Below are 115,343 nucleotides of genomic sequence, written 5' to 3'. Positions count from 1 at the left end.
TGGCGCTCTATGCAGCGGTGTCGCCAGCTTTCAGAAAAACTTCCCCCTGTCCCTCTTCCTGAAAAAGTGTTATTGGCTAAACACCCAATCCCCCATACAGGGTTAAAAAAACTTAATGAACGAGAAGTCTATAACTGGATAAATACACGCAAGGATATTTGGCTTCAACCAAAAATCGATGGTGTAGCAGTCAGCTTGGTTTATGAAAATGGGCAACTTATTTCAATGATAAGTAGAGGTAATAACCTTGAAGGCATAGAGTGGCGAGCAAAAGCGGATTTTATCCCTACAGTACCTAAAAAAATTAAACATCAGGGGACATTAATCCTCCAGGGTGAGCTTTTTTGGCAAATGCATGAACATATTCAAGCAGAATATGGGGGAGTGAATGCGAGAAATAAAGTCGCTGGGTGGTTAATGCGAAAAAATTTACCAACATCCAATGAAAATAATATTGGCATTTTCATTTGGGCGTGGCCATCGGGAAATACTGACCCCAAAACACAGCTGTCATTACTTTCTAAAATCGGCTTCCCACTTGCAGAGCAATATAGCCATAAGATTGAAAGTAAAGCTGACGTTAAGCAATTACGTGAATATTACTATCAAAGTAAATTACCTTTCGTAACCGACGGCATAGTATTAAAAAGTTTCCCTGCCCCAAGCGCACAAGCTTGGCAGGCTAAGCAAAATAGTTGGGCGATAGCGTGGAAATACCCGTTTCGTAGCACGTTGTCAGGTATCGTCGAATTACAGTTCAAAGTAGGTCGAACAGGGCGGGTCAGTGTTGTCGCAGTCATTAGCCCAGTGACGATTGATTCAAAAAAAATTTCTAGGGTAAGTCTAGGGTCGCTGTCTTCATGGAAAAAACGTGATTTGTTAGTCGGAGATAAAGTCCTTGTCTCCCTTTCAGGGTTGGGGACACCGAAAATTGAAGAAGTTGTTTGGCGGCGAGAAGAACGACTTTATCCTGATACCACCAATTTTATACAATTCCACTCATTAACTTGTTTTACTTATACGAGGTCTTGCCTGCAACAGTTTGTTGCGAGGCTCGTTTGGTTAGGTAAGCAATTAAATATGAAAGGGATCAGTGAAGCCACATGGCAGCAGTGGGTAACTCATAATAACCTCACTCAGCTAACAACATGGCTATCAGAGTCATGGCAAAATAGTTTACCTAAAAATAAAAGAAATCAGTTATTAATTGAGCAATTAAGATTGGCCAGTGTCCAACCACTTTCTGCATGGTTAAGGGGGCTAGCGATCCCTTTACCAAAAGAATATATAGGGCGAATTACTGATTTGAAAATGTTGGATAACCAATCTGTGATTAACAAAATGAAATTAACCGCCAATCAAAAGAAAAAACTTAGCAAATGGTTAGCAGAGCCTGAAGTCAAATTGATTCTACAAGTGTTGGCGGGTAGACAAGTAAACTCCCCTTAATTTAGTGTTGTTAATGGGGAGTAAGTAATCGCTTAAAAGTTGTTATTCAACATATGGCAGAGCCCCGTCGTTCAGTTCACTTTGGGGCGAGAAGTTTGGTTATAGAGGTATTTAATCTTGGCTTTCATAATTAAAAATGGGCAGCCCAAGGCGATAGCGAATTGCTATTAACCTAGCACTTAAGCCAACAACAAGGGTAATGATAACGACAATATCTTTGGGGAGTGGGGTATGCACCAAACCGATGTAAATCCAAGCAGCGGCAAAAGAGACACCCGCATAGACTTCTTTTTGGAACACTAAAGGTATGGTATTACACAACATGTCTCTTAAAACGCCACCAAAAACACCAGTAATCACTGCGGCGATTGCTGCAATGATTGGGCTGTAATTCATATCTAACGCAATTTGAGCGCCAAGTATAGAAAAAACAATAAGCCCGATAGCATCCAAAATTAAAAATAACCGTCTTAAGTGTTTCATCATCGGAGCTATCCAAATTGTTACAATAGCGGCTCCAGCAACAGTCAGAATATACTCTGGGTGTTCGACCCAACCAAGAGGGTAGTGACCAAGTAAAATATCACGGACGGAGCCACCGCCAATCGCAGTGGCAGATGCAATAATGATGACGCCAAAGACGTCCATTTTTCTCCGACCAGCAGCAAGCGCCCCAGTCATGGCTTCGGCGGTGATACCAATGATATAAAGTACACTTAATAACATGATGGTTTTATTCGATGCTAAGGTTATTACTAAAGGGTATTATTACTTTAATAACTTCTCGACTGAGATTTTCTAGTACTCAATAGGGTAGATTAGTTAAAGTAATCCGATAGTGATAGTTAATGATGCCAAAGGATAACAGATTGAATAGCAAATTACCTTATAAAGAAACACGTTTAACCTATGATAATAGATGTCATCAGCTGACTAATATTAATGTATGGACGCCTGATAGCGAATGGTTAGCTTATGATGTCCGTCCAAGCGGGAGCTCTTTTACTGGTTTATCGATAGAAAAAATTCATGTAAATACGTTACAACTGGTTGAGATTTATCGTGCGAGTCACGGGGCTCATGTCGGTGTTGTTACGGTCAGCCCAAATTCACCGGCCAAATATGCCTTTATACACGGCCCTGAATATCCAGATGAGCATTGGCAGTATGACTTTCATCATCGTCGAGGAGTATACGTTCATGATGAACAGCTAAATGTTGCCTATCCTATTGATGCCATGTGTATTACACCTCCTTATTTAGTGGGGGCGTTAAGGGGAGGCACTCATGTACATGTTTTTAGCCCTGATGGAAAATGGCTGAGTTTTACCTATAACGACCATGTAATGCATGAATTAGATGCAAAATTAGACCAACGGAATGTAGCTGTAGCCGTTCCAGCTGGGCCTGTTGAGGTCGCTGTGAAACAGCATTGTAGGGAATATAATGGGGATTATTTCTGTTGCGTAGTAACGCAAACCATATTAGAGCCTGCGCCAAATAGCGATCAAATTAGCCGAGCATATGAAGAGGGGTGGGTCGGGGTTAGAGGGTATCAAAAAAGCAATGGGGAGTGGCAAGAAAGGGCATTAGCATTTATTGGTGATACCCATTCTATAAATGGGGACATTGTGCCAGAGGTTTATCTTGTTGATCTCCCAGCAAAGCCTGAAAAATACACAATAGCAGGGGAGTTCCCCATTCAAGGCACGGAGTCACGGATGCCCTTTCCACCAAAAGGGGTGTCTCAAAGGCGTTTAACCTTTACACATCACAGAAAGTTCCCAGGGCTAGCAAAGCAGCCAAGGCATTGGCTTAGAGCCTCACCGAATGGTCAATCAATCGCCTGTTTGATGGCAGACGACCACGGTAATGCTCAGTTATATTTAGTAGATACACTTACAGGGGGGATATTACAAATTACTCATAGCTTATCTCCAATTCAATCAGCATTTAATTGGGATAGCACTGGTGAGTATATCGCTTTTATCTGGGATAACAGTGTAGTTCGTTGTCATGTTGCATCTGGGGCTATAGAAAGATTAACAGAGAGAACCCAGCAACCTCCAGTAGCAGATGCTGTTGTTTTTTCTCCTAACAATAAACTGATTGCTTTTATGCGTGACCTAGATGGTTTCAGGCAAATTTATATCGTAGAAACAGGGTTATCTTGTTAAATTTTAATAAGGTATTCACTATTATTATGAATAAAAATGTTCTAGTTAACTTTTTTATTCATAATTTGCTTTATTTTATTCTGTTGTTATTTCTCGTCAAAGTAGGAAGATAACATTTAATTTAGGCTATATAAATAAGCATCTATAGTTTAATTACTTTGACCCAATAAAAAGATAATTCTAATCAAAACTATTATAAAAAATAGGTTGTTAGTTGCCTTTAAGTTTACAAAAATCCCATAAAACTAGTGGGTATATAATTATTTAAATTAAGTCATTACCATTAAAAAACAGGTAACATTAAATAAATTCATTAATTTATTGTTTTTTTATCTAATTCTTCCAAGCGCTTTTTGGGGGAATCTTCTTTTGAGTCGTTATTCGACCTAGAATAGTCTAATGGAATTAAAAGAGTATCCATTATGAAAGAAAATGGAAGGTCAATAGCAAGTAGCGGCCTAACAACCCAACCTGTCTCATCATCTTTAATCATTTTAATACTATTTTTAGAACCCGGATAATAGCCTTCTGAAGGGCCGGCATGAGTCATAATACTTGAACAACCACTTAAAATAACCGGTATTATAAGGGTAAGTAATCGTGCTGAAATTAAACTCGACATATGCTAGTTAACCTAAATTGGTTTGTTAGTTCTAACTTGTAGTTATAATAACTAAAAACAAAAAATTCACAATGACAGAGCGATATTATTATCGAATTTAACAAGATATATTTTTTATGTTAATGCATTATTTTTAAGTATTAGCTGAGGTTGTTTATTCTTTGTGTATCTATATAGACTGTGAATAACGTTAAAGAATAAAGGTTTACTATTCTATATTTGTTATCAGATTGAAAACTCAAATAAATAGCCATTTTAATTCATCCTGAACTGTGCTCTATGGCACATATTACTGCTGTGCTATTTGGCATAATCGATTCAGTAGTATGTTTTCTCGCCTATTTAGGTTGAGGTAATGGGTTACTTATCGTCAAAAGGATGCGGTCTATGAGTGAATTAGCTCTTACTGTAAGTTTGTTGGCGTTGGCTGCCGCGCTTGGATTATGGATTGGTAATTGGAAAATCCGTAATGTTGGGTTAGGTATCGGAGGTGTCCTTTTTGGAGGCATCATCGTTGGGCACTTTGCTCAAAGTTATGGTTTACAACTCAATAAAGACATGCTGCATTTTATTCAGGAGTTTGGCTTAATACTTTTTGTATACACGATAGGTATTCAAGTTGGACCCGGTTTTTTCTCTTCGCTTCGAGTTTCGGGCTTGAAGCTTAATGGCTTTGCATTGATGGTCGTTGTATTAGGGGCTGTTGTAACCGCAATTATTTATAAAGTCGCTAATATTCCTTTGCCAATCATATTAGGTATTTTCTCAGGCGCAGTAACCAATACTCCATCTCTGGGGGCAGGGCAGCAAATTTTAACAGATTTAGGCTCAGACCCAAATCTTGTTGACCAAATGGGAATGGGGTATGCCATGGCATATCCTATGGGGATTTGCGGTATTTTATTGGTGATGTGGCTTGTACGAATTATCTTTCGAATTTCAGTGGATAAAGAAGCGTCTGCATTCAATAGCTCTAATTTTCAACAGCGCGATGCCCTACAAACAATGAACATTGCTATTCGTAACGCGAATCTTGATGGTTTGATGATGCAAGATGTTCCATTGCTTGGTAGTGAAGCCATTGTTTGTTCAAGGTTAAAGCGTGGCGATATGCTTGTTGTCCCTCAACCAACAACAGAGATTCACTTAGGTGATTTACTTCATGTTGTTGGTCAGAAAGAAGATTTAAACAAAGTTCGTTTAATTTTGGGTGAAGAAGTCGATGCCTCGTTATCGACATCAAATTCAACTTTACATTCTGTCAGAGTGGTAGTGACCAATGATGCTGTACTAAGTAAACGGCTTAAAGAGCTAAATTTAAAACAAAAATATGATGTTGTGGTTACACGCCTAAATCGTACAGGTATTGATTTGGTGGCAAATAATAATTCAGTTTTACAGTTTGGCGATATTCTAAATATTGTTGGACGGCCCGAATCTATTGAAGCGGTGACTGCTTTATTAGGTAATGCGAAACAAAAGCTTCAACAAGTACAAATGCTTCCAGTCTTTCTTGGTATTGGGCTTGGGGTTGTATTGGGGTCTATTCCCGTTTTTGTACCAGGTTTTCCTGCCGCACTTAAATTAGGTTTAGCTGGTGGGCCGCTGGTTGTCGCATTAATTTTAGGTCGGATAGGGACTATTGGCCGCTTATATTGGTTTATGCCACCGAGCGCTAACCTTGCTTTAAGGGAGCTCGGTATTGTGATGTTTTTAGCTGTGGTGGGGCTAAATTCTGGTGGTGGGTTTATTGATACCTTAATTAAAGGTGATGGGTTAACGTGGATTGGCTATGGTTTGTTGATTACGTTTGTGCCTTTATTTATTACGGGGGTCGTTGCCCGAATTTTTGGCAAAATGAATTATTTAAGCCTTTGTGGAGTATTAGCGGGTTCGATGACTGACCCTCCGGCACTGGCATTTGCGAATGGTATTCACCCGACGAGTGGTGCCCCTGCATTATCTTATGCGACAGTATATCCATTGGCGATGTTTTTAAGGATTATTTCTCCTCAATTACTTGCAATCTTATTTTGGGCGGTTTAGCGTTTTTTTATAAAATAAATATATATTTTTCAATTTGATAGGGTGAGTTAGAAGGGCTGTGATTGATAAGGTACATAAAAATAATAGTTAGTATCACGATATATAGAGATAAAAAGTACCGTTGTTCAAGCAATCACCAAGTCTAAAACCTGTTTTAATAGTTTTGAATGATATTCGTATTGAAAAATAAATTTGATTTCAATTACGGAGTTCTCGCTAATTTTAGCCCTTTCTATCATTGAAAGGGCTTTTTTTTACTTCAATTTAAGAAGTGACTTCTTGATAAGCTTTTTCTAATTCTTCAGCCAGTATTTTAATGCCTTGTTCAATTTTTGCGGGTTCAGGAACATAGTTCATACGCATACATTGGTGTGCATGTGGCCAATCTTGCTCGATACCAGGAAAAAAGTAGTGGCCGGGAACCATTAAGACCCCCCGTTTTTTCAAGCGTTGGTATAATTCTAAACAATTAATAGGTAAATCTTTAAACCATAGCCACAGGAAAATAGCCCCTTCAGGCTTATGTATTAAGCACTTATCTTCAGGGATATAACGGCGAATGATGTCAATTGCCTCTTCTACACGTTGTTTGTAAAAAGGCCCTATGACATTTTGGGACAGCGATATAAGGTCGTCTTTTTTCAGCATCTCTAAAGCTAGGGCAGGCCCAATCCCACCGGGAGCTAAGCTAATAATGCCATTCATGTTACTGACGGCTTCTATGATTTCTTCATTCGCGATGATAATACCGCAACGAGTCCCCGGTAAACCAAGTTTAGATAAGCTCATACATAGAATGACATTTTCATTCCAAAATGGTGTGGCTTCACTGAATATAATACCTGGAAAAGGAACACCATAAGCATTATCTATTAATAGTGGAATGTTATTTTGTTTAGCTAATTGATCTAAGTGTTCAACTTCTTCATCGGTAATTACATTACCAGTTGGGTTTGTTGGACGAGAAACACAAATAACACCAATATCATCAGTGACTTCTAGTGTATTGAAATCCACACGGTATTTAAATTGACCATTAGGTAGAAATTCAATTTGCGGTTTGTTGGCGACAAATAAATCATCGTCGAGCCCAGAATCCGCATAACCCACATATTCAGGCGCTAAAGGAAATAGAACTTTACGGGTGATACCATCTTCAAAGCGACCAGCTAGCAAGTTAAATAGGTAGAAAAACGCACTTTGGCTACCATTTGATAGAGCGATATTCTTCGCACTAATATTCCAACCTAGTTTTGCTTTTAGTGTTGCAGCAAGCGCTTTCAACATGGCATCTTTGCCTTGAGGACCATCATAGTTACATAAAGTGTCCGTCAATTGGCCATTAGCACACATTTCAGTTAACAGATCTTGGAAATACTTGTCCATTTCAGGGATATGAGCTGGGTTCCCTCCCCCTAACATTATGGAGCCGGGGGTTCTTATGCCTTCATTCAAGTCTTTCATTAATAATGAAATACCTGAATTTTGAGCAAATTTATTACCAAATTTAGAGAATATCATCGCATTTATTCACATATGTCTATATAAATTGTTAATAGGATTTAAAACATACTCTGCTGAACCTTAGAGTTCAACCGCTCATTTGCATATATTTGTAATTTAAATATCTGGTAATGAGTAAATTAATAGATGAAAGCTCTGCGATGTTAATGGTTTGATAGTTTCTTTTTCTTTTTATACGCTAAGTATCATCCATAAACACTAATTTATTTAAACTGGCAACAATGTATTAAATGGTCATTTATCATGCCAGTGGCTTGCATAAAGGCATAACAAGTAATTGAACCGACAAACTTAAACCCACGTTTTTTGAGCGCTTTAGAAAGCAGCATAGAAAGTTCTGTTTCGGCGGGGACTTGGGACGAGTTTTCCCAGCCATTGACAATAGGTTGGCCATTAACAAATTGCCAAAGAAAAGTGGAAAAGTCCTCTCCGCTTTCTTTCATTGCTAAATAGGCTTTTGCGTTGGCAATTATCGCTTTAATTTTTAACCTATTACGGATAATACGGGGCTCTTGCATAAGGCGTTCTATATCACTGTCGTTCATCAAGGCGATTTTTTTAGGATCAAATTGATAGAATAATTCCCGATAGCCTTGGCGTTTTTTCAAAATAGTGTACCAAGAAAGACCTGCTTGTTGCCCTTCAAGGCAGATCATTTCGAACAGGGCTTGGTTATCATGGGTTGGTTTGCCCCATTCATGATCATGATAAGCAATATATTCAGGGTCTTTATTAACCCAATGGCAACGTGTTGATGCTGTATTCATTTTTCATCCTTTTTACAATCATATTAATCTTTTTTAAAAATGAGATATTTATACTGTATAAATAACCAGCTTAAAAGGGGTGAAAGTATTTTTTTTTATTTTTAGAATAAATACAGACATATTCAATGCTGTATATCTTGCGGTCAAAGGGTATACTGACGTACTTTCATTAATTTAACGTATCGCGTGCGGATCTAACATGCAAAAGTTTGATACCAAAACCTTTCAAGGTCTTATCCTGACATTGCAGGATTACTGGGCGCGCCAAGGCTGTACCATTGTTCAACCACTGGACATGGAAGTCGGCGCAGGAACCTCCCACCCAATGACATGTTTGCGAGCATTAGGCCCTGAGCCTATTGCGGCGGCTTATGTTCAGCCATCTCGCCGGCCAACAGATGGCCGCTATGGTGAAAACCCAAACCGTTTGCAGCATTATTATCAATTTCAGGTGATTATTAAACCATCACCAGATAACATCCAAGAATTATACCTCGGTTCTTTAAAAGAGCTGGGTGTTGACCCAACTGTTCATGACATTCGCTTTGTTGAAGATAATTGGGAAAACCCAACTTTAGGGGCTTGGGGTTTAGGTTGGGAAGTATGGTTAAATGGTATGGAAGTGACCCAATTTACCTATTTCCAGCAAGTGGGTGGGCTTGAGTGTAAACCTGTGACTGGCGAAATCACTTATGGCTTGGAACGCTTGGCGATGTACATCCAAGGTGTTGATAGCGTATATGATCTTGTATGGTGTGATGGTCCGCTGGGCAAAACCACTTATGGTGACATTTACCATCAAAATGAAGTTGAACAATCAACTTACAACTTCGAATATGCAAATGTTGATTTTCTTTTCAAATGCTTTGAAGAATATGAAAAAGAAGCTCAACATCTGCTCGCTTTGGAAACTCCACTTCCACTGCCGGCTTATGAACGTATCTTGAAAGCTGCTCATACTTTTAACTTACTTGATGCGCGTAAAGCTATTTCTGTTACTGAACGCCAACGCTATATTTTACGTATCCGCACCCTGACGAAAGGGGTTGCTGAAGCTTATTATGCTTCACGCGAAGCGCTTGGATTCCCTATGTGTCATAAGAATTAAGAGGCTGTCATGACTCAACAGACTTTCCTTGTGGAAATCGGCACCGAAGAGTTACCGCCGAAGGCTCTTCGTTCATTAGCTGAATCATTTGCTGCAAATTTTACCAGCGAACTTGATAGCGCGAATATTGCGCATGGCGCGGTAACGTGGTTTGCTGCACCCCGTCGTTTGGCACTAAAAGTTGCTGATTTAGCATCTTCCCAACCTGACCGTGAGGTTGAAAAACGTGGTCCTGCTATTTCTCAGGCTTTTGGCCCTGATGGCCAACCAACTAAAGCCGCAGAAGGTTGGGCTCGAGGCTGTGGTATCACCGTTGACCAAGCTGAGCGTTTAACAACCGATAAAGGCGAGTGGTTACTTTATCGTGCCCAAGTTAAAGGGCAAGCCGTGAATGAACTACTGGTTGATATGGTTAGCCGCTCACTTGCTAAACTACCTATTCCTAAATTAATGCGTTGGGCAGATAAAGACACCCAATTTGTTCGCCCTGTTCACACTGTAACATTGCTGTTAGGTAGTGATGTCATTGAGGGTGAAATTTTAGGTATTAAGAGTGGGCGCACAATTCGTGGGCACCGTTTTATGGGTGAAGCAGAATTCACCATTGATAACGCCGAGCAATATCCTGCTATCCTACGTGAACGCGGTAAAGTGATGGCTGATTACGAAGAGCGTAAAGCCGTAATCAAAGCGGATGCAGAAAAGGCGGCTCAAGCTTTAGGTGGTAACGCTGATTTAACTGATAGTTTACTTGAAGAAGTTGCTTCATTGGTTGAGTGGCCAGTTGTTTTAACGGCGAAGTTTGAAGAGAAATTTTTAGACGTCCCATCTGAAGCATTGGTTTATACCATGAAAGGTGACCAGAAGTATTTCCCCGTCTATGATAATGCGGGTAAATTAATGCCTAATTTTATCTTTGTGGCGAATATTGAATCTTCTGATCCTCAACAAATTATTTCAGGTAACGAAAAAGTTGTACGCCCTCGTTTAGCTGATGCGGAGTTTTTCTTTAAAACTGACCGTAAGCAACGTTTAGAAGACAACTTACCGCGCTTAGAAACGGTGCTATTCCAAAAGCAATTAGGTACTTTGCGTGATAAAACAGACCGTTTAGAAGCACTATCGGGTTGGGTTGCCAATAAAATTGGTGCAGACGTTAATCATGCGACTCGTGCTGGCTTACTCGCTAAATGCGACTTAATGACCAATATGGTGTTTGAATTCACAGATACTCAAGGTGTAATGGGTATGCATTATGCTCGGCATGATGGTGAATCAGAAGACGTCGCATTGGCTCTGAAAGAGCAATACCAACCACGTTTTGCCGGTGATGCACTTCCCTCTACTGATGTTTCTGCTGCATTAGCCATTGCTGAGAAAATGGATACACTTGCCGGTATCTTTGGTATTGGGCAGCACCCTAAAGGTGATAAAGACCCATTTGCTCTTCGTCGCGCGGCTTTGGGTGTGTTACGCATTATCGTTGAGAAAGGCTACCAGCTTGATCTCGTTGAAATGACCGCCGAAGCAGCTCGTTTATACGGCGATAAATTAACGAATAAAGACGTCGTTAATGATGTGGTCGAATTTATGCTTGGCCGATTCCGTTCTTGGTATCAAGAATTAGGTTATAGCATTGATACCATCCAAGCTGTATTAGCTCGTCACCCAACTCAACCTGCTGACTTCGATGCACGAGTGAAAGCTGTGACTCACTTCCGTACGCTAGATGAAGCACAAGCGCTTGCAGCGGCAAATAAGCGTGTTTCTAATATTCTGAGTAAATCAGAAGAAAAATTAGCGGATACTGTCTTAGCTTCTGTACTGAAAACACCAGAAGAAGTGAAACTAGCAACTCATGTTGTAGTTCTACAAGAAAAGCTTGCTCCAATGTTTGCGCAAAGAAATTATCAAGAAGCATTAGCTGAGCTAGCTTCTTTACGCGATGTAGTGGATGAATTCTTTGAAAATGTGATGGTAATGGACCAAGACCAAGCGGTTCGTGTTAACCGTTTGACGCTATTAAGCCAATTACGTGAGCTGTTTTTAAAGGTAGCAGATATTTCTTTACTGCAATAACTTAAAATTAGGCCATAAACTGGTTTTATGATGCTATTTTTATAAAAGTTAATCTGTTTGATAAATAAGCACTAAATTAATTTAGTGCTTATTTTTTTAGTAAAATAAGGTGAGTTGCCTATAAACCTTACCATTTTGGTGGTTTTATCAGCACTCGAGCCAAATTAATAAAAAATGGGTTGACGACCCCCATTCTTGGCAGTATTATTCACACCGTTTTCGGCGAGTAGCGCAGCTTGGTAGCGCAACTGGTTTGGGACCAGTGGGTCGGAGGTTCGAATCCTCTCTCGCCGACCAAATTTTAAAACCCACCTCAATGAGGTGGGTTTTTCCGTTTATGGCACTTCTCATTTCCTCTCCATTTTTAAGAATAACTTTACTTGCATCCAACACCTAGATTCTGCTGATATAGATAAAAGCATACGGTTTGAGAATATCTCATGGGTTACGTATTTTTTGCTGGCAACTCCCTCTATTAGGGTGGTTTTAGCTAATAAAACAGTTTTTCATGACAAGGATCTGTTAATGAAAGCAAAATACGTTGTACCAAAACACATTCGTTTTTTATTGTTAGGGTTATATATTCTTGTTACTTCTCACGCTTATAGTTCCGCTATAACTCAACCTATTAATACCGCGCAATGCATTCTTATTAATCAAGTTCATTTGGTAAATTCCCAGCGGTTAACTAAAGTAGAGCCAAGACGTATTAATGCATGGAGGCAGCAAATTGAAGGGCAATGCGTTGATGATCGTAAGCTATTGGAGTATGCCGATTATATTACAGCTGACCTTGTCCGCGCAGGTTATTTAACCTCATATTTATACTATCCTGAGCAAACATTTTTGTTTGGTATTTTGCGTATAAAAATCGTTGAGGGGACTATCTCTGCGGTGAGTTACCAAAATGAAAAAAACAAAGATCGCTCTTTATTATCTATTTTTCCACTGAAGCCAGGGGATCTATTAAATCTCCGCCATATTGAACAAGGCTTATCTAATTTACAGAATGTATCTTTACTTCCATTTCATATAAATCTAGTGCCTGATGACGCTGATAAAAATGCTACTCAAGTTATCGTTGTTGGCCAGCAACGCCGTGCATTAAATGGGGTGATTTCTTATGAAGCTCACAGGGCTGCTGGGCAAACGACTAATGTTATAAGCCATATATGGATGCTTGCAAATCCTTTACTACGAAGTGATTTTTTGTATTCAGAGGTTAACCATCACTTAAATGCTTTTAACGGAAGCGAAATGAAATCAATGGTATTGTTATATTCTCTCCCATACCACTATTGGCTATTTTCTGTATCTGCTGAGTACCATAAAAACCAAGTAGTAATAACAAATTATGATGTTAATTTACCTTTTCAACAGCGTAGCTGGGGTTTATTGCTACAAATTGAGCGCATACTGAATCGCACTGAAAACGCGGTGACTTCATTCGGTATTGGTAGCCAAGTTCAAAAAAGTGATACTTTTTTATCCGACTTACGTTTACAGACGCAAAAACGTCTGGCGAGCTATGCTATTGCTGAATTCTCACATCAGGTTGATTTTTTAAAGGGGAATACGCTTGTTTCTTTAAAATACAAACAAGGGGTAGATTGGTTTGGTGCTAATGCACAAAAAACGACAGGTTTGGATAAAGCACAAATCTTTCAGTTTTCACTGTCTAACTTGAGAGAAATACAGCCGTTTTATTATCTAAGCCAACTTGATGTGCAGTTAAGTCGTTCCAATCTAGATGCTTTATTAGAACGTGATACATTCATAGGAAATGGCGGTGTGAGTGGTTTTCTTACGGGGGTAAAACATTTTGAAATGGGGGATCATAGCTTAAAATTTCACAATGAGCTGCGGTGGCAGACTCCTTGGCCACATGTACAGTTGTATTCGTCATTAGGCTTAGGAACAACGGCGAATGACCGAGCGACATTTTGGAAAGAGAACCTACTGTTAGGCTGTAAAATAGGCGCGAAAGGTCAGTTAAAGGGCTTGTCTTACCATTTATTCATTGATACCCCTTTATGGCAATATCAGCCGCTTGCTTTCAATACAGTCAGTTCCGGTATTAAATTCAGTTTTCATTATTAACTTAATTGGTTTTTCCTGTATCCATTTGTTTTTATTCTATATATTTTAATTTTGGATAATTATATCTTTTATGGTGGGTATAAAAGCATTTTCTGTATTCAGTCTAATTAAATAAAAAAGTGACATATAGCGATTTTATTCTTTAAGTTATCAAATGGTTAAAATTATGTTTAGCTTGTTTAGTTGAATGTTTTTTGTCTGCATGAAAAACAAGCTAAATAATAACAAACTAAAATAGTTTCTAACTTTATTTCCTTTAGAGTTTTATTTTGCATACCTCCGTGTAGCACGCTATATTCGTTCACTAATTCAGCACTTAATCACAAATATAAAAATAAATAGCTCAAACATAAAACACTAATCATCAACAATAATGTGGTTATAACATCTGCCTTTTGTCTTGATTGGTAATATATTAAGCTAATTTAGTGTGACAAATGTTTCTAATATGTTACAAGAGTTGTGGGTGTGTAGCAAATACGGCTATTGACGAAGTGAGTGACAGTTGATTAATTGCACAATGAATAACAAAAAATACAGATACTACATCTGTCATTTATATGACGGGTTTAGGCATTAAGCAAAAACAACATAGGAGCATACAGATGCGCTCTATTAAAAAGACAGGTCTACTTACTGTAGGGTTAACATTAGCAGCATTGGCTGTATCGGCCTCAGTACAAGCAAAAACATTAGTTTATTGTTCAGAAGGTTCTCCTGAAGGTTTTAACCCTCAACTCTTTACTTCTGGAACAACGTATGATGCAAGTTCAATCCCATTATATAACCGTTTAGTTGAATTTAAATTAGGGACAACAGAGATCGCACCTGGCTTAGCTGAAAGCTGGGAAGTAAGTGATGATGGCAAGGTATATACCTTCCATTTACGCAAAGGGGTTAAATGGCACTCTAATAAACAATTTAAGCCAAGCCGTGACTTCAATGCAGATGATGTGATCTACACATTTATGCGCCAAAAAGACGCTAATCACCCATATCATAAAGTATCAGGTGGTAGCTATGAGTACTTTATGGGCATGGATATGGACAAAATCATTGATAAAGTTGAAAAAGTTGATGATAACACAGTAAAAATTACGCTAACTCGCCCTGAGTCTCCATTCTTAGCGGATATGGCTATGGACTTTGCATCAATCCTTTCTGCGGAATATGCGGACCAAATGCTCAAAGCAGGTACGCCAGAAAAAGTGGACTTAAACCCAATAGGGACGGGCCCATTTGTTTTACAGCAATACCAAAAAGACTCTCGTATTCTGTATAAAGCCAATGATCAGTATTGGGGTACAAAACCGAAACTTGACCGCTTAGTTTTCTCAATCACGCCGGATGCTTCAGTACGTTATGCTAAGTTACAAAAAAATGAATGCCAAGTTATGCCATATCCAAACCCGGCTGACTTAGAGCGGATGAAGCAAGATAAAAACATTACATTGATGGAGCAGCCAGGTCTGAACGTTGGCTATCTTTCATATAATGTTGAGAAAAAACCACTGGATAACCAAAAAGTTCGTCAAGCCCTCTCAATGGCAGTAAATAAAGACGCCATCATTGATGCGGTTTATCAAGGCGCAGGTCAGAAAGCGAAAAACTTAATCCCGCCAACAATGTGGGGATATAACGACGCTGTGAAGGATTATGAATATAACCCTGAAAAAGCAAAAGCATTATTAGCAGAAGCAGGCTTCCCTAATGGCTTTGAGATTGATTTATGGGCAATGCCAGTACAACGTCCGTATAACCCAAATGCGCGCCGTATGGCTGAAATGATCCAAGCGGATTGGTCAAAGATCGGTGTTAAATCTAAAGTTGTGAGCTATGAGTGGGGCGAATATCTCAAACGTGCGAAAGATGGTGAGCCTCAAACCGTGATGATGGGTTGGACTGGTGATAATGGTGACCCTGATAATTTCTTCGCAACATTATTTAGCTGTGCAGCAAAAGAACAAGGTTCTAACTATTCAAAATGGTGTAATCAAAGCTTTGAAAACTTGATCCAACCTGCACGTCAGACGGCTGATCATGACAAACGCGTCGAATTGTATAAACAGGCACAAGTCGTAATGAATGAGCAGGCTCCTGCGCTTATCATTGCACACTCAACGGTGTTTGAACCGGTACGTAAGGAAGTGAAAGGCTATGTGGTTGATCCATTAGGTAAACATCACTTCGAAAACGTCGACATTGAGAAGTAATCGTATCTAATCTGTTAATGCCCTTCGTTGCTAATTTGCAGCGCGGGGCGTTTTCTCCTCTAAGGGGTATTCTTCTAGATGATAATTTTGCACGGTGAGTTTTGTATTAAGTAGTCTGTAAATTAATCATGTTAACGGTTTCTTGCATCTAAGCGTGCTGTAAGCAGCACCCATAAGGATCAATAACCCAAAGACTTAGAAGAAACAGAGAAGTTCAGTTGTTTGTGAGCACCCGGAAAATTTATTTTCTGAGTAGCCAAACGGACTAAGAGCCGTCAACGGCATTATTAAAGAGATTCAGGATATGCTGCAATTTATCCTCCGACGATTGGGGCTTGTGATCCCGACGTTTATCGGTATCACACTACTTACTTTTGCTTTTGTTCACATGATCCCCGGTGACCCAGTTATGATCATGGCTGGGGAGAGGGGGATCTCTCCTGAAAGGCACGCCTACTTAATGGCTGAGTTAGGCCTTGACCAGCCACTTTGGAAGCAATATCTGCATTATGTTGATGGGATATTTCATGGTGACTTAGGGATTTCTCTAAAAAGCCGTATTGGTGTTTGGGAAGAGTTTTTACCTCGCTTTTTAGCGACAGTTGAATTAGCCACTTGTGCAATGATTTTTGCGGTTTCTGTTGGTATCCCTGTTGGGGTTTTAGCCGCTGTAAAACGTGGGTCAATCTTTGACCACACCGCGATTGGTCTTTCTTTAACGGGTTATTCAATGCCGATATTTTGGTGGGGGATTATGCTCATCATGTTAGTGTCGGTGCAATTAGACCTCACTCCAGTTGCTGGGCGGGTGAGTGATATGGTCTTCCTTGATGATTCAAACCCACTGACCGGTTTTATGTTAATCGATACTTGGATTTGGGGTGAAGAAGGTAACTTTATTGATGCTGTTGAGCACTTGATATTGCCTTCTATTGTATTAGGGACGATCCCTCTGGCGGTTATTGTTCGCATGACGCGTTCATCAATGTTGGAAGTGTTAGGCGAAGATTATATTCGAACAGCGCGAGCGAAAGGCCTTGGCCGTGCACGCGTGATCCTAATCCACGCACTACGCAACGCTTTACTCCCCGTTGTAACGGTTATCGGTTTACAAGTTGGCGTCATGTTAGCTGGCGCTATTTTAACAGAAACTATTTTCTCATGGCCTGGGTTGGGACGTTGGTTAATCGAAGGGCTGCAACGTCGTGACTACCCTGTCGTACAAGGTGGCGTACTGCTCGTGGCAACGCTGATCATTTTTGTTAACTTAGTGGTCGACTTGCTATATGGCATTGTAAATCCACGCATTCGTCATAAAAAATAAGGAGCGCTAAATGTCTCAATCTACTGAGCCAACTGTTGTCAGCGCCCCACAGCCGATGACACCATTACAAGAATTTTGGCATTATTTTAAACGTAATAAAGGGGCCGTTGTTGGGATGTTTTATATCATCCTGATGGTACTAATTGCTATTTTTGCGGGTGTATTAGCACCACATGCCCCTGATGAACAGTTTCGTGATTTTTTATTGGCTCCACCAGTTTGGGATGAGGGTGGGAGCTGGCAGTTTATTCTAGGAACGGATGATGTTGGGCGTGATTTACTTTCTCGCTTGATGTATGGCGCTCGTTTATCTTTATTAGTTGGGTGCTTGGTTGTCGTGCTGTCCTTGATAATGGGCGTGACCATTGGCGTAATTGCAGGTTACTTCGGTGGTATTGTTGATGCGCTAATCATGCGTGTAGTTGATATCATGTTGGCATTACCTAGCTTGCTATTGGCTTTAGTTTTAGTCGCAATTTTTGGGCCTTCTATTGTTAATGCGTCTATTGCTCTGACTTTTGTTGCTTTACCTCACTATATCAGGTTAACGCGTGCCGCCGTTTTAGTGGAAGTGAACCGTGATTATGTGACGGCCTCTCGAGTTGCTGGTGCAGGCTCAATACGTCAAATGTTTGTGAATATTTTACCTAACTGTTTGGCTCCATTGATTGTACAGGCCTCTTTAGGTTTTTCGAATGCTATCTTAGATATGGCTGCTTTGGGTTTCCTCGGTATGGGCGCTCAGCCACCAACTCCTGAGTGGGGAACTATGCTGTCTGATGTGCTGCAGTTTGCACAGAGTGCATGGTGGGTGGTGACTTTCCCAGGACTGGCGATTTTACTGACGGTGCTTGCGTTTAACCTGATGGGTGATGGTTTACGCGATGCATTCGATCCAAAACTCAAGCAGTGATGAGGTAATCTAATGGCACTGTTAAATGTAGAACAACTCTCGGTTCATTTTGGCGATGGAAAAGCGCCATTTCGCGCGGTTGATCGTATCAGTTATAGCGTTGATAAAGGGCAAGTCGTTGGTATCGTCGGTGAATCTGGTTCTGGGAAATCGGTTAGCTCACTTGCCATCATGGGGTTAATTGATTACCCCGGGAAAGTGATGGCAGAATCGTTGGAGTTTGATGGACGCGATTTATTGTCTATGCCTGAAAAAGAACGTAGACAAATTATTGGTGCGGATGTCGCGATGATTTTCCAAGACCCGATGACCAGCCTAAACCCATGTTTTACCGTGGGTTATCAAATCATGGAAGCACTCAAAGTGCATCAAGGCGGCAGTAAAAGCACACGGAAACAGCGGGCTGTCGATTTACTAGACATGGTAGGTATCCCTGATCCTCAATCACGCTTGGATGTCTATCCCCATCAATTATCAGGTGGGATGAGTCAGCGGGTGATGATTGCAATGGCGATTGCTTGTCGCCCTAAACTGTTGATTGCTGATGAGCCAACAACAGCTTTGGATGTCACAATTCAAGCGCAGATTATTGAGCTACTTTTGGAGCTACAACAGCAAGAAAACATGGCGTTAGTGTTGATCACCCATGACCTTGCACTTGTGGCTGAAGCTGCACACCATATCATCGTGATGTATGCAGGGCAGGTGGTTGAATCAGCAAAAGCGAGTGATATTTTTAAACACCCACGTCACCCTTATACCCAAGCACTATTGAGAGCATTACCTGAGTTTGCAACGAATAAATCACGTTTAGCATCACTCCCTGGTGTTGTTCCCGGTAAATATGACAGGCCTGTCGGTTGTTTATTAAATCCACGTTGCCCATACGCAACGGATAAGTGCCGTCAAGAGGAGCCAATGTTACAAACCGTTGGTGATCGCCAAGTCAAATGCCATATGCCGTTAGATGATATGGGGAGGCCAACATTATGAGTGACAAACAACATACCCCATTGCTAAAAGCCGTGGATTTGAAAAAGTATTATTCTGTTAAAAGTGGTTTTTTTTCTGCGGAGAAAACCCTTAAAGCGTTAGATGGGGTTTCTTTTGAATTAGAGAAAGGTAAAACGCTAGCCGTAGTTGGGGAGTCGGGGTGTGGTAAATCCACACTTGGTCGTTTGTTAACGATGATAGAGCAACCTTCTGATGGCGAATTGTATTATCAAGATCAAAATTTGCTGATTAGAGATAAATCAGCGGAGAAGCTGCGTCGTCAGAAAATTCAAATTGTTTTCCAAAACCCATACGGCTCATTGAATCCCCGTAAAAAGGTGGGGCAAATTTTAGAAGAACCTTTATTGATTAATACTTCGCTATCGAAAGAACAGCGCAAAGAAAAAGTATTATCAATGATGGCAAAAGTAGGTTTAAAAACAGAACATTATAGCCGATACCCACACATGTTCTCGGGAGGGCAAAGGCAACGTATTGCGATAGCACGAGGTTTAATGCTTGACCCAGACATTGTTGTTGCAGATGAGCCTGTTTCTGCGCTGGATGTCTCTGTTCGCGCTCAGGTATTAAACTTGATGATGGATTTACAACAGGATCTTGGCTTGTCTTATGTGTTTATTTCCCATGACTTATCTGTGGTTGAGCATATTGCTGATGAGGTCATGGTAATGTATTTAGGACGTTGCGTTGAAAAAGGCACGAAAGAGCAGATTTTTAATAACCCTTTGCATCCTTATACACAAGCCTTGTTATCTGCAACACCAAGGTTAAACCCAGACTCAAGGCGTGAACGTATTAAGTTAACAGGGGAATTGCCGAGCCCACTGAACCCACCTCCAGGCTGTGCTTTCGCGGCTCGTTGCCGTAGAGCTTTTGGCCAATGTACTCAGTTCCAGCCGACATTAAATGAGTATGACCAACAGTTAGTAGCGTGTTTTGCTGTTGATGAAGACGAGAAACAATCTGTTGTCGTGAGTTAATGTTTAATACGGCGGAAAGTCTGACTTTCTGCCGTTTTTCTCTTCTATTTTATATTTAATTCTCTTTAGGATATCGTTTATCCTAAATATCCAATCTTTCTTTTTAAATTACTCTTTTGGGGATAAAATCAAGTATACTGATTGACGTTTCTATTTTTCTTTAAAAAGCTGCTTGATTAGGAAGGTTGTGGTCAAATGAACACACAGGTCCAACGCTCACTAACGTTAAAAAGTATGATCGTATTCTTTGGAATTACGTTACTCTCTCTCGCGCTTTTTTTAGCTATCCAATTCAGCTACTTAATCGAACAACGTAAGCAAGATTATTTAGACCAGCTTAGTAATGCTGTTGTACAAATTCAGAAACCATTAACCGACGCATTGCTAAGTTCGGACCTTAGCGAGGCGAAAAGATTACTCATTAGCTTAAAGACATCAGGTATTATGGGTAATGCGATTGTGACGGTTGATAATGCAACGGTGATGAATTTAAGTTTTGCAACACCGAAGCCAATCCCCGAGTGGGCGACTTACTTTGTCGGCATTCCAGTCGAAATGACGGTACCTTTATATGCATACGGCAATGCTGTATTGCAAGCGAAGCCTCAAGGGTATTTAACCTTACAAGTCGACCCTAATCGTGTATATCGGTTTGCTGTAAACACACTGGCATTGATGACAACGACTTACTTATTGTTGGTGCTTATCATTGCTATTGCAATGACGTGGTGTGTCAGCAGGATGATTGTCAGGCCATTGCGTAAAATGGCTATCGAGTTACAGGAAAATGATCAAGTTAATCAGCTGGTTGTTTCTGAATATCATCATGATGATGAGCTTGGGTTACTTGCAAAAGGTTACAACCGTCAAAGAAAACAGCAAAATTCAGACTAAGCCATGAACATGAACTCAGCTTTATGGTCTAATATCGTTATAGTGGTGAAAATTAAAATTGGATAAAGCCAAACGGTATTGTTTAACCCGGTAAGTTCACGCTTTTCGTTAATTTACCTGTCGTAATTTGCGGTTAAATATAAAGATATAAAACACATAGGGGTTTACATGCAGGGCTTGAAAGTTCGGTATATTATCAGTGTTGTATTATTATCAGTGACTCAATTTGCAAGCGCTGAATCTTTGCAACCTGATCCAGCATGGCAGCAAGGAAAGCTAGAAAATGGCTTTAGCTGGCAATTATTACAAACACCACAGCGTCCAAATGACCGTATCCAACTCAGATTAGCAATTAAAACAGGTTCATTAACAGAAAAAGCGAGTGAGAAAGGGTACAGTTATTTAATTCCTAAAATGGCGTTGTATCATCAGACTGAAACATTTCCAACCGCAACGTTACAAGAGTTTTGGCGTCAGGCAACAGACCCAGACATGCCAATTCCACCTGCGGTTGTTTCTTATGATTACACAACTTACAGCTTAAGTTTACCTAACAACAGGCCTGATTTAATCAAGCAAGCATTGAGTTGGCTAGCTACCTCTGTAGTGAAAGCCGAATATACCGAAACGACACTGCATAATGGCTTAACAGCTGAAAACGTGCCTGTTGCAACACTGCCTTTAAATGCAAGCGACCCAGTTTGGCGAGCTCGTTTAAAAGGTTCTGCGATGATGGGTTATGACCCTGGCCAAAAACCAAATGACAATGTCGATCTCGAAAGCGTGAACGCTTTTTACCAAAAATGGTATACGCCAGATGTGATGACGTTATACGTTGCTGGTCATGTGGATCCTCGGATGTTATCTGACTCGATATCGCAAACTTTTTCATCTCTGGAAGGAAGACGCTCTGAGCCTGTTTCTGTCGCGGTGCTATCCACGGTAAAACCACAATCTATTGATATTTTACAAGAACAACTGGCGCAGGATACCCTTTCTTTGATTTGGGATATCGATTGGATACCAATTAAAGACTCAAATATATTATTACGTTATTGGGCAAGTGACTTAGCGCGCGAAGCGGTTTATCGTTCTTTGCAAAAAACGTTTAATCAAAAATTTAACCAAGGTGAAGTGGTCTCTGGGCTTGATTGTCGTGTGCAATACCAGAAAGCCACTTGTACGCTATCAGTCAGTGCTGCACCCGAAAAAATGGCCGCGGTGACTGATATTGTCATTAATGAGTTAGCTACAATTAACCAAAATGGTATCCCTGCCGAGCTGTTTGATGACATGATGAAAGAAAAACAGGTGCAGCTATCACAATTGTTTGCTGCCTATGCCCGCACCAGCACTGATGTTTTGATTAGTCAGCGTTTGATTTCCCAGCAAAATGGGGTCGTTGATATTGCTCCCGAACAGTATCAACGTTTAAGGCAGTCTTTTTTAGCATCGCAAAGCCTTGAGCAAGTTAACATGGAAGCGCGTCGCTTATTATCGCAAGAAGCAGCTTTTGTTTTAGCGCAGCCAAAAGATAAACAAACAATGGATGCGGAACAAATTCGCCAAAAATTTATTAAAGCACTTTGGCCACAAGCCTCCACATCAACTGGCACGCAAACAGATCTCGTGCCTGCTAAACCGGCCGTTGCACAATAAATGATGAAGGGTAGCCGTTGGTCACCATTGGCTATCCTTTTTCAAACTTGTTGGCTTAGTAACGATTCAATAGCCGTTATTAGTATTTCTCGTGAACCCCTGTTATCGACAAACCCTGCGGCACTTGTTTTTGTTTGAGGGGAGTAATAAGCCACAGAGCCCCAAAAACCTAAATGAGAATATAAGGTAATGCCGTTAACAACATTTGCCATAATGCCGAGTCGATAATTTTCTGCTCCATCATGGGTGCCGGTACTTAACATGGTTGTTAGGGTCGCTGGCGATGAAAAAATAGCCCCCCCGAAAAGCGCCTCTAAAAACACTGCCATCTGCTTTGATGACATCACTAAACCACCACCGCCATAAGCATCCATAGAGGCGTGGATATGTGTCCCTTCCAACTTCCCTAAATATTGGCGTGATCTAGGTGCTGCTATTGTTGGGGGAGATTCTAGGTGTTCCCAATAGGCAGTTTCTAGTCCAATTGAATCAAATTTGAGTAATTCTCTTACTGCTAGACCAAGTGATTTGCCTGTTATTCGCTCAATAATATCCCCCAACAAAATATAGCCAGTATCTGAGTAGATGTACGATTTAGCAGGTGGAAAAAATGGAAACTGCTTGTGGATGTATATTTCTAATTGCTCTGCACGGCTCCACTGATAATTAGGGCGTTTGAGAACTTCAGTTAGGTAGTCGGCATCAGCATGGTCTAATAGCCCGCTACTGTGATTGAGTAAATGACGCACGGTAATTGCATTCGTGTCATATTGGGCACTTAGTAATAAATTATATTTTGGGTCGATATGTTTAGAGATAGCATCATTGATGCTCAGTTTGCCTAATTCAGCAAGTCGTAAAATCGCTGCCGCGGTAAAGGTTTTTGTATTACTCGCTATCCGTAGTGGTGTATCGACAGTGAGTGGGGAGCCTGCAAGGTCTGACCCCCTAGAACAGAAACTAGCAACACTGCTTTTCGTCTGGTTGTGATAATAGAGAACAACCCCACAGGTTAATTCTTCAAGTTGTTTCACAAAGCTAGTCATCATGACCCCATGTTAGGTAATTATAATGAAGGCACTATATTAATCATGGCTAGATGCACTAATACACGCTTTAAATGCGCTAAAAGCAGGGACATGGTAATTTTCGCGGTAAATCAAAAGGGTATCACAGTGAGTCACTGTAATTCTGCCTAATTTTAAAGATGAAACAGGCATTGATTCGATTAATTTTTTTGGAAGAAGTGCCACGCAGCTCCCTGCGGTAACACAAGCCACCATCGCGTGATAAGAGTTCATTTCTTGTACATTCCAATCGAAACTTGCTGGAATATTTAACCATTGCTCCGCAATATTCCGATAGCTACACCCTTGTGCAAAAGCCGCTAAACAACGGGTTTTAACTTGATTTACAATGGTTGCTGAATGTTCATGTTCAGGAAGCAACAATTGCAATTTTTCTTGCCAAATGACCTCGGTCTTGATCCCCATTTGTGAGAGTTGGTTAGGTTCATATAGCGCAGAAGGCAGTGCGACAAACGCACAATCCAGTTTGCCGCTATTGACTTGTTCTAGCAATGAAAGTGAAGACCCAGTACGTAATAACAATTTAGTATTTGGGTTTTGCTGATGAAATTGTGCTAAAGGTATGGGTAGCCGACAAGCCGCCGTACTTTCCATGCTTCCAATACGCAACTGCCCACCTTCTCGCCCCCCACTAATGACATGGCGAGCTTCTTCCTCAAGGGCTAATAACCGATGAGCATAATCAAGAAATTGCCTACCAGCCTCTGAAAGTTCAAGGCGTTTATTTTGCCGAATAAACAACAGTTCGCCAAGATTTGACTCCAATTGTTGAATTCGTGTTGTGATATTCGATGGTACGCGACCTAAACGTGCAGCTGCGCGGGTGATATTGAGCTCAGCAGCAACGGTACAGAATATTTTAAGAGTTTCAGTGTTCATTTTCTCTTTATGTGAACATGGTGCTATATTCATTCTCAATGTAAGAAAGTAAAGTGTATCCCGACATTACAATAAAGGAAAGAAAATGGCTAAAGAAAATGCATTTTTACACCGGTTAGGCTTACGCTATCCTATCATTCAAGCACCGATGGTGGGGGTGTCTACACCTGCATTAGTGGCGGCAGTTTCTGAGTCCGGTGGGTTAGGTTCATTAGGGTTAGGGGCAAGCACAGTTGAACAAGCACGTCAGATGATAGCTCAAACACAGGCACTGACAGATAAGGCATTCAATGTGAATCTATTTTGTCATCAACCACCAAAACGCAACCAAACTAATGAACGCGCATGGATAGAATATCTGGCGCCTTACTTTGCTCAGTTTAATACGACTCCTCCAACTCATCTTAATGAAATCTACCAAACTTTTTTAGGTAACTCTGAAATGTTGGCGATGTTGTTAGAGATGAAACCAGCTTCAGTCAGCTTTCATTTTAATATCCCTTCAGCCGAGGTCGTACAGCAATTAAAGTCGCAAGGCATTTATACCTTAGCCACCGCGACTAATTTGCAAGAAGCCCAGTTAATAGAACAGGCCGGGATTGATGCAATTGTTGCTCAAGGTATTGAGGCTGGTGGGCATCGCGGTATATTTGATGTAAATATGCAAGATGAACAATTAACGACTAACGCATTGGTATCATTACTTATAAAACAGACCCAGTTACCTATTATTGCAGCAGGGGGAATGATGGATGGTTATGATATCAAAGGGGCATTAGATGGAGGTGCAGCCGCAGCGCAGTTGGGAACGGCGTTTATTTTGTGTCCTGAATCTGCCGCAAATAGTAGCTATCGGCAAAAATTGAAAAGCCAGACAACGGATACCACCACTTTAACAACTGTAATCTCAGGGCGGCCGGCAAGGGGGATTGCGAATCAATTTACGCAAATAGGCCTTGATTATAAAATAAATGAATTACCTGATTATCCAATTGCTTATGATATTGCAAAACAGTTAAATGCCGCAGCAAGTCAGTTGGGGAGTGATGACTTTTCTGCTCATTGGGCAGGGAAAAACCTAGTGAAAATCCGCGAAATGCCAGCCGCCTTGCTTGTGAAAACGTGGGTTGAAGAGATGAATGGATAAATTGTGTAAATAGTAGGGCGGCGATTATCGCTGCCCTAATTGGATGATTAAAGCGTTGTTTCGGTAGGCAATGAGTCTTTTTGCTCATCGGTAGCTATCCATGCTGCACAAAATAGGGTTAAACGGGCAAAAAAGTAGAAAAAAGCCATTAAACCTAGTACTGAACCAAATGCTGCACCGGAAGGAGATGACGCTAGGTTCGGTAAAATCCATGTCATGATTGATTTAATAATTTCAAACCCGATGGCAGCCAGAAAAGTCCCTTTGATGAGGGACCGACGACGATGTTGCATACGAGGTAAAATCCAAAAAATCCATAAAAATAATAGGAAATTAGCCATGATAGAAATAGTTAACCCTATTAGTGTCCACGCAGGTTTTAACCACTCGATACCATCAAGCCCTAATGTGCTGACAATGGTTGCTTGTGCAGAACCGGCCACTGAAGTGAGCATGATTGTGACAACCAATGCAATCAGCAAACCAATCAAAGCAAAAAAATCGCGGATATAGCGGAAAATAATGTTTTCGTGCTCATCTTCATTTCGCTCCCATACAGGGCGCGATTGAGCCAAAATAGCTAAACGTAAGTTATTTACCCAGTTGACCCCTGAATATACCGCTAAGGCTAAACCGGTTAACCCGACTGTCGTACGTTGGCGAATTGCAGTATCGATGGTTCTTTCTAATGTATTAGCTAGGGTTGGGTCAGTAATATTTGCAGAAATTCCTCGGACTAATTTTTCAAGTAGTTCAGGGTTACTGGCTAAGACAAAACCCGCAGCTGCAAATGAAAACATTAAAACAGGAATTAACGATAGAAATGAGAAATAGGTAATTGCGGCACCAAACTGGTTTCCCATACGGTCAGTAAAACGTTGTGCGGTTCGAATGAGGTGTGCAATAAATGGAATTGCACAAATAAAATTAACAACACGCATTGAGAATGTGAGCGCTTTTTTACTGCCATCAATACTTTTATTCAGTGTCGCTTTCAGCTTGTTGTTATCTTTTTGTTCTTCTTCCTGCATATTCGACATTTAATCCCCTTTTCCTGCAACGAAAACTGTCTTACTTTGGCCTTGTTCAGTGGCTAGTTATGAATGATATGCACAATACTATAGCCTAAAATAAAGGGTAACTTCATCCCAATGCCTATTTTTTAGATAAACAAATGTCATTGGAATGATATTGTGCAGTGAAAGTAACCAATTCATTAATCAGGAAAAAGGGAATATATCAAAATTAAAGAGCCCCTTTGTATATCTGCATCTCGTCTTGTGCTTCTTTTAATTCAGCTTGCGCTTCAGCTAATTTGCGTTCACGTTTTTTAATCTTTTTGAGGTCATTACCTTGTTGCTTTTCTTCTTTTAATTCAGCTTCGCGTTCTTGCACTTTTTCACGTTTTTCGTCGACATTCTTTTGGCTATCACGATATAAAGACTCTGGGGTGCAATAACGATTAACGTTATCTAATGCTTCTTCTAAGCCGCGAACACGGTATTGGTTGCCATGCTGTTTCGCGTATTTTATCTGTGCTTCAATTCTTTGTTTTTTAATGTCGCAGCCATTTTGTGTTTTAGCTGCCATGACTGATGAACTTACAAAAAACAAAGCGGAAGCTGTGGTTACTATCAGTAGCTTCTTCATGATTTACCCCTGGTTATGTTGAAATTTGTATTTAGGATAGCGTTTTATTTCATTTAGGTCATGTGAATTTTAGCGCTGCCTTCACTGTGACAATTGTGGCTAAATTTAGCTATAATGAGGCTGAAGAATTAATCCGGCCTATTTTTTGTTCAAAAAGGCACTCTTTAAAGCACCTATTTAATAGTAGTCATCTTATTTGGCTAGTGTTGAATTTCCTCAGGAAATAAACGTTACATGTTAAGTTATCGTCACAGCTTTCACGCAGGCAACCATGCCGATGTGTTAAAACACACGGTACAGAGTTTGATTATTGAGTCTCTAAAAGAGAAAGAAAAACCTTTTCTGTATTTAGACACACATTCAGGTGCAGGTCGTTATCAACTAACCAGTGAATATGCAGAAAAAACAGGTGAATACCTCGAAGGGATTGCGCGGATATGGGAGCAACCAGATTTACCTGAGGAATTACAGCCCTATATGAGTATTGTACGTAAGCTCAATGATAATGGCCGTTTGCGTTATTATCCGGGCTCGCCTTTATTAGCCAAATATTTATTGCGTGAGCAAGATAAACTGGTATTAACGGAATTACATCCGAGCGATTATCCGTTATTACGTACTGAGTTTTCACGTGATAATCGAGCACAAGTTTCTAAAGAAGATGGCTATCAACAATTAAAATCAAAGTTACCACCACAAAGTCGTCGAGGTTTTGTGTTGATGGACCCACCTTATGAAATGAAAACAGACTATGAAGCGGTCGTTAAAGGTGTGGTTGAAGGGTACAAACGTTTTGCAACGGGAACCTATGCAATTTGGTATCCCGTCGTGTTGCGCCAACAAATAAAACGTATGCTTAATCAATTAGAAGCAACAGGGATCCGCAGAATTTTACAAATCGAATTGGCTGTGCGACCTGACAGCGACCAACGCGGCATGACGGCATCGGGTATGATTGTCATCAACCCACCGTGGAAATTGGAACAGCAAATGAAAAATGTGCTGCCTTGGTTACATAAAACACTGGTGCCTGAAGGTATAGGGCATACTTTAGTTGAGTGGGTTGTACCAGAATAATTCGCACAATAGGATAGGTATAGCCAATTGAATTAACAGGTATTAGCTATCATAAAACGCTATTCATGCCATGGCAATCAATAGCATGATGCGAGAAAATGAATCAATGAGTCATTCAATCAATGGGAATAACCAAATTATGAGCAAACATTACGACTATATTGCAATTGGTGGCGGAAGCGGTGGTATTGCGTCGATGAACCGTGCAGCAATGTATGGGCAAAAATGTGCCTTAATTGAGGCTAAAGCATTAGGTGGAACTTGTGTGAACGTAGGTTGCGTACCGAAAAAGGTTATGTGGCATGCGGCACAAATTTCTGAAGCCATTCGTAATTATGGTCCTGACTATGGTTTCGATACGACAATTAATCGTTTTGATTGGAAAACATTAATTGATAGCCGTACTGCTTATATTGATCGCATTCATCAATCTTATGACCGCGTTCTTGGCAATAATAAAGTTGATGTGATCAGTGGTTTTGCTCGTTTTGTTGATGCGCATACTGTTGAAGTGGATGGCGAAACTTATACCGCGGATCATATTTTAATTGCCACCGGTGGTCGCCCTGTGATCCCTGCTATCCCTGGTGCAGAGTATGGTATGACTTCTGATGGTTTCTTCGAGCTGGAAGCGCTACCAAAGCGTGTTGCTGTGGTGGGTGCGGGTTATATCGCTGTTGAATTGGCAGGTGTTTTAAATGGACTCGGTGCGCAAGCACACTTATTTGTTCGTAAACATGCGCCACTGCGTTCATTCGACCCTCTGATTGTAGAAACGCTGGTTGAAGTTATGAACACGGAAGGGCCAAAACTGCACACAGAGTCTATTCCAAAAGAAGTGGTAAAAAATGCCGATGGTTCTTTAACGTTAAAATTGGAAAATGGCCAAGAGCATACAGTTGATGCATTGATTTGGGCTATTGGTCGTGAGCCAATGACGGATAACCTGAATATTGAAGCCACGGGTGTTGAGCTGGATGAGAAAGGCTACATCAAAGTGGATAAATACCAAAATACCAATGTCGCTGGTGTATATGCAGTGGGTGATAATACTGGTGCTGTTGAATTGACTCCTGTGGCTGTTGCGGCAGGGCGTCGTTTATCCGAACGTTTATTTAATAATAAACCAGATGAACATTTAGATTACAGTAATATTCCAACGGTAGTATTTTCACACCCACCAATTGGCACTGTGGGTTTAACTGAGCCAGAAGCCGTTGAAAAATATGGCGCTGAAAATGTGAAAACTTATAAATCGTCTTTCACAGCCATGTATACTGCGGTAACTTCTCATCGTCAACCTTGCCGTATGAAGTTAATTTGTGTGGGTGAAGAAGAAAAAATTGTCGGTATTCATGGCATTGGCTTTGGTATGGATGAAATTCTGCAAGGCTTCGCAGTAGCGTTAAAAATGGGCGCAACCAAGAAAGACTTTGATAACACTGTGGCTATTCACCCAACCGCAGCGGAAGAGTTTGTGACTATGCGTTAAGCATACGAATAATATTGGTTATACTGTTAATGAATAAAAGAGCCAAGTAGTTAATAACTTGGCTCTTTTTACATGAGGATTACGCGAGTAGCTCGGCAATTTCAGGAATAGTTGACAAGTTTTTCATGTAAGCTTTCATTGCTGGTGTGACTTCCATCATATTGTATTTAGTGAAGAATATTACAAATGCCCCTACATACACATCCACTGCGGTGAATTGCTCGCCACAAATAAAAGGTTTAGCGTTATTTAAACCGGTTTCTAAGCACGCCATTGTGCGTTCAACAGAACCAAATCCAGATGATTTTTGTTGTTCTTCATTGAGCTGAATATTAAGGCCGTTAATTGTGAACGCAGTTTCTATTGGGCCCGCGGTAAATAGGAACCATCGATAATAATCAGCACGCTTGGCGTCGTTAAGTGCAGGAGCTAAGCCTTTTTCAATAAATTTGTCCGCTAAATATAAACAAATCGCCGCTGTTTCAGTGACGATAGCCTCACCATCAACCAATGCTGGGACTTTTGCCATTGGGTTAATTGCCAAATATTCGGCCGTGTGCATATCTGCACCATAATCTAATTCAATACGTTTATAAGGAACATCTAAAATTTTTAACAGTAGGTCAACAGTATTACCGCGTGACATTGAATTAGTAAAAAGCACCAGTTCGCTCATGATTATTCCCTTATAAGAAGTTGAGCACTTACTATAAGGTACAGCTGTGTCAGAAATTGTCAGTAGACACGCAGAGGACTTCTTTACTCCATCGTTCAAGCAAATAATTTTTAGGGTAGGGGAGTTTATGCTCAAGGGCACGATAGGATTGAATGCGGTCTAAACGAAAATGGCGATAACTTTCCCGTAATTCACACCAAGCGGCGAGTACTTGGGAATCTTTCATATAACCAATTGCAATCGGCCAAATAATTCGTTCACTCTGTTGGTTCTGGCCATCTAGGTAAATAATTTGAGCTTTACATTCTTCGCGTAAGCTTAGGCGCAAGTCTTTAGCAATAATATCGTTTATTTCATGGAAATGTGTGGTGGGCGCAAACAAGGTGTTTTGGTTTAAGATTTTCTGTGAATTACCTGCTACGACAGCATTTATTTTACTAATGGCACGTATTGCTGAGTTTTTTAGCTCTCTATCGGCATTACTTTTAACCCAGCGCAAACCTAAAACCAGTGCTTCCAGTTCATTTTCATCGAAAGTGAGTGGAGGCAATAATAAGCCGGTTTTTAGTTGGTAACCAATACCCGCCTCACCTAAGATTTCAGCGCCTTGGTTGCGTAACGACTCAATATCTCGGTAAATAGAGCGGATACTGACTTGTAGCTGAGAAGCAAGAGCTTCTGCCGTAATGGGGTAGCGGTTTTCTTTGAGTATTTGCAATAAAGTCAGTAAGCGTTGAGTGCGAGTCATTTATCAGCCTAGCTAGAACGATAGATTAAGAAATTAAACACAGAATAGGGTATTACAGGGAAAAATCAAAGCTGCGAAAGATGGCGGAAAATTATTGGCCTGATAGCCGGTAAGTTTAGCTTTCAGGCCTGATATGTTTAGAAAGTGACGACGGTTTTTAAGCCGAGTACCCATGCATCAGAGGTTTGCTTAATCCCCCCTGGATTGTGCCAGTATTGGACATCAGGTTGTAGCTCTAGCCAAGAAACCGGTTTGAAACGGTAATACAGTTCTGCGTTAAACGCATTAGAGGTTATAGGGCGAAAGAAAGGGTCATGGTAATCTGTGATGCCAAATTGTTGGTTATACTGTTTTTGGCCTTTGGCAAAGTGATCACTTAATTCAATATAAGAAACACCTAAACCCACCCAGTCTTCAGGCCTTGCATCGAATAATCCACGATAACGCAAGGAACTTGAAACCACATAATTCATAAAATTACTACGTTCATCGTGGTAGCTTCCACTTAAGGATAAACTTAAACCTCTATTGGGGTCGTCTTGGTGGCGAGTTAATTGTTGGTTCATACCACCATAGATAAACCATGTGCTGTGGTAGGTTTTATCTTTGTAGAGATCTTTCTGTTTGGCATTGGTGTACAATAATCCTACATTATAGGCCCCCGGTAACCCATTGACGAAAGTGCGGCTTTCGACCTCTAAAGGTAATACAATGCCTTTACTGCCTTTAGTTGACCAGCTCCAAGCGTGGCTTCTATCAGTTGCTTGAGGATTTTGTTCCATAACCCCTGTTTTAATAGTCACCTCTGGTGTGATTTTATAGCTGACAGTGGTTCCCCACGTGTGAATATTCCAGTTACTCCAGACAAGAGCATTTGCAGATTTACCACCACACTGGGTGCGCAATTGAAAATCACATGGAATAATTTGGTCGAATTCTTGTACTTTATTCATCATGCCAATACGCCAAGTGAGACGGCGTTCGTCAAAACTTCGGGCGAAAGTTAGCCAACCTAAGCGTGTAATAGAACCACCGCCAGCACTTTCTTGGGTTTGGTCATAATTAGGAGTTCGTGGGTCTTGAACCCGTTTTAAGGTGAGGTCATCATTGTGATTGCGGTTAACAATATTCCCTTCAATACGAGCATCTGGGATGCCTGTCCACCGCTCTAGGTCTTGGGTAAAGGTGAAGGCAAATTGGTCAATATAAGCGGTGTATTTATCATCATCATAACCGCCACTTGCATTATAGGCAACTTGGCTTAAATAATTACTATGAAATGAAAAACCATGATCCGATAAAATAGGGCGAATGCCAAGCATGTCGCCAAATAGCCCTTTAGGGGCAGGTTCAAACCCTAATACAGTACCATCCCATGATTGTTCATTAGCAATAGCGGGTAATGTTAAAAATAACAGGGGAAATATAATTTTTTTATTCATTTATTATGGAACCTATTTTAAGGCGCAAAAAACTAATAAATACAAAATAGTATTTATTAATATCTACGTAAATTTTATATATTAAATATAGGATGTAGAAACTACCTATATAATATCTGTAATATTACTAGAGAGGCTTATAAAGTATAAACCCCTCAATATTTAATTAGGTTAATTAACGAATTAATAACTCCCCTTTTGACTTAATGATTTTTTGATACCAATAAAAGCTTTTTTTCCGTTTGCGTTCAAGCGTGCCATTGCCTTGGTCATCTCTATCAACATAAATAAACCCATAACGTTTAGACATTTGCGCATTTGAGGCGCTAACAATATCAATCGGTCCCCAACTAGTATAACCCATAACATCTACACCATCTTGAATGGCTTCATGTACTTGGACTAAATGGTCGTTAATATATTGTATGCGGTAATCATCAATAATATCTCCCTCAGGAGTCACTTGGTCGATAGCCCCTAGCCCATTTTCAACAATAAATAATGGTTTTTGGTATCTATCCCATAATAAATTTAATATTGTTCTTAGCCCTTGAGGATCAATTTGCCATCCCCACTGTGAGCTTTCTAAATGAGGGTTTGGGATCATACTGAGAATATTACCTCGTTTCTTATTATATTCTTCTTTATCTGCGGTAATGCAGCCAGTCATATAATAACTGAAAGAGATAAAATCAATAGTTTGTTTAAGATCTTGTTTATCTTCTTCGGTAATATTCAGATGAATTTGGTTATCTTTAAAATAACGTAGCATATAACCGGGGTAAGTCCCACGGCATTGAACATCACCAAAGAATAACCATGTGCGATTTTCAGTCATGGCTTCCCAAATATCATTGGGCTTGCATGTTAGGGGATAAACTAACCCACCGAGCAACATGTTCCCTATTTTGGCATCAGGGATAATTTCATGGCAGGCTTTTGTCACTCTTGCGCTGGCAACAAGTTGGTGATGGATAGCTTGATAAACCGCTGTTTTTGAACTGGTCTCTGCTAATCCTACACCTGTCATCGGGGCGTGAAGTGACATGTTGATTTCGTTAAATGTGAGCCAAAGTTTGACTTTGTCTTTATACCGTTGAAAAACAGTGCGTGCATAGCGTTCAAAAAATGTAATGACTTGGCGACTTCCCCAACCACCATATTCCGTGACTAAGTGATAGGGCATCTCATAATGAGATAAAGTAACTACAGGTTGAATATGGTATTTCGCCATTTCTGCAAATAATTTATCGTAGAAAGCCAGCCCTTCTTCATTTGCTTCTTGCTCATCGCCACGTGGGAAAATACGGCTCCATGCGATAGAGGTACGTAAACAGGTGAACCCCATTTCAGCAAAAAGAGCAATATCTTCTGGGTAACGATGATAAAAATCGATAGCGATATCTTTAATATATTGGTCATTATTGGTGCGTTTAACGACTCCACCAAAAATACCATTTGGTTGAACATCAGAGGTACTTAACCCTTTTCCTGCTGTCAAATAAGCGCCTTCGGCTTGGTTTGCTGCAATGGCGCCTCCCCATAAAAATGTCTCAGGAAATTTTGTCATCATTTTATTCCTTATTTCGGATTAACTGTCATGAATGTAATACCGGGATTGATTGTTTGGTTGAGCGTGATGGTTTTAACAGCAGCATAGTCATCACTATTACTAACAATGATTGGTGTTGTTACGTCATAACCAGATTCAATAATTTTTTCTAAATCGAAGGTGAGTAACAGGTCACCAGCTTTGAACGTATCCCCTTGTTTTACCTCAGGAGTAAAGTAGAGACCGTCTAGTTTCACGGTGTCTATACCCACATGGATCAACACCTCAATACCGCTTTGACTTAATAGACCTAGCGCATGCCCAGTTTTAAAAAATGAGGCCACTTCCCCATCAAATGGGGCATATACCGCACCAATGTTTGGAATAATTGCGGTACCTTGGCCGAGTAATCCACTTGCAAAGGTTTCATCGGGAACTTCATTTAAAGGTAATGTACGGCCAGACATTGGCGATAGAATGTCATTCGGAGCAACGGGTTGCACTTGAACATCAGTAGGTTGAGCTTGTTGTGGCTGCTTTTTAACGCCAAAAAAACGGGTTGCTAGGCAAGCGAAGGTAAATGAAATCAATGAGCCGATGATTGCTCCCCAAACGGTTTTGTCAAAGCCGCTTGCAGGGATGATTTGGGTAAAGGTAAAAATATTCACTAGCCCAAAAGAGTAAGTTAGCGTTTGGCTGTAGCCGATGATTGCACCACCGACACCGCCTCCAATACAGCCGAAGATAAAAGGTCGGCGTAGTGGTAAGGTAACACCGTACACAGCGGGCTCAGTGATACCAAAGATCCCCGCGGTGACGGAAGAGCCTGCCATAATTCGCATTTTTGCATTATGGGTTGCTAACATGACGCCAAGTGCTGCACCGACTTGCCCAGCAACAGCAGGGAGAAGTAATGGCACGAGTGCATCTTGCCCAAATACACTGAGGTTATTGATACTAATTGGAACAATTCCCCAGTGTAGACCGAAAATAACACACACCTGCCAAATTGCGCCCATAAATGCGCCAGCAATAATGGGGGTAAAGTTATAAATAGCTTGGAATGTATCTGCAATTAATAGGCTTAACCAAGTTGCTGACGGGCCGATAACCAAGAAAGTGAGGGGGACGATAATTAATAAACATAAAAATGGTGAAATAAAATTTTTCATCGCCGCAGGTAATAAGAGGTTCAGCCTTTTTTCTAATAAACAGCTCAGCCAAGCTGCAAAGATAATAGGAATAACAGACGTACTGTAATTAATAAATGTGAGTGGAATTCCTAAAAAATATTCGGGAGCTGCGCCCGCAAGGCTTTGTTGAAACGCAGTTAACATGGATGGATGTACTAGCGCCCCTCCAATAGCCATGGTTAAGAATGGGCTACCCCCAAACTTTTTCCCTGCGGTATAACCGAGCACTAGCGGGAAGAAATAAAATAGTGAATCACTGGCTGCAAACCATAATTTATAGGTGGCACTTTGTTCTGATAGCCAATGAAGTGTAACAAATAAAGAAAGAAAGCCTTTTAAAATCCCTGATGCAGCCATAACTCCCAGTATTGGCGTGAATATACTGGAAACAATATCGATAAAATGGCTAAAAATATTTTCTTTATCCTCTTTTTCGCTGGATAGGTTTCTATCTTTTTTAGAGGGAGACACTACGGTTGTATCTTCTTTGCCAATTAATTGATTTATTGCGTTATAGACTTCATGAACGTGATTGCCAATGACAACTTGAAATTGCCCACCGCTTTCAACAACGGTAATCACCTCTGAATTTTGTTTCAAATGTTCAGGGTTGGCTTGTTTTATTTCCTTAAGTTTAAAGCGTAAGCGAGTGGCACAATGAATAACATTGACGATATTGTCTTGACCGCCAACATCGTGAATGATTTGTTCTGCTAAAGGTTGGTACTTCATAAAATATTCCTTTATCACATGATGATAAACATTAGTGCTATGAATGCGCAAAAAAAAACCTGATACCCTCTTCTTATCAGTAAGAAGAGTCATTATCAGGTTTTGCCCACCAGAATTGGCGGTAACAATCCATTAGGTTTTTATTATAAGTCAGTCACATAGCGTATTTAATTAAGTTATATCGAGTTCTCTTTTCTGACACGCTCAATGTGGATAGTAAGAAACATACATTCCTCATCCGTTAAAGTGCGTTGGTATTTTTTTTGTAAAAACTGGCTTATTTTTTCGGCGCATCGCCAAGATGTTGAATAGTTTTCTTTAATGACAAGATGCATCGAAGCATCATCATTTGGCACGGGTGTATTATTCATCATGCGATGGGCAAAAAACTTTAAGTGAGTAATAAAACGTTGATAACTCAAAGTTTCTTCATGATAGTCAACTTTGAGGTTATATTTCACGATATTAATGATTTCTTGCATTACTTTCATTGTTTGTATGACAACGGGCATTTCCCCAGTAAGTTGTGCATTTACAAAATGTAAAGCAATGAACCCCGCTTCATCAACAGGTAGCTCGATACCGTGTTTTTCATTAATTAGAGCTAATGAATCTAAGCCTAATTGGTACTCTTTTGGATATAAACGTTGTATTTCCCATAGCATGGTATTAGTGATTGCTAAGCCTTTTGTTTGCCTTTCAATGGCATAATTACAATGGTCGGTTAATACAATATATAAACTTTCGTTTAATTCACCTAACTGGTATTTAGCTCGTTGAATTATCTCATCACAGGTTTTCATGATGGAAATGGGAATATGGCTAAGTAATTCGCTAAGCCGAGCAGTTAACTCGTCGCTACGTAACTCATAAATTTTTTCAATTTTTGTTATATCGACATCGTCATGTGCTTTTTTTTGAAATGCCAAGCCCCTCCCCATGACAACGATTTCCTGTTGTTTCTCATTCAGGGCAATGACCACATTGTTGTTTAATATTTTTGCGATCTTCACTTTCAATCCCTTAGAAACGAAAAAAAACCGATAGCCCAATGACAAATCATTGGTATATCAGGTTTTGCCTGTCAGTAATGACAGTAACAATCCAGTATTCTTACTTTTCTGCACTTTAATCAAATTGGGATATGAATTCAAATGCCAAAGCTTGAAAATGTGAGGAACCTCGTATTGCTATGTATAGTTAATCCAAATTTACTTGTTTATTAATTACACAAAAATTAGCAAGCTAATGGCTCTTTTGCCACCAAGATACAATATAATCAGCAATTTGCTCAGGGTTATTAATATCTAACTGTGGCACATTGGTATCGATAATTTCATTACTAGCAACAGCAACGACATAGTTGTCAATCAAGCCGTTGAGTGGCTTACCGACCTCTGAACGAAACAAGGCAATTTTATCGATCGTTTCCTGTTTAAACCCTTCGACTAAAATAAGGTCTAATGACGCGGGGTCGAAGCGACTCGCTAAATAATACAAATCCATTTCATTGGCATCAGGGGTTTCAGTCATCAGTGCCCAGCGTTTTTGACTGGCGACTAAGGTTTGGTCAGCCCCAGCTTTGCGTAGTTCAAAGCTGTCTTTGCCCGGTTTATCTACTTCCATATCATGGTGTGTGTGTTTGATTAAGCCAACACGTAAGTTACGCTGGCGGAGCAAAGGGATCACTTTTTTCAACAATGTTGTTTTACCGGTACCGCTATAAGCAGTAATTCCTAGTAGAGGTAGAGTATTTTGCTTCATAGTTATTTTTGTTGTAACTCCCAATTACGACTATCTTCTAAGGTATTTAGGTTTGCAAATGCATCGAATTCTGATGAAAAAATAATCCCTTTTGCATTAACTTCTTGCATAAATATCATCAATTTACGATCACCTCTTGCAAGGTAATCATCAAGTTGTGTTTTTAATGAACGATGGAGCAAGGCAAATGTAGGGTGCTCGCGTCTTTCATCTTGTGCATAACAGGCTAAATGATTGCCTTTTTCGTTAAACATTTTTTCAGCTAAATTTAGCGGAAAAGCGGGGACATCGCAGGGGACAAATAGCAACCAATCAGTTTTGGCATAATGCATTGCAGATTGCATACCTGCAAGAGGGCCAGAAAAGTTATTCTCTAAATCAGAAATAACCGTTAACTGACTTTCATTGTAACGAGCTTGGTTACGGTTGGCATTGATCATTATTGACCCTACCTGTGGGCTTAGGCGCTCTAATATGTGTTGGTAAAGGGGTTTACCCATCAAAGGGACTAAACCTTTATCTTGCCCCCCCATTCTGGTGCCTAGGCCACCTGCAAGTATGACACCTGTTATTGACTGGCGAAACGTCATGTTCAATATCCTTGAATATCTTCAATAAAATGTTTTAACATTCCCAGAAAACACCTTCGAGTATAGTAATTGCTAAAATTTATTCTATTTGGTTATAAAATCAATGAATATTCGTCACAATTGCAGTTAAACTTTACGTAGATTGACAACAGTTCGCTTTTTCTCTTGTATGATTATTGGTAACTTGTATCGAATATTCGTGATAAAGGAATAAACATGAAATGCCATCGTTTAAATGAAGTTATTGAGCTACTACATCCTGTTTGGAAAGATAATTCAGATTTAAACCTAGTAGAGTTATTACAAAAGCTGGCAGATGAAGCAGGTTTTAAAGGCAGTTTGTCTGAATTGACAGATGATGTACTAATTTATCATTTAAAAATGCGTGGCACGAACAGTAATGAAGTGATCCCTGGTCTAAAAAAAGATTATGAAGATGACTTTAAAACAGCCATTTTGCGCGCTCGCGGCATCATTAAAGATTAAACTGTGATGGATAAAATAGAGCATTCGAATTTCCATTTCAGTGGAATTTCTCCTGATTTGATTCTAGATGCCTTGATGGAAGTGGGCATTTACCCTGAATCGGGCTTAATAGAGTTAAACAGCTATGAAAATCGAGTTTATCAATTTCAAGACGAAAACCGTCAGCGTTATGTGGTGAAATTTTATCGCCCTGAACGTTGGAACCGCTCACAAATTCAAGAAGAACACGACTTTACATTGGAATTAGTCGAGGAAGGTCTCTCTATAGCTGCACCAATTGAATTTGCAGGGCAAACAGTATTAGAGTTCGGTGGCTTTTTATTTGCTGTTTTTCCGAGTATCGGTGGTCGGCAATATGAAACTGATAATTTATTTCAATTAGAAAGTGTAGGGCACTTATTAGGGCGAATACACCAGATTGGTAAACGTAAAAACTTTGCATTTCGTCCTACAATGGGTGTTGAGGAATACCTTGATCAACCTCGGCACATAATTACATCTAGCCCACTGATAACTGCACGTTATAAAGAGCAGTTTATTGAGTCACTGGATGCATTAATTGCACAAGTAAAATTACTGTGGCCTACAACATTGTCGTCAATTCGCTTACAAGGTGATTGCCACCCCGGTAATATTTTATGGCGAGATGAGGCTTGGCTGGTGGACTTTGATGATGCTCGAAATGGTCCCGCAATCCAAGATTTATGGATGTTATTAAATGGCCCTCGTCAAGAGCAGGTCATTCAATTAGATACATTATTAGAAAGTTATAATGAGTTTTGTGACTTTGATGTAAAACAGCTAAAGCTTATTGAACCTCTCAGGGCTATGCGTATGGTGCATTATCTTGGATGGGTTATCCGTCGCTGGCAAGACCCTGCATTCCCTCGTGCATTTTCATGGCTGCAAGCTGATGATTTTTGGAAAAAACAATCACTCGAATTTATACAACAAACCGAACGATTGAAAGATCCCCCTTTGCAGTTAACCCCTCAGTTTTAACTTTTAAGTCTTTGTTTTTGGAGAATGTAGTATATGAAAAAAATTATGTTGGCTTTGCTTGGTATTGCTATGTCATTTGGTGCTGCTGCGGCAAATTATACCGAAGGTAAAGAGTACACTGAGGTACAACCTGTGCAAGGTTTACCTCAAGTTATTGAGTTTTTCTCTTTCTATTGCCCACACTGTTACCAATTTGAAACTGTGTATAAAGTACCTGCAACAGTAGAGAAAAACTTACCAGACAATGTAACAAAAGCGCGTTATCACGTCGATTTCCTTGGTCCTTTGGGGCCTGATTTAACTGAAGCTTGGGTGGTTGCTACTGTTCTGAAAGTAGAAGATAAAATGACCCCTCTTTTGTTTGAAGGTATTCAAAAAACGCAAACTATTAACACCAAAGCAGATATCCGTAATACCTTTATCAAAGCTGGTATTCTTGCTGAGGAGTATGATGCAGCTTTAAATAGTTTCGCTGTTAAAGGTCTTGTTGAGCAACAAAGACAAGCCGCGCAGAACTTAAAGCTTAGAGGCGTTCCAGCTGTATTTGTTAATGGTAAATACCAAGTACGTAATAACGGCATCACTGTAGATAACGCCGCAGACTATGGTAAAGAATTCTCTAACGTTGTGAATTTTTTAGTCAATAAAAAATAAGTATGATTGATGGTGGTAATATCGCCACCATCAACTGTCATATAAAGTATATTGAATCAATATCCACAATTACTTAATCTCCTCTTCTTTGCATTAAAGCAATTCTTCATTACACTAAGTCATTGATATTACTTTCTTGTTTTAGTCTTTTTAATGCATGTTACTTGTTGAATTTACTGAGCAACATAAATTTATACACACGGTTATCCACAGGTTTTGTCAAAGCACCTAGTAACATTAAGTGACTAGAGTTAATGAAAGTAATCACTTAGGTTAACTATAGCTAGGTCGTTTACTTGAAAGAAGATACTGATCGGCGAGATTTTAACAAAGTGGTTAAGTGGAAAAAACTTGGGATGTATCTGAAGCGACATTATGGCATCCTATTAGCATTCGTTCCCGATAAAAGATGATGACAGATTATGGCTCAGATTGCAGAAAACCCTCTTATTTTGGTTGATGGTTCCTCTTACTTATACCGTGCTTACCATGCATTTCCACCTCTGACCAACAGTGCTGGTGAACCTACAGGGGCTATGTATGGCGTAATTAATATGCTGCGTAGCTTGGTCATGCAATATAAACCTAGCCATGTTGCTGTTGTCTTTGATGCGAAGGGAAAAACATTTCGTGATGAGTTATTCGAAAGTTATAAATCACATCGCCCGCCGATGCCAGATGATTTACGCGCACAAATTGAACCACTACACAGTATGGTTGAAGCTATGGGGCTACCGTTGCTCGTTGTTTCTGGTGTAGAAGCTGATGATGTAATAGGTACTTTGGCCTGTGAAGCTAGTCGTAACGGTACACCTGTTTTGATTAGTACTGGTGATAAAGATATGGCACAACTTGTGGAGCCTAATATTACGCTCATCAATACCATGAATAACACTATTTTAGGTCCGGATGAGGTTCAAGAAAAATATGGGGTACCACCTGAGCTTATCATCGATTTCTTAGCGTTAATGGGGGATTCATCAGACAATATCCCAGGTGTGCCTGGTGTTGGTGAAAAAACAGCGCTGGCTTTATTACAAGGGATTGGCAGCTTAGAAAAAATATATGAGAACCTAGAAGCTATAGCGCCTTTGGGCTTTAGAGGGTCTAAAACATTAGCGCCAAAAATGGCTGAAAATCGTGAATTAGCTTTCTTATCATACCAACTGGCCACTATTAAAACGGATGTTAAGTTAGACAAAACCTGTGAAGAGTTACGCGTCGATCAACCTGATGTAGACAAATTGCATCAGTTGTTTAGCCGTTATGAATTCAAGCGCTGGTTGTCTGATGTAGAAAATGGGACGTGGATGGAAGGTAAAGGTTCAACTGCTAAAGCAAATCCGGCTATAGCAACATCTACGGCAAAAGTCTCAGTACCGACGGCCCCCACCTTAAATGCTGAAAATTACCAAACAATTTTAGAAAAGGCAGACTTAGAGCGCTGGGTGGAAAAATTGAGCTCAGCATCTTTGTTTGCTTTTGATACTGAAACAGATAGCTTAGACACACAAGAAGCGCGCCTTGTGGGGATGTCATTTGCAATTGAAGCGGGTCATGCCGCCTACCTACCGTTAGCCCATGATTATCTTGATGCACCAGCTCAGTTGCCACTGGATGAAGTTTTACAAGCAATGAAACCGATACTGGAAAGTGAAAAAATCCTCAAAATCGGGCAAAACTTGAAATATGATGCGGAAGTTCTTGAAAATTATGACATTGAGTTAAAAGGTATCGGCTACGATACGATGTTGGAGTCGTATGTGCTCAATAGCGTTGCGGGGATGGGCCGTCATGATATGGACAGTTTAGCTGAGCGGCATTTGAACCATAAGACAGTGAGTTTTGAAGAAATTGCGGGCAAAGGCAAAAAACAGCTAACTTTCAATCAAATCGCGTTAGAGCAGGCCTCGAACTATGCGGCAGAAGATGCTGATGTAACATTATTACTGCACCAAGCACTGTATCCTCAATTGGAAGCTGAGCCAAAACTTAACCATATTTTTAAGAATATCGAAATGCCATTAGTTCCTGTTTTAGTCAGAATGGAGCGTAAAGGGGTTTTGATTGATGCAACAGTATTAGCTGCACAGTCGAAAATCATTACTGCGCGTTTAGCAGAACTTGAAAAAGAAGCGTTTGAGCTCGCTGGTGAAGAGTTTAATCTGGCATCACCAAAACAATTACAGGCAATTTTATTTGAAAAATTACAACTACCTGTTATCAAAAAAACACCAAGTGGTGCAGCCTCGACCAATGAAGAAGTACTTGAAGAACTTGCATTAAACCATGCTTTACCAAAATTACTTCTGGAGCATCGTAGTTTAGCTAAATTGAAATCGACTTACACAGATAAACTACCGCTTATGATAAACCCACGTACGCAGCGTGTGCATACGTCGTATCATCAAGCCGTTACGGCGACTGGGCGTTTGTCTTCAAGGGACCCAAACTTACAAAATATCCCAGTAAGAACAGAAGAAGGCCGCCGTATTCGCCAAGCTTTTGTTGCACGCGAAGGCTATAAAGTCATGGCTGCGGACTATTCACAAATTGAATTACGTATCATGGCACATTTATCTCAAGATAAAGGCCTACTCACTGCATTTGCGGAAGGCAAGGATATTCACAAAGCAACGGCAGCAGAGGTATTTGGTGTTCCACTTGAACAAGTAACCAGTGATCAGCGTCGTAGTGCTAAGGCAATTAACTTCGGTCTTATCTATGGGATGAGCGCATTCGGGCTAGCAAGGCAATTAGGTATCCCGCGTGGTGAAGCTCAACGTTATATGGATCTCTATTTTGAACGTTACCCAGGTGTTCTACGCTATATGGAAAATACACGTCTACAAGCATCAGAACAAGGCTACGTTGAAACACTAGAAGGGCGCAGGCTTTATTTGGCTGATATAAAATCAAGTAATGGTATGCGCCGTAAAGCTGCTGAACGTGAAGCTATCAATGCTCCAATGCAAGGAACAGCTGCTGATATTATTAAAAAAGCAATGATTGCTGTCGATGAGTGGCTACAAACAGAGAAACCCCATGCTGATATGCTAATGCAAGTTCATGATGAATTAGTGTTTGAAGTTAAGGAGTCAGAACTCGAACAGGTACAAGCACAGGTTCAGACATTAATGGAGCAAAGCATGAAACTGGATGTTCCGTTAAAAGTAGATATTGGAATAGGTAATAATTGGGATGAAGCTCATTAATTATTAGTTTTATCTGACTGACAATAAAAAACGCCTAATAAAACCATTAGGCGTTTTTTTATGCATTTGACATTATTCACTATAAATTGAATATAACTACCCGATAAACCACTAAACTAACAATGAAAACAGAATGATTTCATGACATATTTATGCGACTTACCTCTCATAAATATGTAATTAAAATACGTTTTTAGGGCTGTGTTTTTAAGATACACTTGCTGAATCGTAGTAAGCTTTGAAAAAAAACTACAAAAAGCCTTTTTTTCGAGCGAAAAATAAAGTACATTAATAGGCGTAGGGTACAGAGGTAAGATGTTCTATCTTTCAGACCTTTTACTTCACGTAATCGGATTTAGCTGAATATTAGCTGCTCCAGTCAATTTTTTTGATTGGAGCATTTTTTTTGCCTAAAATTCAGTAGATTAGACTATCAAAGGCTTAGTGAGCTATTTCTAGCTCACACAGTGATGGGATTAAATTGGTGTGTTATACCAGCTATCTAACTTAATACGAAGTTTATCAACGCCTATTTTTTTCAGTGCTGAGAAATATTCAACTTCAATATCCCCCTCAAGTGGTGCAAGAGCTTGACGCACTTCCGTCAGCTGTTTTTTTCTCGCGCCAGAGGCAAGTTTGTCCGCCTTAGTCAGTAAAACGAGGACTGGTACACTCATTGCAACAGACCATTCTATCATTTGCATATCAAGATCTTTCAATGGGTGGCGAATATCCATTAGCACCACAAGCCCTTTAATACATTCCCGCTTTTGTAAGTATTCACCGAGCGCTTGTTGCCATTTGCGTTTCATTTCTTCGGGAACTTCGGCATAACCATAACCGGGAAGGTCAACAAGGCGAATGCCTTCCTCAACTTCAAATAGGTTGATTAGCTGAGTTCTTCCTGGGGTTTTACTGGTGCGTGCTAAACCTTTTTGTTGAGTTAATGCGTTTAAAGCGCTTGATTTACCCGCATTTGAGCGGCCAGCAAAAGCAACCTCGATACCGGTATCTTTTGGTAAATGCCGAATATCCGGTGCACTGATGACAAATTTTGCCATCTGGTAGTTATGATTCTTAATTGCCATTTGTCGTTCTCCCTGAGTTAGCCTCAAAAGGCTGGGGGATTATAGCTTTGCTTACGCCATCCCGACAACTTGAAATATCCCTTGTATTGATTTTACTGACTTAATAGTGAAATGCTTTACCTTTAGCGTGATATAAATCGTAAAATCTAGCTAATTAATAAATAATCATTATCTGTGAAGTTTTTTGTCTAAATTAGTCTACAATTTAACATGCTTGGTAGGTTTGACCGTTTTTGGCGTAAATATAGGTAAATCTTCAGCAATCTTGCTAGCTTCGCTCTAAAATTGCTTGATTGTAGTTGTAATGAGTCACAATGAAAGGGATCTTACATGTTAAAACGAATTTTTGTGCCAATTTTGGCCATTTGCGCAATTAGCGCGTCCTCTTTTGCATTATCGGCGGGTGAGACTTATGTTAAATTGGTCACTTCAGCGGGTGATATTGAATTAGAACTGAATGGTAAGAAAGCCCCTGTTTCGACAGAAAACTTTGTTCAATATGTTAATGAAGGTTATTACAACGGAACCACTTTCCACCGTGTTATTCCTGGGTTTATGATCCAAGGCGGTGGCTTTAATAAAGATTTGCAGCAAAAACAAACTCGAGCGCCAATTAAAAATGAAGCAGATAACGGGCTACGTAACCTACGTGGCACCATCTCTATGGCTCGTACTGCAAATAAAGATAGCGCAACAAGCCAGTTCTTTATTAACGTTGCTGATAACGCGTTTTTAGACCATGGTCAACGTGACTTTGGTTATGCGGTTTTTGGTAAAGTGGTAAAAGGTATGGATGTAGCGGATAAAATCTCTAAAGTGAAAACAGAGAATGTTGGTCCGTATCAAAATGTTCCTGTTGAACCCGTTACTATCATTTCAGCAGAAGTGATTAAAAAGCCTTAATCTTATATACACAGTGGGTAGGTGAATTTACCTGCCCGCTTGAGTTGTAAATATCGGTTCTGTGACATGTTCTGATGCACCTTACTTGTGTTATCCACTAAAAGTTAATCCGATTTTTCTATTTTTTGAGGTGGCTTTTACTTCCTTGTATTTAAAGTAATTCTTAACTTCAATATCATTTTGTTATCGTAATGTAAATATAATTCCATGATTTTTATATGGAAAATTATTTCTGATAAAAGCATTCATTGACTTAAATAGGCTATTTTCTTGTCTTGGCTGTGCTATGATAGCCGACCTTATTATTTTTTAGCGTTTTTAATCATCGTTCTGATTGCCAAGACCTAAAAAATATGCATAAGAAAATAATATATAATGATAAAAATCAGTCGGATAGCCTAATATGCTTCTACTTATTGATAATTACGATTCATTTACCTACAACTTATACCAATACTTCTGTGAGTTAGGTGCTGAGGTTGTTGTAAAACGTAATGATGAAATTACCATCGAAGAAATTGAACAGCTTTCGCCTACCCATCTTGTGATTTCGCCTGGGCCATGTACGCCTGATGAGGCTGGTATCTCCCTTGAGGCAATAAAATATTTTGCGGGTAAACTCCCTATTTTGGGTATTTGCTTGGGGCATCAGGCGATTGGGCAAGCTTTTGGCGCATCAGTCGTTAAGGCTCGTCAAGTTATGCACGGCAAAACATCAGCAATCCATCATAATCACCAAGGTGTGTTTAAAGGTTTAAACCGTCCTTTGACTGTGACTCGTTACCATTCTTTAGTTATTGCAGCAGAGACACTTCCTGTTTCTTTTGATGTGTCAGCATGGTCATTAAATAACGGTGATGTTGATGAAATCATGGGAATACGGCACAAAACTTTACCTATAGAAGGTGTTCAATTCCACCCAGAAAGTATTCTAAGTGAACAAGGTCATGAATTACTGAATAATTTTCTGAAGTATTAGTTTGCGAATATCATTGATAACAAATTAATTATGCATATTTCTCCGTTAACTATTGCTCTTTTGTGATTTTTTATTCATATTTGATGATTATATTTTCATTTTAGCAGAGAGTAAGGGTAGGTGAGGGGTATGTCAGAACAACAATCAGTCAATCGGCAGACTTTTGATCAAGTTATGTTGCCTATTTTTTCACCCGCTGAGTTTATCCCAGTTAAAGGTGAAGGTAGCCGTGTTTGGGATCAGCAAGGTAAAGAATATATTGATTTTGCAGGGGGGATTGCCGTTCTTGCCCTTGGCCATTGCCATCCTAGCTTAGTGTCGGCAGTGCGTGAACAAAGCGAAAAACTGTGGCATGTCAGTAATATTTTTACCAATGAGCAAGCACTTAAGTTAGCGCAAAAATTAACTAGCGCTACTTTTGCTGACCGTGCATTTTTTGTTAATTCAGGCTCTGAAGCGAATGAAGCCGCATTTAAGTTAGCGCGTCGTTATGCCATCACCAAATATAATCCTTATAAAACTAAGATTATTGCATTTAAGCAAGCTTTCCATGGCAGAACATTATTTACGGTCTCTGTTGGTGGGCAAGCGAAATATGCAGATGGTTTTGGGCCAAAACCTGCCGATATCATCCATGTCCCTTTCAACGATCTTGAAGCAGTAAAAGCGGTTATAGATGAAAATACCTGTGCGGTAGTGCTTGAGCCTGTACAAGGTGAAGGTGGGGTGACCGCGGCAACATCTGCATTTTTACAAGGTGTACGTAAGCTGTGTGATGAAAATAATGCACTGTTAATTTTTGACGAAGTACAAAGTGGTATGGGGCGTACAGGGAAATTATTTTCATATATGCATTATGATGTGACCCCCGATATTTTAACCACGGCAAAAGCACTGGGGGGCGGCTTTCCTATTAGTGCTATGATCACCACAGAAGAAATTGCTAAAACAATGGAAGTTGGGTCTCACGGTACAACCTATGGTGGTAATCCATTGGCTTGTGCGGTAGGGAACGCGGCCTTTGATATTATTAATACTGAGGAAGTACTAAATGGTGTCGAAAAACGTCGTGAATTATTTATCGCTCATTTAAATAAACTGAATGATAAATACCACGTTTTTTCTGAGATCAGAGGAATGGGCTTATTAATTGGTGCTGAGTTAGACGGCAAACTATTGAACCGTTCGAAAGATATCCTGCAAGCCAGTGCAGTAGAAGGTTTAATGATGCTTAATGCGGGTGCTAATGTATTGCGGTTTACGCCGTCACTGATTATTTCTGAAGAAGAAATTAATAGCGGTATGGTGAAATTAGAGACAGCGATTGGGAAGTTGTTGAAATAACTAAGAGATAAGTTGCAGAATGATTTCTGCAACTTATTGAAAAGTTAAATTTTATAGCGTTTACTGAGTTGGTAATGGTATTTTTATTGCTTTTAATCGTGCTTGTAATTGCTCTTTTGAACTACTAATTGGTATTCCAGCCGCTAGGCATTGAACTTTATGTGTATGTGAATATTTTTTTACTCCTTTATTATTGGCTAAAGGGTATTTATTTTTTAGGGTCTCTTCTTTTTGAGCTGTTTTTCCCTCATTAACCTTAAGGGCTGATGTAAGGTTATTGTCTTCATTATCGGAGTGGTAGCCAGAAGATAACGAGGTGAGACTAATTGAGGCCATGGATAGCGCTTTGTTGGCAAGCTTTTCCTGTAGTGCTCTAATTTCATGATTTTTATTATTATTATCAATTCTTAAGTCTTGGACTAAACCTCTATAATCAAGGTTATCATTATCTAACTCTTCAATTGAATTATATAACAAGTCATTTTCTAATATTAAGTTTTTAATAATTCTATTGTTTTTTGTGTTTTCAGTTTCTAATTTTTTTTCTAATAGGTCATCAAAATCAAAGTCGTGAGACTCATTGTGGTAAATAGGTGTATTATCTTCATCGTAGGTAATGAAAGATTCACATATTATCGGTTTTTTCAGAGCTAAAATATTTTTTTCTAGAGCATTTTTATCCAATGTAATATTGTGAACTTTATTTTTTATATCTTTTAACTCATTACTCAATAAAATTTTTACTGAGTTTTGTATTTTAATTAATTTTTCAATTTTTTTATTTTTTCCTTCTATGTTATTTTTCATTGGTATTTCTTTTTCTAATGACACTAAGTATTTACTTTCTTTTTTTAAGTATGCAATTCCTCTTATTTTTGATTCATATCTTATGGCTGATTTCAGATCATCAATTTCGTTTTTTAGCTCTTCGCTTTTATTGGTCAATTTTTTATTTTTGTCTAATAAATCTAGGTAATGTTTAAGATAGCCTATTGTTTCATTTTGTTTCTCTATGATTTCATCTGTAGCTGGAATTTCACTAAAAAAATCATTCTTACCTAGTAAATTATCAATGGAGTTTTCTGTTTTATTTTTTAAATCCTTAATGAATTGTGGGATATTAAATGAATTATCTATAAGCTTATTTTCAAGGGAAGAAATTGTTTTTTTGTTTGAGTTTAATTTATTAAGTAAATTTAAATCACTTCCCTTTGAACCAGCTTCTGGTAAGCTAATATAGAATTTTGATTCCGTATTTTTTTTGTTAAAATGAAAAAATGAGAATGGATTATTTATTTTCAAATTTTTAATTTTTTGTGTAATAGTGGGTGTTTCTTTCTTAGCCCCAGTTGATGAGTTTTTTCTGTATAGTGAGCTAGTTATGGTGGTATCTAGGGGGGTGGTTTTCATAGTCATATCCTATATTAATATTAAAAAAGTAATTTGCTAAATAAATATTCATGCTTAATATTGAAATAATTAATTTATTCAATGCATTGATTTTATCTTATGGTATTATGATTTTACTAATAATGTATTATTAATAATTTGAATTAATAATGATCTTATATAAAATAGAGATGTTTTATTTAATGGTTTGTTTTTTTAATTCTTTCAATAAGTTATCGTTAATATGAATTTGGTTTTGTATTTCAAATATATTATCTTTAAGTGCCATCATTTCCATGGTTAGTCTTTTTTCTTTTTCAATGCTATTGCTTATTTTTATTAAGTCAGCGGTTTTAATTGAATTAACATTTCTATTAAAGTGATTTTTTCGTGGTTTATAGTCTAATGGCATAGATTTGTTAGATAGTTTGTAATGTTGCATGATATATTGTGTTCTTAATACTGAAGTTTTTGTTTGTTGTATATTTCCCTTGAATTCAAAAGTGCTTTTAGGTAGAGGAATGTATTTGGAATTATCTTGATTATTATCAGCAACTTTATAGTACACATATTTAAACTTTTTCTGAGAGGAATTCTTTGTTTTTTGTTTCATTGGTTCCAAAGGTAAATCAATATTATTGGTATTTTTTTTGTTTGTTCTGGTTATTAAAGGGGTTTTAGTGCTATTTTTATTTTCTAGTTGCTTAGGATGATGGTGATTTTTTATGATTTCGTTTTTTATTTCTGAGTTTTTGATGTTAATCCCTGGAGTTTTAACGTACCGATACAAAAAATCAGCATATTTATGAATTTCTTTATCAGCACTATTAAAATCCTCAAAAACTGTTTGGTTTTCTGTTATTAGTGAGTCTGCATCTTGTTCATTATAAAAAGTAGATGTATAAAATTTATACAATCGGACTTTCAATTGATTAACTTTATGCTTAAATTCGTCAGCGCTCAATAATTTAGTATTATTTATACTTTCTGAATCACTTTCATAAGCTGAGTCAATGCTTTCTAGGCTATAAGCATCTGATAGTTTAGATTGTTGCTGAGTGGATAAGGGCTCTTTTCTCGATGAGGCAGTCACAGCAAAGATTTTCTTTATAAAATCATCGGAATTGCTAATGTTTTTAAAAAGTTCGGAATGGCCTGACAAATTGCTAAGTGTAATTTTCATAAATATAACCCTACTTAATATTATGATTATTATTTTATAGAGAGCTAAATAGATAAAATATAAAGAAACGATACTCATTAATATAAGCATATAAATATGTTGCTATAATTAAACTGAAATAGCTTTATATCGACGATATAAAGCTATTTTAAATTGCATGCCTCGCCAAGAGAGCGAGGCTGAAAGGTTAATTAACGTGTACCGTAAACAACGATGGTTTTACCGTGTGCAGAGATCAAGTTTTGATCTTCCAGCATTTTTAAAATACGGCCAACAGTTTCACGGGAACAACCGACAATTTGGCCAATTTCCTGACGGGTAATTTTGATTTGCATACCGTCTGGGTGGGTCATTGCGTCAGGTTGTTTCGCTAGATTCAATAGGGTTTGAGCGATACGGCCTGTGACATCTAAGAAGGCAAGGTTGCCGACTTTTTCTGATGTTGTTTGTAAACGACTGGCCATTTGCGCTGAGAGACGCATTAAAATATCAGGGTTAACCTGAATCAATTGACGGAATTTTTTGTAAGAAATTTCAGCAACTTCGCAAGCGATTTTAGCTCTCACCCACGCAGTACGTTCTTGCCCTTCTTCAAATAACCCCAGTTCACCAATGAAATCCCCTTGATTCAGGTAAGAGAGGATCATTTCTTTGCCTTCTTCATCTTTAATTAAAACAGCCACTGAACCTTTAACGATATAGTAAAGGGTTTCTGCTTTCTCACCCTGATGGATCAGTGTGCTCTTGGATGGATACTTATGAATATGGCAGTGTGACAAAAACCATTCAAGAGTAGGGTCTGTTTGTGGCTTGCCGAGAACCATTAGCGTTATCCTCTGTATGTTATTGCAGCCATCCGGAAAAGCTTACCAGAAAGGCTGGCTTTAAAGTCACTAGCTTAGCATATTAATTTGCCTTATATACCCTAAATAATGTGAAGAGCTGAATAACTTCAGCGCATTCGATAGGCTAGGGTAAACAAATTGATATCAACACTATAATATAATCAATTAAACCGCTGAGTTTTGATCTTAGTCCTATCAACTAAGTATTGTTTGTAGCATATCCAATGAAGAAAGTCTCCCCTGTATCGCTTCAGCCTAATAAAGCTGATATAACATTCATTATATCTATGGAACAATGTAGCCTTTAAACCGATTTCATTTCAAGGGGAATAAAATGGAAGCAAGAGTAAAATGGGTAGAAGGACTTTCCTTTCTAGGTGAGTCAGCTTCAGGGCATCAAGTCATGATGGATGGTAATGCAGGTGATAAAGCACCTAGCCCAATGGAAATGGTGCTAATGGCGGCAGGTGGATGTAGTGCAATAGATGTCGTTTCAATTTTACAAAAAGGGCGAAATGATATTACTGATTGTGAAGTTAAATTAACATCGCAGCGCCGTGAAGAAGCTCCACGTTATTTTGTTAAAATACATTTGCATTTTATCGTAACAGGAAATGAATTAACGGAAAAAACGGTTGAAAGAGCTGTTCAGCTCTCGGCTGAAAAATATTGCTCAGTGGCACTGATGCTAGAAAAAACGGTTGAAGTCACTCATAGCTTTGAAATAAAAAATTAAAAATAAATTTATTTTTTATATTAAAATTTTAATAAAAAGATGCTTACCTTAATTAATGGTAAGCGTCTTACTTATTATTTGAGAAATAATTTAACTGTTTTTCTGATTAATTAACTTTTCAACTAATGGCATCATGATCAATTCCATTGCTAGACCGAGTTTTCCTCCGGGTACGACAATGGTATTCATAGCCGAAATAAAAGAACCGCAGATCATTGAAAGCAAATAGGGGAAATCGATGTGTTCGAGCCCTCTAAAGCGGATCACAATAAAACTTTCATCTTGTGAAGGGATAGTTTTGGCTGAAAATGGGTTGGAGGTGTCTACAGTCGGAACTCGTTGGAAGTTGATATGAGTACGCGAAAACTGAGGGGTAATGTAGTTGATATAGTCCCCCATTGAACGCACAACAGAGTCCATAACCGCTTCACGGGAATGGCCCCTTTCGGTCGTATCACGAACCAACTTTTGAATCCATTCAAGATTGACAATCGGGACAACGCCAACAAGTAAATCAACATGTTGCGCTACATTATGCTCAGGTGTAACAACCCCACCATGCAGACCCTCGTAGAATAACACATCAGTTTTTTCAGGGAGTGGTTCCCAAGGTGTAAAAGTACCTGGTTGTAGACCGTACGGAACCGCTTCATCATAGGTATGTAGGTATTTTCGTGATTGTCCACAACCTGTTTTTGCATAATCAATTAAAGTTTGTTCTAGCAAAGCAAAGTCATTCGCTTCAGGACCAAAATAACTGATATGCCGACCTTGTTCTCTCGCCTTGCGGATAGCCATGTCCATTTCAGGCCGCGTGTAACGATGAAAGCTGTCCCCTTCTAATGTAGCTGGTTGGATATTGAGTTGGTGGAAAACTTTACGGAATGCTTGGCTAGTTGAGGTCGTGCCTGCACCACTGGAACCGGTGATAGCAATAATCGGATGTTTTTTGGACATAGCGAACTCCCTGTGTTGCGCTTATGTCCACTATGGCAAAATAGCGAACAAAGCGGGTTAGCGGGTTTTAGGCATGAAATTAACCGACTCATGCAATTCAGACCAGACTAGCACAATTTCGCCAGAAACTAACTGCCGTTTCACATCATTAACTTTGTCTTGTAAGCTTTTCTCATGTGCCCCATAGTCAGTTCCTTCTCGTAAAACATAGCTTTCGATGAGGCTTTCCAGTGCTTCTGGAGATAACTCACGCCAAGGGATAATCATGGGTTTTCCTTATTTAAATAAGGGGTTAACCATTGCGGAATTCGAGTTTCTAGCCACATTTGCGGTTTTCTAAAGGTCCCGCTGACAAAACCAACGTGCCCGCCATGTTCTGTCATTTGATATTCCACATTATGGGGAAGAAAAGATAAATCAGGAACAACCTCAGGAGCCATAAATGGATCATCTTTGGCGTGAATAATTAATGTTGGTTTAGTAATGTGAGCCAATTTAGGTAATGCACTGCATTTCTGATAGTAATCTGAGGCATCATCAAAACCGTGGATACGTGCAGTGATAACATCATCAAAATCACGAATGCGTTTAACTTGCTTAAGCTGCAATAAATTCAGTGGTAATGACCCAGGATAGCGTACGAGTTTACGAGTTGCGTTACGTTTTAAGCCATTTAATAAATAGCGTTGATAAAACTGGGAAATGCCTTTTTCCATTCGTAGGGAGCAAGCCTCTAACATTAATGGGGCAGATACAACCACTCCCGCATCTAAATCCGCATTTTGACCACTTTCAGCCAAGTAACAAGCCAACATATTCCCACCAAGGGAATACCCCACAGCAGCCGTTGGCGTATCACCAAAAGTTTGTTTTAACCAGCGTAAGAAGTAGCGAGCATCATCGGTTTCACCTGAATGATAAATACGCTGTTGGCGATTGGGTTCGCCGCTACACCCACGAAAGTGCATGACAACGCCCAGCCAGTCGTGTTTTTCCGCTGTTTCTAACATTCCATGAGCGTAAGGGCTCTTAAAATTACCTTCTAACCCATGAAAAATGACTAAGCGTGGTTTATGAGCCGCAAGCTCAGGTTTTTCACTCCATGCGAGATCAATAAAATCACCGTCAGGCAATTCAAGTCGCTGCCAAATAGGTTTAATTTTCGGGGTTCTACGAAAAATCCTAGGCAGTAGAGTTTGGAGGTGTGGATTTTTAGCCCAACTGATTGGACGAAAGTTTTCAGACATAACCTTATTTTTATTTAATAGGAGCTCTTGTGAGTCACATAACATACTGTTATTTTTTTGTGATGCAAGTAAACAAATTTGGGTTTGAGGATTAAATTATAAATGACACTGGGGCTGATCTTTTCTCTTTTTACATTTCTATTCATTGCAGCAGTCACACCCGGCCCTAATAATATGTTGCTAACATCAAGTGCGGCAAACTACGGTTTTCGTCATGCGATTACATTATGCTTAGGTATTATGCTAGGTATGCAATCGATACTTTACCTCTCAGCATTTGGTATTGCTGCACTTTTATTGCTCTATCCTGCGATTCATATTGCCTTAAAAGTGGTGGGCAGTGTGTATCTTCTCTGGCTGGCATGGAAAACAGCAACAGCTAATTATGCACCAATTAAGACGGATAGCGAAGTGGGGAAAAGCGTAACATGGTATCAGGGGGGCTTATTACAATTTCTAAACCCTAAAGCTTGGATGATGGGACTAGGGGCAGTTGGTGGCTTTAGCCTGCCTGGTGAGTTATTCAGCCAATCTATTTTAGTCATGAGCGTGGCATTTGTAATCGTCAACTTAGTGGCAGGTTTGATTTGGATGGGCTTTGGCTCATTGATTAGCTTATTTTTACGTAGTCGCCAAGCTTGGTTTATCTTTAATTTAGCGATGGGGCTGCTAACTGCGCTGTGTGTCCCATTGATTTGGTTGGAATAGCGTTTTTTATTGATTGAAAAAAGCAGCCCTAAGAGCTGCTTTTTGTTTAGGGCATGATTAACTTAAATCTACGCCTTTACTACCAAACAGGTAGGTAAATAGGAAGCCGCACACATAGGAAACCAATACTCCCCCCGCGTACACAGCCATCCCGGCGAGGACACCTTGACCGGATGTCATTAATGGAATGGCAATTAACCCAGATGGCCCAAACACAGTATTTAAACCGACAGGTAACCCCATCCACGCGACGGCCCCGATAAAGAAACCACCAGCTGCGCCACCTAAACAGGCGGTGACAAACGGTTTGACGCGCGGGAGTGTGACACCATAAATCAGCGGCTCACCGATCCCTAAGAAACCGGGGAACAGGGCGCCACCAATTTGCCCACGGGTGACTGAACCTTTTTTCGCTTTCACATACAAGGCGAGGGCTGCACCCACTTGACCAGCACCCGCCATTGCCAATATCGGAAATAGTGAGTTAAACCCTTGTGCATCAACGAGGGCAACGTAGACAGGAATAAACCCTTGATGAACACCAAACATCACGGCGATTAAGAACACCCCAGCCAAAATAGCTGTTCCAATAGGATTGCCATTTAAGTGCATGAATAACCAAGACATTCCATCAAACAGCCAAACACCAATCGGCATGATAAAGATAAAGGTTGCTGCGCCCACAATTAACAGAGTTATGGTTGAGGTTAAAATAATATCAAGGCTGGATGGGATAATTTTGCGAACTTGTTTTTCAACCCATGCCCCAAAAATACAGGCAATTAAAATTCCAATGATGTTGCCTCGAGGGTCAATGTGCCAGCCGAAGAAGTTTGACATCCCCGAATAAAAGCCTTTTGTTGCTTCTGGGTCGTAACCTAAAATAAATAAAGCGGCAATAATGGCACCATTAACGCCACTACCTCCAAAGGCTTTTTGGGCATTATAGCCAATTAATAGTCCCATAAAGGTAAATAAACCTTTGCCGAATATCGCGAGATAGGCAATGGCACTTTTTAACCAGCCCAACTGTTGGGAGTCCGGTGGAAATAAGTTTTCATTGGCGACTAACAACCCAAGCAATGAGGCTATCCCCATCAAAAGACCCGCTCCGATGAATCCTGGAATCAATGGGGTAAATATGGTAGCGAATTTTGAGAGAAAGCGGTGTACTGCGCTAGTTTGTTTCTTTTTTAACTGCTGTTTATTAGCAGAAGCAATTTGGTTAAGGTCTTGGGTCTGATGAGAAGACTCGTCGATATCATCTTCAGCATCTTCTAGCATTTGGTTCATTAAGTCCGCGGCAGTTTGGGCTTTACCGGGGCCCAGAACAATTTGCAGTTGTTCATCACTTTCGATAACGCCAAGCACACCTGCGATTTGTTTTAGTGCGGCTTTATCGACTAATTGATCATTATTGAGTGTGAGTCGTAAACGGGTCATACAGTTACCCGCTAATTTAATATTGCGACGACCCCCAACCTGTTGCAGGATCTGCTGCATCATTTCTATTGTTATTTTAGCCATACCATTTATCTCATTAAAATCCGCGAATTAGGCGGAAGGTGCCATATTGAGTGCTGTACGAATAAAACCATGATTGTCCGAGAGTAGTTGACGTGCATCATCGGCATTCAGGCCGGTTAACACCATCAAAATGGCCGTTTTACAGTGCCTATCACATTGTTGAAGCGCGGTTTCTGCGGTTGCTCGGTCGCAGTCTGTTGCCTCCATGACAATCTTCGTTTGCCTTTCAATTAATTTGGCATTGGTGGCTTCTACATCGACCATCAAATTACCAAATACTTTTCCAATGCGGATCATCGCGCCAGTAGTGATCATATTCAGCACTAATTTCTGAGCGGTTCCCGCTTTCATGCGTGAAGAGCCTGTGACCACTTCTGCGCCCACAACAGGGGTGATAGCGATATCTGCTGCATTAGCGATAGGGCTATTTGGGTTACAGCTGATGGCAGCTGTGGTTGCACCAATCTTGTTTGCATAGGCTAACGCACCTAACACATATGGGGTACGCCCACTCGCAGCAATGCCAACGAGTATATCTTTTTCATTAAATTGAATATTTTTCAGGTCTTGCTCACCTAATTCGGGTTTATCTTCTGCATTTTCAACGGCACGGAAAATCGCTTGGTGGCCGCCTGCAATAAGCCCAACGACTTGCTCATGGGGGGTACCGTACGTTGGTGGGCACTCGCTGGCATCAAGTATTCCTAAACGCCCTGATGTTCCTGCTCCCGAGTAAATTAACCGCCCGCCGTTTAGAAATGCGTCTGCGACCTTATCAACCAATTGTGCAATTTCAGGAAGAACTTTCTCGACTGCCAAAGGGACTTGTTTGTCTTCGTTGTTAATCACTTGCAGCATTTGCAAGGTCGGTAGTTGGTCAATATGCGTACTCGCCGCATTGCGGCTTTCCGTTACCATTTTGCTTAAATCGATAGCCATAAAAAATTGCTCCTAAATCCATAATTGGATTAATATTAAGGAATTATTTATTCCAATGGTGTGATTGGAATCACGGTGTTATCTATTCTAACTTGCGAATATAAAAGAATATTTTGTTATTTTTTTAATGGCTTTAAATTGTATATGATTGAATTATAGTTATTATTTTTGATTCATCAGCGAATTAAAAGAGGAATAATTTATTATTATTTTATTTTTATGAACCCTGATATAGCGATTATCAGCTGAGGTTGTCATGACATTATTGGATATCATTACTTATTCATTACCGCGATTAGCCGAAAATCAACGTAAAATTGCACAATTTATTATTGAAAATCCGGAAAACGTACTGAACTTATCTTCTCAACAATTGGCAGAAATCTTAGATGTGAGCCAATCAGCTATTGTTAAGTTTAGTCAAAAAGTTGGGGTAAAAGGCTACCCAGCGCTAAAACTGGCATTAAGTGAGATTATTGGGCGTCAACAGCTTAATGAAAGTGCCCCTCACGTGGCTTTGCATAACCGTATTGCACCGAATGATAACTTGATGGTGGTAGCTCAAAAATTAGCGATGGAAAAGAACCATTCCATCACGGAAACAACAAAATTAATTGATTTCAAGCAATTTGAAAAAATTGTCGAACGAATAGACCAATCTCAGCGAGTACAAATTGTTGGCATTGGTGGGTCAGGGCTGACGGCAAAGGACTTGAGCTACAAGTTACAAAAAATAGGTATTACGACACTCGTCGAGTCCGACCATCATGTGCAAATTGCCGCCGCTTTAACACTTAATGCCAATGACATACAGATAGTTATCTCTTTTACAGGTAAACGCAAAGACATGCTAACAGCGGCTAATATTGCACGTAAACAAGGAGCCTGTGTGGTTGCCATTACCCGGGACCGGCATTCACCTCTTGCACAAATTTCTGATTACATTCTTGAAAGTGTCGCAGAAGAAGATGAATGGCGTAGTTCTTCTATTTCATCGAGAACTGCTCAGAATACGCTGACCGATTTAATCTTTATGGCGCTATTACAAAGGCGAGAAGCCAAAGCAAAATCGCTAGTAATGAATGCAAGAGTTGTTATTAATAAATTAGATGAATAGCGTTGAAAAGGAAGAACGGGCTCATCGATAACTTTGCAAAAAATCCTTATTTACGTTAAGACTAACGATATAAGTATTTTAATTTTAACTAGTTTAAGAGGAATTATTGATGAGAGCACTCATTGTTTATACTGAGTTAACCGACGAAGATTCCGTTATCAGCCATGCCGTAGCAAGGCTTGCTAGTGAGCTTAATGATGAACACGTAGAGACCGTGATTATCCGCGATTTTGAAGATGGAATGGCATACATTCGCTCGAATACCAGCATTGATTGTTTGTTATATGGGCGTGATATGTCCGACAAACAAGAACAAACACAAGCACATCAATTAATTACTCAACTTCATCGCCGCCAAGAAGATGTCCCCGTTTTTTTATTGAGTGATCGCGAAGAAGCTTTAACGGCATTTGACCGAAAAATGATGGAACAAGTCGATGAGTTTGCATGGATTTTAGAAGATTCAGCTGATTTTATCGCAGGGCGCGTCCTCGCCGCTATTATTCGTTATCGTGCGCAATTATTGCCGCCACTGATGAAAAGCTTAATTAAATATAGCGATGTACATGAATACTCGTGGGCAGCACCGGGTCACCAAGGTGGCGTTGGTTTTACCAAAACCCCTGCGGGCCGCATTTATCATGATTTTTTTGGTGAAAATTTATTTCGTACTGATATTGGTATTGAACGCGTCGCAGTAGGCTCATTACTGGATCATACCGGTGCTTTTGGTGAGTGCGAAAAAAATGCAGCGCGTATTTTCGGGGCTGACCAATCTTATTCCGTGGTTGTGGGAACCTCGGGCTCCAATCGAACCATTATGCAAGCCTGTATGACTGATGAAGATGTGGTGGTAATCGACCGAAATTGCCATAAATCTATCGAACAAGGGCTGATCCTTACCGGAGCTAAGCCCGTATACATGACCCCGAGTCGTAACCGCTACGGAATTATTGGGCCAATTTACCCGACAGAGATGACGCCGGAAGCGATCACTGAAAAAATCGCTCAAAATCCACTAACATCGGATAAAATCGGCAAACGCCCAGCTTATAGCGTGGTAACCAATTGCACCTATGACGGTGTTTGCTACCATGCACGTAAGGTGCAAGATTTACTCGATAAATCCTTAGATAGAATCCATTTCGATGAGGCATGGTACGGTTATGCACGTTTTAACCCAATTTATCATGGCCATTTTGCCATGCGGGATGAACCACGAAATGGCGATGAACCGACCATCTTTGCTACACACTCCACTCATAAATTACTTAACGCGCTTTCCCAAGCCTCATTTATTCATATCCGAAATGGCCGTAATGCTATTGATTTCAATCGCTTTAATCAGGCTTATCATATGCATGCCACCACCTCACCGCTGTATGCGATTTGTGCCTCGAATGATATCGCAGCAGATATGATGGATGGTAATAGTGGGCGTTCTTTGACAGATGAAGTTATTCGTGAAGCTATCGATTTTCGCCAATCATTAGGTTACTTGTATAAAGAGTTTCTTAACGATGATGAATGGTTCTTTAAACCATGGAATCAGGAAATGGTGAAAGACCCTGCAACAGGTAAAGGTTATGCCTTTGAAGAAGCCCCTGTTGAATTGTTGATGAAAGAGCAAAGCTGCTGGGTAATGAATCCTGAAGATAAATGGCACGGTTTTAAGGATATCCCTGAAAACTGGGCGATGCTTGACCCAATTAAAGTCAGTATTTTGTCACCGGGAATGGGAGAGGATGGCAAACTGCTGGGTACAGGTGTACCCGCGGCACTAGTGACCGCGTGGCTAAATCATTATGGTATTGTGCCGACCCGCACCACTGACTTCCAGATTATGTTCTTGTTTTCTATGGGGATCACCAAAGGGAAGTGGGGGACTTTGGTCAATGCGCTGCTGTCTTTTAAACGCCACTATGACAATAATACTGGGCTGAAGAAGGTATTACCGGAAGTGGTGGAAACCGCTCCTGAGATTTATGGTCATATGGGGTTACGTGACTTAGGTGATAAAATGTTCACTTATCTGCAAAAAAATAACCCCGGAGGGCAACTGAACCAAGCTTATGAGCAACTGCCTGAAGTAATGATGAGCCCAAGGGATGCGTACCAAGAGATTGTCGCTAACCGTGTTGAAGCGGTGCCCCTTGATAAACTGGCAGGGCGCATTGCTGCTAACTCAATAATTCCGTATCCACCGGGTATCCCAATGTTGTTATCAGGTGAAAGCTTCGGTGATAAAAATAGTCCACATATCGGTTACTTGCATAGCTTGCAAGCGTGGGACAGTGAGTTCCCCGGTTTTGAACACGAAACCGAAGGGACTGAAATTATCGATGGGCAGTATTATGTGATGTGTGTGAAAGGATAAGATTCAACTATGATAAAAACGAAAAGCTATCAAAGATAGCTTTTCGTGATTTTAAGGAATTGTGATGTTTTATAACTAATTTATTTCAAACTCACTGGTCATGGTTTCTAACTGTTCTTGCAGCTCCATCCATTCCATTTCAACGTCTTCAAGTGCTGATTTGTGCTCAGTCTGCTTTTTCAAACATTCTGCCAAATCGGCTTTTTTATCTTGTTCATAGATAGCTGCATCAGAAAGTTTTGCCTCTAGCTCACTCAGGGCGTTGGAATGTTTATCCATCTGCTTTTCCAATTCCGTGATTTTTTTACGGATTGGCTGAGTCAGTTGACGGAACTCTGCTTCGCGGCGCTTTTGGTCTTTTCTATCTTGGGCGGTGACTGTTGAAGTTGCCGCAGGCTTATCTTTTTCTTGTTGATCTCGGACTTGCTGTAGTTCCAGCTTGTTTTGCTCGGCAAGCCATTGTTGGTAATCTTCTAAATCACCATCAAATTGCTCGACCGCGCCGCCGTGAACTAAATACAGCTCATCGGTAGTTGAGCGCAATAAATGCCTATCATGGGAAACCACCACTAAAGCCCCTTCAAATGCCATTAAGGCTTCTGTCAACGCTTGGCGCATGTCTAAATCCAAGTGGTTGGTTGGTTCATCGAGTAACAACAGATTCGGGCGCTGCCAAACAATCAACGCTAAGACTAAGCGTGCTTTTTCACCGCCAGAGAAACGGCCACTAGGGTCTGTCACTTGGTCACCCTTAAAGCCAAAACCGCCTAAATAGTCGCGTAACTGCTGCTCAGTTTGCTCAGGAGCCAAACGAGCTAGATGCTGCAAGGGCGATTCTTCAGGATGCAGATACTCTAATTGATGCTGAGCAAAGTAACCTAACTTAATACCTTTAGCGAGGGAGATCTCCCCTTGTAATGGTGGTAAATCGCCAGCTAGCATTTTAATTAAGGTGGATTTACCAGCACCATTACGGCCTAATAAACCAATACGTGAACCGGGCACTAAATTCAATTTTATCGATTGCAAAATGACTTTTTCGCCATAACCCGCACTGACTTTTTCCATCTTTAATAATGGATTAGGTAAGCTTTCAGGTTTGCGGAATGAAAAATGGAACGGGTTATCCACATGAGCGGGCGCCACCATTTCCATTTTTTCTAACATCTTAATACGGCTTTGCGCTTGCTTGGCCTTTGTCGCTTGCACTCTAAAACGGTCAATATAGCTTTGTAAATGAGCGGCTTTTGCTTGTTGGCTTTCATACAACGCTTGTTGTTGTGCTAATTTAGTTGCACGTTGGCGCTCAAAAGAAGAATAGTTGCCCGTGTATTCGAACAGGCTTTCTTGTTCTATATGCAGGACTTTATCAATAATTGGATCAAGGAAATCCCTATCATGGGAAATTAAAATTAATGTACCTTGGTAGCCTTTAAGCCACTTTTCTAACCAAATAACCGCATCTAAATCAAGGTGGTTAGTTGGTTCATCGAGTAGTAATAGGTCAGAACGGCAAAGTAGAGCCTGAGCGAGGTTCAAACGCATACGCCACCCACCAGAAAAAGATTTCACTGGTGAGTCTAATTGCGCTTGGCTAAAGCCTAAGCCGTGTAGCAAGCTGGATGCGCGAGAACGGATTGTCCATGCATCAATTGCATCGAGTTGCCCATGGATAACCGCAATGGCATGGCCATCATTTTTTTCATTGGCTTGTTGTAGTTTTTGTTCTAGGGCGCGGAACTCACGGTCACCGTCAATCACATACTCAAGGGCAGGGACATCAAGGGCAGGGGTTTCTTGGTTGACCCATGCCATAGACCAATTACTTGGGAAGGTTGCAGAACCTGCTTCAGCTTGTAATTCGCCTTTTAATAGTGCTAGAAGGGTCGATTTACCGCAGCCGTTTTTACCCACTAAACCAACTTTTTGGCCAGGGTTAATCGTCGCAGTGGCGTTATCCAGTAGGATACGAACACCTCGGCGAATTTGGAGTGAAGAGAAAACAATCATAGCAACCGTCTATTAAAAATATGTTAAATTATCAACGTATATACTCTAAATAATTCACGGTGCTGTTAGGCGACAAGCAAATGAGTCGCTAGGAGCCTATTTAAGTAGGTGACTAGTGCGAATGCGCGTAGTCAACAACACAGCAACGTGAAGTATGACGAGTATAGCAGGCTGCATGGTAACGGAAAATGTTCCGTCTGACACGCCTTTGAGGAGGGAAAGATGTCAAATACACCTAAAGTACTGGTGATCTACGCTCACCCAGACCCTGATGAGTCTATTGCTAACAAGGCATTGCTTAGTGTGGTGTGTGGTTTTGAACATGTGACAGTCCATGATTTATACGCAACCTATCCTGATTATTTTATTGATGTAACTGCGGAACAAGAATTACTGTGCCAGCACGATATCATTGTTTTTCAACACCCTCTCTATACTTATAGTTGCCCTGCGTTGTTGAAAGAATGGTTTGACCGTGTTTTAACGCGCCGTTTTGCAACGGAGATGGGCTATCAAAAACTGAAAGGGAAATACTGGCGTTCTGTGATCACGACAGGCGAACCCATTCATGCATATCAACATGACGGCTATAATCATTACCCACTTAACGAAATACTTCGACCATTTGAATTGACCGCATTGATGTGTGATATGCAATGGTTGGAACCTATCATTATTTATGCAGCACGTCGGCAGCCCACTGAGCGGTTTCAACAGCTGATTGATGACTACCGTCAATGGATACAACAACCGCTAAGCGCGGGAGGGCTCTCCTAATGTCAGAATTGGGGCTATTTGAATCTGTCATTATTTTTTTATGTGCCGGTGTGGTGATGGTACCTATTGCACAAAAAATCCGTTTAGGGGCGGTGCTTGGGTATTTACTCGCGGGGATTATGATTGGGCCATTTGTTTTGGGCTTTATTCATAACGTCGATGACATTTTACATTTCTCTGAAATGGGGGTGGTATTCCTAATGTTCTTAATTGGTTTAGAGTTAAAACCATCTAAACTGTGGGAACTTAGGCGCTCTATTTTTGGTGTAGGAACCGTGCAGGTGGTTGTTACTGCGGCAATAATGGCATCACTGTTATTTTTAGCGAAGTTTTCTTGGCAAGCTGCTGTGGTTGGTGGGCTGGGGATGGCAATGTCTTCAACCGCTATGGCTTTGCAACTCATGAATGAAAAAGGCATGTCCAACAAAGAAAGCGGGCAGCTTGGTTTTTCTGTGTTGTTATTCCAAGATATGGCGGTGATCCCCATTATGGCATTGATCCCCTTATTAGCTGGGGATTCAGCCACAAGTGATTGGCAAAAGATTGGCTTAAAAGTTATCGCATTTGCCGGTTTATGGGTGGTGGGGCGTTACTTGTTACGCCCAATGTTTAAATTAGCGGCGAAATCAGGCGTACATGAAATTTTTACAGCTGCAGCACTATTGGTAGTGTTAGGGTCTGCATTAATAATGGAAAGCCTTGGGTTCTCTATGGCATTAGGGACGTTTATGGCAGGTGTGATGCTAGCAGAAACAGAATTTCGCCATGAACTCGAAATTAATATTGAGCCATTCAAAGGGCTATTGCTGGGGTTATTTTTTATCTCAGTTGGGATGTCACTAAATTTACAAATACTCTGGGCGTATTTACCACAAGTTTTGGTTGCTGTGGTCATTCTTGTCGCGGTAAAAGCCCTTGTCCTTTATGGCCTGAGCCATGCAGCAAGGCTTAGGAATGGTGCTAGAGCACAATTTTCTGGTGTTTTAAGTCAAGGCGGGGAATTTGCTTTTGTCATTTACGCAACCGCATCTGGTGCAAGTGTGATTGACGAGCGCCAAATGGACCTCTTATTGGTGGTCGTCACCCTTTCTATGATGACAACACCACTTGTGATGCAGTTGATAGATGCTTATCTGAACTACCGCTATAATCGGCAACCAACGTCAAGTGAAAAACCATTTGTCGAAGATAACGACCCTCATGTTATTTTGGTTGGTTTTGGTCGTATGGGGCAAGTGGTAGGCCGCCTATTAATGGCCAATAAAGTCAAAATTACCGTACTTGAACAGGATGTTACAGCGATAGGTACAATGCGGCGCTATGGCTATACTGTTTATTATGGGGATGCGCGTGAGCTACAATTATTGCGCTCAGCGGGAGCAGAAAAAGCGAAGGCAATTGTGATCACTAGTGATGTGCCCGAAGAAGTTATGGAAATTGTACATTTATGCCAAGAGAATTTCCCTAATTTACATATCATCGCACGCGCGAAAGGCCGTGTAGAGGCACACGAATTATTGCAAAGTGGTGTCACTGACTTTAGTCGAGAAACCTTCTCTAGCGCATTAGAATTGGGGAGTAAGGCATTAATTAGTACCGGTATGCATCCACATAAAGCATACCGAGCTAAACAACATTTCCGCCGTCTAGATATGCGTGTGCTTAGAGAGATTATTCCTGAAAATGAAGGGGATAGCGGCCAAGTTTCTCGTGTCAAAGAGGCAAGGCGCGAGTTAAATGAGCTGTTTGAAAAAGAAATGCTTAGAGAGCATCGCCAGCCACATGGCTGGAATAAAGATGAATAAAGGAAACCAACATGTCGTCAACACGTAAACGGTTTATTGCAGGTGCAATTTGCCCTAAATGTAAGTCACAAGACACGTTAATGATGTGGCGTGAAGATAAAATTGATGTAGTTGAATGTGTCAATTGTGGCGATCAGCAGCGTCAAGCAGGGGATGAAACAACTGGGCATATTAGGGAAAAAGAGCAAGTTATAGGGATTTTTACACCTGAATGAGAGAATTTTGTCAATTCTCAATACATCACTATAGTTTTTCGGTACAATTGGCAGAAAAATTTTCCCCATATGGGTAGTAGGAGATGTCATGAAAGTAGCAAAAGACTTGGTGGTCAGCTTGGCTTATCAAGTAAGAACAGAAGACGGTGTTTTAGTTGATGAGTCCCCAGCAAGCGCGCCAATGGACTATTTGCATGGCCGTGGGTCTTTAATTTCAGGTCTAGAAAAAGCATTAGAAGGCCGTGCTGTCGGTGAAAACTTTGATGTTGAAGTTGCTTCAGACGATGCATATGGTCAATACGATGACAACTTAGTTCAACGCGTTCCTAAAGATGTATTCATGGGCGTTGATGAGCTAGAAGTGGGTATGCGTTTCTTAGCTGACACTGACATGGGCCCAGTTCCTGTTGAAATCACCGGTATTGAAGGTGATGAAGTTATCGTTGATGGTAACCACATGTTAGCAGGCCAAAACTTGAAATTTAATGTTGAAGTCATGGCTATTCGTGAAGCAACAGAAGAAGAAATTGCACATGGGCACGTTCATGGTGCAGGCGGTCACGACCATGACCACGACCACGAAGGTGGTTGCTGTGGCGGTGGCGGTCATAGCCACGGCTCAGAAGGCGGTTGTTGTGGCGGTGGCGAAGGCCATGGTCACAAACAAGGCGGCTGCGGTTGCCATTAATAACTAGCAATAGCTAAGTATTAGAAGGAAGCGAAAGCTTCCTTTTTTGTGGCCTCATTAATAATGAGGAGGGGGTGTTTCTTCTTCTGGCCTTGCTAAATGGCTATCTTGCGAAGATTTCAGCCTTTCCGTCACAATGCGTAAATGCTCTTGCATACGGTTAAGTTGCATTTGTTGGTCGGTGATAACCTGGTTGAGTTGTTCAATCGCCAATTCTTGAAAGGCGACTTTGCTTTCTAAAAGTTCTAAACGTTGTTCTAATGTATCAGATGAGCCCATCTTCGACTCTCCTTAGATGTATTTGTCATAATTAAACCATCATAATAACCGAACATTACAAATCCATAGATAAGTTTTAGTTAAAGATGTAGGCGATGAAACCTCTTTTTGTTAATGTAGTCTAAGAAATTCTTATTTTTTTCTATACTAATTGGTAATCAGTTTCTAAAGTTAAAAGTTGATTATCAATAAACATAAAAACGAATAGTTCGCTATTCGAACATACTCGAATAAAAGTTATCGGAGATTAGGATGAAATCACTGTTTAAGGCAAGCCTTTTAGCAACCACGCTAGCATTTACTTTCGCTGCTCCACAGGTGATGGCAGCGGAAGCCAAAGCACAAAGCAGCGCATTCAAAAACGCAGAAGAGCGTAATGCGTATGCATTAGGTGCTTCATTAGGCCGCTACATGCAGAATTCTTTAGAAGAACAAAAAACCATTGGTATTAACTTGGATAACGCTCAATTACTGGCGGGTGTTCAAGATGCTTTCAATGGCAAAAGCAAAATGACGGATGCAGAGGTTGAAGAAACACTGCGTCAATTTGAAGGGCAAGTCAAAGAAGCTGCCGACAAAAAAATGAAAGAAGAATCAGCAAGCAATGAGAAAAAAGGTGCTGAGTACCGCGAAAAATATGCGAAAGAAAAAGGCGTAGTAAAAACTAAGTCTGGCTTACTGTACAAAATTGAAAAAGAAGGTACAGGTGCAAAACCTAAAGCAGACGAAACCGTTGTTGTTCACTACAAAGGTTCTCTGATTGATGGTACTGAATTTGACAGCTCATACACACGTAATGAGCCACTGACTATTCCTTTAAACTCAGTCATTAAAGGCTGGACTGAAGGTCTAGTTAACCTGAAAAAAGGCGGTAAAATGCAGTTAGTGATCCCTGCTGATTTAGCGTATGGCGAAAACGGCGTTCCGGGTATCCCTGCAAACTCAACTTTAGTCTTTGATGTTGAATTATTAGATATCAAACCAGCGGCTAAATAAGCGCAAATAAAGTTTGTTTCAAGAGCCCAAGGCGTCAGGTCTTGGGTTTTTTTTGTATAAAGCATTTTAATTATCTCTATGGCGACTCATTAGCATCTATAAGATATCTTTGTTTCCTGCCATGGTAGCTCCTTATTTAAAAATAAAGAAAATACAGTAGATAATACGGTTAAAAATATAAATGTTTTAGGTGAGTTTCTAATGATATGGAAAGGCGTAAAATATGAAATGTCAATATCTGATAAATAAAAAACAAAAAGGTTAATCGCATCAACGATTAATACTAATGAAATAGCTAACATAAAAATACGTTTAATTATGGATTTAATATGTAATGAATAATTTAGAACAGAGGTAAGTAACAGTGAGCGCATTACCATAATTAGTAAAGTAAAGGCTATTGAATAGATAGTCAGTTCATCGATGTACACTGTTACAATGCCGGTGATTAACAGTAATAAGTCATATATTTCATTGAATGAAACTATTAGAAAGTAAATAGTTAGAACTATAGATTTGTATTTTGGCATAAGAAACCTTACGAATTAATAAAATTTTTTAGTGAAATTGCTTTTTAATTATAATGGTGAGTTTTTGATGTTATTTCAGCTAAGTAAAATTGTAAATAATTATACCTTTATTATTTAATTAATAATTATGAGTTGGTTTTACATATATTATTAATAATAAATCACTATCGCGAATAGTCCCATTTATATGAATAACGAAAAAACTAAATTTACTCTGTTATAGATCTTGCTAAGTCGAGGTACTCCCGGTTAATGAGTAAGTTGCAGATAAGCCACACCATGATAGTGGCGACAGAAGCAAACCTTGATGAACTTTCGGTAAAAAAAATCCTCAAATTGTTTAAAACTTGTGATAAAACAGACTGTCTTGCATTCATTCGCTTGACGGCAACGTCTTGGAGTTTTAACTTCACAAGACTCTATTTTATTTTTTATCATCATAATTGTTGATTACAAGTCGTATAATTAAGGTAAATTAGTCGAATAATGAATGCCTTATTAGTCAACGGGATGAATTTTTACATTTAGAAGGATGATGTTGAAAATGTCAGATTCTTTACAGTCACACGACCTCAGCGATATCAATATACTGGATAACCAGCCGTTTACTGAGACCGACCACGAAATCTTAAAATCATATGAAGCGGCGGTTGATGGCTTAGCAATGTTAATTGGTGGGCACTGCGAAATTGTTCTTCATTCTTTGGAAGACCTAAACTGTTCAGCAGTGAGAATAGCGAATGGGCAACACACTGGTCGTAAAATTGGCTCGCCGATAACGGATCTCGCACTGCGCATGTTGCATGATATGGCAGATGAAGAATCCAACGCTTCCAAGGCTTATTTTACGAAAGCCAAAAGTGGCGATTTAATGAAATCAGTGACGATTGCTATCCGTAATCGTAAGCAGCGTGTTATTGGCTTGCTATGTATTAATATGAACTTGGATGTGCCATTCTCTGAAATTATTCAATCGTTTGTTCCAGAAACAAAACAAGAAGTCACTTCAGATGTTAACTTTGCATCTTCTGTTGACGATCTTGTTGCACAAACACTGGAATATACTATCGAAGAAGTCGGTAATGACCGTAATGTTTCGAATAATGCGAAAAACAAGCAGGTAGTACTTAACCTTTATGAAAAAGGGATTTTCGATATCAAAGACGCGATAAACCAAGTTGCTGATCGCCTGAATATTTCTAAACACACAGTTTATTTATATATTCGTCAATTCAAGAGCGGTGAATGAGTCACGTAAATTCATTAAGTTACTGTTTATTAGTTACTGGTCCGGCTTATGGAACACAACAAGCCACAAGTGCGTTCCAATTTGCGAAAGCCCTTCTTGCAGAAGGGCACCAATTGAAAACCCTATTTTTTTATCGGGAAGGGGTGACCAATGCTAATTTGTTGACCTCGCCTGCAACGGATGAATTTAATTTAGTTGCAGCATGGCAGGAACTGGCAGAGCAATCAGGGTGTGAAATGCACATTTGTGTTTCTGCCGCATTACGACGGGGTATCGTTGACCAAGAACAAGCGCAAAATTTAACGCTGCCCGTCGCTAATCTTGCAAATGGCTTCATCATGAGCGGCTTAGGGAGCTTAGCCGAGGCTATGATGACCACAGACAGAACAGTCCAATTCTAAGAACAGCCCAACACTAAGGTATTGTGTGAAAAAAATTGCCTTTGTCTTTACAACTATGCCTCATGGAAATGCAAGTGGCCGAGAAGGGTTAGATGCCTTATTGGCGACTTCAGCGCTGACAGAAGACATTAATGTATTTTTTATTTCTGATGGTATTTTTCAGCTTCTTGCAAAACAACAACCTAGCAAAGTTCTGGCCCGAGATTACATCGCTACGTTTAAAATTTTACCGCTGTATGATATTGAAAATATTTATCTTTGCCGCGCTTCTATGCAAGAAAGAGGGTTGGATGAACATCATGAATGGGTAGTCCCGCCTAAGATCCTTGGCGTTGAAGAGATTCGCAAGAAAATTGCGGAATGCGATGTGGTGCTTAGATTTTAATCTTTTGTGTGGTTTTTGATCTATGATAGGATCTTTTCTATGCTGTATACATTAGCAACATCTCCGTTTAGTTGTGATTTTTCGGCAGTGTTACGTTTAATTACTGATAAAGACGTAGTTTTACTGATGCAAGATGGCGTGGTTGTCGCGGTACAGCAGTCGCCTTACCTTGATGCATTGCAAAAAACAGGGGCTCAGTTGTATGCATTGGATGTAGACATCAACGCGCGGGGGTTACAAAATTCCCTCTCAAACGCAGTTTCTGTAATCACTTATCAAGGTTTTGTGAAGCTAACAGAAGTCCAAAAACAACATTTTGCCATATAAAGGCACTAAAAGTTGTATATTTCTTGACACCTGAGCCAGTCAGCAATAAAATTTCGCGTCCTCGTGTATCGTCATGTTGGCGAACGAGGTCGAAATCCGTGTTTACGAAGCAAAAAAACCAGGAGCTTTTTTAATAATGGCAACTATTAATCAGCTGGTACGCAAATCCCGTAGCTCGAAAGTTGTGAAAAGCAACGTTCCAGCGCTGGAAGCTTGCCCGCAAAAACGTGGTGTATGTACACGTGTATATACTACTACTCCTAAAAAACCAAACTCAGCATTACGTAAAGTATGCCGTGTTCGTTTAACTAATGGTTATGAAGTTTCTTCCTACATTGGTGGTGAAGGCCACAACTTGCAGGAACACTCCGTAATTCTTATCCGTGGTGGTCGTGTTAAAGACTTGCCAGGTGTGCGTTATCACACCGTTCGCGGAGCACTGGACTGTTCTGGTGTTAAAGACCGCAAACAAGCACGTTCTAAGTACGGCGCTAAAAAGCCTAAGGCTTAATGGATATCCGTTAAGTAAGGCCAAACATTTTTAATCTTAATGTCAAAATAAACTCGTAGAGTTTTGGACAAACCTGAATTAACAACGGAGTCATATCCATGCCACGTCGTCGCGTAATAGGTCAACGTAAAATTCTTCCAGATCCTAAGTTCGGATCAGAATTACTGGCCAAATTTGTAAATATCCTGATGGTAGACGGGAAAAAATCTACTGCTGAAGCAATCGTATATAACGCACTTGAGACCCTTGCTCAGCGTTCTGGTAAAACTGAACTTGATGCATTCGAATTAGCACTGGATAACGTGCGTCCGACTGTGGAAGTTAAATCCCGCCGTGTTGGTGGTTCAACTTACCAAGTTCCAGTTGAAGTTCGCCCGGTTCGTCGTAATGCCCTGGCAATGCGTTGGATCGTTGATGCTGCTCGTAAACGCGGTGATAAATCTATGGCTCTGCGCCTGGCAAACGAATTATCAGATGCTGCTGAGAACAAAGGTTCCGCTGTTAAGAAACGTGAAGACGTTCACCGTATGGCAGAAGCTAACAAGGCGTTCGCACACTACCGTTGGTAATTTTTTATCGACCTTAGTGCTGTATCTCAGGGTAGCCTTTGCTACCCTTTATATGAAGAAATGAACGCCCACGAGAGAGGAAAAAATGGCCCGTCAAACGCCCATAGCACGTTATCGTAATATCGGTATCAGTGCACACATCGACGCCGGTAAAACCACAACTTCTGAACGTATTCTGTTCTATACTGGTGTAAACCATAAAATTGGTGAGACTCACGAAGGTTCTGCAACAATGGACTGGATGGAGCAGGAGCAAGAGCGTGGTATTACTATCACATCTGCTGCGACTACTGCATTCTGGTCTGGTATGGCAAAACAGTATGAGCCACACCGTGTTAACATCATCGACACCCCAGGACACGTTGACTTCACCATCGAAGTAGAACGTTCTATGCGTGTTCTTGATGGCGCAGTAATGGTTTACTGTGCGGTTGGTGGTGTTCAGCCACAGTCTGAAACTGTATGGCGTCAGGCTAACAAATATAAAGTTCCACGTATTGCGTTCGTTAACAAAATGGACCGTATGGGTGCGAACTTCTTACGTGTTGTTGAGCAATTAAAAACACGTTTAGCAGCTAACGCAGTTCCACTGCAATTACCAGTCGGCGCAGAAGAGTCGTTCACTGGTGTTATTGACTTGCTGAAAATGAAAGCAATCAAGTGGAGCGATGAAGACCAAGGCGTTACCTTCGAATACGAAGATATCCCTGCGAACATGCAAGAAGCAGCTGAAGAGTGGCACAACAACCTAATCGAAACCGCAGCAGAAGCATCAGAAGAACTGATGGAGAAATATCTGGGCGGTGAAGAACTGACTGAAGCAGAAATTAAAGCTGCATTACGTCAACGTGTTCTTGCAAGTGAAATTATCCTGGTTACCTGTGGTTCTGCATTTAAGAACAAAGGTGTTCAGGCGATGCTGGATGCAGTTATTGATTACTTACCTGCGCCAACAGATGTACCTGCGATCAATGGTATTCTGGACGACGGTAAAGACACTCCAGCTGAGCGTCACGCAAGTGATGATGAGCCATTCTCATCATTAGCATTTAAAATTGCAACTGACCCATTCGTGGGTAACTTGACGTTCTTCCGTGTTTACTCTGGTGTTGTTAACTCAGGTGACACAGTATTGAACGCAGTTAAAGCGAAAAAAGAGCGTTTTGGCCGTATCGTACAGATGCACGCTAATAAACGTGAAGAGATTAAAGAAGTTCGCGCTGGTGACATCGCGGCAGCTATCGGTCTGAAAGACGTTACTACAGGTGATACTTTATGTGCGATTGATGCACCAATCATCCTAGAGCGTATGGAATTCCCAGAGCCAGTAATCTCTGTTGCAATCGAACCAAAAACTAAAGCTGACCAAGAAAAAATGGGTATCGCATTGGGCCGTTTGGCGCAAGAAGATCCATCTTTCCGCGTATCAAGTGATGAAGAGACGAATCAGACTATCATCGCTGGTATGGGTGAATTGCACTTGGACGTTCTGGTTGACCGTATGCGTCGCGAATTTAAAGTTGAAGCGAACGTTGGTAAACCTCAAGTAGCTTACCGCGAAGCAATCACTGCTAAAGTGACTGATATCGAAGGTAAACACGCTAAACAGTCTGGTGGTCGTGGTCAGTATGGTCATGTCGTTATCGATATGTTCCCACTGGACAAAAACGATAAAGACGGTGCTCCAATGGACTACGAATTTGTCAACGAAATCAAAGGTGGTGTAATTCCTACTGAATACATCCCTGCGGTTGACAAAGGTATCCAAGAGCAGCTGAAATCTGGCCCATTAGCGGGTTATCCTGTGGTTAACATGGGTGTTCGTCTACATTTCGGTTCTTACCATGATGTTGACTCCTCTGAATTGGCGTTTAAACTTGCGGCATCAATCGCGTTTAAAGATGGCTTCAAAAAAGCTAAACCAGTTCTGCTTGAGCCAATCATGAAAGTCGAAGTGGAAACACCAGAAGACTACATGGGTGATGTTATTGGTGACCTGAACCGTCGTCGTGGTATGATTGAAGGTATGGATGACCTACCTACTGGTAAAGTCGTTCGTGCACAAGTACCATTGTCGGAAATGTTCGGTTATGCTACTGACCTGCGTTCTCAGACACAAGGTCGTGCTTCATACTCTATGGAGTTCCTGAAGTACAATGAAGCACCAAACAACGTTGCACAAGCTGTTATCGAAGCTCGTAACGCTAAATAATCGGTTTTTTATCGATTAACTACTTTAATTTAAGTTCCTTCTTTATAGTGAAGAGGGAACTCCATAAGGAATAGAGTCGTGTCTAAAGAAAAATTTGAACGTTCAAAACCGCACGTTAACGTTGGTACTATCGGCCACGTTGACCATGGTAAAACTACTCTGACAGCAGCTATCACTACTGTTCTGGCTAAAACTTACGGCGGCGCAGCGCGTGCATTCGATCAAATCGATAACGCACCAGAAGAAAAAGCGCGTGGTATCACCATCTCTACTTCTCACGTAGAGTACGATACTCCAACTCGCCACTACGCACACGTAGACTGCCCAGGACACGCCGACTATGTTAAAAACATGATCACTGGTGCTGCTCAGATGGACGGTGCAATCCTGGTTGTTGCTGCGACAGATGGCCCAATGCCACAAACTCGTGAGCACATCCTGTTAGGTCGTCAGGTTGGTGTTCCATACATCATCGTTTTCCTGAACAAATGTGACATGGTAGACGACGAAGAGCTGTTAGAATTAGTTGAAATGGAAGTTCGTGAACTTCTGTCTCAATACGATTTCCCAGGCGACGATACTCCAGTTGTTCGTGGTTCAGCTCTGAAAGCGCTGGAAGGCAACCCAGAGTGGGAAGCGAAAATTGTTGAATTAGCAGAGCACTTGGATTCTTACATCCCAGAGCCAGAGCGTGCAATTGACAAGCCATTCCTGCTGCCAATCGAAGACGTATTCTCAATCTCAGGTCGTGGTACAGTAGTAACAGGCCGTGTTGAGCGTGGTATCATCAAAGTTGGTGAAGAAGTTGAAATCGTTGGTATCCAAGACACTGTAAAAACTACCTGTACTGGTGTTGAAATGTTCCGTAAACTGCTTGACGAAGGTCGTGCAGGTGAGAACGTTGGTGTTCTGTTACGTGGTACAAAACGTGAAGAAATTCAACGTGGTCAAGTATTGGCTAAACCAGGTTCAATCAAGCCACATACTCAGTTCGAATCAGAAGTTTATATTCTGAGCAAAGATGAAGGTGGTCGTCATACTCCATTCTTCAAAGGTTACCGTCCACAGTTCTACTTCCGTACAACTGACGTAACAGGTACTATCGAACTGCCAGAAGGCGTAGAAATGGTAATGCCAGGTGATAACATCAACATGATCGTTACCCTGATCCACCCAATCGCGATGGACGACGGTTTACGTTTCGCAATCCGTGAAGGTGGCCGTACTGTAGGTGCGGGTGTTGTTGCAAAAATCATTGCATAATACCGCTCTTTCTGAATAAGAAAGAACTACTTTAGTAAAAAAGGGCGTCTATTAGACGTCCTTTTTATACGTTGCAAAATTAAGAACCTATCTCATCAATCGTTTATATAATTATTGGTGAGATAGGCTCTGAAACAACGATTTGAAACAATAAATTGGTAACTGCGTTGTTTACTTTACGCAGTTATATGAGATTTATTAAGGTTTTGCTCAGAAGATATGGTATATTTTACCGCTGCCACAAAAAAGAAGGTTATTTTCCTATTGGTGTGGTTGAAAAATTTGCTGAGCATGCTGAAATTCCTGCGGAATGGATAGCACTTGTGAAATGGATAGTACTGGCCAACAAATAGTACTTGCGAAATAGAATGTGACTGCATTTAGTCGTATTTGCAGAACCAATAGCGCTAATTTAACTCCATTAAACAAGGCTAATCGCCTTTAACTCGCAGGTGATGTTATTGATATCCTTATCAGGTGCTACAGGTTGAGTTGGTAGTATTTGGGGGATATGTTGGCATATTCTATTGGTTTGGCTTGCTTGTTTTACCTTTGTAAACAAGCTGGCTTTGTACATACTTCATGGTAACAGGTTGAATTATGAGTGCGAATAGCGAAGCTCAAGGAAGTGGACGCAGTGCAGACATCTTCAAATGGGTAATTGTCTGTGCCCTATTAATAATTGCTATTGTCGGCAACTATTACTTCCGTCAATATAATCTCGCCCTGCGTGCTTTTGCGGTCGTGGCTGTTGTCGCTATTGCGGGTGCTGTCGCTTTATGGACTGCAAAAGGTAAAGCAACACTGGCGTTTGCGCGCGAAGCTCGCATTGAGATGAGAAAAGTCATTTGGCCTACTCGCCAGGAAACATTACAAACTACATTGATTGTTGCCGCAGTAACGGCGGTTATGTCATTAATACTGTGGGGATTAGATGGTATCCTGGTGCGTTTAGTTTCATTTATTACAAGCCTGAGGTTATTCTAAATGTCCGATTCACCTAAAAAGCGCTGGTATGTCATTCAGGCATTCTCTGGTTTTGAAGGTCGCGTAGCACAGTCTTTACGTGAACATATCAAATTACATGCTATGGAAGATTCTTTTGGCGAAGTTATGGTTCCAACAGAAGAGGTTGTTGAAATCCGTAGCGGTCAGCGCCGTAAGAGTGAACGTAAATTCTTCCCAGGCTATGTCTTAGTCCAAATGGTCATGAACGATGACTCTTGGCACTTAGTACGTAGTGTACCACGTGTAATGGGGTTCATTGGTGGAACGTCAGATCGACCTGCACCTATTAGCGATAAAGAAGTTGATGCGATCATGAACCGCTTACAACAAGTTGGTGATAAGCCACGTCCGAAAACACTGTTTGAACCTGGTGAAATGGTTCGCGTTAGTGAAGGTCCATTTGCTGACTTTAACGGTGTTGTTGAAGAAATCGATTATGAAAAGAGCCGCTTAAAAGTCTCTGTTTCTATCTTTGGTCGTGCAACTCCAGTCGAATTGGATTTTGGCCAAGTCGAAAAAGCCTAATCTAAACGACAAAACTGACTTGCAAAAGGCGTGAAATTTGACTACAATTTCGCGCCTTTTGTTTTTATGCTTTGCCAATTTAGCCTCTTAACTGGCTTAATATAGGGCGGGGCATGTTTAATGTAACGGGGAGCCTTGCAAATCGTAAGGCGCTATCACCCATCTAGAGGAAATATCATGGCTAAGAAAGTTCAAGCCTACGTTAAGCTGCAAGTTGCAGCTGGTATGGCGAACCCAAGTCCACCAGTTGGTCCAGCTCTGGGTCAACAAGGTGTTAACATCATGGAATTCTGTAAAGCGTTCAACGCAAAAACAGACAGCCTAGAAAAAGGTTTACCAATTCCTGTTGTTATTACTGTTTATGCAGACCGTTCTTTCACTTTCGTTACCAAAACTCCACCTGCAGCAGTTCTGCTGAAAAAAGCAGCTGGCGTTAAGTCTGGTTCAGGCAAGCCTAACAAAGACAAAGTTGGTAAAGTGACCTCTGCTCAGATTCGCGAAATCGCTGAAACTAAAGCTGCGGACATGACTGGTGCTGATATTGACGCAATGATGCGTTCAATCGAAGGTACTGCTCGTTCCATGGGCCTGGTAGTGGAGGACTAAGACAATGGCTAAACTGACTAAGCGCATGCGCAATATCCGTGAGAAAGTTGATGCAACTAAACAGTACGACATCAACGAAGCCGTTGCACTGCTGAAAGAATTAGCAACTGCTAAATTCGTAGAAAGCGTTGACGTAGCTATCAACCTGGGCATCGATGCTCGTAAATCTGACCAAAACGTTCGCGGTGCTACTGTACTGCCACACGGTACTGGCCGTTCAGTTCGCGTTGCTGTATTTGCACAGGGCGCAAACGCTGAAGCTGCTAAAGCTGCAGGTGCTGAACTGGTTGGTATGGAAGATCTGGCTGATAAAATCAAAGCTGGTGAAATGGACTTCGACGTTGTTATCGCATCTCCAGATGCAATGCGCGTTGTTGGCCAATTAGGTCAAGTTTTAGGCCCACGTGGTCTGATGCCAAACCCGAAAGTTGGTACTGTAACACCAAACGTTGCTGAAGCAGTTAACAATGCTAAAGCAGGTCAGGTTCGTTACCGTAATGACAAAAACGGAATCATCCACACCACTATCGGTAAAGTTGATTTCGATGCTGACAAACTGAAAGAAAACTTAGAAGCTCTGTTGGTTGCTCTGAAAAAAGCAAAACCAGCTTCAGCTAAAGGTGTTTTCATCAAGAAAGTTAGCCTGTCTACGACGATGGGTGCAGGTGTTGCTGTTGACCAAGCTGGTTTATCAGCGACAGTTTAATTTCCATAGCTTTGGCTAATTGGTAATTAGGCTTTACCTTTGCGTCAATTTTGTATAGAATTTGACGCCTTGAGTTTGTTGGGTATAGAAATATGCTCAACAAACCACGAATTTCGGTATGGAGTCTGGCCTTTCCAGACCCCGTCCAAGACCGCAGGTGTAGTTTATTAGTTATTAATAGCTACTTAATTTGCCTGCGTAGACGGTGACAGAGATACCTAGAATTTTATTCTGGATTCTGCTCACCGTGTTTTAGCGCTCAAACACATGTTGTGTCTGAGTGATGTGAGTCCCGGGGGTTTCCCGGTTAATCCAGGAGCAAGAAGCTAATGGCACTAAATCTTCAAGACAAACAAGCGATTGTTGCTGAAGTCAGCGAAGTAGCCAAAGGCGCGCTTTCTGCAGTTGTTGCTGATTCACGCGGCGTAACTGTAGCAAAAATGACTGAACTGCGTAAAGCAGGTCGCGAAGCTGGCGTTTATATCCGTGTTGTTCGTAATACACTGATCCGCCGTGCTGTTGAAGGTACTTCTTATGATGTACTGAAAGACGCGTTTGTTGGTCCAACCTTAATTGCTTTCTCTAACGAACACCCGGGCGCTGCTGCTCGTCTGTTCAAAGAGTTCGCGAAAGCGAATCCAGCATTTGAGATTAAAGCTGCGGCCTTTGAAGGTGAGTTAATCCAAGCGAAAGATATCGATCGTCTGGCAACTCTCCCAACTTACGAAGAAGCAATCGCACGCCTGATGGCAACCATGAAAGAAGCCGCTGCCGGCAAACTGGTTCGTACTCTGGCTGCTCTGCGCGATCAGAAAGAAGCTGCATAAGCCCTTTCCTTCGTTGCTTTTTAACGTATAAACTATTTCTGAATTTTAGGAACACTTGTTATGTCTATCACTAAAGACCAAATCCTTGATGCAGTTGCAGAAATGTCTGTAATGGACGTTGTTGAACTGATTACTATGATGGAAGAAAAATTCGGCGTTTCTGCTGCTGCTGCTGTTGCTGCTGCACCAGGTGCTGCTGCTGAAGCTGCTGAAGAAAAAACTGAGTTTGATGTTGTTCTGACTGGTATTGGCGGCAACAAAGTTGCAGTCATCAAAGCAGTTCGTGGCGCAACTGGTCTTGGCCTGAAAGAAGCTAAAGACATGGTAGAATCAGCTCCAGCGACTATCAAAGAAGGCGCAAGCAAAGACGAAGCTGAAACTCTGAAGAAAGCTCTTGAAGAAGCAGGCGCTTCTGTTGAACTTAAATAAGTTTAACTTCAAGAACGCAGCCTAGTTTATTTAGGCTGACGGCTGGTGATTTTTTAATCACCAGCCTTTTTGCGCTGTAAAGCGTGATGGGTGTTAACAGCTTTTCACGCAGTTTTAATGTTAACAACAACCCTCCAATACTTCTTTCTATTGACGACTTAATATACTGTGTTCTTAGCTACGACCCGCTCGGGTAGCTCGGTAGCAAATGTAACGCAATGAAATGATTTAAGAGTAATAGCAATGAGTATTAAGGAAAGTATTCATTTTCCGTTTCTAATAAAAAACGCGTTGCGGTTCAGACTCTTACTAAAAGAGCTAACCACTTGGGTCACTGATCAACGAGCTGAGGAAACCTATGGTTTACTCCTATACCGAGAAAAAACGTATTCGTAAGGACTTTGGTAAACGTCCACAAGTTTTGGACATACCATATCTCCTTTCTATCCAACTTGACTCGTTCCAGAAGTTTATCGAGCAAGATCCAGATGGCCAGAATGGGCTAGAAGCAGCTTTCCGTTCTGTGTTTCCAATTCAGAGCTATAGCGGTAATGCTGAACTACAATATGTCAGCTATCGTTTAGGCGAGCCTGTTTTTGATGTTAAAGAATGTCAAATTCGCGGTGTAACTTACTCTGCACCTTTACGAGTGAAATTACGTCTCATCGTTTATGAGCGTGAAGCGCCAGAAGGTACAGTTAAAGACATCAAAGAACAAGAAGTCTACATGGGTGAAATTCCACTCATGACTGAAAACGGAACTTTCGTTATCAACGGTACTGAGCGTGTTATCGTTTCTCAGTTACACCGTAGCCCTGGTGTATTCTTTGACAGCGATAAAGGTAAAACACACTCTTCAGGTAAAGTGCTATATAACGCACGTATTATCCCTTACCGTGGTTCATGGCTTGATTTCGAATTTGACCCGAAAGATAACCTATTTGTACGTATTGACCGTCGCCGTAAATTACCAGCGACCATTATTCTACGTGCAATGGATTACAGTACTGAAGATATCTTAAATCTGTTCTTCGAAAAAACTGTCTTCCAAATCCGCGATAACAAACTGATGATGACGCTAGTTCCTGAGCGTTTACGTGGTGAAACAGCTTCTTTTGATATCGAAGCGAACGGTAAAGTCTATGTAGAAAAAGGCCGCCGTATCACAGCACGTCATATTCGTCAGTTAGAAAAAGAAGAAGTTAGTAACATCGAAGTACCTGTTGAATATATTGCAGGTAAAGTTGTTGCAAGAGACTACATTGATGAAAGTACTGGTGAGCTGATTTGTGCAGCGAACATGGAGCTTTCTTTAGATATGTTAGCGCGTTTAAGCCAGTCAGGTCATAAAACAATCGAAACATTGTTTACTAATGACTTAGACCACGGTGCTTACATTTCTGAAACCGTTCGTGTCGACCCAACTAACGATCGTTTAAGTGCACTGGTAGAAATCTACCGTATGATGCGCCCTGGTGAGCCACCAACACGTGAAGCTGCTGAGAACTTGTTCGAAAACTTATTCTTCTCTGAAGACCGTTACGACTTGTCTGCAGTAGGCCGCATGAAGTTCAACCGTTCACTGAACCGCGAAGAAATCGAAGGTTCTGGTATCTTGAGTGAAGAAGACATCATTGATGTTATGCGTAAACTCATCGATATCCGTAACGGTAAAGGCGAAGTTGATGATATCGACCACTTAGGTAACCGTCGTATTCGTTCTGTTGGTGAGATGGCAGAAAACCAGTTCCGTGTAGGTCTGGTCCGTGTTGAGCGTGCAGTGAAAGAGCGTCTTTCTCTGGGCGACCTTGATGCATTAATGCCACAAGACATGATCAACGCGAAACCAATTTCAGCGGCAGTTAAAGAGTTCTTTGGTTCCAGCCAGCTGTCCCAATTTATGGACCAGAACAACCCGCTATCTGAAATTACGCACAAACGTCGTATCTCTGCGTTAGGTCCAGGTGGTCTGACTCGTGAGCGTGCGGGCTTCGAAGTACGTGACGTTCACCCAACTCACTATGGTCGTGTATGTCCAATCGAAACGCCTGAAGGTCCGAACATCGGTCTGATTAACTCATTATCTGTTTATGCACAGACCAATGAGTACGGTTTCTTGGAAACCCCATACCGTTTAGTTCGTGATGGCTTAGTTACTGACGAAATTCACTATCTGTCTGCAATCGAAGAAGGCAACTTTATCATTGCTCAGGCGAACACCGTTTTAGGTGATGATGGTAGCTTTGTTGAAGAACTGATCACTTGTCGTAACAAAGGTGAATCAAGCTTATTCAGCCGTGAACAAGTTGAATATATGGACGTTTCGACTCAACAGGTTGTTTCTGTAGGGGCGTCACTGATCCCATTCCTTGAACACGATGATGCTAACCGTGCATTGATGGGTGCGAACATGCAACGTCAAGCGGTTCCTACTTTACGTGCTGACAAACCGTTGGTAGGTACAGGTATGGAACGCGCAGTAGCGGTTGACTCAGGGGTTACTGCTGTTGCAAGACGTGGTGGTTCAGTTCAGTACGTTGATGCTTCTCGTATCGTGATTAAAGTTAACGAAGATGAGATGTACCCGGGTGAAGCTGGGATCGATATTTATAACCTGACCAAATATACACGTTCGAACCAAAATACCTGTATTAGCCAGATGCCTTGTGTATCTTTAGGTGAACCAGTTGAACGTGGTGACGTGTTAGCTGATGGTCCTTCAACAGACCTCGGTGAATTAGCGCTTGGTCAAAACATGCGTGTGGCATTCATGCCATGGAATGGTTATAACTTCGAAGACTCCATCTTAGTCTCTGAGCGTGTTGTTCAAGAAGACCGTTTCACAACTATTCACATTCAGGAACTTTCTTGTGTGTCTCGTGACACTAAATTAGGGCCTGAAGAAATCACTGCGGATATTCCAAACGTCGGTGAAGCTGCACTTTCTAAACTTGACGAATCCGGTATCGTTTATATCGGTGCAGAAGTGAAAGGCGGCGACATTCTGGTCGGTAAAGTGACACCTAAAGGTGAAACACAATTAACGCCAGAAGAGAAACTGTTACGTGCTATCTTCGGTGAAAAAGCATCAGACGTTAAAGACTCTTCTTTACGTGTTCCTAACGGTGTTTCTGGTACGGTTATTGACGTACAAGTATTTACTCGTGATGGCGTAGAGAAAGATAAACGTGCATTAGAGATCGAAGAAACTCAGTTACGTGATGCGAAGAAAGACTTAACAGAAGAACTGCGTATTTTTGAAGCAGGTCTGTTTGCTCGTATCCGTTCTGTACTGGTTAACGGTGGAATTGAAGCTGAAAAACTGGATAAACTGCCTCGTGATCGTTGGTTAGAGCTATCTTTAGCAGACGAAGAGAAGCAAAACCAGTTAGAACAGTTAGCTGAACAGTACGATGAACTGAAATCTGAGTTTGAGAAAAAACTCGATGCGAAACGTCGTAAAATTACTCAAGGTGATGACTTAGCACCGGGTGTACTGAAAATTGTTAAGGTTTATCTGGCTGTTAAACGTCAGATCCAACCGGGTGATAAAATGGCGGGTCGCCATGGTAACAAAGGTGTTATCTCAAAAATCAACCCAGTTGAAGACATGCCTTACGATGAAAACGGTAACCCAGTTGATATCGTTCTGAACCCGCTGGGCGTACCATCACGTATGAACATCGGTCAGATTTTGGAAACCCACTTAGGGATGGCTGCGAAAGGTATTGGTGAGAAAATCAATGCTATGCTTAAACAGCAAGAAGAAGTTGCCAAACTGCGTGAGTTTATCCAAAAAGCATACGATTTAGGTGATGACCCGCGCCAGAAAGTTGACTTGAACACTTTCTCTGACGAAGAAGTTATGCGTTTGGCTGAGAACCTGAAAAAAGGTATGCCAATTGCAACACCAGTATTTGATGGTGCGAAAGAGAAAGAAATCAAAGAACTACTGAAATTGGGTGGTCTACCAACTTCAGGTCAGATTACATTATTCGATGGTCGTACTGGCGAGCGTTTTGAACGTCAAGTTACTGTTGGTTATATGTACATGCTGAAACTGAACCACTTGGTTGACGATAAGATGCACGCCCGTTCAACAGGTTCTTATAGCTTGGTTACTCAGCAACCGCTGGGTGGTAAAGCGCAGTTCGGTGGTCAGCGTTTCGGGGAGATGGAAGTGTGGGCACTGGAAGCATACGGTGCAGCCTATACTCTTCAAGAAATGCTTACAGTTAAATCGGATGACGTTAACGGCCGTACGAAGATGTATAAAAACATCGTCGATGGCAGCCATCAGATGGAACCTGGTATGCCGGAATCTTTCAACGTATTGCTGAAAGAAATCCGCTCACTGGGTATCAACATCGAGCTGGAAGACGAGTAATTCGTTTTGTGCCGGAGGGCTCGCCTTCCGGCCTATGTAAGCACTGGGATTTGGGGAGAGTGGCTTTGAACACTCACCTGACAGGTCTAACTCCGACAGGAGCCATTTTGTGAAAGACTTAATAAAGTTTCTGAAAGCGCAAACCAAGACCGAAGAGTTTGATGCGATCAAAATTGCTCTGGCATCACCTGATATGATCCGTTCGTGGTCATTCGGTGAAGTGAAAAAGCCAGAAACCATTAACTACCGTACGTTCAAACCTGAGCGTGACGGTCTTTTCTGCGCACGTATTTTCGGGCCAGTAAAAGATTACGAATGTCTGTGCGGTAAGTACAAACGTTTAAAACACCGTGGTGTGATTTGTGAGAAGTGTGGCGTTGAAGTTACACAGACCAAAGTCCGTCGTGAGCGCATGGGTCATATTGAACTTGCTTCTCCGACTGCACATATCTGGTTCTTAAAATCACTGCCATCACGTATCGGTTTGTTGCTCGATATGCCACTGCGTGATATCGAACGCGTTCTGTACTTTGAATCATATGTCGTCGTTGAAGGTGGTATGACTAGCCTTGAGCGTGCACAGATTCTGACAGAAGAGCAATATTTAGATGCGCTAGAAGAGTTCGGTGACGAATTTGATGCGAAAATGGGTGCGGAAGCTATCCAAGGCCTGCTGAAAAACCTCGATCTTGAGAACGAGTGTGAAACGCTGCGTGAAGAGTTAAACGAAACTAACTCTGAAACTAAGCGTAAAAAGCTGACTAAGCGTATCAAACTACTGGAAGCATTTATCCAATCTGGCAACAAACCAGAGTGGATGATCCTAAATGTGCTGCCAGTATTACCACCTGATCTGCGTCCATTAGTTCCATTGGATGGTGGCCGTTTCGCAACGTCCGATCTCAACGATCTGTATCGTCGCGTAATCAACCGTAATAACCGTCTGAAACGTCTTCTGGATCTGGCTGCGCCAGACATCATCGTACGTAACGAAAAACGTATGTTGCAAGAAGCGGTTGATGCTCTGTTAGATAACGGTCGTCGTGGTCGTGCTATCACTGGTTCTAACAAACGTCCTCTGAAATCTTTGGCTGATATGATCAAAGGTAAACAAGGTCGTTTCCGTCAGAACTTACTTGGTAAGCGTGTTGACTACTCAGGTCGTTCTGTTATCACCGTAGGTCCATACCTACGTCTGCATCAGTGCGGTCTGCCTAAGAAAATGGCACTTGAGTTATTCAAACCATTTATCTATGGCAAATTAGAATTACGTGGTCTGGCAACAACCATTAAAGCTGCGAAGAAAATGGTTGAGCGCGAAGAAGCCGTTGTTTGGGATATCTTGGATGAAGTTATCCGCGAACACCCAGTTATGCTGAACCGTGCACCAACACTTCACCGTCTGGGTATCCAAGCTTTCGAACCTATCTTGATCGAAGGTAAAGCTATCCAATTGCACCCACTCGTTTGTGCGGCATATAACGCCGACTTCGATGGTGACCAAATGGCGGTACACGTTCCTCTAACTCTGGAAGCTCAGTTAGAAGCACGTGCGTTGATGATGTCAACAAACAACATTCTGTCACCTGCAAGTGGTGAGCCTATCATCGTTCCTTCTCAGGACGTTGTATTAGGTCTTTACTACATGACTCGTGACTGTGTAAACGCGAAAGGCGAAGGCATGGTGTTAGCCGGCCCTAAAGAAGCTGAGCGTGTTTACCGTTCAGGTCATGCATCACTGCATGCCCGTGTTAAAGTCCGTATCACTGAAGAAGTTAAAGATTCGGAAGGTAACATTACGATTAATACTGGTTTAGTTGATACCACGATTGGTCGTGCAATTTTATGGATGATCGTACCGAAAGGTCTGCCTTATGCATTGGTTAACCAAGCACTCGGTAAGAAAGCGATTTCCAAAATGCTGAACACCTGCTACCGCGTATTGGGTCTGAAGCCAACCGTTATTTTTGCTGACCAAATCATGTACACCGGTTTTGCCTATGCGGCACGTTCTGGTGCATCGGTTGGTATCGACGATATGGTTATTCCAGAGAAAAAAGCTGGGATCATCGCAGAAGCAGAAGCAGAAGTTGCTGAAATTCAAGAACAGTTCCAATCTGGTTTGGTAACAGCAGGCGAACGTTATAACAAAGTTATCGATATCTGGGCTGCTGCAAACGAACGCGTTGCAAAAGCAATGATGGAAAACTTGTCAACTGAAACGGTTATTAACCGTGATGGTGAAGAAGAACAACAAGTTTCTTTCAACAGTATCTTTATGATGGCCGACTCCGGTGCTCGTGGTTCTGCTGCTCAGATCCGTCAGCTAGCGGGTATGCGTGGTCTGATGGCTAAGCCAGATGGCTCAATCATCGAAACACCAATCACGGCAAACTTCCGTGAAGGTCTGAACGTTCTCCAGTACTTTATTTCGACGCACGGTGCGCGTAAAGGTCTTGCCGATACCGCATTGAAAACAGCGAACTCCGGTTACTTGACTCGTCGTTTAGTTGACGTTGCACAGGACTTGGTTGTTACTGAAGACGACTGTGGTACTCATGAAGGTATCCTGATGACTCCGGTTATCGAGGGTGGTGACGTGAAAGAACCACTGCGTGAGCGTGTACTGGGTCGTGTGACTGCAGAAGACATTCTGGTTCCAGGTACTGCGGATATTTTAGTTCCACGTAACACATTACTGCACGAAAAACTGTGTGACTTGTTAGAAGCTAACTCAGTCGACAGCGTTAAAGTTCGTTCAGTAGTAAGTTGTGAAACTGACTTCGGTGTGTGTGCTCACTGTTATGGTCGTGACCTTGCTCGTGGTCATATCATCAACAAAGGTGAAGCTATCGGTGTTATCGCGGCACAATCAATCGGTGAGCCGGGTACACAGTTGACGATGCGTACGTTCCACATCGGTGGTGCGGCATCTCGTGCGGCAGCTGAATCTAGCATTCAAGTTCGTAACACAGGTACGCTGAAATTAGTTAACGCGAAATATGTTACTAACTCAGAAGGTAAGTTGGTTATTACTTCACGTAATACAGAACTTCGCCTGATCGATGAGTTCGGTCGTACGAAAGAAAGCTATAAAGTCCCTTACGGTGCGCACTTGACGAAAGGCGATGGCGCTGCGGTAACAGGTGGCGAAACTGTTGCTAACTGGGATCCACATACGATGCCAGTCGTCAGTGAAGTTTCAGGCTTTATCAGCTTCTCTGACATGCTTGATGGTCAAACGATGACGCGTCAGACTGATGAATTAACTGGTCTGTCTTCAATCGTTGTACTGGATAGCGCTGAACGTACTAGTGGTGGTAAAGATTTACGTCCTGCTTTGCGTGTTATTGACGCAAAAGGTAACGATGTTCTTATTCCTAACACTGATATGCCAACTCAGTATTTCTTACCGGGTAAAGCGATTGTTCAGTTAGATGATGGTGTTGCTATCAGCGCGGGTGATACTTTAGCACGTATTCCACAAGAATCTGTGGGTACAAAAGATATCACGGGTGGTCTGCCACGCGTAGCTGACTTGTTTGAAGCTCGTCGTCCGAAAGAACCAGCTATCTTGGCTGAAATTAGCGGTATTATCTCGTTTGGTAAAGAAACCAAAGGTAAGCGTCGTTTGGTTATCACACCATTAGATGGTAGTGATCCATACGAAGAGATGATCCCTAAATGGCGTCAGCTCAACGTGTTTGAAGGTGAGATCGTCGAACGCGGTGATGTTGTTTCCGATGGTCCAGAATCTCCACATGATATTCTGCGTCTGCGTGGTGTTCATGCAGTGACACGTTATATCACTAACGAGGTTCAGGAAGTTTACCGCTTACAAGGCGTTAAGATAAACGATAAACACATTGAGGTTATCGTGCGTCAGATGCTGCGTAAAGTTACCATCGCGGATGCTGGAAGTTCAGAATTCCTCGAAGGTGAACAAGTTGAGTACTCACGTGTTAAAGTTTCTAACCGTAAACTGGAAGTTGAAGGTAAAATTCCAGCTAACTATGCTCGTGACCTGTTGGGTATTACTAAAGCATCTCTGGCAACAGAATCCTTTATCTCGGCAGCATCGTTCCAAGAAACAACACGCGTACTGACTGAAGCAGCGGTTGCTGGTAAACGTGACGAACTGCGTGGTCTGAAAGAAAACGTTATTGTTGGGCGTCTGATCCCTGCAGGTACTGGTTTTGCGTATCACCAAGACCGTATCCGTCGCCGTCATCTGAATGATGTTGTGGAAGCTCCACAAGTGAGTGCAGATGAAGCAACAGCGAACTTAGCTGAACTGTTAAACGCTGGCTTTACTAGCGACAAAAATTAAGACCTATTAGTCTTAGTTTTCTAGAAAAAACCGATGCCTTATGTGCATCGGTTTTTTTATATATAAATTAAATATCAACCGATGGTATTTTTAATTATTCAATTGGTAGCTATATGACTTGCTGTATTATTATTTTGATTTTTATTTATAAATAATAGCGTTAATTAAATTTAATATTGAATGTTAAATTTAACTATAAGCTGAGTTTATAAATTAAGTGATTATTGAGGGAAATAAATTAATAATGTTTATCTCCGATGTGTGACGATAAACTTATAATTTCACTTTTAATTTATTATTAATAAGTTTGAATTATAAAAATATTAATTAATAAACGATAGGATAATCATTTTGAATAAAAATATAGATAATAGTAAAGATAGTATTTTCCCTCCGAATATCCAGACATCCCAAGCATCTATTATGCATAATAAAAATACAGCACAAATAGTGACAGGTAACGGCCCTATTGCTTTAGATTTAGTCGTTATTATTGATACCAGCGGTTCAATGGCTGATGAAGCAGGGGATTTAAGTCAACAGATTGATGCGACGATTGAAGCGGCATCAGCAAAGTGTCCATCCCATCTTAGAGCGACATTTTTAGGCATAGAAGGGAATTGGGCAAACACAAAGTTTGATCAATCTGCCAGCGAATATTTAATCAAGATAGGTGCAAACGAAAGGGAACTACAAGCTAGATTGCCGTTTAAAGAATCTGACGGGCGAGATCACGCTGGAAATAAAGAGGATTTATGTCGCGCGGTTATTGATATTAGTAAACATTTTGATTGGCGCGATGATGCCCGTAGGGCTATCTTTGTATTGGGTGATGAAGGAATGGAAGGGGGCGGCGGAATTCTCACTCGTGCTGCTATCGCCAAAAATAATGAAGCTATATCTGTGGCTCAAGAAAGAGGAATTAAAGTATATACCTACCAAGGTACACCAGACGATAGCCCCACCAATCTAGATCGTTTTCCAACTCTTGCTGATAGAGATAACGTGACGAGAGAGTATGAACGACTCGCCAAAGAAACCGACGGACGTGCGTACATTTACACCACAGGAATTGCGAATTTCTCGTTGGTTTTACAGGAAATACTGTGCGATAGCTTAACCCCACCAGTAAAACCAGATAAAGGTTTATTAAATTGTGATGCGGTGTGTGACAACTTGCCATTAATCATTAATACGGTAAACACATTATCCAATATCATCAATAAAACAATCAACTCTTGTTGCCCAATAGACTCAGATACGAAACATGATGAGCCATGCCAGTGTCAGCATTAATGTTATGTTATTAAAAAATAAAAGCGGGAATATTTTCCCGCTTTGTCATTATTATTGATAAGTTTCGTGATTAATAAAAAATACCTATAATTGCACAGTGGGCAACAAACCCGACCATCAATGGTACAGCAGTACGTTTGACTACATCGAAAGGTTGTAGTTTAGCTCCACTGGAAACCGCAATGATAACCCCTGCAACAGGGGACATACCACGCCCCATATGAGAAGCCTGTTGCATCGGCAGGATCATAGCGATTGGGTTAACGCCCATACTGTGAGCAATTTGTGGGATTAACTCCACGAATGCTAAGAATGGTGCATTACCTGAACCCATAATAATTGCTGCAGCAAGAGTGACTAAGGCAAACACAATTGCCATTGCAAATGGCGGTAAGCCGACTGATTCTGCACCAAGGATAAGTTGGTCTATAGCACCACTGACTTTAATACCATGAGCAAAAACACCAGCCGCAACTAATAACCCGACGACATTACTAAACGCATGGCCCATTCCATTTAAAAAGGTTTGAAAGCCATTACAAACTATTTTGAAATTACGGACTCGTGCAGTTTCAATCACCATACAGATTGCCATAGCAATTAATACGATTGTGACGACATCCAAGTGAATACCATTAAAGAATAAGTTTGAAGTACCAACAGCCATCACGATAGGTAACATAGGAAGAAATGCATAGTATCCGGGTACGGATTTTTTGTTTTCTTCTTTTTCGTGAGACTGTACCGCTTTTCCAATCTCTGGTACAAAGCCTTGTTTACGGTCACAATGGCGCTGCCAAAATATATGTGTAATTCCTACAACAAGGACGGTTGCTAATGCGGCAGGGCCTTGGTAATAAAGTACATATTCAACGACAGACATATCAACAGCTTTTGCGCCACGGATAGCATCAATCGCCGTTGGTGTATAGGCAACACCAAGGGATGTCGCGATAACCCCAGCCGCAGATGCCGGTGATAACCCCAAGCCAATCATGATTGGGAACATGGTACCCATTAACAATACGGCCAAGCCTGTTGCTGATGGAATGGCTAATTGCAAGATACTCGCCAACAAGAAAGAGAAAAATAGTAGTACATAAGGTGAACGCATATTTTTCAGTGGCTTGGTTGCAACACGCACTACCGCTTCATTGGCACCGATATGGTCCATATAGTGCGCAAAGCCCATCAATGCCATGATCATTAAACCGAGATCAGCAGCGCGACTACTGAATAAATCACGCATGACCTCAAATGGGTCGAGCCAAGTTATCCCTGTGGTGGCGACATTTTTAGGGAGGATAGGCCCCCAGCCAAGGGCTAGGGTGAATATCATCAATACTAAACCAGCAATTAATAATACTGGTTCAGCTTTGTATCCCTTCAAAATAAACCGCGCAACCAAAACAACGATAATCAGCACCGTTAGAATTGGGATCATGCTTTAGCTCCTGGTTTGAAGCGCTCAGCAGTAATTTGTACGACTTGTTTTAATACGTCACTTGCAGCATACAGTGATTTTACTGGCAAATATTCATAGATGGAGTGGAAATTATGTGCACCAGTGAAAATATTTGGGCAAGGCAAGCCATTTTGTGACAATGCTGCACCATCATACCCACCACGCATTGGGATCACTTTAGGCGTGATACCACAAGCTTGGTACGCCTCAACGGCGATATCGATCGGGTAGCGGTTTTCACCTTGCAAGCTGTTATAAACGTTAGAATAACGGTCTGATAATTTACAAACAACGCTCTCTTTACCCCATAAACCTTCACAGCTTTCTGCTAATTTTTTTAAGAAAGCCATACGGGTGCGGTAACCTTCTTCTGTAAAATCACGCACATCCATTTTTAGGACAGTACGTGCGCTGTTACCTGACATTTGTTTTACCCAATAATAACCTTCACGGCCATCGGTATATTCAGGTGCTTCACCGCCTGGTAACATAGCAATAAACTTCTGCGCCATTAATAGTGAATTGATTAATTTACCTTTTGCAGACATTGGGTGTGCTGATTTACCGGTAAAGATAATTTCGGCATCGCCAGCGTTCCAATTTTCATACACTAATTCACCTATCCCGCAGCAGTCTAATGTATAAGCAAAATCCGCCCCAAATTCTTGCACATCAAAAGCTTTAGCGCCGCGGAGCCCCTGTTCTTCATCTGGAACAAAGCCAATTTTGATGGTGCCATGTTTGATTTCTGGGTTTTGTTTGAAATATTGCAGCATATCCATGATAGAGGCTATTGCCGCTTTATCATCAGCGCCTAATAGGCTGGTTCCATCGGTGACGATGATGTCATCACCAATGTAATTCACCAGTTCAGGGAACTCACTCTTACGTAGATAAATATTGAGTTCTTTATTCATGCATAGGTCTTCGCCAGTGTATGGCAAAATCTGTGCTTTAGTGTCATTGGTTTGTTCTGCACTGGTGTCTAAGTGGCCGAAGAAAGCGACTGTTGGGACATCATAATCAAGGTTGGAAGGTAAAGTGGCGGTAACAATAGCCGTATCTCGCAATTTAATATCTTCAACGCCAAGAGCCTCTAACTCTTGAACAAGTTGTTTCGCTAGAACGCGCTGTCCTTCTGAAGATGGCATGATCCCAGCTGCGCCCTTTTCCCTGTCAGTGGTGGTGTTAATTTTTGTATAAGAAATAAACCGATCAACAATATTCATTCTTTTAATTCTCCGATATTTTATCGAATGTGTTTTACATTAGTTTTTTCTGCGGTTGTAATTTGATTTCACAACATCATTCTTTTATCACGAAGAAAGAGGTTTTGAATATCAGACCTGTTCATTTTTTTTAAGAAATGCTAGTTACAATATAAATTTGATAATTAATAGTGGCTTTATTTGCGTAATGAATTAAAATGAGATACTTTATTTCACCCTCATGTTTTATTGTTAATGTATTGATATTAAAGCGTAATAACTATCCTTCTATTGTATGTTATATTTAACAAACTATTTCCTATTCACTTATCTTAAATATATTAATAAAGACATCCTTCTTAATGAATAAAAATATTTTAAATAATATAGTTAATTTTATATGTTAATTTTACAATATATAAATACAACTTTAAGTAGATATTAATTCTAATTTATAACAATAATTAAGTACAAAAAGCTAATTCTTTACATCGTGAACGTCTTTTTATATTGAGATTATTTTTATAATAATCATACATTTAAGTGTTATTACTTAATTTTCGTTTTCGAAAAAAAACGAAGATTATAGAAGATGTAATCTAAAAAGGAGTATCTTGTTTTTATATGTGATTATAAAAATACGTGAAGGTGGTTTGATTTATACTATGGTAAATTTATCGATAACCTAATAATGAATAAATAAAATTGATTAATTAATATAAAGAGACCATAAAATTCAATATATAGATTAAAATGTATTTTAATGGTACTTGCGCTATTTTTTTGTCATGATGCAAATAGATAACATTGAAAATACTTAAGTAGATAGAACAAAAATTAAATATTACTACGCTGTAGTACGCTAAGTAAGATAAAGCAAGGAACCAATATGCAATATTCCCTCATTAAAAAAAATAATATTATTTCTGGTTTTCAATGGTTCTTTTTTATTTTTTGTAACACGGTCGTTATTCCCCCTACATTACAATCCGCTTTCCATTTATCGTCACAGACCACATTTGTGATCACGCAATATGCTTTTCTCTTAACGGCATTAGCCTGTCTACTTCAAACTTTTTTAGGTCATAAACGCGCTGTAATGGAAGGTCCTACAGGGTTATGGTGGGCAACTATTTTAACGGTGACATTATCAGAATCTATGCAAGGAACAGCGCTTGAGACGGTGGGGTGGAGCTTAGCTATTGGTATTTTTTTGTCTGGCTTACTGACTGTTTTAATTGGTCTAAGTGGGGTAGGTGGTTGGCTAGCTAAATTATTTAAACCTGGGGTACTTGTAGTATTTATGTTTTTACTTGGGGCCCAGTTAGTCACTATTTTCTTAAAAGGGATGCTAGGTTTACCTTTTGGTGTAGCAGGGGACAGTGTTACAGTTAATTACCCAGTTTTCTTTCTGGCATTAGCAGTACTTATTTTTGTTATTGGGGTGATTATTTATTTGCCTCCGAATATCAGTAAGTATGCACTATTAATGGGGACCATTATTGGTTGGGTTACATATAGCGGGCTATTTGGTAATACAGTGTCATCAGTTTCTTCTGCCCAATGGATGTTATTTCCATTAGGAAAATCTGATCAAATCAGTATCAGTATTGTACTCACAGCTATTTTGGCTGGAATATTAAATACGTCAAACACGTTTGGGGCTATGCGGGGGACGGATGTGTTTTATCCTCATTCATTACCGACTAAGTCCTTATATCGCCGAAGTTTTATTATGTCGGGTTTGGTCACTATGTTGTCGGCCCCGATAGGGGTAGTGCCTTATTCTCCTTTTGTTTCCTCCATTGGGTTAATTACGCAAACCAAAGACAGTTCACGGCTCTCTTTTTGTATCGGTAGTCTGATCTTATTTTGTGTTGGTGGGGTTGCCATATTAACGCAGTTTTTTCGTTCATTACCGCTTGCTATCGGAAGTGCGGTCATGTTAGCGACTTATCTACCTTTACTTTTTTCGTCGTTTTCATTTCTCGCAGATATAAAACTGAACGCACGCAACATCTATCGTCTTGCCTTACCTATTTTTATTGGCATATTTTTAATGTCAGCGCCCGCAGCTGTACTGGATTCCTTACCCATTATGTTCAGCTCTCTGTTAGGAAATGGTTTATTAATGGGGATCATATTGGCATTGGTTTTAGAAAATACGATTAACTGGGATAAAATTGCTTAGGAATAAAAACAAAATTAATCAGTATTAATGGGATGCTTTCCATTAATACTGATGATACTTAGCGTCCTAAATAACCATCCCAATCTTTCCAAACAGGTTGTAACCCTGCTTTAACAAGTACGTCTGCGACTTGTGCTGCACTGCGATTATCATTTGGCGAAAATTGTTCCAATTCTTCTTTGGTATCCGCATATCCACCCGGCTGGGTTTTCGAGCCAGCACTTATGTTATTAATTGCGAGAGGCACAACATGGTCACGGAAGTAGGGGGATTCACGTGTAGAAAGTGATAGCTCTACATTGGGCGCAAGGATGCGAAAGGCGCAGATAAGCTGGACGAGTTCCGCTTCATTCATAATCGATGCTGGGACTACTCCCCCCGCACAAGGGCGTAAGCGTGGAAATGAGATAGAATAGCGGCTCTGCCAGTAATATTGTTGTAAATACAGTAGATGCTCAGCCACCATATAACAGTCAGTACGCCAACTATTTGATAAACCAATCAAAGCGCCCAAGCCAATTTTATCGATACCCGCTTCCCCTAAGCGCTCAGGTGTTGCTAAACGCCAGTGAAAATCCTGTTTTTTACCTTTTAGGTGATGTAATTGGTAGGTCGGTTCATGGTAGGTTTCTTGGTAGACCATTACCCCGTCAAGCCCCAATGATTTCAATTCCTTATATTCGTCAGTGTGCAATGGCTGTACTTCCATCATTAACGAGCTAAAGTATTGGCGAATAATTGGGAGTGTATGACGAAAATAATCCATTCCGACTTTATTTTGGTGCTCACCTGTGACTAATAATAAGCTATCAAAGCCAATTTTACGGATGGTTTCGCATTCATTAATTATCTCATTATCATTTAAGGTTTTACGCTTTATTTTATTACTCATTGAAAAACCACAATAAGTACAGTCATTTGCACATAAATTCGATAAATAAAGTGGGACGTAAAACCCAACTGCATGGCCGAAGCGTTGACGAGTCAGCATTTGTGCTCTTTGCGCCATCGTTTCAATGAAAGGCTGCGCAGCAGGCGATAGCAATGCCATAAAGTCGTCGAGTGTGAGCACATCATTGGCTAAAGCCCGTTCCACATCATGAGACGTTTTGCTGTTAATACGCAGTGTAATATCATCCCAATTCAGTGTTTCTAAGCGTTCTTTGAAACTCGGGATCATGATAATGCTCCCAAGAAACTGGTTAATGGGCTAGATGCTTGAGCCTGTTGTTGAGGCGCAGCTAACCCGCTTTGGTAAGCAAGTTCAGCGGCTTCGACGGCGAGCTTGAAGGCTTTTGCCATTAAGACCGGCTGTTTAGCGACAGCAATTGCCGTATTGACTAAGACCGCGTCGGCCCCCATTTCGATAGCTTCTGCCGCATGGCTGGGAGCACCAATCCCTGCATCTACTACAACAGGCACAGTAGCTTGTTCGATAATAATGCGTAACATTTCTTTCGTAGCTAAGCCTTTATTGGTGCCAATAGGTGCACCTAGCGGCATAACTGCAGCACAACCGACTTCTTCAAGGCGTCGGCAAAGTACGGGATCTGCACTGCAATAAGGTAGAACGACGAAGCCTTCTTTAACTAATTGTTCTGCGGCCAATAAGGTCTCAATTGGGTCTGGTAGCAAATAACGCATATCAGGGTGAATTTCGAGTTTAACCCAGTTAGTGCCTAATGCTTCACGGGCGAGTTGTGCGGCAAAAATGGCTTCCTGTGCGTTTTTTGCTCCAGAGGTATTGGGTAATAGTTTTACGCCAAGTTCTTGAAGTGGCTGTAAGATACCATCATTTTTTCCACGTAAATCAATACGTTTCATTGCCATAGTCACTAATTGGCTCCCTGAGGCTTGAATAGCATCTTGCATCAGGCTCGCGCTGGCAAATTTGCCTGTTCCAGTAAACAGACGTGATTGAAAAGTAAAATCTGCAATTTTTAACATCATTAGCCCCCAGCGATAGCTTGAAATAACAAGATATTGTCTTGGTCATTGATGACATGAGAATCCCACTGACTTTTAGGAATAATCACTTGGTTAATGGCAAGTGCGGTTCCTGTTGTTTGTCGTTGAAGAGCGGCAAACAATTGATTGACAGTAAGCGGTGCATCAAAATCCATGGGTTGGTCGTTAATTATGATATGCATATTTCCTCCCTACAGATTGGGCATTGCGAGGATGGAGAGAGTTGCAATGTGTTCCAGAGCTGCTGCTTGCCATCGAATAACCGCAACTTACCGCTCAAAGAGGAAGGAAGGCCGACAAGGAGTTTTATGGCTTCTAATGCTTGTAATGTGCCAATAACACCGACGACAGGGCCTAGGACACCGGCGGTGCGGCAGTTACGTTCCGGTTCGCTTTGTTCAGGGTAGAGGCATGCATAACAGCCTGAACGAAATGGCGGTTCGAGCACCATCAGTTGCCCACCAAACCCAACAGCACTACCACTAACGAGAGGAGTACTTGTCATAACACAGGCGGCATTGACTGCATGGCGGGTCGCCATATTGTCACAACAATCAAGGACAAGATCGACTTGCTCAGCTAATGGAATTAAGCTTTTAACATCAAGTTGTTGGGCTATGACATGTGTTTTTACCAGCGGATTGAGCTGGTTGAGTCTATTGGCTGCTAACTGAGCTTTTGATAGCGAAATATCGTCACTATCGTATAAAACCTGCCTTTGTAAATTAGATACATGTAAGTCATCATGGTCGGCTAGCCATAGTTCCCCTACACCAGCCCCAGTTAAATAGAGAGAGGCAGGTGAACCTAATCCCCCTAATCCAACAATCAGCACTTTGCTATTTTTGAGCTTTTGCTGACCTTCAGGGCTGATATCTTCGAGTAAGAGCTGGCGGCTGTAACGCATAAATTCTTGGTCACTCAACATGATAGATCCTTTCGAGTTATCATCATGGAGAAATTACGAGAAATCGCAATAACTCCATGATTATCAAGTATTAATATAAACGCTTGTTTTCAACTAAATCTAACAGTGTCTGTGTTGCGGCTAACCAATCGTCAGCCAGCGTAATTGCGCTCACGAGGGCAACACTACCGACGCCGGTTGCAAGCACTGCAGGAACTCTGTCGATAGAAATTCCCCCGATTGCGACGGTTGGGTAGTCAGGTGTTGCAGCAACCATTTGCCTTAATGTTTCCAATCCTTGAGGGGAAGATGGCATCTCTTTGGTCTGTGTTGGAAATATATGTCCCATCGCAATATAGGAAGGGCGCACTGATTTTGCGATGGTGAGTTCATGTTCATCATGGGTTGAAATGCCTAATCGAAGGCCTGCTTGATGAATTGCCAATAAGTCCGTGGTTTCTAAGTCTTCTTGGCCTAAGTGTACGCCGTAGGCTCCTAATTCAACGGCTAATTGCCAGTAATCATTGATAAATAACCGGGCGTTATGCTTTTTCCCTAAGGCAATTGCTTGTTGAATATCATCGCGTACTTCTTCATCAGTTTTATCCTTGATGCGCAATTGGATGGTGGAAACACCTGCATTGAGCAGGCGTTCAATCCATTCAACCGAATCGACAACAGGATAAAGCCCGAGGTATTTTTCGGTAGCTGGAAAAGGTGTACTAGGAATAGTGACAGCGCTAGGCGATTTTTTCATTATTAGTCACCTCTGCATTGACGATTTCAGCACCATGGTAAAGCTCACTGCCATGTGCGCGAAATGCTTCGGACATTTGTTCCATGCCAGCTTCTTTTTTAGCGGCATAGTCGCGGACCTCTTGGGAAATCTTCATTGAGCAGAATTTCGGCCCACACATTGAACAGAAATGCGCAATTTTTCCAGATGCTTGTGGCAAGGTTTCATCGTGGTATTTGCGTGCGGTTTCAGGGTCAAGTGCTAAATTGAATTGGTCTTCCCAACGGAATTCGAAACGCGCTTTAGACATGGCGTTATCTCGAATTTGTGCTCCGGGATGGCCTTTGGCAAGGTCAGCGGCATGGGCGGCAATTTTATAGGTGATTAGCCCTTGTTTTACATCGTCTTTATTAGGCAACCCTAAGTGTTCTTTAGGTGTTACATAACAAAGCATCGCACAGCCAAACCAGCCGATCATTGCTGCACCAATACCCGAGGTAAAGTGGTCGTAACCCGGAGCTATATCTGTCGTGAGTGGTCCTAAGGTATAGAATGGGGCTTCGTGACAATGTTCCAATTCTTCCGTCATGTTGCGGCGGATCATTTGCATCGGGACGTGACCTGGGCCTTCGATCATTACTTGGACGTCATATTCCCATGCAATTTTGGTCAGCTCGCCAAGGGTATGAAGTTCAGCAAATTGTGCTTCGTCGTTCGCATCTTGGATTGATCCTGGACGTAAGCCATCGCCTAATGACAAGGAAACGTCATAAGCGGCACAAATTTCACAGATTTCGCGGAAGTTTTCGTATAGGAAGTTTTCTTGGTGATGAGATAAGCACCATTTTGCCATGATAGAGCCACCGCGAGAGACAATTCCCGTAAGGCGTTTAGCCGTCATTGGTACATAACGTAGTAGCACTCCCGCATGGATGGTAAAGTAGTCAACACCTTGTTCGGCTTGCTCTAGCAGGGTATCGCGGAACATTTCCCAAGTTAGGTTTTCAGCTACACCATTTACTTTTTCGAGCGCTTGATAAATAGGAACCGTCCCGATAGGCACAGGGCTATTGCGTAAAATCCATTCGCGAGTTTCGTGAATATAACGCCCAGTTGATAGGTCCATAACGGTATCAGCCCCCCAGCGGGTTGACCAAATCAGTTTTTCCACCTCTTCTTCGATAGATGAAGTCACGGATGAGTTACCGATATTCGCATTCACTTTAACTAAGAAGTTGCGACCGATTATCATGGGTTCAGATTCTGGGTGGTTAATATTCGCAGGAATAATTGCTCGACCAGCCGCCACTTCTTGGCGGACAAACTCAGGTGTAATATTTTCGGGCAAATTTGCCCCAAAAGCCTGTCCAGGGTGTTGTTGTAATAACACTTCGCCGCGAATACGTTCGCGGCCCATATTTTCACGAATAGCAATAAACTCCATTTCTGGGGTAATTATCCCTTTGCGCGCATAATGTAATTGGGTTACACATTTATTATTTTGCGCTTTTAATGGTTTAGGGCGGTTGTTAAAGCGGAGATGATCAAGGCCTGCATCTGCTAAGCGTTGTTGTGTGAAGTCTGAGCTTAAGCTTTCTACGGTAATGGTATCTGCTCGTTCGTTTATCCAAGGGGCTCGAATTTTTTTTAAGCCTATGTGGACATTTAACTCAGAAGCTGGGTCGCCGTATGGGCCAGAAGTGTCATAGATAGGAACAGGTTCGTTATCTTCAAATTGTGGGTTGTCTTTATCACCCCCAATTAAAGTTTGAGAGAGTTGAATTTCTCTCATAGGGACTTGGATATCTTCTCTAGAACCTTGTAAATAAATGCGTTTAGAGTTAGGGAATGATACGCCAGAAACTGTATTAATAAAGTTTTCTGCTGCATCTCTTTGAGCTTTACGTGTACGTGCCGGTGCCGCTTGTGGCGATAAGTCTGCAGTAGGGATGACGTTTTGTTGTGTATTATTGGACATAGCAATTTCCTGACATTGTCTCGGCTATCACAGTTTTGTGTAGCGGGTTTATCGAAAGAAAGTTGCTTGTCAGGAGTTCGGAGGAGTAATAAAAAGATATTGCGGCTAATTTATCACCTTACAAGGCAGTGATAATTGCGCTAAATGATTACTCTTGTTCCCTTCGCGGGTATTAACCCGATCAGGTTCCGCGGATCCCGAATTAACGGTCTCAGCCTGATGTTTTCACATACTAGGCACTCCGACAAGAATTAATCAGTATAAGCCTTCCTCGTCATTCTTCAAGCGATAAGTGCGTTGGCTGCACTCGGCTATCCAAGTCACATGCTGATGTATGCTCCTTGGAATACCCTCGCTTGCCGCCTGCTTCTTACTTGAATAATTTAGAGGAAGTGGATAGTGATTAGTTTAGAGGAACCAAGTCTAAAGTAAGTGGTCAGTTATAATTAATATGTTGTTCAAGGGCAGCCAATATTTGTTGCTTATCTATTTCTAGCTCACCATAAGGTGCGTAGTATTGTTCTGCGCCTTGATGAGTAAATAATGTTGCTTTTGGCGTATCCGTAATAAATACCCCACAGGATTCAAGCCAGCCCGGTGATTGCTTAAGTTGCTCTGGCGTGAGTCGAAACTCATCGTTTTTGAATATTAAATACATATTGACTTGCCTATCCCCCAAATGTTGGAACACTGATGTCGTACTAATATGTTTTTCGACTGATAATTTTTGGCAAAAGTCTTGGATTAATAAGGTTTGTTCCTGCCAGTCAACTTTTGCGCTATCCATTTCAATGCATAGCGTTGGTAAAAACCAATCCACCCATTTATATTTTTCATTGTCAGAGGGCAATGTTTTTTGCTGTAACAGCGGTAACTTCACATCATGCGGAATAAATTGAAAATGAGGGGTATTTTCGTCACTACTACACTCTAGCGAATTTTGTACTAAGAGATCTTTTATTTGACCAAAATGAGTCAGGTATTCCACCATAGGAATAAAATACTTAGCTTCATTTAAAAAATTATTGCCCTGACGTATTTGGGATTCTTGCTTGTATACCTGATCATTATAGGTTTGCAGGTCAAGGATAGGCTGTTTATTAAAGTATAAGGCACAATCATCACGCGTTTTACTCTGTAATAACGTGTTTTTCTGTTGCTGTTCTTGTGCTCTATGGATTGTAAAATCAGGGGTTATAACTTTCTGACCAAGAAAATAAGGTTTGGTTGGCTGTTGTTCAATAAATGGTTGGCCATTTAGCTCAATCTTTTTTAATTGTGACTGTTGATCACGAAAGTAAAAACGAACAATGGTATCTAGCTGAGTACATTTATCAGTATAGCTTTGGCATGTATTATCTATTCCCCATTGGTCGAACAGGCGCTGTTTTGGCGATTGAAACACTTTTTCAGCAAAGCGTAAGCTTGCTTGGTCGCCGAGTAACGATATCATATAGGGGGACATCTCTGTCGATTTATGGCTCCCCGCTAATGGATGTGTCATTTTTTCTATACTACTCGAACTGCTTCCGGGTACAGCATCTAATTGAATATATTCACTAGAAGGTCTCTCAATGGAGAGTCTAGCCGTGTATGGCTGGGTATTATCTGGGGGAAGACTTGTAAACTGGGCAATCATCGTACGGTAATCATGGTTCATCATATTAATGTATTTCCTATATTACATCATTGGGTCGGCTGAGGGCTTGACTTGCATTAGCCATCCGAGAGCATGTCGTTGAGTAAGCGGTGACTGGCAAAATGTTGTAATAAAGGGCGCTGTTGGGCTTCAATTTTATGGAATAGCGCTTGGTTGTTACGTTGAAGCTCAGAGTCTGATTTTAAATCTTCAATCATATAATAAGTAAATAATGCTAATACCTGATGAGTCTCAGGGTATGTCGCTCGTTTATCAAACTGGCTGATATATTCTTCCGCTAGTGCCGCTCGGCTTTCATATAAGGCAATTTGTTTTGGCTCGGTATTGGATATCGTCAGGGATTGAACCACATCTTGGTAAAACTGCTGAATATCTTTGGCCAACTGAATAATATGTTGATTCGCTATTAAGTGATCGGCGGGATCGTGAAACGTTATATTAGGTAGGTCACGTAGGAGCGGTTTTGTAAAAGCTTCTTTAGTGCGCTCTCTTAGCTGTGTTCTTGCGGGAAACGCTTTATTTTCAGAACAGTCAGGTTTCAGTTCTGCATTTTGGTCGTAATTCATTAGCAAAGGGACTATCGCGAGAACCGTTTTTTGTTGCTCAGTTAATGGGTGGTCAAGTTTCAGTTTGGGAATTTTATCTAATACTTCGGGTAAATTATCATAGGTTGACACTTGTTTATTAAATAATGATTGATTAGTGACTTGTATGCCTTGTTCACTGAATTTAGCAACAGTAATGTTATCTAAAGGGACGAAATGCTGATGTTGAATGCTTTGTTTGACTTGTGCGTTTAAGGTCTCTTTCTCCTCCCTTAACTTGTCAATAAATTCGTTGGGGTCAGTATCAATGAATCCACCTAATACAAAGCGTTGTAGTGATGTCAGGTGTGGTGCACTCGCAAGCTCTTGTATTGAAAGAAAAGGTTGGCAGCGTTCTGTACCATGAAATGTCATCAATTCAGCATCTCGTGATTGGGTTTCATTTTGACCGCTAGCAGAACGGTGGTGGACAATCATTTCAGTGCGAATGCCAGTTTCAATCGGTGTTGTATTATTGGGGTTGCGAATAACAGTATAGTGCGCACCTGGAACATGGCTAAACTCATGCTGTAGGTTGTCCATTGTTGGGAATTTGGTGGCGGCTTCGTTTTTCGTAAAGCGGATTGTACTTTCTGTATCATATGGAAATGCGGCTAAGCATTGTTCGGTATTTGCTTCAAGGCTATTTGCAGTGCGCGTGGTGATCAGCTTAAATTCAGCAGCATAATTACTATTATCAAAGTGATACATCCACTCGCGGTATTTGCCATCGTCTTTACTTGCAGGGTTGAACATAAAACGAAAGTTAGAAACGGCAGGAATATCACCTAACTGATAGGCTGCTTTGAATATTTGAAGTGGGGTTAATTTAGCATTAAGGCAGCGGGGGTCTGTAATGGCGGTTTTGATGTTTTGGGTAGCAAAGTCGAGTTTTTTGTAGTCATCCTTACAGACGGCATGTTCCTTCATTTTTTCGTCATAGAATTCCTTGAATAGGGCATAGCTTTTCTTATCAACTTCACAAGCAGACACGCCATACATCCCCCATTCTTTGGCCATTATATTCAGCTCACCTTTTACCTCATCATCAATGAGCGAGAGTAAAGCGGCTCGGAGTTGTGCGGTATCAGTTGATCTTGTGAGTTGTTGGTATTGGTTTTTTTCAACTTGACTTAATTCAGAGATAGCTTTGAATCTATTGGGCTGTGTAATAACAGTATTATATTGGCTAAGAATTAATTTCGTGAAATTTGGGTTTGTAGTTAAGCTTGAATTACCCGTTAAATTAATACCTTGAATTAATTCTGAAAGGTTAACGTGAACCATCCTGTTTGCTAGAAGAGAACCATTTTTTTTTAAGGTATCTAATATTGATGGGGCTGTTTGATGAAACTGGATTTCACGGTTTTTCAATGAAACTAATTGATAAGCCGTATTTGTATGGTTATCAATAAAAAAATTCTTAATACCATCATCAGTATCTGCCTGCGCTAATGTAATAATATAGTCAGTATTGGCATGTAGTAAGTGAGTGTTGTTAATATTTGGCATTTTGTCCTCAATGGGTATTGTGAATAGGAGGACATTGTCTATTAGCGGAAAAGCTATTTCTTTCGAAAAGGCAGAACAAATTTTCTGTAATCAGATTCTGATCTGATACAGGAAATAGTGTGAGTAAAATAAAAGTTGTACAGTCTGCATATCATACTCGTTATATTTTAGAGTCTCTAACACTATTCCCAAGGGGTTATTTTTTATAAGTCATAAGTGCCAAGTATATTGTGGCCAGTTATATTCCGTAGCAGCTTGTTGCAAACGAGAGTCACCGTTGACGATAAAGGTTTCGTCAGCAAATTGGCACATTGGCAGGTCATTAGCTGAGTCAGTATAGAAATAAATGTAGGCATCAGTAATTGGCTGGTGGCGAACCCAAGCTAACAGGCGTTTGACTTTGCCCTCTTTAAAGGTTGGAACGCCGTCGATCTCTCTGGTGTAGCAGCCATCTTTTTGTTTGATATCGATCCCCATTGCGACATCTGCATTTAATTGATCTGCAATTTTTTTCACGATAAAGGCCACCGTTGCGGAGATCACAATAATTGGCAAACCTTTTGCTCGATAATTTGCGATCGTTCTAATCGCTTCAGGGTAGATCCGCGGTAAAATCACGGTTTGTACAAAATCGTCCAACCAGATATCTACTTGCTCAACTTTTACATTGGCGAGAGTTTGTAGGTTAAAGCGTAAGTAAGTTGGCATATCTAATGTGCCTGCATTATATTGCGCCATCATGGCTTTATCTGCTTCTACAAATTGTGGGTCGCGGATAATTTGCTTATCCCACAGATATTGTGTCCACAGTACGCTGCTATCTCCTTGAATTAAGGTATCATCCAAGTCGAAAATGGCTAATTGGTTTTGCATTATATTCCTATCTAATTATTAGCTAAGTGCGCGAATTTCGTTTTTATTAAACATTAATTCAAGGTGAGTACCTGGCTCGAATAAACGCTCTGATGAGCGATTGAGTAAATCGACAGTCATGACCCCGACAGGCGTATTTACATTATAACGAATAATATTCCCCAGTAATTGGTGATCTACAATAATAGCATCAACAGGGTGCGATATATGTTCACCGTATTGACGACCCGATTCTTTGACATAAATCGACTCAGGTCGAATCGCGAGTAACCCTTGCAAGTTAAGGCCTAGTATTGCATTTGCTTTTTCCGAATCAACAAGGTTGTAATGACCCATAAAGCGCGCAACAAACTCGTTAGCTGGCTGAGTATAAATATTTTCTGCGCTATCACTTTGTACTATTTGCCCTTTATTCATCAGAAAAATTCGGTCTGACATGATCATGGCTTCATCTTGATCGTGGGTAACAAAAATGGTGGTTAAACCTAATTCACGCTGAATATGGCGAATTTGTTGGCGTAAACGCTTACGAATACGTGCATCAAGTGCAGATAATGGCTCATCAAGTAACAAAATTTGTGGCTTCATGACCAAGGCTCTCGCTAAGGCAACGCGTTGGCGCTGACCTCCAGATAATTGATGTGGATATTGCTGTTCTTTGCCTTGTAATTCCACCATTTCAATTACCTCAGCAACGGCTTTGACTCTATCGTTACTATCGACCTTACGCATTTTTAAACCAAACGAAATATTTTCAGCCACAGTCATATTGGGGAATAAAGCATAACTTTGAAATACCATTCCGACACCACGCTGTTGTGCAGCTTGTTGTGTAACATTTTTACGATTAATGTAAAGTTCACCATGGTTGAGCTGTTCAAGCCCTGCAATGCAACGTAACAGTGTCGACTTCCCGCAGCCACTAGGCCCTAATAAAGTAATAAACTCGCCTTTTTCAATCGTAAATTGGATATCAGAAAATACATTGTTTGAACCAAAGGACTTCGTTAAATTATCAGCAATAACATAACTCATCATTCATCTCCTGAACGATTTAACCGCATTGCTAACCATGTCAGCAATAATGTAAACAGAAAATAAGACATCACGAGTGCAGAAGTGAAATGCCCACTCGTTTGGCGCATATTGAAAAGGTAGATTTGCAAGGTTTCATAGCGTGTTCCCACCAAAATATTGGCAAACACAAACTCACCCATTAAAAAAGAAAATGAAATTAATAATGAAACCAACATACCTTTACGAATATTAGGTAGCACTATCATCATGAACGCTTTAAAACTACTGGCACCAAGTAAATGAGCCGCATCCATTAAGTCATGTAAATGAATACCTTGGAAGCTATTGGCGAGTGCCCGATACATAAAAGGTAAAGTGATAGTGAAATAGGTACCAATGAGGACCCACGGTGTGCCGACTATCATAAATGGCTCATCTGCAAAAATTTGCAGTAAACCGACAGAGGACACCACGGGAGGAATAGCAAAAGGTAAAATGACCAATAAATCCATTAAACCTTTGAGTTTTGGAAAACGATAAAATACCGCGAAAGTCATCGGTAAAATGACTAGCGTACTTACTAGCAATGTGCCAAAACAAATAATGAGTGAGCGACCAAACGCCATTAAAAAGCGCGGGTCTTGCCACAATTGCAGATACCATTTTATGGATAGAGCATCGGGTAGCACCGTTGCGCCCCATGAACTGGCAATTGAGTAAAGAAAAGTCGCTAATATAGGTAGGGCTAGTAGACTAGCAACACTAATTAATATCAGTTTATGAACCCACATTTTGGAATGGGGATTATGTATGTTAGCAGAGCCAATAGCAGAGTTACTTTGCATGGTAGCTCCGTTTTATTAACCAGTGATGGATTGCAGTAATGAACCCCAAAATAGTAATAAGCAACATAGATAATGCAGCGGCCATATTGGGTTCTAAGAACAAATCGCCAGAGACTAAACTGGCGATACGAATAGTCACAAGGTTGTAATTACCACTTGTCAGTGCATAAGTACTGGCATATGCCCCCATCGCGTTCGCAATCAAAATAATAAATGTGCCAAGTAAAGCGGGAGAAAGCACCGGAATCGCAACTTTTAGCCAGTATGTTAGCTTACTGGCGCCCATCGTTTTTGCGGCATCTTCCCATTCAGGTTTTAAAGCATCAAATGCAGGATAAAGTAATAAAATACCTAATGGGATTTGGAAATAGATATACAGCAGCATCAAGCCACTCGCACTGTAAATATTGAAGTCTTCAATAATCCCCCATGCTTTAAGTTGTAGAGTGATAGCGCCATTAAATCCCAGAATAATAATAAAGGCGAAGGCAAGTGGGACACCACTAAAGTTACTTGCCATAGTGGTGAAAGAAATCATAATCCGGCGTACTTTTCCCTGCATTTTATAGATGGAAAAGGCGGTTATACTGGCGATAAATAAGCCTATCACGCTACAAATGACAGAAAGCCATAAGGTATTTTCGAAAGCTTGCAGATAAAAGTCATTACTAAAAGCTTCGAGATAGTTACCTAGTGACCAAGTTTCTTCATAAATAAAACTATTCACTAGTACCCAAACCATAGGGGCTATCTGGAATAAGCAAAATAGTATGATAAATGGCAGTAGCAATAGTGAGGCATGCCAATGAAAACGAGATAATCGTTTTTTTAACATGGCTATTTTTCCCTGTTGTTGGTTAGCCTGCTCACAGGGGGCGATAATATCAGCCATGATTTTCTCCTTGTAATAGGGATTCACAAACTGATTTATCGATAGGGTCCACGCCAAGTAAACGGCAAACAGTGCCACAGATGGCAGTTTGTTCTATATCACAAGGTTGGTGTGAAAATTTTGAACCAATAACAAACAGTGGTACTGAGCATTCTTCTGGTAACGTGCCACCATGGCTGCGGTCGTTATTCATACCATGATCGCTAGTAATGAGGATTTGATAACCGTGCTTGATCCACTCGGGAATATAATTTGACAGGATGATATCCGCATGACGTGCTGCATTGCGATATTGAGAAGAATCAAAACCAAATTTATGCCCAGTATCATCAATATTCATTGGATGAATTAATAAAAAATCAGGGGAAAATTGGTTGCGAAGATACTCGGCATCCATAAATAAGTGGTCATCAGGGTAATGGTCTGCTTGGTAAAAACAGCCATATTGAATAGGTAGCAATTCATTTTGAGTAAAGCGGTCACGAACAGCAACGAATGGTGCTCGGTTATATAGTTCACTAACCCAGTAATAAGCTGCTGCTGCCGTAGTTTTACCAGCAAGACGAGCGAGGGAGAAAATACTATCGAAATTTGATAACCGTACGATATCATTATTCACAATACCGCTTTTAACGGGGGGAACTCCCGTTAAAATACATTCGTACAGTGGGCGGGACATTGAAGGGAGTTCGCATTCCAACTTGTATAGTGTTGCGCTGTCGGCTTTGATAAGACCATTGAGATAGCCCATGCAATGATGGGCTACTGAATAATTTAAACCGTCTAGGACAACAAGTATGACTTTATCAGACATCAGACTTTTATTCCTAAAATCAAATGATTAGATTACTGCTGGTGGATTAGCACTTGCTGTTGCCACATTTTCGGTAAATTGCGAGAGGATTTTTCCCAACCATCAGCATCTTTGATTGGCTGAACATTTTTGTATTGTTCTTCTGGTAGTAACTTAGCTTGAATATCTGCTGGTAAAGTTAGATATTGTGCGCGAATTGGGCGAGCGTAGCCTTCGGCAAGGTTAATTTGCCCTTTATCACTGAAAATAAACTCACGGGCTAGTTTTGCTGCATTTGGGTTTTTCGCGTATTTATTAATAATAGTGGTGTAGCCGGAAATCACAGAACCATCAGATGGGATCACGACAGTAAAGCGATCGCGGTTGATCTGATCACGATAATTCAAGGCATTAAAGTCCCACAAGATCCCAACTTCGACTTCACCTTTTTCAATATTAGCTACGGTTGGGTCATTAACGGATAGACGTTTTTGTTTTGCCAGTTCGGCAAAAAATTCAATGGCAGGTTTTAGGTTATTTTCGTTACCACCACGAGCAAATGCAGCAGCTAGAACGGCATTATTTGCTTGTGCAGCAATCCCGACATCACCAACGGTGACTTTATATTTACCTTTTAGCAAATCATCCCAGCTCTTTGGTGCATCTTTGACTAACTCATTGTTAATCATAAAAGCGATGGAGCCGGTATAGGCCAACGCCCAATGACCATCTTTATCTTTTGCCCAATCGGGGATCTGTGACCAAGTAGTTGGTTTATAGGGTTGGGTGACCCCTTTTAACACCGCAACTGGCCCAAAAGTTGCGCCCACATCACCGATATCGGCAGTGGCATTATTTTTCTCAGCAGCAAATTTCGCTATTTCTTGCGCCGAGCTCATATCGGTATCTTGGTGTTTTAAACCATATTGAGAAGCTAAATCCTGCCAAGTGCCTTTCCAATTTGCCCAAGTATCAGGCATGCCTACACTATAAACTTGGCCTTCTTTTTTCGCGGCATTGATTAATTCTGTTAGGTTAGCATCTGAGGCAAATGCCACGCTGGAGGTTGTTAGTGATAGGAAAATTGCCGGTACAATTGCTTTCATCTTTGTTCTCACTCTTGAGGAGCCGTATTGGTTACCTAGCATCCTAATTTTAACAGGTGACAGACAGTTGACCTTTTTGTGACACTTTTTAGACATTTTATGGAATGGTTCGTCTAAAAAGTGTCAAAATTAGTGATGAAAAAAGATGAAACAAACGTTTGAATGACATTCTTTAAAAGAAGTGTATTGTGTGAATAATTGTCTCGTTTTTATCAATATACAAATTAACGAAAGATACTAAAAATGGATAAATTAACATTAGTAGGAACAGAAAGTGGCTGGTGGTTCGTCTGTTTCGCTGGTCGCTTATGGCTACCTCGTGGGGATATTCCTAGAGGAACGGCTAAGGACTATTCATTAATTGGAAAAATAGCGACACCAATTGGTGAGTGGCAAGGTGAAATTGTTTGGTTAATTGCGGAAAAAATGCCATCGGATATGGCCTCTCCACGCTTAGTCGCTTCCCAAGATGAGGGGTTATTTCGTTTAGCCGGACGCGGGGTGCAACTCGCTGAATTTTATCGCTCACATCGTTATTGTGGATATTGTGGTACCGCGATGCGCCATAGTAGCACCGAATGGGCGTGCTTATGCGACCATTGCCATGAGCGATATTACCCACAAATTGCGCCTTGCATTATTGTCGGGATCCGCCGTGATGATCATATTCTCTTAGCCCAGCACCGACGACACTCACAAAACCCATTATTTACTGTACTTGCTGGTTTTGTTGAGGTGGGAGAAACATTAGAAGAAGCTGTAGCCCGCGAAGTCATGGAAGAAAGTAATATAAAGATAAAAAACATTCGTTATGTATCTTCGCAGCCATGGCCTTTTCCTCATTCATTAATGATGGGGTTTTTAGCAGATTATGAAAGTGGTGAAATCCAAGTTGATCCAAAAGAATTAGTGAGTGCAAATTGGTATCATTACAATGAATTACCGCTTATCCCTCCGGGGGATACAATTGCAAGGCGCTTGATTGAAGACACGGTAGCGCTATGCCGCCAACAGGAATATGAAATAAGTAAATAGTACTGCGCTGATAATGTTACTTTTTACATGTTACAATAGGTATATTCGCTTTTAGCCATTTGCGGCGGCCACTTATAATAATGGAGTAAATAATGACTGAGTTAAAAAATGACCGCTATCTACGTGCTTTGCTACGTCAGCCTGTAGATGTAACCCCTGTATGGATGATGCGTCAAGCGGGGCGTTACCTGCCTGAATATAAAGCAACACGTGCTGAAGCTGGTGATTTTATTGCTTTGTGTAAGAACACAGAGTTGGCTTGTGAAGTTACGTTACAACCATTACGTCGTTTTCCATTAGACGCGGCTATTTTATTTTCTGATATTTTAACAATCCCCGATGCTATGGGGCTTGGCCTTTATTTTGAAACTGGCGAAGGCCCTCGTTTTCACAAGCCCATTACTTGTGCGGCAGATGTGAAAAATATTCCTATTCCTGACCCTGAGATGGAACTAGGTTATGTGATGGACGCAGTACGTGCCATCCGTAAAGCCCTCGAAGGTAATGTACCTCTAATTGGTTTTTCAGGAAGCCCTTGGACATTGGCGACCTATATGGTGGAAGGTGGTAGCAGCAAAGCCTTTACCAAAATCAAAAAAATGATGTATGAAGATCCAAATACGTTACATTTATTATTGGATAAACTGGCGGACAGCGTCATTTTATACCTTAATGCGCAAATTCGAGCTGGTGCGCAATCTATCATGATTTTTGATACTTGGGGTGGGGTGCTCACTAAGCGTGATTATTTGCAGTTCTCCCTAAACTATATGCAAAAAATTATTGATGGGTTGATCAGGGAAAACGATGGTCGCCGTGTGCCTGTTACCTTATTTACCAAAGGTGGCGGTCAATGGTTAGAAGAAATGGCGGCAACAGGCTGCGATGCTTTAGGGCTAGATTGGACAACTGAAATTGCCGATGCTCGTCGCCGTGTCGGTGATAAGGTCGCTCTGCAAGGAAATATGGACCCATCAATGCTCTATGCTCCCCCTGCTCGTATAGAAGAAGAGGTGAAAAATATACTTGCAGGCTTTGGCCAAGGTGAGGGTCATGTATTCAACTTAGGTCATGGCATCCATCAAGATGTTCTACCTGAGCACGCTGGTGCTTTTGTGGACGCAGTTCACCGTTTTTCTCGCCAATACCATCAGTAATTATCATTTATTGATGTTCTTGATTTGTGGTGTATTTATTGAACCTTGTAAGTACACCATTATCATCTATGATTAAGAATAATTAAGTTCGATAAGCATTGGACGCATTATGGTTCTAGATACTCAATCATTACGACAACAACAAACTGACCAAGCTTCACAAATTATTTTGCATGATGAAATGTTGCATCCAAAATGGGTTGGTGGGGCAGATGTAGGTTTTGAGCAACAAGGCACAGTCACGAGAGCCGTCATTGTTGTTTTATCGTGGCCACAATTAGAATTGGTTGAGTACCAAATAGCGCGAGTCCCTACCCAATTGCCTTATATCCCGGGGTTACTTTCATTTCGGGAAGTACCTGGGTTAATGGCGGCTTGGGGAAAAATACAGCACAAACCTGAATTAGTCTTAGTTGACGGCCAAGGGATTGCGCATCCTCGGCGTTTTGGTGTTGCTTGTCACTTTGGCTTACAAGCAAATGTGGCAACAATTGGTGTCGCCAAAAGCCGTTTATGTGGTGATGATGTTGTATTAGGTGAAGAGCCTGAAAGTTGTTGCCCATTAATGATGGGTGAAAATCAATTAGGTTGGGTATTACGTAGCAAGAAACGCTGCAAACCCTTGTATGTTTCGCCAGGTCATAAGATAGGTTTTTCATCATCATTAACATGGGTTAAGCAGTGTCTAAGAGGATATAAATTGCCGGAACCAACCCGTTTTGCTGATGGAATTGCATCAAATCGAACGTTTTTTAAGCGAATGAATGAGAAAATCAGCTAATTATCAGCAAAATATGTGGCATTGACAGATTTTCAGGTAAACTGCGAAGTATTAAGATTGATGAGTCAGAAATTATGTTAAGAAATCCCATTCATTTGAGGTTGGAAAAATTAGAAAGCTGGCAGCATGTCACATTTATGGCAAGCTTATGCGAAAGAATGTATCCCAACTTTCAAATGTTTTGTCAGCAAACTGAATTTGCAGATGCCAAAGTGTACCGCTCTATTCTCGATATAGTATGGGAAACATTGGTTATCAAAGATAGCAAAGTTAATTTCGACAATCAGTTAGAAAAATTAGAAGAAATTATCCCTACAGCCGATGATTTCGATATGTATGGTGTATATCCAGCTATTGATGCCTGTATTGCATTAGGGGAAATCATTCACTCAAAATTGAGTGGTGAAACACTCGAACATGCAATATTGGTTAGCGAAGCATCCATTCGTACAGTTGCCATGCTCGAAATGACTCAAGCAGGGCGGGAAATGACAGAAGAAGAACTCAAAGACATACCTGCTATAGAAGAAGAGTGGGATATCCAGTGGGACATTTTCCGTTTACTGGCAGCTTGTGAAGAGCGCGACTTAGAGTTAATTAAAGGATTAAAATCTGACCTCCGTGAAGCGGGGGTGAGCAATATAGGTATTACTTTAAGCTAATATTCATGTTTTCATTATCGAAAACGTGACTTAGCGCAGTAATGCTGAGTACTAAGGCTTCACATTTGCCCCGACTCTGGTCTACATTTAGGGGCAAGAAGAAGTGGCTATCGGGGGCGTGTATCAGGGGCTGTCAATTTGGCATATCCGACGCACTCGATGCTTTGCAAACGATAAACACACTGTGTAAGGATAATTTATGAATAAGACTGAATTAGTTGATGCTATCGCAGAATCAGCGGACCTGACCAAAGTTCAGGCAAAAGCAGCATTAGAATCTACTTTAAATGCTATTTCAGAAACGCTGAAAAAAGGCGAGCAAGTCCAACTGGTCGGTTTCGGTACTTTTAAAGTTAGCCATCGTGCAGCTCGTACTGGTCGCAACCCACAAACTAAAGCAGAAATCCAAATTCCTGCAACAACTGTACCTGCTTTCTCTGCCGGTAAAGCATTGAAAGAAGCAGTAAAATAAGTACATTGTACAGACGAATTGCCAGAAGGGGTAAACAACTACCCCTTTTGCTTATTCAAAAAGGGTTGCTGGTATTGGGAGTCATCTCAATACTAAGCGCCTGCTCTTCTAATGCGCCAAAACTCCCTGAATTTAGCGCAAGTGGTTTTATTGCTGATGATGGCGTCATTCGTATGTGGCGGCTCAACGATGCAAAAAGCCAACCTCTTGTCTTAATGGTCGTTTATAGTCCTTATAAAGGTACGGGGACTTCCGTTAATTTCTTTGAATATCGCTCAGGTGCTCTCTGGCAGATCCGCAGCCAAGTTCTAAACCAACAAAGTGGCGATATCATGGAACAATTACGCTTTAATAAAAATGATGAAGTTATTTTTATGCAGCGTGTCCAGCAAAATAGTAAAACCCCACTTTCAACAGATGAGATTGCGCGTTGGCGTTTTGAGGCTGAACGTATTCTTGAAACTAATACCGCTTTGATTGTTGGCGATGTAAAACTTTATCAAGGGCATTGGCAGCAAGGGAAGGTGACAACTTGTGAAGGGGAGGTTCGGGATGTAACTTTCGAACCCTATGCACAAAATTGGATAGAAAGTCGTGCAAAAATTTGGCACTCACAATTAAATTTAGCGTGGTTAGAGTCGCCAGAGGGGACACAGCTTTTGATGGTAGCGGATACTGATTTTTGCCGCTGGCAACCTTCTAGAGATAGTTTATAAATAACCGCTCGTCGTTTTTCGAACCACTGCTGCATTGCTACGTTCGTTCACCCTAGTCACATACTTATGTATGCTCCTAGAGATTCTCTCTCTTGCAGCTTTGCTGTGATTCGAAATACTTAGAGCCATTGGCGGTGTGAAGGTAAAAGGCAAAAACAAGTTCAAAAAATAAAAAGATAAAAAGAAAGATAAGCAATAAAAAAGCTGATAAAAGTTTCCTCTTATCAGCTTATGGTCTTTTGTTTCTATTATTTGTTCTATTACTTAATACGGGCGATAGCGCGGTAGCCAATATCGCTACGATAGAAGCTATCATTCCAGTGAATGTTTTTAGCTGTTTCGTATGCTTTTGTTTGGGCTTTTTCAATATCATCACCCAGTGCGGTAACACATAATACACGGCCACCGGCAGTAACCACTTCGCCTTCTTTCATGCGAGTACCTGCATGGAATACCTTGCTATCAGCTGCTTCACTGGTTGGCAATCCAGAAATTATATCGCCATTGCGGTAATCACCTGGGTAACCGCCGGCAGCAATCACAACACCTAAAGCCGGGCGCTCATCCCATAATGAATCTTTGCCTGCCAGTTCACCTTTTGCACCCGCTAAGCATAGAGCGACTAAGTCTGACTGTAAACGCATCATAATAGGTTGAGTTTCAGGGTCACCAAAGCGGCAGTTAAATTCAATCACTTTGGGGTTTCCTGCTTTATCAATCATTAAACCTGCATATAGAAAACCTTGATAGCGGTTTCCTTCTTTATCCATACCTTTAACTGTTGGGTAAATAACTTGTTCCATAACGCGCTGATGTACTTGGTCAGTAACAACAGGAGCCGGGGAATAAGCGCCCATTC

General features: G+C 40.9%; 101 protein-coding genes, 1 tRNA gene and 1 riboswitch (2 of these 103 cut by a window edge). Of the genes, 58 read left to right on the top strand and 44 right to left on the bottom strand.

What is annotated here, in order from left to right; all coding sequences use genetic code 11:
• Positions 1–1,449, top strand: partial view of an NAD-dependent DNA ligase LigB gene (gene ligB, locus M1F14_RS01675; protein ID WP_181469003.1) — the 3' portion only. The gene continues 261 nt to the left of window position 1, outside the view; only the last 1,449 of its 1,710 coding nucleotides appear in the window; the start codon falls outside the window, past its left edge; its stop codon occupies positions 1,447–1,449.
• A 111-nt stretch (positions 1,450–1,560) separates the two neighbouring features.
• Here ligB and M1F14_RS01670 read toward each other — a convergent pair whose 3' ends face one another.
• Entirely contained in the window at positions 1,561–2,175 is a 615-nt protein-coding gene (locus tag M1F14_RS01670; RefSeq protein ID WP_042847674.1) for a trimeric intracellular cation channel family protein, read from the bottom strand.
• Positions 2,176–2,297: 122 nt separating this feature from the next.
• Here M1F14_RS01670 and M1F14_RS01665 point away from each other — a divergent pair, with 122 nt between their 5' ends.
• On the top strand, positions 2,298–3,626 hold the full coding sequence (locus M1F14_RS01665; protein ID WP_181469005.1) for a DUF3748 domain-containing protein: 1,329 nt from the start codon (positions 2,298–2,300) through the stop codon (positions 3,624–3,626).
• Positions 3,627–3,939: 313 nt separating this feature from the next.
• On the opposite strand, the gene M1F14_RS01660 is transcribed toward M1F14_RS01665, so the two are convergent.
• Entirely contained in the window at positions 3,940–4,248 is a 309-nt protein-coding gene (locus M1F14_RS01660) for a YceK/YidQ family lipoprotein (RefSeq protein WP_042847670.1), read from the bottom strand.
• 387 nt (positions 4,249–4,635) lie between these two features.
• Here M1F14_RS01660 and M1F14_RS01655 point away from each other — a divergent pair, with 387 nt between their 5' ends.
• Positions 4,636–6,294: a putative transporter gene (locus M1F14_RS01655; protein ID WP_042847668.1), complete on the top strand. Its 1,659-nt coding sequence runs from the start codon at positions 4,636–4,638 to the stop codon at positions 6,292–6,294.
• Positions 6,295–6,558: 264 nt separating this feature from the next.
• On the opposite strand, the gene M1F14_RS01650 is transcribed toward M1F14_RS01655, so the two are convergent.
• Both M1F14_RS01650 and M1F14_RS01645 read right to left on the bottom strand, forming a co-directional pair.
• On the bottom strand, positions 6,559–7,815 hold the full coding sequence (locus M1F14_RS01650; protein ID WP_042847666.1) for a valine--pyruvate transaminase: 1,257 nt from the start codon (positions 7,813–7,815) through the stop codon (positions 6,559–6,561).
• A 206-nt stretch (positions 7,816–8,021) separates the two neighbouring features.
• Positions 8,022–8,585, bottom strand: a complete 564-nt coding sequence (locus M1F14_RS01645) for a DNA-3-methyladenine glycosylase I (RefSeq protein ID WP_042847664.1) — start codon at positions 8,583–8,585, stop codon at positions 8,022–8,024.
• Between the two features lie 199 nt (positions 8,586–8,784).
• On the opposite strand from M1F14_RS01645, the gene glyQ reads away from it, so the two are divergent.
• From glyQ to M1F14_RS01590, 11 genes are all read left to right on the top strand, one after another.
• Complete coding sequence (gene glyQ, locus M1F14_RS01640) at positions 8,785–9,693, top strand: glycine--tRNA ligase subunit alpha (protein ID WP_004262647.1); 909 nt, start codon at positions 8,785–8,787, stop codon at positions 9,691–9,693.
• Between the two features lie 9 nt (positions 9,694–9,702).
• Complete coding sequence (gene glyS, locus M1F14_RS01635) at positions 9,703–11,772, top strand: glycine--tRNA ligase subunit beta (RefSeq protein ID WP_048605440.1); 2,070 nt, start codon at positions 9,703–9,705, stop codon at positions 11,770–11,772.
• 220 nt (positions 11,773–11,992) lie between these two features.
• A tRNA-Pro gene (locus M1F14_RS01630) sits at positions 11,993–12,069 on the top strand.
• 228 nt (positions 12,070–12,297) lie between these two features.
• Entirely contained in the window at positions 12,298–13,872 is a 1,575-nt protein-coding gene (locus M1F14_RS01625) for a ShlB/FhaC/HecB family hemolysin secretion/activation protein (protein WP_048605438.1), read from the top strand.
• A 605-nt stretch (positions 13,873–14,477) separates the two neighbouring features.
• Entirely contained in the window at positions 14,478–16,085 is a 1,608-nt protein-coding gene (dppA, locus tag M1F14_RS01620) for a dipeptide ABC transporter periplasmic-binding protein DppA (protein WP_042847660.1), read from the top strand.
• A gap of 304 nt (positions 16,086–16,389) precedes the next feature.
• Positions 16,390–17,409 (top strand): dipeptide ABC transporter permease DppB, encoded by a 1,020-nt coding sequence (dppB, locus tag M1F14_RS01615; protein ID WP_181469007.1) that lies wholly within the window; start codon positions 16,390–16,392, stop codon positions 17,407–17,409.
• Between the two features lie 10 nt (positions 17,410–17,419).
• On the top strand, positions 17,420–18,322 hold the full coding sequence (gene dppC, locus M1F14_RS01610) for a dipeptide ABC transporter permease DppC (protein ID WP_042847657.1): 903 nt from the start codon (positions 17,420–17,422) through the stop codon (positions 18,320–18,322).
• A gap of 12 nt (positions 18,323–18,334) precedes the next feature.
• Positions 18,335–19,315, top strand: a complete 981-nt coding sequence (dppD, locus tag M1F14_RS01605; protein ID WP_042847656.1) for a dipeptide ABC transporter ATP-binding protein — start codon at positions 18,335–18,337, stop codon at positions 19,313–19,315.
• Positions 19,312–20,316 carry a dipeptide ABC transporter ATP-binding subunit DppF gene (dppF, locus tag M1F14_RS01600; protein WP_042847655.1) on the top strand — a complete coding sequence of 335 codons (1,005 nt, stop codon included), beginning with the start codon at positions 19,312–19,314 and terminating at the stop codon, positions 20,314–20,316. Before dppD ends, dppF begins: the two co-directional genes overlap by 4 nt.
• Before the next feature lie 195 nt (positions 20,317–20,511).
• Entirely contained in the window at positions 20,512–21,210 is a 699-nt protein-coding gene (locus M1F14_RS01595; protein ID WP_181469009.1) for a HAMP domain-containing protein, read from the top strand.
• Positions 21,211–21,378: 168 nt separating this feature from the next.
• The gene (locus M1F14_RS01590) at positions 21,379–22,869 is read left to right on the top strand and encodes a pitrilysin family protein (RefSeq protein WP_042847651.1); all 1,491 of its coding nucleotides are present in this window, start codon (positions 21,379–21,381) and stop codon (positions 22,867–22,869) included.
• A 41-nt stretch (positions 22,870–22,910) separates the two neighbouring features.
• Here M1F14_RS01590 and M1F14_RS01585 read toward each other — a convergent pair whose 3' ends face one another.
• Both M1F14_RS01585 and M1F14_RS01580 read right to left on the bottom strand, forming a co-directional pair.
• Positions 22,911–23,918, bottom strand: coding sequence for a serine hydrolase (locus M1F14_RS01585; RefSeq protein ID WP_232370508.1), 1,008 nt, complete (start codon positions 23,916–23,918; stop codon positions 22,911–22,913).
• Between the two features lie 36 nt (positions 23,919–23,954).
• Complete coding sequence (locus tag M1F14_RS01580; RefSeq protein ID WP_181469011.1) at positions 23,955–24,836, bottom strand: LysR substrate-binding domain-containing protein; 882 nt, start codon at positions 24,834–24,836, stop codon at positions 23,955–23,957.
• 85 nt (positions 24,837–24,921) lie between these two features.
• On the opposite strand from M1F14_RS01580, the gene M1F14_RS01575 reads away from it, so the two are divergent.
• Positions 24,922–25,983: a nitronate monooxygenase family protein gene (locus tag M1F14_RS01575; RefSeq protein WP_048605434.1), complete on the top strand. Its 1,062-nt coding sequence runs from the start codon at positions 24,922–24,924 to the stop codon at positions 25,981–25,983.
• Positions 25,984–26,030: 47 nt separating this feature from the next.
• Here the strand turns inward: M1F14_RS01575 and yhjD are convergent, their stop codons facing one another.
• Both yhjD and M1F14_RS01565 read right to left on the bottom strand, forming a co-directional pair.
• The gene (gene yhjD / locus M1F14_RS01570; RefSeq protein WP_173424830.1) at positions 26,031–27,023 is read right to left on the bottom strand and encodes an inner membrane protein YhjD; all 993 of its coding nucleotides are present in this window, start codon (positions 27,021–27,023) and stop codon (positions 26,031–26,033) included.
• A 205-nt stretch (positions 27,024–27,228) separates the two neighbouring features.
• Positions 27,229–27,633 (bottom strand): DUF1090 domain-containing protein, encoded by a 405-nt coding sequence (locus M1F14_RS01565; RefSeq protein WP_042847646.1) that lies wholly within the window; start codon positions 27,631–27,633, stop codon positions 27,229–27,231.
• 234 nt (positions 27,634–27,867) lie between these two features.
• On the opposite strand from M1F14_RS01565, the gene M1F14_RS01560 reads away from it, so the two are divergent.
• Both M1F14_RS01560 and gorA read left to right on the top strand, forming a co-directional pair.
• Positions 27,868–28,710: a 23S rRNA (adenine(2030)-N(6))-methyltransferase RlmJ gene (locus tag M1F14_RS01560; protein ID WP_181469013.1), complete on the top strand. Its 843-nt coding sequence runs from the start codon at positions 27,868–27,870 to the stop codon at positions 28,708–28,710.
• Between the two features lie 139 nt (positions 28,711–28,849).
• The gene (gene gorA / locus M1F14_RS01555) at positions 28,850–30,202 is read left to right on the top strand and encodes a glutathione-disulfide reductase (protein WP_042847802.1); all 1,353 of its coding nucleotides are present in this window, start codon (positions 28,850–28,852) and stop codon (positions 30,200–30,202) included.
• A gap of 79 nt (positions 30,203–30,281) precedes the next feature.
• Here the strand turns inward: gorA and M1F14_RS01550 are convergent, their stop codons facing one another.
• The 8 genes from M1F14_RS01550 to mobA form a co-directional block, all read right to left on the bottom strand.
• Positions 30,282–30,878 carry a glutathione S-transferase family protein gene (locus tag M1F14_RS01550; RefSeq protein ID WP_181469014.1) on the bottom strand — a complete coding sequence of 199 codons (597 nt, stop codon included), beginning with the start codon at positions 30,876–30,878 and terminating at the stop codon, positions 30,282–30,284.
• 49 nt (positions 30,879–30,927) lie between these two features.
• Positions 30,928–31,626: a YafY family protein gene (locus M1F14_RS01545; protein ID WP_042847643.1), complete on the bottom strand. Its 699-nt coding sequence runs from the start codon at positions 31,624–31,626 to the stop codon at positions 30,928–30,930.
• Positions 31,627–31,763: 137 nt separating this feature from the next.
• On the bottom strand, positions 31,764–33,068 hold the full coding sequence (locus tag M1F14_RS01540) for a carbohydrate porin (RefSeq protein ID WP_181469016.1): 1,305 nt from the start codon (positions 33,066–33,068) through the stop codon (positions 31,764–31,766).
• Between the two features lie 175 nt (positions 33,069–33,243).
• Positions 33,244–34,638 (bottom strand): glycoside hydrolase family 1 protein, encoded by a 1,395-nt coding sequence (locus tag M1F14_RS01535; protein WP_181469309.1) that lies wholly within the window; start codon positions 34,636–34,638, stop codon positions 33,244–33,246.
• An 11-nt stretch (positions 34,639–34,649) separates the two neighbouring features.
• A complete protein-coding gene (gene bglF / locus M1F14_RS01530; protein WP_042847640.1) occupies positions 34,650–36,545 on the bottom strand; it encodes a PTS beta-glucoside transporter subunit IIABC in 1,896 nt (631 codons plus the stop codon).
• 176 nt (positions 36,546–36,721) lie between these two features.
• Positions 36,722–37,558: a BglG family transcription antiterminator LicT gene (licT, locus tag M1F14_RS01525; protein ID WP_042847639.1), complete on the bottom strand. Its 837-nt coding sequence runs from the start codon at positions 37,556–37,558 to the stop codon at positions 36,722–36,724.
• Between the two features lie 232 nt (positions 37,559–37,790).
• The gene (gene mobB, locus M1F14_RS01520; protein WP_042847638.1) at positions 37,791–38,309 is read right to left on the bottom strand and encodes a molybdopterin-guanine dinucleotide biosynthesis protein MobB; all 519 of its coding nucleotides are present in this window, start codon (positions 38,307–38,309) and stop codon (positions 37,791–37,793) included.
• Between the two features lie 2 nt (positions 38,310–38,311).
• Positions 38,312–38,899, bottom strand: coding sequence for a molybdenum cofactor guanylyltransferase MobA (mobA, locus tag M1F14_RS01515; protein WP_048605421.1), 588 nt, complete (start codon positions 38,897–38,899; stop codon positions 38,312–38,314).
• Between the two features lie 216 nt (positions 38,900–39,115).
• On the opposite strand from mobA, the gene M1F14_RS01510 reads away from it, so the two are divergent.
• The 4 genes from M1F14_RS01510 (at position 39,116) to polA (ending at position 44,256) form a co-directional block, all read left to right on the top strand.
• Positions 39,116–39,385 carry a YihD family protein gene (locus tag M1F14_RS01510; RefSeq protein ID WP_042847634.1) on the top strand — a complete coding sequence of 90 codons (270 nt, stop codon included), beginning with the start codon at positions 39,116–39,118 and terminating at the stop codon, positions 39,383–39,385.
• A 6-nt stretch (positions 39,386–39,391) separates the two neighbouring features.
• Complete coding sequence (locus M1F14_RS01505) at positions 39,392–40,387, top strand: serine/threonine protein kinase (RefSeq protein WP_042847631.1); 996 nt, start codon at positions 39,392–39,394, stop codon at positions 40,385–40,387.
• A 33-nt stretch (positions 40,388–40,420) separates the two neighbouring features.
• A complete protein-coding gene (gene dsbA / locus M1F14_RS01500; protein ID WP_042847629.1) occupies positions 40,421–41,041 on the top strand; it encodes a thiol:disulfide interchange protein DsbA in 621 nt (206 codons plus the stop codon).
• 422 nt (positions 41,042–41,463) lie between these two features.
• Entirely contained in the window at positions 41,464–44,256 is a 2,793-nt protein-coding gene (gene polA / locus M1F14_RS01495) for a DNA polymerase I (RefSeq protein WP_042847626.1), read from the top strand.
• A gap of 476 nt (positions 44,257–44,732) precedes the next feature.
• Here polA and yihA read toward each other — a convergent pair whose 3' ends face one another.
• Positions 44,733–45,344, bottom strand: a complete 612-nt coding sequence (gene yihA / locus M1F14_RS01490; RefSeq protein WP_042847624.1) for a ribosome biogenesis GTP-binding protein YihA/YsxC — start codon at positions 45,342–45,344, stop codon at positions 44,733–44,735.
• 330 nt (positions 45,345–45,674) lie between these two features.
• On the opposite strand from yihA, the gene ppiA reads away from it, so the two are divergent.
• The 3 genes from ppiA to M1F14_RS01475 all read left to right on the top strand — a co-directional run bounded on the left by ppiA (position 45,675) and on the right by M1F14_RS01475 (position 48,570).
• Positions 45,675–46,247: a peptidylprolyl isomerase A gene (gene ppiA, locus M1F14_RS01485; protein ID WP_042847622.1), complete on the top strand. Its 573-nt coding sequence runs from the start codon at positions 45,675–45,677 to the stop codon at positions 46,245–46,247.
• Positions 46,248–46,650: 403 nt separating this feature from the next.
• On the top strand, positions 46,651–47,226 hold the full coding sequence (locus M1F14_RS01480; protein WP_042847620.1) for an aminodeoxychorismate synthase component II: 576 nt from the start codon (positions 46,651–46,653) through the stop codon (positions 47,224–47,226).
• A 129-nt stretch (positions 47,227–47,355) separates the two neighbouring features.
• Complete coding sequence (locus tag M1F14_RS01475; protein WP_042847617.1) at positions 47,356–48,570, top strand: aspartate aminotransferase family protein; 1,215 nt, start codon at positions 47,356–47,358, stop codon at positions 48,568–48,570.
• A gap of 60 nt (positions 48,571–48,630) precedes the next feature.
• Here M1F14_RS01475 and M1F14_RS01470 read toward each other — a convergent pair whose 3' ends face one another.
• The 3 genes from M1F14_RS01470 to crp all read right to left on the bottom strand — a co-directional run bounded on the left by M1F14_RS01470 (position 48,631) and on the right by crp (position 51,966).
• Positions 48,631–49,980, bottom strand: coding sequence for a hypothetical protein (locus M1F14_RS01470; RefSeq protein WP_181469017.1), 1,350 nt, complete (start codon positions 49,978–49,980; stop codon positions 48,631–48,633).
• 175 nt (positions 49,981–50,155) lie between these two features.
• Positions 50,156–51,142 carry a hypothetical protein gene (locus tag M1F14_RS01465; RefSeq protein ID WP_181469019.1) on the bottom strand — a complete coding sequence of 329 codons (987 nt, stop codon included), beginning with the start codon at positions 51,140–51,142 and terminating at the stop codon, positions 50,156–50,158.
• Between the two features lie 191 nt (positions 51,143–51,333).
• The gene (gene crp / locus M1F14_RS01460) at positions 51,334–51,966 is read right to left on the bottom strand and encodes a cAMP-activated global transcriptional regulator CRP (protein ID WP_004262556.1); all 633 of its coding nucleotides are present in this window, start codon (positions 51,964–51,966) and stop codon (positions 51,334–51,336) included.
• A 355-nt stretch (positions 51,967–52,321) separates the two neighbouring features.
• Between crp and M1F14_RS01455 the strand changes: the two genes are divergently transcribed.
• Entirely contained in the window at positions 52,322–52,723 is a 402-nt protein-coding gene (locus M1F14_RS01455) for an OsmC family protein (protein ID WP_042847613.1), read from the top strand.
• Between the two features lie 90 nt (positions 52,724–52,813).
• On the opposite strand, the gene M1F14_RS01450 is transcribed toward M1F14_RS01455, so the two are convergent.
• Genes M1F14_RS01450 through M1F14_RS01440 form a run of 3 tightly spaced genes read right to left on the bottom strand, consistent with a single transcriptional unit; the run spans position 52,814 to position 54,927 of the window.
• Complete coding sequence (locus M1F14_RS01450; protein WP_042847611.1) at positions 52,814–53,680, bottom strand: phosphoribulokinase; 867 nt, start codon at positions 53,678–53,680, stop codon at positions 52,814–52,816.
• 57 nt (positions 53,681–53,737) lie between these two features.
• A complete protein-coding gene (locus M1F14_RS01445; protein WP_034783253.1) occupies positions 53,738–53,947 on the bottom strand; it encodes a YheU family protein in 210 nt (69 codons plus the stop codon).
• The gene (locus tag M1F14_RS01440; protein ID WP_042847799.1) at positions 53,944–54,927 is read right to left on the bottom strand and encodes a hydrolase; all 984 of its coding nucleotides are present in this window, start codon (positions 54,925–54,927) and stop codon (positions 53,944–53,946) included. The genes M1F14_RS01445 and M1F14_RS01440 overlap by 4 nt, the downstream gene beginning before the upstream one ends.
• Positions 54,928–55,029: 102 nt before the next feature.
• Between M1F14_RS01440 and M1F14_RS01435 the strand changes: the two genes are divergently transcribed.
• A complete protein-coding gene (locus M1F14_RS01435) occupies positions 55,030–55,635 on the top strand; it encodes a LysE family translocator (protein ID WP_048605414.1) in 606 nt (201 codons plus the stop codon).
• 57 nt (positions 55,636–55,692) lie between these two features.
• Here the strand turns inward: M1F14_RS01435 and murP are convergent, their stop codons facing one another.
• Both murP and murQ read right to left on the bottom strand, forming a co-directional pair.
• On the bottom strand, positions 55,693–57,162 hold the full coding sequence (gene murP, locus M1F14_RS01430) for a PTS N-acetylmuramic acid transporter subunit IIBC (protein ID WP_042847605.1): 1,470 nt from the start codon (positions 57,160–57,162) through the stop codon (positions 55,693–55,695).
• Between the two features lie 27 nt (positions 57,163–57,189).
• On the bottom strand, positions 57,190–58,101 hold the full coding sequence (gene murQ, locus M1F14_RS01425; protein WP_042847603.1) for an N-acetylmuramic acid 6-phosphate etherase: 912 nt from the start codon (positions 58,099–58,101) through the stop codon (positions 57,190–57,192).
• A gap of 256 nt (positions 58,102–58,357) precedes the next feature.
• On the opposite strand from murQ, the gene M1F14_RS01420 reads away from it, so the two are divergent.
• Entirely contained in the window at positions 58,358–59,218 is an 861-nt protein-coding gene (locus M1F14_RS01420) for a MurR/RpiR family transcriptional regulator (protein ID WP_042847601.1), read from the top strand.
• A gap of 109 nt (positions 59,219–59,327) precedes the next feature.
• Complete coding sequence (gene adiA, locus M1F14_RS01415; protein WP_048605411.1) at positions 59,328–61,595, top strand: arginine decarboxylase; 2,268 nt, start codon at positions 59,328–59,330, stop codon at positions 61,593–61,595.
• Positions 61,596–61,670: 75 nt separating this feature from the next.
• On the opposite strand, the gene M1F14_RS01410 is transcribed toward adiA, so the two are convergent.
• Positions 61,671–63,605 carry an ABC transporter ATP-binding protein gene (locus M1F14_RS01410; protein ID WP_048605410.1) on the bottom strand — a complete coding sequence of 645 codons (1,935 nt, stop codon included), beginning with the start codon at positions 63,603–63,605 and terminating at the stop codon, positions 61,671–61,673.
• Positions 63,606–63,827: 222 nt separating this feature from the next.
• Here M1F14_RS01410 and kefG point away from each other — a divergent pair, with 222 nt between their 5' ends.
• From kefG to slyD, 4 genes are all read left to right on the top strand, one after another.
• Positions 63,828–64,382: a glutathione-regulated potassium-efflux system ancillary protein KefG gene (gene kefG, locus M1F14_RS01405; RefSeq protein ID WP_042847597.1), complete on the top strand. Its 555-nt coding sequence runs from the start codon at positions 63,828–63,830 to the stop codon at positions 64,380–64,382.
• On the top strand, positions 64,382–66,187 hold the full coding sequence (gene kefB, locus M1F14_RS01400; protein WP_042847594.1) for a glutathione-regulated potassium-efflux system protein KefB: 1,806 nt from the start codon (positions 64,382–64,384) through the stop codon (positions 66,185–66,187). Before kefG ends, kefB begins: the two co-directional genes overlap by 1 nt.
• Before the next feature lie 11 nt (positions 66,188–66,198).
• Positions 66,199–66,402: a YheV family putative zinc ribbon protein gene (locus tag M1F14_RS01395; protein WP_042847592.1), complete on the top strand. Its 204-nt coding sequence runs from the start codon at positions 66,199–66,201 to the stop codon at positions 66,400–66,402.
• An 88-nt stretch (positions 66,403–66,490) separates the two neighbouring features.
• Complete coding sequence (slyD, locus tag M1F14_RS01390) at positions 66,491–67,090, top strand: peptidylprolyl isomerase (RefSeq protein WP_042847590.1); 600 nt, start codon at positions 66,491–66,493, stop codon at positions 67,088–67,090.
• A 57-nt stretch (positions 67,091–67,147) separates the two neighbouring features.
• Here the strand turns inward: slyD and M1F14_RS01385 are convergent, their stop codons facing one another.
• Positions 67,148–67,369 carry a SlyX family protein gene (locus M1F14_RS01385; protein ID WP_042847589.1) on the bottom strand — a complete coding sequence of 74 codons (222 nt, stop codon included), beginning with the start codon at positions 67,367–67,369 and terminating at the stop codon, positions 67,148–67,150.
• Between the two features lie 252 nt (positions 67,370–67,621).
• Between M1F14_RS01385 and fkpA the strand changes: the two genes are divergently transcribed.
• The 19 genes from fkpA (at position 67,622) to M1F14_RS01290 (ending at position 89,926) form a co-directional block, all read left to right on the top strand.
• Positions 67,622–68,365: an FKBP-type peptidyl-prolyl cis-trans isomerase gene (fkpA, locus tag M1F14_RS01380; RefSeq protein ID WP_042847796.1), complete on the top strand. Its 744-nt coding sequence runs from the start codon at positions 67,622–67,624 to the stop codon at positions 68,363–68,365.
• Positions 68,366–69,439: 1,074 nt separating this feature from the next.
• Positions 69,440–70,144: a transcriptional regulator gene (locus tag M1F14_RS01375; protein ID WP_042847586.1), complete on the top strand. Its 705-nt coding sequence runs from the start codon at positions 69,440–69,442 to the stop codon at positions 70,142–70,144.
• Entirely contained in the window at positions 70,141–70,545 is a 405-nt protein-coding gene (tusD, locus tag M1F14_RS01370) for a sulfurtransferase complex subunit TusD (protein ID WP_042847585.1), read from the top strand. The genes M1F14_RS01375 and tusD overlap by 4 nt, the downstream gene beginning before the upstream one ends.
• Before the next feature lie 55 nt (positions 70,546–70,600).
• Positions 70,601–70,930 carry a sulfurtransferase complex subunit TusC gene (tusC, locus tag M1F14_RS01365; RefSeq protein WP_208292484.1) on the top strand — a complete coding sequence of 110 codons (330 nt, stop codon included), beginning with the start codon at positions 70,601–70,603 and terminating at the stop codon, positions 70,928–70,930.
• A 39-nt stretch (positions 70,931–70,969) separates the two neighbouring features.
• The gene (gene tusB, locus M1F14_RS01360) at positions 70,970–71,257 is read left to right on the top strand and encodes a sulfurtransferase complex subunit TusB (protein ID WP_042847582.1); all 288 of its coding nucleotides are present in this window, start codon (positions 70,970–70,972) and stop codon (positions 71,255–71,257) included.
• A 136-nt stretch (positions 71,258–71,393) separates the two neighbouring features.
• A complete protein-coding gene (gene rpsL, locus M1F14_RS01355) occupies positions 71,394–71,768 on the top strand; it encodes a 30S ribosomal protein S12 (protein WP_004923923.1) in 375 nt (124 codons plus the stop codon).
• A 98-nt stretch (positions 71,769–71,866) separates the two neighbouring features.
• Positions 71,867–72,337 (top strand): 30S ribosomal protein S7, encoded by a 471-nt coding sequence (rpsG, locus tag M1F14_RS01350; protein WP_004262486.1) that lies wholly within the window; start codon positions 71,867–71,869, stop codon positions 72,335–72,337.
• Between the two features lie 85 nt (positions 72,338–72,422).
• Positions 72,423–74,549: an elongation factor G gene (gene fusA, locus M1F14_RS01345; protein ID WP_042847580.1), complete on the top strand. Its 2,127-nt coding sequence runs from the start codon at positions 72,423–72,425 to the stop codon at positions 74,547–74,549.
• A 78-nt stretch (positions 74,550–74,627) separates the two neighbouring features.
• Positions 74,628–75,812 (top strand): elongation factor Tu, encoded by a 1,185-nt coding sequence (gene tuf, locus M1F14_RS01340; RefSeq protein ID WP_042847578.1) that lies wholly within the window; start codon positions 74,628–74,630, stop codon positions 75,810–75,812.
• Positions 75,813–75,979: 167 nt separating this feature from the next.
• Positions 75,980–76,165 carry a hypothetical protein gene (locus tag M1F14_RS01335; protein ID WP_129467292.1) on the top strand — a complete coding sequence of 62 codons (186 nt, stop codon included), beginning with the start codon at positions 75,980–75,982 and terminating at the stop codon, positions 76,163–76,165.
• A gap of 247 nt (positions 76,166–76,412) precedes the next feature.
• Positions 76,413–76,799 (top strand): preprotein translocase subunit SecE, encoded by a 387-nt coding sequence (secE, locus tag M1F14_RS01330; RefSeq protein WP_042849047.1) that lies wholly within the window; start codon positions 76,413–76,415, stop codon positions 76,797–76,799.
• A complete protein-coding gene (nusG, locus tag M1F14_RS01325; RefSeq protein ID WP_004264378.1) occupies positions 76,800–77,345 on the top strand; it encodes a transcription termination/antitermination protein NusG in 546 nt (181 codons plus the stop codon). It abuts the gene before it with no gap.
• Positions 77,346–77,522: 177 nt separating this feature from the next.
• Positions 77,523–77,951: a 50S ribosomal protein L11 gene (rplK, locus tag M1F14_RS01320; protein ID WP_042849046.1), complete on the top strand. Its 429-nt coding sequence runs from the start codon at positions 77,523–77,525 to the stop codon at positions 77,949–77,951.
• A gap of 4 nt (positions 77,952–77,955) precedes the next feature.
• A complete protein-coding gene (rplA, locus tag M1F14_RS01315; RefSeq protein ID WP_042849045.1) occupies positions 77,956–78,657 on the top strand; it encodes a 50S ribosomal protein L1 in 702 nt (233 codons plus the stop codon).
• A 329-nt stretch (positions 78,658–78,986) separates the two neighbouring features.
• Positions 78,987–79,484, top strand: coding sequence for a 50S ribosomal protein L10 (rplJ, locus tag M1F14_RS01310; RefSeq protein ID WP_042849044.1), 498 nt, complete (start codon positions 78,987–78,989; stop codon positions 79,482–79,484).
• A gap of 60 nt (positions 79,485–79,544) precedes the next feature.
• A complete protein-coding gene (gene rplL / locus M1F14_RS01305) occupies positions 79,545–79,913 on the top strand; it encodes a 50S ribosomal protein L7/L12 (RefSeq protein ID WP_042849043.1) in 369 nt (122 codons plus the stop codon).
• A 358-nt stretch (positions 79,914–80,271) separates the two neighbouring features.
• Complete coding sequence (gene rpoB / locus M1F14_RS01300) at positions 80,272–84,300, top strand: DNA-directed RNA polymerase subunit beta (protein WP_042849042.1); 4,029 nt, start codon at positions 80,272–80,274, stop codon at positions 84,298–84,300.
• A 109-nt stretch (positions 84,301–84,409) separates the two neighbouring features.
• On the top strand, positions 84,410–88,630 hold the full coding sequence (gene rpoC, locus M1F14_RS01295) for a DNA-directed RNA polymerase subunit beta' (RefSeq protein ID WP_042849041.1): 4,221 nt from the start codon (positions 84,410–84,412) through the stop codon (positions 88,628–88,630).
• 423 nt (positions 88,631–89,053) lie between these two features.
• Positions 89,054–89,926 carry a hypothetical protein gene (locus M1F14_RS01290; protein ID WP_080750949.1) on the top strand — a complete coding sequence of 291 codons (873 nt, stop codon included), beginning with the start codon at positions 89,054–89,056 and terminating at the stop codon, positions 89,924–89,926.
• A 70-nt stretch (positions 89,927–89,996) separates the two neighbouring features.
• Here M1F14_RS01290 and dcuC read toward each other — a convergent pair whose 3' ends face one another.
• Positions 89,997–91,370 carry a C4-dicarboxylate transporter DcuC gene (gene dcuC, locus M1F14_RS01285; RefSeq protein ID WP_042849038.1) on the bottom strand — a complete coding sequence of 458 codons (1,374 nt, stop codon included), beginning with the start codon at positions 91,368–91,370 and terminating at the stop codon, positions 89,997–89,999.
• Positions 91,367–92,620, bottom strand: a complete 1,254-nt coding sequence (gene pepT, locus M1F14_RS01280) for a peptidase T (RefSeq protein WP_042849037.1) — start codon at positions 92,618–92,620, stop codon at positions 91,367–91,369. Before pepT ends, dcuC begins: the two co-directional genes overlap by 4 nt.
• Before the next feature lie 868 nt (positions 92,621–93,488).
• Between pepT and M1F14_RS01275 the strand changes: the two genes are divergently transcribed.
• Entirely contained in the window at positions 93,489–94,790 is a 1,302-nt protein-coding gene (locus M1F14_RS01275; RefSeq protein WP_048605399.1) for a uracil/xanthine transporter, read from the top strand.
• 58 nt (positions 94,791–94,848) lie between these two features.
• Here the strand turns inward: M1F14_RS01275 and thiH are convergent, their stop codons facing one another.
• From thiH to M1F14_RS01205, 14 genes are all read right to left on the bottom strand, one after another.
• Complete coding sequence (gene thiH / locus M1F14_RS01270) at positions 94,849–95,970, bottom strand: 2-iminoacetate synthase ThiH (RefSeq protein WP_071547632.1); 1,122 nt, start codon at positions 95,968–95,970, stop codon at positions 94,849–94,851.
• Positions 95,967–96,737, bottom strand: a complete 771-nt coding sequence (locus M1F14_RS01265) for a thiazole synthase (protein WP_042849034.1) — start codon at positions 96,735–96,737, stop codon at positions 95,967–95,969. Before M1F14_RS01265 ends, thiH begins: the two co-directional genes overlap by 4 nt.
• A gap of 2 nt (positions 96,738–96,739) precedes the next feature.
• Entirely contained in the window at positions 96,740–96,940 is a 201-nt protein-coding gene (gene thiS, locus M1F14_RS01260) for a sulfur carrier protein ThiS (RefSeq protein WP_042849033.1), read from the bottom strand.
• Positions 96,928–97,686: a HesA/MoeB/ThiF family protein gene (locus M1F14_RS01255; RefSeq protein ID WP_042849032.1), complete on the bottom strand. Its 759-nt coding sequence runs from the start codon at positions 97,684–97,686 to the stop codon at positions 96,928–96,930. Before M1F14_RS01255 ends, thiS begins: the two co-directional genes overlap by 13 nt.
• Positions 97,687–97,756: 70 nt before the next feature.
• Positions 97,757–98,422: a thiamine phosphate synthase gene (gene thiE, locus M1F14_RS01250; RefSeq protein ID WP_042849031.1), complete on the bottom strand. Its 666-nt coding sequence runs from the start codon at positions 98,420–98,422 to the stop codon at positions 97,757–97,759.
• Complete coding sequence (gene thiC, locus M1F14_RS01245) at positions 98,406–100,379, bottom strand: phosphomethylpyrimidine synthase ThiC (protein ID WP_181469021.1); 1,974 nt, start codon at positions 100,377–100,379, stop codon at positions 98,406–98,408. Before thiC ends, thiE begins: the two co-directional genes overlap by 17 nt.
• A gap of 141 nt (positions 100,380–100,520) precedes the next feature.
• Positions 100,521–100,633: riboswitch (TPP riboswitch) on the bottom strand.
• Positions 100,634–100,815: 182 nt separating this feature from the next.
• Positions 100,816–102,042 carry a hypothetical protein gene (locus M1F14_RS01240; RefSeq protein ID WP_181469022.1) on the bottom strand — a complete coding sequence of 409 codons (1,227 nt, stop codon included), beginning with the start codon at positions 102,040–102,042 and terminating at the stop codon, positions 100,816–100,818.
• 53 nt (positions 102,043–102,095) lie between these two features.
• Entirely contained in the window at positions 102,096–104,135 is a 2,040-nt protein-coding gene (locus tag M1F14_RS01235) for a hypothetical protein (RefSeq protein WP_181469024.1), read from the bottom strand.
• Between the two features lie 210 nt (positions 104,136–104,345).
• Positions 104,346–105,008 (bottom strand): HAD family phosphatase, encoded by a 663-nt coding sequence (locus tag M1F14_RS01230; RefSeq protein WP_042849027.1) that lies wholly within the window; start codon positions 105,006–105,008, stop codon positions 104,346–104,348.
• 18 nt (positions 105,009–105,026) lie between these two features.
• Positions 105,027–106,043: an ABC transporter ATP-binding protein gene (locus M1F14_RS01225; protein ID WP_042849026.1), complete on the bottom strand. Its 1,017-nt coding sequence runs from the start codon at positions 106,041–106,043 to the stop codon at positions 105,027–105,029.
• Complete coding sequence (locus M1F14_RS01220; protein ID WP_094301225.1) at positions 106,043–106,816, bottom strand: ABC transporter permease; 774 nt, start codon at positions 106,814–106,816, stop codon at positions 106,043–106,045. Before M1F14_RS01220 ends, M1F14_RS01225 begins: the two co-directional genes overlap by 1 nt.
• 43 nt (positions 106,817–106,859) lie before the next feature.
• Positions 106,860–107,762 carry an ABC transporter permease subunit gene (locus M1F14_RS01215; RefSeq protein ID WP_042849023.1) on the bottom strand — a complete coding sequence of 301 codons (903 nt, stop codon included), beginning with the start codon at positions 107,760–107,762 and terminating at the stop codon, positions 106,860–106,862.
• On the bottom strand, positions 107,755–108,576 hold the full coding sequence (locus tag M1F14_RS01210) for an alkaline phosphatase family protein (protein WP_042849022.1): 822 nt from the start codon (positions 108,574–108,576) through the stop codon (positions 107,755–107,757). The genes M1F14_RS01215 and M1F14_RS01210 overlap by 8 nt, the downstream gene beginning before the upstream one ends.
• Positions 108,577–108,608: 32 nt before the next feature.
• Positions 108,609–109,661 (bottom strand): ABC transporter substrate-binding protein, encoded by a 1,053-nt coding sequence (locus M1F14_RS01205; RefSeq protein WP_042849021.1) that lies wholly within the window; start codon positions 109,659–109,661, stop codon positions 108,609–108,611.
• A 243-nt stretch (positions 109,662–109,904) separates the two neighbouring features.
• On the opposite strand from M1F14_RS01205, the gene nudC reads away from it, so the two are divergent.
• The 6 genes from nudC (at position 109,905) to M1F14_RS01175 (ending at position 114,484) form a co-directional block, all read left to right on the top strand.
• Entirely contained in the window at positions 109,905–110,696 is a 792-nt protein-coding gene (nudC, locus tag M1F14_RS01200; RefSeq protein WP_042849020.1) for an NAD(+) diphosphatase, read from the top strand.
• 92 nt (positions 110,697–110,788) lie between these two features.
• Positions 110,789–111,853: a uroporphyrinogen decarboxylase gene (gene hemE, locus M1F14_RS01195; protein ID WP_181469026.1), complete on the top strand. Its 1,065-nt coding sequence runs from the start codon at positions 110,789–110,791 to the stop codon at positions 111,851–111,853.
• Positions 111,854–111,962: 109 nt separating this feature from the next.
• Positions 111,963–112,634: a deoxyribonuclease V gene (gene nfi, locus M1F14_RS01190; RefSeq protein WP_048605386.1), complete on the top strand. Its 672-nt coding sequence runs from the start codon at positions 111,963–111,965 to the stop codon at positions 112,632–112,634.
• A gap of 74 nt (positions 112,635–112,708) precedes the next feature.
• Positions 112,709–113,296: a YjaG family protein gene (locus M1F14_RS01185; protein ID WP_042849016.1), complete on the top strand. Its 588-nt coding sequence runs from the start codon at positions 112,709–112,711 to the stop codon at positions 113,294–113,296.
• Positions 113,297–113,495: 199 nt separating this feature from the next.
• Positions 113,496–113,768 carry an HU family DNA-binding protein gene (locus M1F14_RS01180; protein WP_004264522.1) on the top strand — a complete coding sequence of 91 codons (273 nt, stop codon included), beginning with the start codon at positions 113,496–113,498 and terminating at the stop codon, positions 113,766–113,768.
• 74 nt (positions 113,769–113,842) lie between these two features.
• Positions 113,843–114,484: a DUF1481 domain-containing protein gene (locus M1F14_RS01175; RefSeq protein WP_306804129.1), complete on the top strand. Its 642-nt coding sequence runs from the start codon at positions 113,843–113,845 to the stop codon at positions 114,482–114,484.
• Between the two features lie 260 nt (positions 114,485–114,744).
• On the opposite strand, the gene purD is transcribed toward M1F14_RS01175, so the two are convergent.
• A protein-coding gene (gene purD, locus M1F14_RS01170) for a phosphoribosylamine--glycine ligase (protein WP_042849014.1) crosses the window boundary here: on the bottom strand, positions 114,745–115,343 show its 3' portion. 685 nt of this gene lie beyond the right edge of the window; 599 of the gene's 1,284 nt are visible here — the last part of the coding sequence; the start codon falls outside the window, past its right edge — the gene reads right to left on this strand; it ends in the stop codon at positions 114,745–114,747.

It is taken from the genome of Providencia sp. PROV003 (assembly GCF_045040775.1).
Taxonomy (GTDB): Bacteria; Pseudomonadota; Gammaproteobacteria; order Enterobacterales; family Enterobacteriaceae; genus Providencia; species Providencia huashanensis.
The sequence above is the reverse complement of the archived record's forward strand: the minus strand, read 5'-3'. Positions and strand labels throughout refer to the sequence as shown.

What these genes read in the sequence shown, in the direction of transcription:
- M1F14_RS01395 (WP_042847592.1), top strand. Translation starts at nt 66,199, where the DNA reads ATGTCGTCAACACGTAAACGGTTTATTGCAGGTGCAATTTGCCCTAAA.
- rplA (WP_042849045.1), top strand. Translation starts at nt 77,956, where the DNA reads ATGGCTAAACTGACTAAGCGCATGCGCAATATCCGTGAGAAAGTTGAT.
- M1F14_RS01235 (WP_181469024.1), bottom strand. Translation starts at nt 104,135, where the DNA reads ATGCCAAATATTAACAACACTCACTTACTACATGCCAATACTGACTAT.
- M1F14_RS01665 (WP_181469005.1), top strand. Translation starts at nt 2,298, where the DNA reads ATGATGCCAAAGGATAACAGATTGAATAGCAAATTACCTTATAAAGAA.
- M1F14_RS01455 (WP_042847613.1), top strand. Translation starts at nt 52,322, where the DNA reads ATGGAAGCAAGAGTAAAATGGGTAGAAGGACTTTCCTTTCTAGGTGAG.
- yhjD (WP_173424830.1), bottom strand. Translation starts at nt 27,023, where the DNA reads ATGTCGAATATGCAGGAAGAAGAACAAAAAGATAACAACAAGCTGAAA.
- dsbA (WP_042847629.1), top strand. Translation starts at nt 40,421, where the DNA reads ATGAAAAAAATTATGTTGGCTTTGCTTGGTATTGCTATGTCATTTGGT.
- dppF (WP_042847655.1), top strand. Translation starts at nt 19,312, where the DNA reads ATGAGTGACAAACAACATACCCCATTGCTAAAAGCCGTGGATTTGAAA.
- bglF (WP_042847640.1), bottom strand. Translation starts at nt 36,545, where the DNA reads ATGAAGTACCAACCTTTAGCAGAACAAATCATTCACGATGTTGGCGGT.
- murP (WP_042847605.1), bottom strand. Translation starts at nt 57,162, where the DNA reads ATGGCTAAAATAACAATAGAAATGATGCAGCAGATCCTGCAACAGGTT.
- kefB (WP_042847594.1), top strand. Translation starts at nt 64,382, where the DNA reads ATGTCAGAATTGGGGCTATTTGAATCTGTCATTATTTTTTTATGTGCC.
- M1F14_RS01215 (WP_042849023.1), bottom strand. Translation starts at nt 107,762, where the DNA reads ATGGCTGATATTATCGCCCCCTGTGAGCAGGCTAACCAACAACAGGGA.
- M1F14_RS01445 (WP_034783253.1), bottom strand. Translation starts at nt 53,947, where the DNA reads ATGATTATCCCTTGGCGTGAGTTATCTCCAGAAGCACTGGAAAGCCTC.
- M1F14_RS01410 (WP_048605410.1), bottom strand. Translation starts at nt 63,605, where the DNA reads ATGATTGTTTTCTCTTCACTCCAAATTCGCCGAGGTGTTCGTATCCTA.
- M1F14_RS01545 (WP_042847643.1), bottom strand. Translation starts at nt 31,626, where the DNA reads ATGACTCGCACTCAACGCTTACTGACTTTATTGCAAATACTCAAAGAA.
- polA (WP_042847626.1), top strand. Translation starts at nt 41,464, where the DNA reads ATGGCTCAGATTGCAGAAAACCCTCTTATTTTGGTTGATGGTTCCTCT.
- M1F14_RS01575 (WP_048605434.1), top strand. Translation starts at nt 24,922, where the DNA reads ATGGCTAAAGAAAATGCATTTTTACACCGGTTAGGCTTACGCTATCCT.
- adiA (WP_048605411.1), top strand. Translation starts at nt 59,328, where the DNA reads ATGAGAGCACTCATTGTTTATACTGAGTTAACCGACGAAGATTCCGTT.
- M1F14_RS01420 (WP_042847601.1), top strand. Translation starts at nt 58,358, where the DNA reads ATGACATTATTGGATATCATTACTTATTCATTACCGCGATTAGCCGAA.
- rpsG (WP_004262486.1), top strand. Translation starts at nt 71,867, where the DNA reads ATGCCACGTCGTCGCGTAATAGGTCAACGTAAAATTCTTCCAGATCCT.
- M1F14_RS01535 (WP_181469309.1), bottom strand. Translation starts at nt 34,638, where the DNA reads ATGACAAAATTTCCTGAGACATTTTTATGGGGAGGCGCCATTGCAGCA.
- M1F14_RS01440 (WP_042847799.1), bottom strand. Translation starts at nt 54,927, where the DNA reads ATGTCTGAAAACTTTCGTCCAATCAGTTGGGCTAAAAATCCACACCTC.
- thiE (WP_042849031.1), bottom strand. Translation starts at nt 98,422, where the DNA reads ATGAAAAAATCGCCTAGCGCTGTCACTATTCCTAGTACACCTTTTCCA.
- M1F14_RS01240 (WP_181469022.1), bottom strand. Translation starts at nt 102,042, where the DNA reads ATGATGAACCATGATTACCGTACGATGATTGCCCAGTTTACAAGTCTT.
- fusA (WP_042847580.1), top strand. Translation starts at nt 72,423, where the DNA reads ATGGCCCGTCAAACGCCCATAGCACGTTATCGTAATATCGGTATCAGT.
- M1F14_RS01595 (WP_181469009.1), top strand. Translation starts at nt 20,512, where the DNA reads ATGAACACACAGGTCCAACGCTCACTAACGTTAAAAAGTATGATCGTA.
- M1F14_RS01450 (WP_042847611.1), bottom strand. Translation starts at nt 53,680, where the DNA reads ATGTCCAAAAAACATCCGATTATTGCTATCACCGGTTCCAGTGGTGCA.
- M1F14_RS01435 (WP_048605414.1), top strand. Translation starts at nt 55,030, where the DNA reads ATGACACTGGGGCTGATCTTTTCTCTTTTTACATTTCTATTCATTGCA.
- M1F14_RS01540 (WP_181469016.1), bottom strand. Translation starts at nt 33,068, where the DNA reads ATGAATAAAAAAATTATATTTCCCCTGTTATTTTTAACATTACCCGCT.
- M1F14_RS01385 (WP_042847589.1), bottom strand. Translation starts at nt 67,369, where the DNA reads ATGGGCTCATCTGATACATTAGAACAACGTTTAGAACTTTTAGAAAGC.
- M1F14_RS01625 (WP_048605438.1), top strand. Translation starts at nt 12,298, where the DNA reads ATGAAAGCAAAATACGTTGTACCAAAACACATTCGTTTTTTATTGTTA.
- nudC (WP_042849020.1), top strand. Translation starts at nt 109,905, where the DNA reads ATGGATAAATTAACATTAGTAGGAACAGAAAGTGGCTGGTGGTTCGTC.
- rpoB (WP_042849042.1), top strand. Translation starts at nt 80,272, where the DNA reads ATGGTTTACTCCTATACCGAGAAAAAACGTATTCGTAAGGACTTTGGT.
- M1F14_RS01590 (WP_042847651.1), top strand. Translation starts at nt 21,379, where the DNA reads ATGCAGGGCTTGAAAGTTCGGTATATTATCAGTGTTGTATTATTATCA.
- M1F14_RS01650 (WP_042847666.1), bottom strand. Translation starts at nt 7,815, where the DNA reads ATGATATTCTCTAAATTTGGTAATAAATTTGCTCAAAATTCAGGTATT.
- M1F14_RS01375 (WP_042847586.1), top strand. Translation starts at nt 69,440, where the DNA reads ATGTCAGATTCTTTACAGTCACACGACCTCAGCGATATCAATATACTG.
- secE (WP_042849047.1), top strand. Translation starts at nt 76,413, where the DNA reads ATGAGTGCGAATAGCGAAGCTCAAGGAAGTGGACGCAGTGCAGACATC.
- dppC (WP_042847657.1), top strand. Translation starts at nt 17,420, where the DNA reads ATGTCTCAATCTACTGAGCCAACTGTTGTCAGCGCCCCACAGCCGATG.
- gorA (WP_042847802.1), top strand. Translation starts at nt 28,850, where the DNA reads ATGAGCAAACATTACGACTATATTGCAATTGGTGGCGGAAGCGGTGGT.
- mobB (WP_042847638.1), bottom strand. Translation starts at nt 38,309, where the DNA reads ATGAAGCAAAATACTCTACCTCTACTAGGAATTACTGCTTATAGCGGT.
- M1F14_RS01275 (WP_048605399.1), top strand. Translation starts at nt 93,489, where the DNA reads ATGCAATATTCCCTCATTAAAAAAAATAATATTATTTCTGGTTTTCAA.
- rplJ (WP_042849044.1), top strand. Translation starts at nt 78,987, where the DNA reads ATGGCACTAAATCTTCAAGACAAACAAGCGATTGTTGCTGAAGTCAGC.
- tusD (WP_042847585.1), top strand. Translation starts at nt 70,141, where the DNA reads ATGAGTCACGTAAATTCATTAAGTTACTGTTTATTAGTTACTGGTCCG.
- mobA (WP_048605421.1), bottom strand. Translation starts at nt 38,899, where the DNA reads ATGACGTTTCGCCAGTCAATAACAGGTGTCATACTTGCAGGTGGCCTA.
- M1F14_RS01220 (WP_094301225.1), bottom strand. Translation starts at nt 106,816, where the DNA reads ATGTGGGTTCATAAACTGATATTAATTAGTGTTGCTAGTCTACTAGCC.
- ppiA (WP_042847622.1), top strand. Translation starts at nt 45,675, where the DNA reads ATGTTAAAACGAATTTTTGTGCCAATTTTGGCCATTTGCGCAATTAGC.
- nfi (WP_048605386.1), top strand. Translation starts at nt 111,963, where the DNA reads ATGGTTCTAGATACTCAATCATTACGACAACAACAAACTGACCAAGCT.
- M1F14_RS01480 (WP_042847620.1), top strand. Translation starts at nt 46,651, where the DNA reads ATGCTTCTACTTATTGATAATTACGATTCATTTACCTACAACTTATAC.
- M1F14_RS01230 (WP_042849027.1), bottom strand. Translation starts at nt 105,008, where the DNA reads ATGCAAAACCAATTAGCCATTTTCGACTTGGATGATACCTTAATTCAA.
- M1F14_RS01290 (WP_080750949.1), top strand. Translation starts at nt 89,054, where the DNA reads ATGCATAATAAAAATACAGCACAAATAGTGACAGGTAACGGCCCTATT.
- M1F14_RS01670 (WP_042847674.1), bottom strand. Translation starts at nt 2,175, where the DNA reads ATGTTATTAAGTGTACTTTATATCATTGGTATCACCGCCGAAGCCATG.
- M1F14_RS01465 (WP_181469019.1), bottom strand. Translation starts at nt 51,142, where the DNA reads ATGAAAATTACACTTAGCAATTTGTCAGGCCATTCCGAACTTTTTAAA.
- M1F14_RS01210 (WP_042849022.1), bottom strand. Translation starts at nt 108,576, where the DNA reads ATGTCTGATAAAGTCATACTTGTTGTCCTAGACGGTTTAAATTATTCA.
- crp (WP_004262556.1), bottom strand. Translation starts at nt 51,966, where the DNA reads ATGGTTCTCGGCAAGCCACAAACAGACCCTACTCTTGAATGGTTTTTG.
- kefG (WP_042847597.1), top strand. Translation starts at nt 63,828, where the DNA reads ATGTCAAATACACCTAAAGTACTGGTGATCTACGCTCACCCAGACCCT.
- M1F14_RS01660 (WP_042847670.1), bottom strand. Translation starts at nt 4,248, where the DNA reads ATGTCGAGTTTAATTTCAGCACGATTACTTACCCTTATAATACCGGTT.
- fkpA (WP_042847796.1), top strand. Translation starts at nt 67,622, where the DNA reads ATGAAATCACTGTTTAAGGCAAGCCTTTTAGCAACCACGCTAGCATTT.
- tusC (WP_208292484.1), top strand. Translation starts at nt 70,601, where the DNA reads ATGCCTCATGGAAATGCAAGTGGCCGAGAAGGGTTAGATGCCTTATTG.
- M1F14_RS01180 (WP_004264522.1), top strand. Translation starts at nt 113,496, where the DNA reads ATGAATAAGACTGAATTAGTTGATGCTATCGCAGAATCAGCGGACCTG.
- glyQ (WP_004262647.1), top strand. Translation starts at nt 8,785, where the DNA reads ATGCAAAAGTTTGATACCAAAACCTTTCAAGGTCTTATCCTGACATTG.
- M1F14_RS01470 (WP_181469017.1), bottom strand. Translation starts at nt 49,980, where the DNA reads ATGAAAACCACCCCCCTAGATACCACCATAACTAGCTCACTATACAGA.
- thiS (WP_042849033.1), bottom strand. Translation starts at nt 96,940, where the DNA reads ATGCATATCATAATTAACGACCAACCCATGGATTTTGATGCACCGCTT.
- M1F14_RS01580 (WP_181469011.1), bottom strand. Translation starts at nt 24,836, where the DNA reads ATGAACACTGAAACTCTTAAAATATTCTGTACCGTTGCTGCTGAGCTC.
- hemE (WP_181469026.1), top strand. Translation starts at nt 110,789, where the DNA reads ATGACTGAGTTAAAAAATGACCGCTATCTACGTGCTTTGCTACGTCAG.
- thiC (WP_181469021.1), bottom strand. Translation starts at nt 100,379, where the DNA reads ATGTCCAATAATACACAACAAAACGTCATCCCTACTGCAGACTTATCG.
- yihA (WP_042847624.1), bottom strand. Translation starts at nt 45,344, where the DNA reads ATGGCAATTAAGAATCATAACTACCAGATGGCAAAATTTGTCATCAGT.
- M1F14_RS01205 (WP_042849021.1), bottom strand. Translation starts at nt 109,661, where the DNA reads ATGAAAGCAATTGTACCGGCAATTTTCCTATCACTAACAACCTCCAGC.
- M1F14_RS01560 (WP_181469013.1), top strand. Translation starts at nt 27,868, where the DNA reads ATGTTAAGTTATCGTCACAGCTTTCACGCAGGCAACCATGCCGATGTG.
- rplL (WP_042849043.1), top strand. Translation starts at nt 79,545, where the DNA reads ATGTCTATCACTAAAGACCAAATCCTTGATGCAGTTGCAGAAATGTCT.
- tusB (WP_042847582.1), top strand. Translation starts at nt 70,970, where the DNA reads ATGCTGTATACATTAGCAACATCTCCGTTTAGTTGTGATTTTTCGGCA.
- dppB (WP_181469007.1), top strand. Translation starts at nt 16,390, where the DNA reads ATGCTGCAATTTATCCTCCGACGATTGGGGCTTGTGATCCCGACGTTT.
- rplK (WP_042849046.1), top strand. Translation starts at nt 77,523, where the DNA reads ATGGCTAAGAAAGTTCAAGCCTACGTTAAGCTGCAAGTTGCAGCTGGT.
- glyS (WP_048605440.1), top strand. Translation starts at nt 9,703, where the DNA reads ATGACTCAACAGACTTTCCTTGTGGAAATCGGCACCGAAGAGTTACCG.
- rpsL (WP_004923923.1), top strand. Translation starts at nt 71,394, where the DNA reads ATGGCAACTATTAATCAGCTGGTACGCAAATCCCGTAGCTCGAAAGTT.
- dppD (WP_042847656.1), top strand. Translation starts at nt 18,335, where the DNA reads ATGGCACTGTTAAATGTAGAACAACTCTCGGTTCATTTTGGCGATGGA.
- M1F14_RS01265 (WP_042849034.1), bottom strand. Translation starts at nt 96,737, where the DNA reads ATGTTAAAAATTGCAGATTTTACTTTTCAATCACGTCTGTTTACTGGA.
- pepT (WP_042849037.1), bottom strand. Translation starts at nt 92,620, where the DNA reads ATGAATATTGTTGATCGGTTTATTTCTTATACAAAAATTAACACCACC.
- dcuC (WP_042849038.1), bottom strand. Translation starts at nt 91,370, where the DNA reads ATGATCCCAATTCTAACGGTGCTGATTATCGTTGTTTTGGTTGCGCGG.
- M1F14_RS01185 (WP_042849016.1), top strand. Translation starts at nt 112,709, where the DNA reads ATGTTAAGAAATCCCATTCATTTGAGGTTGGAAAAATTAGAAAGCTGG.
- M1F14_RS01255 (WP_042849032.1), bottom strand. Translation starts at nt 97,686, where the DNA reads ATGTTGAGTGACCAAGAATTTATGCGTTACAGCCGCCAGCTCTTACTC.
- M1F14_RS01225 (WP_042849026.1), bottom strand. Translation starts at nt 106,043, where the DNA reads ATGAGTTATGTTATTGCTGATAATTTAACGAAGTCCTTTGGTTCAAAC.
- M1F14_RS01550 (WP_181469014.1), bottom strand. Translation starts at nt 30,878, where the DNA reads ATGAGCGAACTGGTGCTTTTTACTAATTCAATGTCACGCGGTAATACT.
- slyD (WP_042847590.1), top strand. Translation starts at nt 66,491, where the DNA reads ATGAAAGTAGCAAAAGACTTGGTGGTCAGCTTGGCTTATCAAGTAAGA.
- M1F14_RS01510 (WP_042847634.1), top strand. Translation starts at nt 39,116, where the DNA reads ATGAAATGCCATCGTTTAAATGAAGTTATTGAGCTACTACATCCTGTT.
- M1F14_RS01655 (WP_042847668.1), top strand. Translation starts at nt 4,636, where the DNA reads ATGAGTGAATTAGCTCTTACTGTAAGTTTGTTGGCGTTGGCTGCCGCG.
- nusG (WP_004264378.1), top strand. Translation starts at nt 76,800, where the DNA reads ATGTCCGATTCACCTAAAAAGCGCTGGTATGTCATTCAGGCATTCTCT.
- dppA (WP_042847660.1), top strand. Translation starts at nt 14,478, where the DNA reads ATGCGCTCTATTAAAAAGACAGGTCTACTTACTGTAGGGTTAACATTA.
- M1F14_RS01645 (WP_042847664.1), bottom strand. Translation starts at nt 8,585, where the DNA reads ATGAATACAGCATCAACACGTTGCCATTGGGTTAATAAAGACCCTGAA.
- M1F14_RS01475 (WP_042847617.1), top strand. Translation starts at nt 47,356, where the DNA reads ATGTCAGAACAACAATCAGTCAATCGGCAGACTTTTGATCAAGTTATG.
- M1F14_RS01565 (WP_042847646.1), bottom strand. Translation starts at nt 27,633, where the DNA reads ATGAAGAAGCTACTGATAGTAACCACAGCTTCCGCTTTGTTTTTTGTA.
- murQ (WP_042847603.1), bottom strand. Translation starts at nt 58,101, where the DNA reads ATGGCTATCGATTTAAGCAAAATGGTAACGGAAAGCCGCAATGCGGCG.
- M1F14_RS01505 (WP_042847631.1), top strand. Translation starts at nt 39,392, where the DNA reads ATGGATAAAATAGAGCATTCGAATTTCCATTTCAGTGGAATTTCTCCT.
- M1F14_RS01585 (WP_232370508.1), bottom strand. Translation starts at nt 23,918, where the DNA reads ATGATGACTAGCTTTGTGAAACAACTTGAAGAATTAACCTGTGGGGTT.
- thiH (WP_071547632.1), bottom strand. Translation starts at nt 95,970, where the DNA reads ATGATCCCGAGTTTCAAAGAACGCTTAGAAACACTGAATTGGGATGAT.